101 protein-coding genes, 2 tRNA genes and 1 pseudogene (1 of these 104 only partly in view) are annotated in these 114,174 nt (G+C 65.2%); 58 read left to right on the top strand and 46 right to left on the bottom strand.

The annotated features are described in order from the left end of the window. The 8 genes from rimP to pnp all read left to right on the top strand — a co-directional run. Positions 1-355, top strand: partial view of a ribosome maturation factor RimP gene (gene rimP / locus AC1RUR_RS19030; protein WP_492846684.1) — the 3' end only. It extends 401 nt beyond the left edge of the window; only the last 355 of its 756 coding nucleotides appear in the window; its start codon lies off the left edge, out of view; its stop codon occupies positions 353-355. 2 nt (positions 356-357) lie between these two features. Then, the gene (gene nusA / locus AC1RUR_RS19025) at positions 358-1,968 is read left to right on the top strand and encodes a transcription termination factor NusA (protein ID WP_492846682.1); all 1,611 of its coding nucleotides are present in this window, start codon (positions 358-360) and stop codon (positions 1,966-1,968) included. 23 nt (positions 1,969-1,991) lie between these two features. Continuing rightward, positions 1,992-2,675, top strand: a complete 684-nt coding sequence (locus AC1RUR_RS19020) for an RNA-binding protein (protein ID WP_492846681.1) — start codon at positions 1,992-1,994, stop codon at positions 2,673-2,675. A 70-nt stretch (positions 2,676-2,745) separates the two neighbouring features. After that, on the top strand, positions 2,746-5,451 hold the full coding sequence (gene infB / locus AC1RUR_RS19015; protein ID WP_492846680.1) for a translation initiation factor IF-2: 2,706 nt from the start codon (positions 2,746-2,748) through the stop codon (positions 5,449-5,451). Positions 5,452-5,608: 157 nt separating this feature from the next. Continuing rightward, positions 5,609-6,067: a 30S ribosome-binding factor RbfA gene (rbfA, locus tag AC1RUR_RS19010; RefSeq protein ID WP_492846968.1), complete on the top strand. Its 459-nt coding sequence runs from the start codon at positions 5,609-5,611 to the stop codon at positions 6,065-6,067. Then, positions 6,064-7,182, top strand: a complete 1,119-nt coding sequence (gene truB / locus AC1RUR_RS19005; protein ID WP_492846678.1) for a tRNA pseudouridine(55) synthase TruB — start codon at positions 6,064-6,066, stop codon at positions 7,180-7,182. Before rbfA ends, truB begins: the two co-directional genes overlap by 4 nt. A 2-nt stretch (positions 7,183-7,184) precedes the next feature. Beyond that, positions 7,185-7,454, top strand: a complete 270-nt coding sequence (rpsO, locus tag AC1RUR_RS19000; protein ID WP_492846676.1) for a 30S ribosomal protein S15 — start codon at positions 7,185-7,187, stop codon at positions 7,452-7,454. A gap of 462 nt (positions 7,455-7,916) precedes the next feature. Next, complete coding sequence (gene pnp / locus AC1RUR_RS18995) at positions 7,917-10,073, top strand: polyribonucleotide nucleotidyltransferase (RefSeq protein ID WP_492846673.1); 2,157 nt, start codon at positions 7,917-7,919, stop codon at positions 10,071-10,073. A 227-nt stretch (positions 10,074-10,300) separates the two neighbouring features. Here the strand turns inward: pnp and katG are convergent, their stop codons facing one another. Then, positions 10,301-12,472 (bottom strand): catalase/peroxidase HPI, encoded by a 2,172-nt coding sequence (katG, locus tag AC1RUR_RS18990; RefSeq protein WP_492846671.1) that lies wholly within the window; start codon positions 12,470-12,472, stop codon positions 10,301-10,303. Between the two features lie 113 nt (positions 12,473-12,585). Between katG and AC1RUR_RS18985 the strand changes: the two genes are divergently transcribed. From AC1RUR_RS18985 to AC1RUR_RS18965, 5 genes are all read left to right on the top strand, one after another. Beyond that, positions 12,586-13,512 (top strand): hydrogen peroxide-inducible genes activator, encoded by a 927-nt coding sequence (locus tag AC1RUR_RS18985; RefSeq protein ID WP_492846669.1) that lies wholly within the window; start codon positions 12,586-12,588, stop codon positions 13,510-13,512. A gap of 7 nt (positions 13,513-13,519) precedes the next feature. Then, the gene (locus AC1RUR_RS18980; RefSeq protein ID WP_492846667.1) at positions 13,520-13,981 is read left to right on the top strand and encodes a GNAT family N-acetyltransferase; all 462 of its coding nucleotides are present in this window, start codon (positions 13,520-13,522) and stop codon (positions 13,979-13,981) included. 91 nt (positions 13,982-14,072) lie between these two features. Next, a complete protein-coding gene (locus tag AC1RUR_RS18975; RefSeq protein WP_492846664.1) occupies positions 14,073-14,906 on the top strand; it encodes a hypothetical protein in 834 nt (277 codons plus the stop codon). Positions 14,907-14,978: 72 nt separating this feature from the next. Beyond that, positions 14,979-15,854 carry a hypothetical protein gene (locus AC1RUR_RS18970; protein WP_492846662.1) on the top strand — a complete coding sequence of 292 codons (876 nt, stop codon included), beginning with the start codon at positions 14,979-14,981 and terminating at the stop codon, positions 15,852-15,854. 116 nt (positions 15,855-15,970) lie between these two features. After that, positions 15,971-16,567 carry a glutathione S-transferase family protein gene (locus tag AC1RUR_RS18965; RefSeq protein ID WP_492846660.1) on the top strand — a complete coding sequence of 199 codons (597 nt, stop codon included), beginning with the start codon at positions 15,971-15,973 and terminating at the stop codon, positions 16,565-16,567. 106 nt (positions 16,568-16,673) lie between these two features. Here AC1RUR_RS18965 and fabI read toward each other — a convergent pair whose 3' ends face one another. The 3 genes from fabI to fabA form a co-directional block, all read right to left on the bottom strand. Further along, the gene (gene fabI, locus AC1RUR_RS18960) at positions 16,674-17,474 is read right to left on the bottom strand and encodes an enoyl-ACP reductase FabI (protein WP_492846658.1); all 801 of its coding nucleotides are present in this window, start codon (positions 17,472-17,474) and stop codon (positions 16,674-16,676) included. A gap of 176 nt (positions 17,475-17,650) precedes the next feature. Next, the gene (gene fabB / locus AC1RUR_RS18955) at positions 17,651-18,874 is read right to left on the bottom strand and encodes a beta-ketoacyl-ACP synthase I (protein ID WP_492846656.1); all 1,224 of its coding nucleotides are present in this window, start codon (positions 18,872-18,874) and stop codon (positions 17,651-17,653) included. Between the two features lie 40 nt (positions 18,875-18,914). Then, complete coding sequence (gene fabA, locus AC1RUR_RS18950; RefSeq protein ID WP_492846654.1) at positions 18,915-19,436, bottom strand: bifunctional 3-hydroxydecanoyl-ACP dehydratase/trans-2-decenoyl-ACP isomerase; 522 nt, start codon at positions 19,434-19,436, stop codon at positions 18,915-18,917. Between the two features lie 352 nt (positions 19,437-19,788). Here fabA and irrA point away from each other — a divergent pair, with 352 nt between their 5' ends. Then, entirely contained in the window at positions 19,789-20,280 is a 492-nt protein-coding gene (irrA, locus tag AC1RUR_RS18945; RefSeq protein ID WP_027546833.1) for an iron response transcriptional regulator IrrA, read from the top strand. Between the two features lie 178 nt (positions 20,281-20,458). On the opposite strand, the gene AC1RUR_RS18940 is transcribed toward irrA, so the two are convergent. After that, entirely contained in the window at positions 20,459-20,989 is a 531-nt protein-coding gene (locus AC1RUR_RS18940) for an SH3 domain-containing protein (RefSeq protein WP_492846652.1), read from the bottom strand. A 328-nt stretch (positions 20,990-21,317) separates the two neighbouring features. Between AC1RUR_RS18940 and AC1RUR_RS18935 the strand changes: the two genes are divergently transcribed. After that, on the top strand, positions 21,318-22,319 hold the full coding sequence (locus tag AC1RUR_RS18935) for a 2-hydroxyacid dehydrogenase (RefSeq protein WP_492846650.1): 1,002 nt from the start codon (positions 21,318-21,320) through the stop codon (positions 22,317-22,319). Here the strand turns inward: AC1RUR_RS18935 and AC1RUR_RS18930 are convergent. Beyond that, a complete protein-coding gene (locus tag AC1RUR_RS18930; RefSeq protein WP_492846648.1) occupies positions 22,316-23,227 on the bottom strand; it encodes a LysR family transcriptional regulator in 912 nt (303 codons plus the stop codon). The genes AC1RUR_RS18935 and AC1RUR_RS18930 overlap by 4 nt on opposite strands. A 116-nt stretch (positions 23,228-23,343) precedes the next feature. On the opposite strand from AC1RUR_RS18930, the gene AC1RUR_RS18925 reads away from it, so the two are divergent. Further along, positions 23,344-24,351, top strand: a complete 1,008-nt coding sequence (locus AC1RUR_RS18925; protein WP_492846646.1) for an aldo/keto reductase — start codon at positions 23,344-23,346, stop codon at positions 24,349-24,351. A gap of 9 nt (positions 24,352-24,360) precedes the next feature. On the opposite strand, the gene AC1RUR_RS18920 is transcribed toward AC1RUR_RS18925, so the two are convergent. Next, on the bottom strand, positions 24,361-25,164 hold the full coding sequence (locus AC1RUR_RS18920; protein ID WP_492846644.1) for a HesA/MoeB/ThiF family protein: 804 nt from the start codon (positions 25,162-25,164) through the stop codon (positions 24,361-24,363). A gap of 91 nt (positions 25,165-25,255) precedes the next feature. On the opposite strand from AC1RUR_RS18920, the gene AC1RUR_RS18915 reads away from it, so the two are divergent. Then, entirely contained in the window at positions 25,256-26,617 is a 1,362-nt protein-coding gene (locus AC1RUR_RS18915; protein WP_492846642.1) for a serine protease, read from the top strand. A 77-nt stretch (positions 26,618-26,694) separates the two neighbouring features. Here AC1RUR_RS18915 and AC1RUR_RS18910 read toward each other — a convergent pair whose 3' ends face one another. Both AC1RUR_RS18910 and ggt read right to left on the bottom strand, forming a co-directional pair. Beyond that, entirely contained in the window at positions 26,695-27,789 is a 1,095-nt protein-coding gene (locus AC1RUR_RS18910; RefSeq protein WP_492846640.1) for a sensor histidine kinase, read from the bottom strand. A 221-nt stretch (positions 27,790-28,010) separates the two neighbouring features. Continuing rightward, positions 28,011-29,690, bottom strand: coding sequence for a gamma-glutamyltransferase (gene ggt, locus AC1RUR_RS18905; RefSeq protein WP_492846638.1), 1,680 nt, complete (start codon positions 29,688-29,690; stop codon positions 28,011-28,013). Between the two features lie 243 nt (positions 29,691-29,933). Between ggt and AC1RUR_RS18900 the strand changes: the two genes are divergently transcribed. Further along, positions 29,934-30,677: a nucleotide-binding protein gene (locus tag AC1RUR_RS18900; RefSeq protein ID WP_492846636.1), complete on the top strand. Its 744-nt coding sequence runs from the start codon at positions 29,934-29,936 to the stop codon at positions 30,675-30,677. 348 nt (positions 30,678-31,025) lie between these two features. Here AC1RUR_RS18900 and mutM read toward each other — a convergent pair whose 3' ends face one another. Then, positions 31,026-31,907, bottom strand: a complete 882-nt coding sequence (gene mutM / locus AC1RUR_RS18895; RefSeq protein WP_492846633.1) for a bifunctional DNA-formamidopyrimidine glycosylase/DNA-(apurinic or apyrimidinic site) lyase — start codon at positions 31,905-31,907, stop codon at positions 31,026-31,028. An 81-nt stretch (positions 31,908-31,988) separates the two neighbouring features. Here mutM and ubiE point away from each other — a divergent pair, with 81 nt between their 5' ends. The 11 genes from ubiE to trxA all read left to right on the top strand — a co-directional run bounded on the left by ubiE (position 31,989) and on the right by trxA (position 49,250). Beyond that, positions 31,989-32,750 carry a bifunctional demethylmenaquinone methyltransferase/2-methoxy-6-polyprenyl-1,4-benzoquinol methylase UbiE gene (gene ubiE / locus AC1RUR_RS18890; RefSeq protein ID WP_492846631.1) on the top strand — a complete coding sequence of 254 codons (762 nt, stop codon included), beginning with the start codon at positions 31,989-31,991 and terminating at the stop codon, positions 32,748-32,750. Continuing rightward, the gene (ubiB, locus tag AC1RUR_RS18885) at positions 32,747-34,321 is read left to right on the top strand and encodes a 2-polyprenylphenol 6-hydroxylase (RefSeq protein ID WP_492846629.1); all 1,575 of its coding nucleotides are present in this window, start codon (positions 32,747-32,749) and stop codon (positions 34,319-34,321) included. The genes ubiE and ubiB overlap by 4 nt, the downstream gene beginning before the upstream one ends. 56 nt (positions 34,322-34,377) lie before the next feature. Continuing rightward, positions 34,378-35,826 carry a bifunctional phosphopantothenoylcysteine decarboxylase/phosphopantothenate--cysteine ligase CoaBC gene (gene coaBC / locus AC1RUR_RS18880; protein ID WP_492846627.1) on the top strand — a complete coding sequence of 483 codons (1,449 nt, stop codon included), beginning with the start codon at positions 34,378-34,380 and terminating at the stop codon, positions 35,824-35,826. Beyond that, positions 35,823-36,281: a dUTP diphosphatase gene (dut, locus tag AC1RUR_RS18875; protein WP_492846625.1), complete on the top strand. Its 459-nt coding sequence runs from the start codon at positions 35,823-35,825 to the stop codon at positions 36,279-36,281. The genes coaBC and dut overlap by 4 nt, the downstream gene beginning before the upstream one ends. A 377-nt stretch (positions 36,282-36,658) precedes the next feature. Further along, positions 36,659-39,163, top strand: coding sequence for a sensor histidine kinase (locus tag AC1RUR_RS18870; RefSeq protein WP_492846623.1), 2,505 nt, complete (start codon positions 36,659-36,661; stop codon positions 39,161-39,163). Then, a complete protein-coding gene (gene tsaE / locus AC1RUR_RS18865; protein WP_492846621.1) occupies positions 39,160-40,692 on the top strand; it encodes a tRNA (adenosine(37)-N6)-threonylcarbamoyltransferase complex ATPase subunit type 1 TsaE in 1,533 nt (510 codons plus the stop codon). Before AC1RUR_RS18870 ends, tsaE begins: the two co-directional genes overlap by 4 nt. Before the next feature lie 87 nt (positions 40,693-40,779). Next, positions 40,780-41,097 (top strand): PilZ domain-containing protein, encoded by a 318-nt coding sequence (locus tag AC1RUR_RS18860; protein ID WP_492846619.1) that lies wholly within the window; start codon positions 40,780-40,782, stop codon positions 41,095-41,097. 175 nt (positions 41,098-41,272) lie between these two features. Next, the gene (locus AC1RUR_RS18855) at positions 41,273-41,995 is read left to right on the top strand and encodes a nucleotidyltransferase family protein (protein ID WP_492846617.1); all 723 of its coding nucleotides are present in this window, start codon (positions 41,273-41,275) and stop codon (positions 41,993-41,995) included. A 215-nt stretch (positions 41,996-42,210) separates the two neighbouring features. Continuing rightward, a complete protein-coding gene (gene addB / locus AC1RUR_RS18850) occupies positions 42,211-45,357 on the top strand; it encodes a double-strand break repair protein AddB (RefSeq protein ID WP_492846615.1) in 3,147 nt (1,048 codons plus the stop codon). Further along, positions 45,351-48,860 (top strand): double-strand break repair helicase AddA, encoded by a 3,510-nt coding sequence (addA, locus tag AC1RUR_RS18845; protein ID WP_492846613.1) that lies wholly within the window; start codon positions 45,351-45,353, stop codon positions 48,858-48,860. Before addB ends, addA begins: the two co-directional genes overlap by 7 nt. A gap of 69 nt (positions 48,861-48,929) precedes the next feature. Next, positions 48,930-49,250, top strand: a complete 321-nt coding sequence (trxA, locus tag AC1RUR_RS18840; protein WP_007598398.1) for a thioredoxin — start codon at positions 48,930-48,932, stop codon at positions 49,248-49,250. A gap of 72 nt (positions 49,251-49,322) precedes the next feature. On the opposite strand, the gene AC1RUR_RS18835 is transcribed toward trxA, so the two are convergent. The 12 genes from AC1RUR_RS18835 to aroA form a co-directional block, all read right to left on the bottom strand. Continuing rightward, positions 49,323-50,063: a metallophosphoesterase family protein gene (locus tag AC1RUR_RS18835; protein WP_492846966.1), complete on the bottom strand. Its 741-nt coding sequence runs from the start codon at positions 50,061-50,063 to the stop codon at positions 49,323-49,325. 134 nt (positions 50,064-50,197) lie between these two features. After that, positions 50,198-51,541 carry a bifunctional folylpolyglutamate synthase/dihydrofolate synthase gene (locus AC1RUR_RS18830; RefSeq protein ID WP_492846611.1) on the bottom strand — a complete coding sequence of 448 codons (1,344 nt, stop codon included), beginning with the start codon at positions 51,539-51,541 and terminating at the stop codon, positions 50,198-50,200. After that, complete coding sequence (gene accD, locus AC1RUR_RS18825) at positions 51,538-52,479, bottom strand: acetyl-CoA carboxylase, carboxyltransferase subunit beta (protein WP_492846609.1); 942 nt, start codon at positions 52,477-52,479, stop codon at positions 51,538-51,540. The genes AC1RUR_RS18830 and accD overlap by 4 nt, the downstream gene beginning before the upstream one ends. 112 nt (positions 52,480-52,591) lie before the next feature. Then, positions 52,592-53,428, bottom strand: a complete 837-nt coding sequence (gene trpA, locus AC1RUR_RS18820; RefSeq protein WP_492846607.1) for a tryptophan synthase subunit alpha — start codon at positions 53,426-53,428, stop codon at positions 52,592-52,594. Then, positions 53,425-54,642: a tryptophan synthase subunit beta gene (gene trpB, locus AC1RUR_RS18815; RefSeq protein WP_492846605.1), complete on the bottom strand. Its 1,218-nt coding sequence runs from the start codon at positions 54,640-54,642 to the stop codon at positions 53,425-53,427. The genes trpA and trpB overlap by 4 nt, the downstream gene beginning before the upstream one ends. Next, positions 54,639-55,310, bottom strand: a complete 672-nt coding sequence (locus AC1RUR_RS18810; RefSeq protein WP_492846603.1) for a phosphoribosylanthranilate isomerase — start codon at positions 55,308-55,310, stop codon at positions 54,639-54,641. Before AC1RUR_RS18810 ends, trpB begins: the two co-directional genes overlap by 4 nt. A 66-nt stretch (positions 55,311-55,376) precedes the next feature. Then, complete coding sequence (locus tag AC1RUR_RS18805; RefSeq protein ID WP_492846601.1) at positions 55,377-55,769, bottom strand: DUF1049 domain-containing protein; 393 nt, start codon at positions 55,767-55,769, stop codon at positions 55,377-55,379. Positions 55,770-55,840: 71 nt separating this feature from the next. Then, positions 55,841-56,146 (bottom strand): integration host factor subunit beta, encoded by a 306-nt coding sequence (locus tag AC1RUR_RS18800; RefSeq protein ID WP_007598410.1) that lies wholly within the window; start codon positions 56,144-56,146, stop codon positions 55,841-55,843. A 170-nt stretch (positions 56,147-56,316) separates the two neighbouring features. Beyond that, positions 56,317-57,297, bottom strand: coding sequence for a signal peptide peptidase SppA (gene sppA, locus AC1RUR_RS18795; RefSeq protein ID WP_492846598.1), 981 nt, complete (start codon positions 57,295-57,297; stop codon positions 56,317-56,319). Positions 57,298-57,528: 231 nt separating this feature from the next. Continuing rightward, complete coding sequence (gene rpsA, locus AC1RUR_RS18790) at positions 57,529-59,235, bottom strand: 30S ribosomal protein S1 (RefSeq protein WP_492846596.1); 1,707 nt, start codon at positions 59,233-59,235, stop codon at positions 57,529-57,531. Positions 59,236-59,502: 267 nt separating this feature from the next. After that, complete coding sequence (cmk, locus tag AC1RUR_RS18785; protein ID WP_492846593.1) at positions 59,503-60,141, bottom strand: (d)CMP kinase; 639 nt, start codon at positions 60,139-60,141, stop codon at positions 59,503-59,505. Continuing rightward, entirely contained in the window at positions 60,138-61,475 is a 1,338-nt protein-coding gene (gene aroA, locus AC1RUR_RS18780) for a 3-phosphoshikimate 1-carboxyvinyltransferase (protein WP_492846591.1), read from the bottom strand. The genes cmk and aroA overlap by 4 nt, the downstream gene beginning before the upstream one ends. 161 nt (positions 61,476-61,636) lie before the next feature. On the opposite strand from aroA, the gene AC1RUR_RS18775 reads away from it, so the two are divergent. From AC1RUR_RS18775 to AC1RUR_RS18765, 3 genes and pseudogenes are all read left to right on the top strand, one after another. Then, positions 61,637-62,047: a TIGR02300 family protein gene (locus AC1RUR_RS18775; protein WP_492846588.1), complete on the top strand. Its 411-nt coding sequence runs from the start codon at positions 61,637-61,639 to the stop codon at positions 62,045-62,047. A 101-nt stretch (positions 62,048-62,148) separates the two neighbouring features. After that, a tRNA-Ala gene (locus AC1RUR_RS18770) sits at positions 62,149-62,224 on the top strand. A gap of 137 nt (positions 62,225-62,361) precedes the next feature. Next, positions 62,362-62,607: pseudogene (locus tag AC1RUR_RS18765) on the top strand (GIY-YIG nuclease family protein); the annotation flags it as partial. Position 62,608: 1 nt separating this feature from the next. Here AC1RUR_RS18765 and AC1RUR_RS18760 read toward each other — a convergent pair. Next, on the bottom strand, positions 62,609-63,067 hold the full coding sequence (locus tag AC1RUR_RS18760) for a MarR family winged helix-turn-helix transcriptional regulator (protein WP_492846585.1): 459 nt from the start codon (positions 63,065-63,067) through the stop codon (positions 62,609-62,611). A 155-nt stretch (positions 63,068-63,222) separates the two neighbouring features. On the opposite strand from AC1RUR_RS18760, the gene AC1RUR_RS18755 reads away from it, so the two are divergent. The 8 genes from AC1RUR_RS18755 (at position 63,223) to AC1RUR_RS18720 (ending at position 70,701) form a co-directional block, all read left to right on the top strand. Then, positions 63,223-63,648, top strand: a complete 426-nt coding sequence (locus AC1RUR_RS18755) for an organic hydroperoxide resistance protein (RefSeq protein ID WP_011083560.1) — start codon at positions 63,223-63,225, stop codon at positions 63,646-63,648. 174 nt (positions 63,649-63,822) lie between these two features. Then, on the top strand, positions 63,823-65,025 hold the full coding sequence (locus AC1RUR_RS18750) for a CaiB/BaiF CoA transferase family protein (RefSeq protein ID WP_492846582.1): 1,203 nt from the start codon (positions 63,823-63,825) through the stop codon (positions 65,023-65,025). A gap of 368 nt (positions 65,026-65,393) precedes the next feature. Further along, positions 65,394-66,710, top strand: a complete 1,317-nt coding sequence (ugpB, locus tag AC1RUR_RS18745) for a sn-glycerol-3-phosphate ABC transporter substrate-binding protein UgpB (RefSeq protein ID WP_492846580.1) — start codon at positions 65,394-65,396, stop codon at positions 66,708-66,710. 45 nt (positions 66,711-66,755) lie between these two features. After that, positions 66,756-67,637 (top strand): sn-glycerol-3-phosphate ABC transporter permease UgpA, encoded by an 882-nt coding sequence (gene ugpA, locus AC1RUR_RS18740; protein WP_492846578.1) that lies wholly within the window; start codon positions 66,756-66,758, stop codon positions 67,635-67,637. After that, complete coding sequence (gene ugpE, locus AC1RUR_RS18735) at positions 67,637-68,485, top strand: sn-glycerol-3-phosphate ABC transporter permease UgpE (protein ID WP_492846576.1); 849 nt, start codon at positions 67,637-67,639, stop codon at positions 68,483-68,485. The genes ugpA and ugpE overlap by 1 nt, the downstream gene beginning before the upstream one ends. Before the next feature lie 120 nt (positions 68,486-68,605). Next, entirely contained in the window at positions 68,606-69,691 is a 1,086-nt protein-coding gene (locus AC1RUR_RS18730; protein WP_492846574.1) for a sn-glycerol-3-phosphate import ATP-binding protein UgpC, read from the top strand. A gap of 260 nt (positions 69,692-69,951) precedes the next feature. Beyond that, positions 69,952-70,377: an Hsp20 family protein gene (locus AC1RUR_RS18725; RefSeq protein ID WP_008141238.1), complete on the top strand. Its 426-nt coding sequence runs from the start codon at positions 69,952-69,954 to the stop codon at positions 70,375-70,377. Positions 70,378-70,428: 51 nt separating this feature from the next. Continuing rightward, positions 70,429-70,701, top strand: a complete 273-nt coding sequence (locus tag AC1RUR_RS18720) for a BQ00720 family protein (protein ID WP_011083553.1) — start codon at positions 70,429-70,431, stop codon at positions 70,699-70,701. Positions 70,702-70,973: 272 nt separating this feature from the next. On the opposite strand, the gene AC1RUR_RS18715 is transcribed toward AC1RUR_RS18720, so the two are convergent. The 10 genes from AC1RUR_RS18715 to AC1RUR_RS18670 all read right to left on the bottom strand — a co-directional run bounded on the left by AC1RUR_RS18715 (position 70,974) and on the right by AC1RUR_RS18670 (position 83,767). Then, a complete protein-coding gene (locus tag AC1RUR_RS18715) occupies positions 70,974-74,090 on the bottom strand; it encodes an autotransporter outer membrane beta-barrel domain-containing protein (RefSeq protein WP_492846571.1) in 3,117 nt (1,038 codons plus the stop codon). 420 nt (positions 74,091-74,510) lie between these two features. Beyond that, positions 74,511-75,623 (bottom strand): tetratricopeptide repeat protein, encoded by a 1,113-nt coding sequence (locus tag AC1RUR_RS18710; protein ID WP_492846569.1) that lies wholly within the window; start codon positions 75,621-75,623, stop codon positions 74,511-74,513. A 129-nt stretch (positions 75,624-75,752) separates the two neighbouring features. After that, positions 75,753-76,214 carry a PTS IIA-like nitrogen regulatory protein PtsN gene (gene ptsN / locus AC1RUR_RS18705; RefSeq protein WP_008141251.1) on the bottom strand — a complete coding sequence of 154 codons (462 nt, stop codon included), beginning with the start codon at positions 76,212-76,214 and terminating at the stop codon, positions 75,753-75,755. 230 nt (positions 76,215-76,444) lie between these two features. Continuing rightward, the gene (gene hpf / locus AC1RUR_RS18700) at positions 76,445-77,056 is read right to left on the bottom strand and encodes a ribosome hibernation-promoting factor, HPF/YfiA family (protein ID WP_492846567.1); all 612 of its coding nucleotides are present in this window, start codon (positions 77,054-77,056) and stop codon (positions 76,445-76,447) included. A 156-nt stretch (positions 77,057-77,212) separates the two neighbouring features. Next, positions 77,213-78,826, bottom strand: coding sequence for an RNA polymerase factor sigma-54 (gene rpoN, locus AC1RUR_RS18695; RefSeq protein WP_492846565.1), 1,614 nt, complete (start codon positions 78,824-78,826; stop codon positions 77,213-77,215). Positions 78,827-78,917: 91 nt separating this feature from the next. After that, on the bottom strand, positions 78,918-79,928 hold the full coding sequence (gene lptB / locus AC1RUR_RS18690) for an LPS export ABC transporter ATP-binding protein (RefSeq protein WP_492846563.1): 1,011 nt from the start codon (positions 79,926-79,928) through the stop codon (positions 78,918-78,920). 223 nt (positions 79,929-80,151) lie between these two features. Beyond that, positions 80,152-80,880, bottom strand: a complete 729-nt coding sequence (locus AC1RUR_RS18685; protein WP_492846561.1) for an LptA/OstA family protein — start codon at positions 80,878-80,880, stop codon at positions 80,152-80,154. Positions 80,881-80,885: 5 nt separating this feature from the next. Then, entirely contained in the window at positions 80,886-81,620 is a 735-nt protein-coding gene (gene lptC, locus AC1RUR_RS18680; RefSeq protein ID WP_492846559.1) for an LPS export ABC transporter periplasmic protein LptC, read from the bottom strand. A 134-nt stretch (positions 81,621-81,754) separates the two neighbouring features. Next, positions 81,755-82,369 (bottom strand): ribonuclease D, encoded by a 615-nt coding sequence (locus tag AC1RUR_RS18675; RefSeq protein WP_492846557.1) that lies wholly within the window; start codon positions 82,367-82,369, stop codon positions 81,755-81,757. A gap of 105 nt (positions 82,370-82,474) precedes the next feature. Further along, complete coding sequence (locus AC1RUR_RS18670; RefSeq protein WP_492846555.1) at positions 82,475-83,767, bottom strand: UbiA family prenyltransferase; 1,293 nt, start codon at positions 83,765-83,767, stop codon at positions 82,475-82,477. 349 nt (positions 83,768-84,116) lie between these two features. Between AC1RUR_RS18670 and AC1RUR_RS18665 the strand changes: the two genes are divergently transcribed. Then, positions 84,117-85,388 (top strand): MFS transporter, encoded by a 1,272-nt coding sequence (locus AC1RUR_RS18665; protein WP_492846553.1) that lies wholly within the window; start codon positions 84,117-84,119, stop codon positions 85,386-85,388. A gap of 108 nt (positions 85,389-85,496) precedes the next feature. Here AC1RUR_RS18665 and AC1RUR_RS18660 read toward each other — a convergent pair. After that, positions 85,497-85,583, bottom strand: a tRNA-Leu gene (locus tag AC1RUR_RS18660). A gap of 150 nt (positions 85,584-85,733) precedes the next feature. Here AC1RUR_RS18660 and AC1RUR_RS18655 point away from each other — a divergent pair. Further along, a complete protein-coding gene (locus AC1RUR_RS18655) occupies positions 85,734-86,699 on the top strand; it encodes a complex I NDUFA9 subunit family protein (RefSeq protein ID WP_492846551.1) in 966 nt (321 codons plus the stop codon). 85 nt (positions 86,700-86,784) lie between these two features. Here the strand turns inward: AC1RUR_RS18655 and AC1RUR_RS18650 are convergent, their stop codons facing one another. The 3 genes from AC1RUR_RS18650 to AC1RUR_RS18640 all read right to left on the bottom strand — a co-directional run bounded on the left by AC1RUR_RS18650 (position 86,785) and on the right by AC1RUR_RS18640 (position 89,764). Beyond that, positions 86,785-87,525 (bottom strand): SDR family oxidoreductase, encoded by a 741-nt coding sequence (locus AC1RUR_RS18650; RefSeq protein WP_492846549.1) that lies wholly within the window; start codon positions 87,523-87,525, stop codon positions 86,785-86,787. 3 nt (positions 87,526-87,528) lie between these two features. Further along, positions 87,529-88,854 (bottom strand): FAD-binding oxidoreductase, encoded by a 1,326-nt coding sequence (locus AC1RUR_RS18645; protein ID WP_492846547.1) that lies wholly within the window; start codon positions 88,852-88,854, stop codon positions 87,529-87,531. Between the two features lie 103 nt (positions 88,855-88,957). Next, entirely contained in the window at positions 88,958-89,764 is an 807-nt protein-coding gene (locus AC1RUR_RS18640; RefSeq protein ID WP_492846545.1) for an undecaprenyl-diphosphate phosphatase, read from the bottom strand. A 169-nt stretch (positions 89,765-89,933) separates the two neighbouring features. Here AC1RUR_RS18640 and AC1RUR_RS18635 point away from each other — a divergent pair, with 169 nt between their 5' ends. From AC1RUR_RS18635 to AC1RUR_RS18625, 3 genes are all read left to right on the top strand, one after another. Continuing rightward, positions 89,934-90,626: a glutathione S-transferase family protein gene (locus tag AC1RUR_RS18635; RefSeq protein ID WP_492846543.1), complete on the top strand. Its 693-nt coding sequence runs from the start codon at positions 89,934-89,936 to the stop codon at positions 90,624-90,626. Continuing rightward, positions 90,575-91,750, top strand: coding sequence for a tRNA epoxyqueuosine(34) reductase QueG (gene queG / locus AC1RUR_RS18630; RefSeq protein WP_492846541.1), 1,176 nt, complete (start codon positions 90,575-90,577; stop codon positions 91,748-91,750). Before AC1RUR_RS18635 ends, queG begins: the two co-directional genes overlap by 52 nt. Before the next feature lie 199 nt (positions 91,751-91,949). After that, on the top strand, positions 91,950-92,747 hold the full coding sequence (locus AC1RUR_RS18625) for an acyl-CoA thioesterase domain-containing protein (protein WP_492846539.1): 798 nt from the start codon (positions 91,950-91,952) through the stop codon (positions 92,745-92,747). 10 nt (positions 92,748-92,757) lie between these two features. Here the strand turns inward: AC1RUR_RS18625 and AC1RUR_RS18620 are convergent, their stop codons facing one another. Together AC1RUR_RS18620 and AC1RUR_RS18615 are read right to left on the bottom strand one after the other, a co-directional pair. Beyond that, entirely contained in the window at positions 92,758-93,255 is a 498-nt protein-coding gene (locus tag AC1RUR_RS18620; RefSeq protein WP_492846537.1) for a nuclear transport factor 2 family protein, read from the bottom strand. 169 nt (positions 93,256-93,424) lie between these two features. Then, the gene (locus tag AC1RUR_RS18615; protein WP_492846535.1) at positions 93,425-94,213 is read right to left on the bottom strand and encodes an alpha/beta hydrolase; all 789 of its coding nucleotides are present in this window, start codon (positions 94,211-94,213) and stop codon (positions 93,425-93,427) included. A gap of 251 nt (positions 94,214-94,464) precedes the next feature. Here AC1RUR_RS18615 and infC point away from each other — a divergent pair, with 251 nt between their 5' ends. Then, positions 94,465-95,004: a translation initiation factor IF-3 gene (gene infC / locus AC1RUR_RS18610; RefSeq protein WP_085969949.1), complete on the top strand. Its 540-nt coding sequence runs from the start codon at positions 94,465-94,467 to the stop codon at positions 95,002-95,004. 84 nt (positions 95,005-95,088) lie between these two features. Here the strand turns inward: infC and AC1RUR_RS18605 are convergent, their stop codons facing one another. Next, positions 95,089-95,496, bottom strand: a complete 408-nt coding sequence (locus AC1RUR_RS18605; RefSeq protein WP_492846533.1) for a hypothetical protein — start codon at positions 95,494-95,496, stop codon at positions 95,089-95,091. A gap of 275 nt (positions 95,497-95,771) precedes the next feature. Between AC1RUR_RS18605 and rpmI the strand changes: the two genes are divergently transcribed. Both rpmI and rplT read left to right on the top strand, forming a co-directional pair. Next, positions 95,772-95,972 carry a 50S ribosomal protein L35 gene (gene rpmI / locus AC1RUR_RS18600; protein WP_008143958.1) on the top strand — a complete coding sequence of 67 codons (201 nt, stop codon included), beginning with the start codon at positions 95,772-95,774 and terminating at the stop codon, positions 95,970-95,972. 80 nt (positions 95,973-96,052) lie between these two features. After that, entirely contained in the window at positions 96,053-96,412 is a 360-nt protein-coding gene (gene rplT / locus AC1RUR_RS18595) for a 50S ribosomal protein L20 (protein ID WP_027561620.1), read from the top strand. A gap of 24 nt (positions 96,413-96,436) precedes the next feature. On the opposite strand, the gene AC1RUR_RS18590 is transcribed toward rplT, so the two are convergent. Further along, a complete protein-coding gene (locus AC1RUR_RS18590) occupies positions 96,437-96,850 on the bottom strand; it encodes a hypothetical protein (protein WP_492846964.1) in 414 nt (137 codons plus the stop codon). A gap of 150 nt (positions 96,851-97,000) precedes the next feature. Here AC1RUR_RS18590 and pheS point away from each other — a divergent pair, with 150 nt between their 5' ends. The 4 genes from pheS to AC1RUR_RS18570 are packed head-to-tail and all read left to right on the top strand — an operon-like array spanning position 97,001 to position 101,718. Continuing rightward, positions 97,001-98,083 carry a phenylalanine--tRNA ligase subunit alpha gene (gene pheS, locus AC1RUR_RS18585; protein ID WP_492846530.1) on the top strand — a complete coding sequence of 361 codons (1,083 nt, stop codon included), beginning with the start codon at positions 97,001-97,003 and terminating at the stop codon, positions 98,081-98,083. Further along, on the top strand, positions 98,080-98,475 hold the full coding sequence (locus tag AC1RUR_RS18580; RefSeq protein WP_492846528.1) for an ASCH domain-containing protein: 396 nt from the start codon (positions 98,080-98,082) through the stop codon (positions 98,473-98,475). Before pheS ends, AC1RUR_RS18580 begins: the two co-directional genes overlap by 4 nt. 10 nt (positions 98,476-98,485) lie before the next feature. Then, the gene (gene pheT, locus AC1RUR_RS18575) at positions 98,486-100,894 is read left to right on the top strand and encodes a phenylalanine--tRNA ligase subunit beta (protein WP_492846526.1); all 2,409 of its coding nucleotides are present in this window, start codon (positions 98,486-98,488) and stop codon (positions 100,892-100,894) included. A gap of 53 nt (positions 100,895-100,947) precedes the next feature. Beyond that, entirely contained in the window at positions 100,948-101,718 is a 771-nt protein-coding gene (locus AC1RUR_RS18570) for a sulfite exporter TauE/SafE family protein (RefSeq protein ID WP_492846524.1), read from the top strand. A gap of 131 nt (positions 101,719-101,849) precedes the next feature. Here AC1RUR_RS18570 and AC1RUR_RS18565 read toward each other — a convergent pair whose 3' ends face one another. Then, positions 101,850-103,238 carry a flavin monoamine oxidase family protein gene (locus AC1RUR_RS18565; RefSeq protein ID WP_492846522.1) on the bottom strand — a complete coding sequence of 463 codons (1,389 nt, stop codon included), beginning with the start codon at positions 103,236-103,238 and terminating at the stop codon, positions 101,850-101,852. Positions 103,239-103,430: 192 nt separating this feature from the next. Here AC1RUR_RS18565 and AC1RUR_RS18560 point away from each other — a divergent pair, with 192 nt between their 5' ends. Continuing rightward, positions 103,431-104,411 (top strand): YiiX/YebB-like N1pC/P60 family cysteine hydrolase, encoded by a 981-nt coding sequence (locus AC1RUR_RS18560; RefSeq protein WP_492846520.1) that lies wholly within the window; start codon positions 103,431-103,433, stop codon positions 104,409-104,411. 136 nt (positions 104,412-104,547) lie between these two features. Here the strand turns inward: AC1RUR_RS18560 and AC1RUR_RS18555 are convergent, their stop codons facing one another. Next, positions 104,548-104,823, bottom strand: a complete 276-nt coding sequence (locus AC1RUR_RS18555) for a metal-sensitive transcriptional regulator (protein ID WP_028172468.1) — start codon at positions 104,821-104,823, stop codon at positions 104,548-104,550. A gap of 63 nt (positions 104,824-104,886) precedes the next feature. Between AC1RUR_RS18555 and AC1RUR_RS18550 the strand changes: the two genes are divergently transcribed. The 3 genes from AC1RUR_RS18550 (at position 104,887) to AC1RUR_RS18540 (ending at position 108,766) form a co-directional block, all read left to right on the top strand. Continuing rightward, complete coding sequence (locus AC1RUR_RS18550) at positions 104,887-107,346, top strand: heavy metal translocating P-type ATPase (protein ID WP_492846517.1); 2,460 nt, start codon at positions 104,887-104,889, stop codon at positions 107,344-107,346. Positions 107,347-107,427: 81 nt separating this feature from the next. Continuing rightward, positions 107,428-107,874 (top strand): nickel-responsive transcriptional regulator NikR, encoded by a 447-nt coding sequence (nikR, locus tag AC1RUR_RS18545; protein ID WP_492846515.1) that lies wholly within the window; start codon positions 107,428-107,430, stop codon positions 107,872-107,874. 151 nt (positions 107,875-108,025) lie between these two features. Beyond that, on the top strand, positions 108,026-108,766 hold the full coding sequence (locus AC1RUR_RS18540) for a sulfate transporter family protein (protein ID WP_492846513.1): 741 nt from the start codon (positions 108,026-108,028) through the stop codon (positions 108,764-108,766). Positions 108,767-108,952: 186 nt separating this feature from the next. Here the strand turns inward: AC1RUR_RS18540 and AC1RUR_RS18535 are convergent, their stop codons facing one another. From AC1RUR_RS18535 to nth, 3 genes are all read right to left on the bottom strand, one after another. Then, on the bottom strand, positions 108,953-110,581 hold the full coding sequence (locus AC1RUR_RS18535) for an MFS transporter (protein ID WP_492846511.1): 1,629 nt from the start codon (positions 110,579-110,581) through the stop codon (positions 108,953-108,955). Next, positions 110,568-111,704, bottom strand: coding sequence for an HlyD family secretion protein (locus tag AC1RUR_RS18530; protein ID WP_492846509.1), 1,137 nt, complete (start codon positions 111,702-111,704; stop codon positions 110,568-110,570). The genes AC1RUR_RS18535 and AC1RUR_RS18530 overlap by 14 nt, the downstream gene beginning before the upstream one ends. An 88-nt stretch (positions 111,705-111,792) precedes the next feature. After that, complete coding sequence (gene nth, locus AC1RUR_RS18525; protein WP_492846507.1) at positions 111,793-112,545, bottom strand: endonuclease III; 753 nt, start codon at positions 112,543-112,545, stop codon at positions 111,793-111,795. 22 nt (positions 112,546-112,567) lie between these two features. Between nth and AC1RUR_RS18520 the strand changes: the two genes are divergently transcribed. Both AC1RUR_RS18520 and AC1RUR_RS18515 read left to right on the top strand, forming a co-directional pair. After that, on the top strand, positions 112,568-113,113 hold the full coding sequence (locus AC1RUR_RS18520) for a DUF2244 domain-containing protein (RefSeq protein WP_492846505.1): 546 nt from the start codon (positions 112,568-112,570) through the stop codon (positions 113,111-113,113). 55 nt (positions 113,114-113,168) lie between these two features. After that, positions 113,169-114,065, top strand: a complete 897-nt coding sequence (locus AC1RUR_RS18515; RefSeq protein ID WP_492846503.1) for a methylated-DNA--[protein]-cysteine S-methyltransferase — start codon at positions 113,169-113,171, stop codon at positions 114,063-114,065. Positions 114,066-114,174 lie beyond the last annotated feature (109 nt).

Below are 114,174 nucleotides of genomic sequence, written 5' to 3'. Positions count from 1 at the left end.
GTTCCGCGGCATGATCGGCCCGGTCGAAGGCGACCGCGTGCATCTGCATCGCGACGACGTCAAGGCGGACGAGGAACGCGACGTTCTCCTGACGATGGAGGATATCAGCGAGGCCCGTCTGGTGCTGACCGATGAGCTGATCGCCGAATCGATGCGCCGTGGCAAGGCCGCGGCACGCGAGATGCGCCGCAATCTCGGCCTGGAGCCGCCGGCTGCGCCTCACGCGAAGATCAGCGAAAAAACGACCAAGAACACCAAGCCGGTCAAGAAGCCGGCACCGACCAATACGAAGAAGCATCGCCTGGCCGCCGAACGCGCGCGGCGCGGCGAGATCGAGCCTGACGAAGGAGACTAGCCATGGCAGTCAGCGCCAATCGACTCGAATTGCTCCAGATCGCGGACGCCGTCGCCCGCGAGAAATCGATCGACCGCGGCATCGTCATCGCGGCGATGGAGGACGCCATCGCCAAGGCGGCGCGGGCCCGCTACGGCAGCGAGACTGACGTTCATGCCGAGATCGACCCGAAAAAGGGCGAGCTGCGGCTGTCGCGCCACATGCTGGTGGTCGAGAAGGTCGAAAACCATTCCAACCAGATTTCGCTGGTGGATGCGCAGCGCGCCAATCCCGGCGCGCAGGTTGGCGACACCATCGCCGACACGCTGCCGCCGTTGGAATACGGCCGCATCGCCGCGCAGTCGGCCAAGCAGGTAATCGTGCAGAAGGTGCGCGAGGCCGAGCGCGACCGGCAATACCAGGAATTCAAGGACCGCATCGGCGACATCGTCAACGGCGTCGTCAAGCGCGTCGAATATGGCAGCGTGATCGTCGATCTCGGCCGCGGCGAAGCGATCATCCGCCGCGACGAGATGCTGCCGCGCGAAGTGTTCCGCAACGGCGACCGCGTTCGCGCCTACATCTTCGACGTCCGCCGCGAGACGCGCGGCCCGCAGATCTTCCTGTCCCGCACCCATCCGCAGTTCATGGCGAAGCTGTTCGCGCAGGAAGTGCCGGAAATCTACGACGGCATCGTCGAGATCAAGGCAGTGGCCCGCGATCCCGGCTCGCGCGCGAAAATCGGCGTGATTTCCCGCGATTCCTCGGTCGATCCGGTCGGCGCCTGCGTCGGCATGCGCGGCTCGCGCGTGCAGGCCGTGGTGAACGAATTGCAGGGCGAGAAGATCGACATCATTCCCTGGTCGCCCGACATCGCGACCTTCGTGGTCAACGCGCTGGCGCCGGCCGAAGTCTCCAAGGTCGTCATCGACGAGGACCGCGAGCGCATCGAGGTCGTCGTTCCCGACACCAACAACCAGCTCTCGCTGGCGATCGGCCGCCGCGGCCAGAACGTGCGTCTGGCCTCGCAGCTCACCGGCTGGGACATCGACATCCTGACCGAGCAGGAGGAATCGGAGCGCCGCCAGGCCGACTTCGAGAACTCCACCCGCGTCTTCATGGAATCGCTCAACGTCGACGAAGTGGTCGGCCAGTTGCTGGCGTCCGAAGGCTTCACCTCGGTCGAGGAACTCGCGATGGTCGACATCAAGGAGCTTGCCGGCATCGAGGGTTTTGACGAGGAGACCGCGCAGGAGCTGCAGAACCGCGCCCGCGAATATCTCGAGCAGCAGGAAGCCGAGCTCGAGGCCAAGCGCGTGGAACTCGGCGTCGAGGACGCCCTCAAGGACGTGCCCGGCGTCACCTCGAAGATGCTGGTGAAGTTCGGCGAGAACGACATCAAATCGGTCGACGACCTCGCCGGCTGCGCCACCGACGATCTGGTTGGCTGGACCGAGCGCAAGGAAGGTGGCGAGCAGACCAAGTTCGCCGGCGCGCTCGATGGTCTCGACGTCTCCCGCGACGACGCGGAAGCCATGATCATGCAGGCGCGCGTCAAGGCCGGCTGGATCACCGAGGCTGACCTGGCCAAGCCGGCCGAAGAGGCCGAGGCGACCGAAGATCAACCGGCTTAAGGGCAAAGGAGAATGTCGCCAGGATGCTCGCGGATACTGACCACGATCTCGACAATGGGCCGCGGACCGAAAGGTCCGCGACCATGCGGATGTGCGCGGTCAGCCGTACGGTCCGGCCGATCGACGAGCTGATCCGCTTCGTCGTATCGCCCCAGGGCGACATAGTTCCCGATCTCAAGCGCAAGCTGCCCGGACGCGGCATGTGGATGACCGCCTCACGCGAGGTGGTTGCGGAAGCGGTGCGGCGTCACCAATTTAGCAGGGCATTCAAGCGCGAGCTGCGCACCCCTCAGACGCTTCCCGCCGACATCGAGGCGCTCCTGGTCCGGAGCGTGACGGAAGCCCTTGGGATCGCCGCCAAGGCGGGCCAGGTCGTGGCCGGCTTCGGCAAGGTCGAGAGCGGCTTGCGGGAAGGCACGATCGAGGTCCTGATCCACGCCAGCGACGGGGCCGCGGACGGAATCCGCAAATTGGACATGCTGGCGCGGCAAAATGCCGGAAATCGCGTCGCCAAGCCGCAGATTCCCGTCGTTACCGTACTGAAATCTATAGAATTGGATTTGGCACTGACCCGGTCAAATGTGATACATGCTGCCCTGCTCGCGGGCCCGGCGAGCAAGTCATTCCTGTCACGTAGCCAGATGCTGGTCCGATACCGGATGGCGGACGATGACAAGACTGCCGAAAAGCCCGGCCAGGATTTCTGAGAGACAACGACGCCCCAATAGGACTGTGCGGCAACGCACAACGCTAACAGATCAGGATTAGGACTGCTGAATGGTTGATACCAAGACCCCTGACGACAAGAAGCTGAGCGTTCCGAGCAAGACGCTAACGCTCAAGCCGCGCGTCGAAACGGGCACTGTGCGCCAGAGCTTCAGCCATGGCCGCAGCAAGCAGGTCGTGGTCGAGAAGCGCGGCAAGCGCCGTATCGACGGCAGCCCCGAGCCGCAGGCTCCCACGGTTGTTGCAAAGCCGGCGCCAGCTGCCCCTGCCCCCGCCCCTTCACGCCCGGCGGCGCCGCCGCGCAACGCCGGATCCGGCGTGGTGCTGCGCACCCTGACCGAGGACGAGCGTTCGGCCCGCGCCAGCGCGCTGGCCGATGCCAAAGTGCGGGAGGTCGAAGAGCGCCGCCAAGCCGAGGAAGAGGCCCAGCGCCGCGCGGTTCGCGAAGCCGCCGAACGCGCCGAGCGCGAAGCCGCTGAATCCCGCCGCAAGGCCGAGGAAGAGCGCCACCGTCACGAGGACGAAGCCAAGCGGAAGGCCGAGACCGAGGCCAAGAAGCGCTTTGGCGAAGGCGAGCAGCCGGCATCGGCCGCGCGTCCCGCAACCGCGGCGTCGGCCGCGCCTGCGCCGCGGCCCGGCGCTCCCGCGGCCCGGCCCGGAACCACGACGACCCGTCCGGGAACAACGACGGCGCGTCCTGCAACGACGACCATGCAGCGTCCGGGTGGACCGGCAGGTCGCGGCCCCGCAGTTGCAGCCGAACCCGATGAGGACGAGGCTCCGCGCCAGATCCGTCGCGGTCCCGGCGGCGCTGCACGTCCTGTGGTGGCCCCCAAGCCCACCCACAAGCCCGGCCCGCAGAAAGAGCGTGGCCGCCTCACCGTCGTCACCGCGCTCAACGCCGACGAGGTGCGCGAGCGTTCGATCGCCTCGTTCCGCCGCCGCACCCAGCGCCTGAAGGGCCATGCCGCGAACGAGCCGAAGGAAAAGCTGATCCGCGAGGTGGTGATTCCGGAAGCAATCACGATCCAGGAGCTCGCCAACCGCATGGCCGAGCGCGCGGTCGATGTCATCCGCATGCTGATGAAGCAGGGCGCGATGCACAAGATCACCGACGTGATCGACGCCGACACCGCGCAGCTGATCGCCGAAGAGCTGGGTCACACCGTCAAGCGCGTTGCCGCGTCCGACGTCGAAGAAGGCCTATTCGACGCCACCGACGATTCCACCGACACCGAGACGCGTTCGCCCGTGGTGACCGTGATGGGTCACGTCGATCACGGCAAGACCTCGCTGCTCGACGCGCTCCGTCATGCCAACGTTGTCTCCGGCGAAGCCGGCGGCATCACCCAGCATATCGGCGCCTATCAGGTGCTGTCGCCCGAAAGCGGCAAGAAGATCACCTTCATCGACACGCCCGGCCACGCCGCGTTCACCGCGATGCGCGCCCGCGGCGCCAAGGTCACCGACATCGTCGTGCTGGTGGTCGCGGCCGATGACGGCGTGATGCCGCAGACCGTCGAAGCCATCAACCACGCCAAGGCGGCGCGGGTGCCGATCATCGTTGCCATCAACAAGATCGACAAGCCCGATGCCAAGCCCGAGCGCGTGCGCACCGAGCTGCTCCAGCACGAGGTGCAGGTGGAATCCTTCGGCGGCGAGGTCGTCGACGTCGAGGTGTCCGCCAAGAACAAGACCAATCTCGACAAGCTGCTCGAGATGATTGCGCTCCAGGCCGACATCCTCGACCTGAAGACCAATTCGGAGCGCCCGGCCGAAGGCACCGTGATCGAGGCCAAGCTCGACCGCGGCCGTGGCCCGGTCGCGACCGTTCTGGTCCAGCGCGGCACGCTCCGTGTCGGTGACATCATCGTCGCCGGCGCCGAGATGGGCCGCGTCCGCGCGCTGATCTCGGATCAGGGCGAGACCGTGCAGGAGGCAGGTCCCTCGGTTCCGGTCGAGGTGCTCGGCTTCAACGGTCCGCCGGAAGCCGGCGATCGCCTCGCCGTCGTCGAGAACGAAGCCCGTGCCCGCCAGGTCACGAGCTACCGCGCGCACCAGAAGCGCGAGAACGCGGCTGCCTCGATCTCCGGCATGCGCGGCTCGCTCGAGCAGATGATGTCGCAGCTGAAGACGGCGGGCCGCAAGGAATTCCCGCTGATCATCAAGGCCGACGTGCAGGGCTCGCTGGAAGCGATCCTCGGCTCGCTGGAGAAGCTCGGCACCGACGAAGTCGCCGCCCGCATCCTGCATGCCGGCGTCGGCGGTATTTCGGAGTCGGACGTGACGCTCGCGGAAGGCTTCAACGCCGCGATCATCGGCTTCTCGGTTCGTGCCAACAAGGAAGCCGCGGCGGCCGCCAAGCGCAACGGCATCGAGATCCGCTACTACAACATCATCTACGACCTCGTGGACGACGTGAAGAAGGCGATGAGCGGCCTGCTCGCGCCGACCTTGCGCGAAACCATGCTCGGCAACGCCGCGATCCTGGAGATCTTCAACATCTCCAAGGTCGGCAAGGTCGCCGGCTGCCGCGTCACCGACGGCACCGTGGAACGCGGCGCCAATGTGCGCCTGATCCGCGACAACGTCGTCGTGCACGAAGGCAAGCTGTCGACGCTGAAGCGCTTCAAGGACGAAGTGAAGGAAGTCCAGTCCGGCCAGGAATGCGGCATGGCCTTCGAGAACTACCACGACATGCGTGCCGGTGACGTGATCGAGTGTTATCGCGTGGAGACGATCCAGCGCTCCCTGTAAGTCCAAATCTTACCGAAGCGCCCGGATCTTTTTTGAGCTGAAATAGCGGGAGTGCGATGGCCGGATTTTTTCCGGCCATCCACGCCTCTTCGTTTCAACAGGACAAATGACAATGCTCGTGTCCCAGGCACGGGCACGACGAGGTGATTTCCAGACCATGCCCCGCCACCATCAAAAGAAGAGTTCCGCTCCAGGCGGAGGCTCGCAACGCCAGTTGCGCGTCGGCGAACAGGTTCGCCATGCGATGGCCGAGATTCTGGCGCAAGGCAACGTGCATGATGCGGATCTCGAAGGTCACATCATCACCGTGCCGGAGGTGCGGATGTCGCCCGACCTGAAGCTCGCAACGGTCTACGTGATGCCGCTCGGTGGCCGCGACACCGAGATCGTCATCGCTGCGCTCGAGCGCAACAAGAAATTCCTGCGCGGCGAAGTCGCGCGGCGCGTTAACCTGAAATTTGCACCTGACCTTCGCTTCCGCGTCGACGAGCGATTCGACGAAGCGGAACGGATCGAGAAGCTTTTGCGAACACCTGCGGTGCAGAAGGATCTCGAGCAGGACTTTGAGCAGGACCTGGAACAGGATCCGGATTCGGATCGGGAAGAAGAGCGATGACGATGGACCCGGCTCACGGCACGATCAGCGGCGACGAGGCCGATCAGCGCGACGTGCAGAAAAATAATTTTGCGGATCTCGGCGGCGATTCTCAGCCGCATCAGGAGCCGCGCCGCGTCAACAACGATCCGCGCGCCAAGCAGCAGAAGGGCAACCAGGTTCGCCGCGACCGCCGCGACGTCCATGGCTGGGTCGTGCTCGACAAACCGATCGGCATGACCTCGACGCAGGCGGTCGCCGTGCTCAAGCGCCTGTTCAACGCCAAGCGCGCCGGCCACGCCGGCACGCTCGATCCGCTCGCCTCGGGCGGCCTGCCCATTGCGCTCGGCGAAGCCACCAAGACGGTTCCCTTCGTCATGGACGGCCGCAAGCGCTACCAGTTCACCGTGTGCTGGGGCGAGGAGCGCGACACCGACGACATCGAGGGCCGGGTCACCGCGACCTCCGACCAGCGCCCGACCCGCGAGGCCATCCTGGCGCTCTTGCCCCGCTTCACCGGGGTGATCGAGCAGATCCCGCCGCGCTATTCCGCGATCAAGGTGCAGGGCGAGCGCGCCTATGACCTCGCCCGCGACGGCGAAATCGTGGAACTGGCCCCCCGTCCGGTCGAGATTCACCATTTAACCCTTGTGGATCAACCGGATAACGACCGAGCCGTGTTCGAGGCCGAGTGCGGCAAAGGCACCTATGTCCGGGCGCTCGCCCGCGATATGGGCCGGATTCTGGGCACTTACGGCCATATCTGCGCGTTGCGACGGACCCTGGTCGGCCCATTTGACGAAAACGACATGATTCCGCTGGATCAGTTGGAGGCTTTGTGCGATAGAGCCGCGTCCGGCGAGGGCAGCCTCGCCGACGCGCTTATGCCCGTTGAGACCGCGCTGGACGACATCCCGGCACTGGCCGTCACTCGGGCTGATGCGGCAAGGCTCCATCGGGGCCAGGCCGTTTTGTTGCGCGGACGGGATGCGCCCACTTGTAGCGGCACAGTCTATGTCACGGTGGCAGGCCGCCTTTTGGCGCTTGCCGAAGTCGGCAATGGCGAAATCATCCCCAAGCGTGTGTTCAACCTGACCGGCCTGACTGCCAGCCCCGGTCGCAACGAGAGAAATTGACGATGTCGATTGCCGCAGAACGCAAAGCGGAAGTCATCAAGACGAATGCCACCAAGACCGGCGATACCGGCTCGCCCGAGGTTCAGGTCGCGATCCTGTCGGAACGCATCAACAACCTCACCAACCATTTCAAGACCCACGTGAAGGACAACCATTCGCGTCGTGGCCTCCTGAAGCTGGTCTCGACCCGCCGTTCGCTCCTCGACTACCTGAAGAAGCGGGACGAGGCGCGCTACAAGGCGCTGCTCGAGAAGCACAACATTCGTCGTTAAGTGTTCCTGCGCGCGCCATTGGCGCGCGTTTTCGCACGTGATTTCGAACGAAAGCGTTTGTTTAAAGGTTTTTGATCGAGGCTGCGTGCGCGTCGGATGCGAGCCCAAAGCGCGATAAGAATCGCACTTTGGATTGTTGTTTGAGCATGATCTTTTCGGAAAACCGCTTCTCACTTTTCCGGATCATGCTCGAGTGACGGCTGGCATCCGGGCACGATCGGCGAAGACCGCGGTTCGGTGTTCGCGTTCGTGCCGACTGACAGTCCAGCAGCAATCCGGCGGCTGGGCACAACGGGCAAGGCGCCCGTATGACCCGAAAGGATGGACGCCATCCGAAATCCGAAAACCATGGCAGGATCGCAGGACGCTGATCGCCCGCTCCGATCAGCGTCCCGCAATCTTGACATGGTTTTTGTTTTTCGAGCCGTCCCTTCTTTCGAGAACCCATGAAAGAAGACCTCTATGTTCAATAAGCATTCAGTCGAGATCGACTGGGGCGGACGCCCTCTCAAGCTCGAAACCGGCAAGATCGCCCGCCAGGCCGACGGCGCCGTCGTCGCCACCTATGGCGAGACCGTGGTGCTCGCCACCGTCGTCGCGGCGAAGGCGCCGCGCGAAGGCGTCGACTTCCTGCCGCTGACCGTCGACTACCAGGAGAAGACCTACGCCGCGGGCCGCATTCCCGGCGGCTATTTCAAGCGCGAGGGCCGTCCGACCGAGAAGGAGACGCTGGTCTCCCGCCTGATCGACCGTCCGATCCGTCCGCTGTTCGTCGACGGCTGGCGCAACGAGACCCAGGTGATCGCCACCGTGCTGTCGCACGACATGGAGAACGATCCCGACATCGTCGCGCTGGTGGCCTCGTCGGCTGCGCTGACCCTGTCCGGCGCGCCCTTCAAGGGTCCGATCGGCGCCGCGCGCGTCGGCTTCGTCAACGACGAATACGTTCTCAACCCGACGCTCGACGAGATGGTCGACACCCAGCTCGACCTCGTCGTCGCCGGTACGGCCGACGCCGTGCTGATGGTGGAATCGGAAGCCAAGGAGCTGAACGAAGACATCATGCTCGGTGCCGTGATGTTCGGTCACCGCCACTTCCAGCCCGTCATCAACGCGATCATCGAGCTCGCCGAGAAGGCCGCCAAGGAGCCGCGCGAAGTCACCGTGATCGACAATTCCGCGCTCGAAAAGGAAATGCTCGGCCTGGTCGAGCAGGAACTGCGCGCCGCCTACGCCATTCCGGTCAAGCAGGATCGCTACGCCGCGGTCGGCAAGGTCAAGGAAAAGGTGATCGCCCATTACTTCCCCGAAGGGCAGGAGCCGAAATACGACAAGCTGCGCATCGGCGCCGTGTTCAAGGAGCTGGAAGCGAAGATCGTTCGCTGGAACATCCTCGACACCGGCAAGCGCATCGACGGCCGCGATTCCAAGACCGTGCGCAACATCATCGCCGAAGTCGGCGTGCTGCCCCGCGCCCACGGCTCGGCGCTCTTCACCCGCGGCGAGACCCAGGGCCTGGTCGTGACCACGCTCGGCACCGGCGAGGACGAGCAGTATATCGACGCGCTGTCGGGAACGTACAAAGAGACGTTCCTGCTGCACTACAACTTCCCTCCCTACTCGGTCGGTGAGACCGGTCGCCTCGGCGGCACCAAGCGCCGCGAGATCGGCCACGGCAAGCTGGCCTGGCGCGCGATCCACCCGGTGCTGCCGCCGCATCACGAGTTCCCGTACACGATCCGCGTGGTCTCCGAGATCACCGAATCCAACGGCTCCTCGTCGATGGCTTCGGTCTGCGGCGCCTCGCTCGCGCTGATGGACGCCGGCGTGCCGCTGAAGCGGCCGACCGCGGGCATCGCGATGGGCCTGATCCTCGAAGACAAGCGCTTTGCGGTTCTCTCCGACATCCTCGGTGACGAGGACCATCTCGGCGACATGGACTTCAAGGTCGCCGGCACGGAAGCGGGCATCACCTCGCTCCAGATGGACATCAAGATCGAGGGCATCACCGAGGAGATCATGAAGGTCGCGCTCGGTCAGGCCAAGGACGGGCGTATCCACATCCTCGGCGAGATGGCCAAGGCACTCACCAACGCCCGCGCCGAGCTCGGCGAGTACGCGCCGCGCATCGAGACCTTCAAGATCGCCACCGACAAGATCCGCGAAGTGATCGGCACCGGCGGCAAGGTGATCCGCGAGATCGTCGAGAAGACCGGCGCCAAGGTCAACATCGAGGACGACGGCACCGTGAAGGTCGCCTCCTCCGACGGCGAGGCGATGAAGGCCGCGATCAAGTGGATCAAGTCGATCGCGTCCGATCCGGAAGTCGGCCAGATCTATGACGGCACCGTCGTCAAGGTGATGGAGTTCGGCGCCTTCGTGAACTTCTTCGGTTCCAAGGACGGCCTCGTCCACATCAGCCAGCTCGCTTCGGCGCGCGTGCAGAAGACCTCCGACGTCGTCAAGGAAGGCGACAAGGTCAAGGTCAAGCTGCTCGGCTTCGACGACCGCGGCAAGACCCGCCTGTCGATGAAGGTCGTCGACCAGACCACCGGCGAAGACCTCGAGGGCAAGGGCGGCGACAGCGAGAAGGCCCCGCGCGAAGCCGCCGGCGAGTAAATCTCGCTCTCATCAGAAACACGAAGGGCGGCCGAGAGGCCGCCCTTTTTGTTTGCCGGTGCGCTCGCTCCGGGCGATATGCGCTCCCTCTCCCGCTTGCGGGAGAGCGCTGGGGAGAGGGTTTCTCCACGGAGAGACTCCCAATGAGGAGAAAGCCCCCACCCGCACCTTCGGCGCGACCTCCCCCGCAAGCGGGAGAGGTTGCACCGAGCCCGAGGCGAGATCAGCTAGCCTCGCGCCGCGATGTCGTACCGGTCGAGGTTCATCACCTTGGTCCAGGCCTTGGCGAAGTCCTTCACGAACTGCTCCTTGGCGTCGGACGTGGCATAGACCTCGGCATAGGCGCGGAGCTGCGAGTGCGCGCCGAAGATCAGGTCGACGCGCGTGCCGGTCCACTTGACCGCGTTGGTCTTGCGATCACGCCCCTCGTAGGTGCCGTCGGCCGCCGGCGTCCATTGCGTGCTCATGTCGAGCAGGTTGACGAAGAAGTCGTTGGTCAGCGTTCCCACCTTGGAGGTGAAGGCGCCGTTCTTCGAATTGCCCGCGTTGGCACCGAGCACGCGCAAGCCGCCGACCAGCGCCGTCATCTCAGGCCCGGTGAGCTTCAGAAGCTGCGCGCGATCGACGAGCGCCTCCTCCTGCTGCATGAACTGATGCCGCTTGCCGATGAAGTTGCGGAAGCCGTCGGCCCGCGGCTCCAGCGGCGCGAAGGAGGCCGCATCAGTCTGCTCCTGCGAGGCATCCATTCGGCCCGGCGTGAAGCCGAGCTTGACGTCGACGCCGGCATCCTTCGCGGCCTTCTCGACCGCGGCGGTACCGCCGAGCACGATGAGGTCCGCGAGCGAGACCTTCTTCGCGCCTGATGACGCGTTGAAGTCCTTCTGGATGGCTTCGAGCTTGCCGAGCACCTTCGAGAGCTGCGCCGGCTGGTTCACCTCCCAATCCTTCTGCGGAGCAAGACGGATGCGCGCGCCGTTGGCGCCGCCGCGCTTGTCCGAGCCGCGGAACGTCGAGGCCGACGCCCAGGCGGTCGAGACCAGCTCCGGCACCGAGAGACCCGAGGCCAGGATCTTGGTCTTCAGCGCAGCGATGTCCTGATCGCTGGCCAGCTCGTGATTCACCGCCGGGATCGGATCCTGCCAGATCAGCGTCTCCTTCGGCACCAGCGGGCCGAGATAGCGCTGGATCGGGCCCATGTCGCGATGGGTGAGCTTGAACCAGGCGCGGGCAAAGGCGTCCGCGAACAGAGCAGGGTTTTCCAGGAAGCGGCGCGAAATCTTCTCGTAGGCCGGATCCATGCGCAGCGAGAGGTCGGTGGTCAGCATGGTCGGCCGATGCTTCTTCGACTTGTCGAACGCATCGGGAATGATGGCGTCGGCGCCCTTGGCCGTCCACTGCTGCGCACCGCCCGGGCTCTTCGTCAGCTCCCATTCGTACTTGAATAGGTTCTCGAAGAAGTTGTTGCTCCACTTCGTCGGCGTCGTCGTCCACGTCACCTCGAGACCGCTGGTGATGGCATCGCCGGCGAGGCCCGAGGCGTGCTTGCTCTTCCAGCCGAGGCCCTGATCCTCGAGTGCGCCCGCTTCCGGCTCCGGTCCGACCAGCGAGGGATCGCCGGCGCCGTGGGTCTTGCCGAAGGTGTGGCCGCCCGCAATCAGTGCGACGGTCTCTTCGTCGTTCATCGCCATGCGGGCGAACGTCTCGCGGATGTCCTTGGCCGCGGCGACCGGATCCGGCTTGCCGTTCGGGCCTTCCGGGTTGACGTAGATGAGGCCCATCTGCACCGCGCCGAGCGGCTCGGCGAGCTCGCGCTCGCCGCTGTAGCGCTCATCGCCCAGCCAGGTGCCCTCGGGGCCCCAATAGAGCTCTTCCGGCTCCCAGACGTCGGCGCGGCCGCCGGCGAAGCCGAAGGTCTTGAAGCCCATCGATTCCAGCGCGACGTTGCCGGCGAGCACCATCAGATCGGCCCAGGAAATCTTGCGGCCGTATTTCTGCTTGATCGGCCAGAGCAGCCGGCGCGCCTTGTCGAGGTTGGCGTTGTCGGGCCAGCTGTTGAGCGGCGCGAAACGCTGCTGACCGGCACCGGCGCCACCGCGGCCGTCCGTGGTGCGATAGGTGCCCGCACTGTGCCAGGCCATGCGGATCATCAGGCCGCCATAGTGACCGAAGTCAGCAGGCCACCATTCCTGCGATTCCGTCATCAGAGCGGTCAGGTCCTTGATGACCGCGTTGAGGTCGAGCGACTTGAATTCCTTGGCGTAGTCGAAGTCCCTGCCCATCGGATCGGACAGGCCGGAATTCTTGTGCAGCATCTCGATGCTGAGCTGGGTTGGCCACCAATCGCGGTTCGCCGGTACGCGTTTTCCACCCGAAAACGGGCACTTCGAAGTGTCGTCCATGAATACCTCCTCTGGTGGCGTCAACTCGCGCCTTTGACCAGGTAGAAGCACTCTAAGCCTCGCATTCCATCAGGGGAAGTTGACTTTAGTGATCGCTGCGATAGGATTTTCTGATGGTCAACGTGACGATGCGCCAGCTCCGGTATTTCGACGCGCTGGCGCGCCACGGCCATTTCGGGCGCGCGGCGGAGGCGAGCTCGATCTCGCAGCCGGCCCTGTCGATGCAGATCAAGGAGCTGGAGGAGGCGCTCGGCGGCCTGCTGCTGGAGCGTACCGCCCGGCAGGTCGCGCTGACGCGGTTCGGCGAAGAGCTCGCCCCCCGGGTCCGCGACATCCTGCGCTCGGTCGACGAGCTCGGCGATTTCGCGCGGGCGTCGCAGGACCGCTTCGCCGGTCGCCTGCGCATCGGCATGATTCCGACAATCGCGCCGTATTTGCTGCCCAAGATCACCAAGAATCTCACGCGCCTGCATCCGGAACTCGACATCCGCGTGCGCGAGACGATGACGCCGCGGCTGATCCAGGAGCTGGTCGAAGGCCGGCTCGACACCGCCATCGTCGCGCTGCCGGTGTCGGAGCCCTCGCTCACCGAGGTCGCCCTGTTCGAGGAGAAATTCCTGCTGGTGCGGCCGGGCACGGACGAGGGAACGCCGGCGCCATCGCGGGAGATGATGCGGGAGATGCGGCTGCTGCTGCTCGAGGAAGGGCACTGCTTCCGCGACCAGGCGCTGTCGTTCTGCAACATGCAGTCGGCGCCGCCGCGCGAGATGCTGGATGCGAATTCGCTCTCGACGCTGGTCCAGATGGTCAGCGCCGGCATCGGCGTCACCTTGATCCCGGAAATGGCGGTGCCGGTGGAGACGCGATCGGCCTCGGTCTCGCTCACGCGCTTTCGCGACCCCGAGCCCGCGCGCACCATCGGCATGGTCTGGCGCAAGACCAGCCCGCTGGCGCGGCAGCTGCTGCAGATTTCCGAGGTAGTGTGCCTGTCGGCCGGCAAGGTGCGCGCACGGCAATCCGTGCGCAGCCAACGGGCCTGAGGTTCCGATGTCACATCCGATCATCCGCCCCGCCCGCGTCGACGAATATGACGAAATCGCCCGCGTCTGGATGGAAAGCTGGGTCTCGACCGGGCTTGCCGAGGCCAGCAACTTCCTGCTGGCAAACCTGCGTGCACGTGTCAGGCGCGAGATCGAGGACGGCTGGACCCTGTACGCCGCCGACGACAACGGCACCATCGCCGCGATGCTGGCGCTGCATCTGCCAAAGCTCTATCTCGACATGTTGTTTGTCGGCCCCGACTATCAAGGGCAATCGCTCGGGCGAAAATTGCTGGCCTTCACGCGCACGCAGATGCCCGACGAGATCTATCTGCGCTGCGTCCGCGAGAACGAGAAGGCCTGGCGTTGGTACGAACGCGAGGGCTTTGTGTTCGAGAAGGAAGAGATTGCCGCGGCGACCGGTTTCACGATGAAATGCTATCGGTGGACGCGGCAGCCTGCCGCATAGACAGCGATCTCCTGATGCAGCTTGCGGTTGTCACCATCCTAATCTAGGTTGGCGTGATCGATATTCTCCCGCTGCTGATGCCCTGGAATCCATGATTCGACTTGCTGCTTCCGCGATCGTTCTGCTGTCTTCTCTAGCTCTCGCAGCAGCTCAAACTCCTCCTGCAACCACCGCGCCAGCCACACCTCCCTCAAAGTCGACCGTCAAAAAAGCCGCGACGAAGCCGAAAGCTGCGGTAGTCAAACCGGCCGAGCAGATGAACAGCGGTCCGTGCCGTCTCGGCGTGATCTCGGTGATCGGCGAGCATTACTCCGTACAGAAGTTCGGCGTGACGATCTTCGAGGCCGAAGCAAACGAGGTCCCAATCGACTGGGGCCTCGATGATCTCGTCTTCGCGCGAGTGCGTGCGGCAACGAACAACGATTCCTCGATACGCAGAATCGCTTATCCCAAGGGCGCCTTCGATCCCTTCTATCATGCGAAGGCGATCTTCATCCCGGATCCCAAAGAGACTCTGCCGGTGATTGTGAAGGGGTTCACCGCGAATGCAAATTGCGATCGCTATCTCGTCGCAACCACATTCAAGACGAAGCTGCCGAACTCGAACATGACGTTGAACGGCATCGGCACCTACAATCAGGGGCTCGGCAACTTGATTCGGCACTCACACCTTTTCGCCAATGTTGCGATCACGCTGATTGACGGCCGCAGCTACGAACAGATCAAGCGCCCCCTTACAGATATCGGCGCGAACCTCGCCGCAAATATGCGTCTGTTTGAAGACCCGATCACCAAGCTCGACAACTCGCTTTTCCCGGATCCGCCCGAGACAGCTTCTACCAACGCGGCGCTGCGCGAGAGAACGCGTGCGCTCGTCATAGAAAGGCTCGACCGGAACCTCCCCGGCTATCTCAGGGAAGAGTAAGCGCCTTTGCCGACGCGACACGCTAAAGGATCGAGTTTGGCTGCGCCTGCGAACACAGCCGCATTCAGCAACATGACCCGGCTGTTCGTCATCACGATCATCCTATGGTGCTTTTCAACTCAGGCGCGAGCACAAGCCCAATCGGAGACGGCACAACCAACCGTCAAACAAGCCAAAGGCAAGATAACCACGCGGCGTGAAGCGACAGGCAAGTCCGCTCCCGTGGCCGGCGGCTCGTGCGACTTCGGTGTCGTGGTCACTGCCGGCGATGAGTTCACCGTGCTGACGACCGGCTTGACCGTATTTCAGAACAAGAAGACGGTGGTCCCGATCCCGGGCTGGGGACTCGACGATCTGATTTTTGCGCGGGCTCGCGCCGCGATCCCTGCCGGCATGTCCGTCCTGAGAATCCCCTACAACCCGGCGAAATTTCCTCCCCGCGATGAGTCCAAGGACACATTGAAGGACAGGTTGTTCCGCGATCCTAACGCGGAGCTGGCCGAATACATGCGCCAGGTCGCGAAAGGAACGAATTGCCGGCACTACATCCAGATCCTCAATTCAATCAGCCCTATCGGGTCATCCAACTACACGGTCCGCGGCTTCGGCATCCTCAACCAGGATGTGGTGCTGGGACGTCGCGTCTATCTCTACGCCCTGGCGTTTATCCGCATCTTTGACGGGCGCGACTATTCCGTTGTTAGACAGAGCTCTGCCCTGATCAACGTGCAGCATTCCCTGGCTGTGCAGAGGCTTCTGGGCAAACAAATTAGCGGCCCCTATCGCGAATTACCCGCAGAATCGTTCCCAACGCGCCCTGAAGATGCCGCCGCCAATCCCGCACTGCGCGACGACGTACGCGCCATGCTGACGGAAAGCCTCGATAAGACGCTGCCGCTATTGCTTGGACGACCAGCAGTACGCCAAAGCGACACCAAACTACATTGACCCACATGTCGTTTACGCTGGTTGGCTTCTGCCCAGGCGTAGTGCGTTGCGAATGCGCCGCAAACGCGCCATGAATTGCGCGCTGTTCGCCTCTCGCCGATGAAAGGTTCCGCGCCATGATCAAGCTGTATTGGTCGCCCCGCTCGCGCTCGTTCACGACGCTCTGGCTGATGGAAGAGAGCGGCCTGCCCTATGAGCGCGTGCTGACCGACATCTCGACCGGCGCGCAGAAGGCGCCGGATTTTTTGAAGATCAATCCGATGGGCAAGGTGCCGGCGCTCAGCGACGGCGATGCCGCGCTCGGCGAAGCCGCGGCGATCTGTGCCTACATTGCCGATCGCTATCCCGAGACCAAGCTTGCGCCTGACGTCACCGACCCGCGTCGTGCGCGCTATCTGCAATGGCTGTTCTTCTCGCCGGGCTGTATCGAGCCCGCCATCATCCAGATCTTCACCAAGATCGAGATCCCGACCTCGACAGCTGCCTGGGGCAGCGCGACGCAGGTGTTCGACGTGCTGGAAGCTGCGCTCGAGCAAGGCCCGTGGATTCTCGGCGAGGATTTTTCCGCTGCCGACATCACGGTCGGGTCGGGCCTGAATTTCGCGGTCCGCCTGTTCAAGATGGTACCGTCGCGCCCGGCCTTCGATGCTTATCTGGCGCGCTGCATGGCACGACCGGCGTTCCAGCGCGCGGAGAAGATCGCGGCGGGATGAGCCAACTTCCTCTTGTAGCCCGGATGGAGCGCAGCGTAATCCGGGACAGGCTCATCCGCGGATACGAGCGCCCCGGATTGCGCTGCGCTCCATCCGGGCTACGAAACTACTCTGGCGACTTCAGATCGTCCGGCCGCGGCATCAGGACGATGTTGTAGCCGGAATCGACATAGTGGATCTCGCCGGTCACGCCGCCGGAGAGATCCGACAGCAGATACAGCGCCGAGCCGCCGAGCTCGTCGAGCGTGACGCCGCGGCGGAGCGGCGAATGTTTTTGCATGAAGGCGAACATCGCACGCGCCTCGCCGATGCCGGAGCCGGCGAGCGTGCGGATCGGGCCGGCGGAGATCGCGTTGACGCGAATGCCGCGCGGTCCGAAATCGGAGGCGAGGTAGCGCACGGACGCCTCCAGCGCCGCCTTGGCCACGCCCATCACGTTGTAGTTCGGCATCGCGCGCTCCGAGGCGCCGAAGGTCAGCGTGATCATGCTGCCGCCCTCCGTCATCAGCTCGGCGGCACGCTTTGCGACCTCCGTGAACGAGAAGCAGGAGATCACCATGGTGCGCGAAAAGTTCTCGCGGCTGGTGTCGGCGTAGCGGCCCTTCAGCTCGTTCTTGTCGGCGAAGCCGATGGCGTGGATGACAAAATCGAGCTTGCCCCACTTTTCGCGGAGCACAGCGAAGGTTGCATCGACGCTGGCGATGTCCTCGACGTCGCAAGGCAGTACCAGATCGACACCAAGCTGCTCCGCCAGCGGCTTGACGCGTTTGCCCAAAGCCTCGCCCTGGAAGGTGAAGGCGAGCTCGGCGCCGTGGGCGTGCAGCGCCTTCGCCATACCCCAGGCGATCGAGTGATCATTGGCGATGCCCATGATCAGACCGCGCTTGCCCTTCATCAAACCTTCCATTGCCTAGCGGCTCCAATTATTCCGGGGTCATCGCCCGCCATGTGCGCACTCGCGCACTGGGGCGGGCGATCCAGTATTCCAGAGACGTTCGTGATAGATCGAGAAGCCGCGGCGTACTGGATGCCCCGCTCCAGTGCGCAATTGCGCACAAGGCGGGGCATGACAGCGTACCAAAATCACACATCCAGCCGGCTGAATACCAGCGTGGCGTTGGTGCCGCCGAAGCCGAAGGAGTTCGACAGCACGGTGCCGATCTTGACGTTGTCGATGCGCTTGCGCACGATCGGCATGTCGGCGAACACGGGATCGAGCTCCTGGATGTGCGCGCTTTCGCAGATGAATCCGTTGTTCATCATCAGCAGCGAGTAGATCGCCTCCTGCACGCCGGTTGCGCCCAGCGAGTGGCCGGTCAGCGCCTTGGTCGCCGAGATCGGCGGGCACTTCTCGCCGCTTCCGAACACGCGACGGAGCGCGTCGATCTCCGGCGGATCGCCGGCCGGCGTCGAGGTCGCGTGCGGATTGATGTAGTCGACCTTGGTCTTCACCGTCGACATCGCCATGCGCATGCAGCGCTCGGCCCCCTCGCCGGAAGGCGCGACCATGTCGTAGCCATCGGACGTCGCGCCATAGCCGACGATCTCGCCATAGATGCGCGCGCCGCGCGCCTTGGCATGCTCGAGCTCTTCCAGCACCAGCACGCCGGCGCCGCCGGCGATGACGAAGCCGTCACGGTTGACGTCGTAGGGACGCGAGGCGGTGGCGGGCGTGTCGTTGTATTTCGAGGACATCGCGCCCATGGCGTCGAACAGCACCGACAGCGACCAGTCGAGCTCCTCGCAGCCGCCGGCGAAGATGACGTCCTGCTTGCCGATCTGGATCGTCTCATAGGCGTTGCCGACGCAGTGGTTCGACGTCGCGCAGGCCGAGGAGATCGAATAGTTCACGCCCTTGATCTTGAACCAGGTCGCGAGCGTCGCCGAGGCCGTGGAGGACATTGCCTTCGGCACTGCAAACGGTCCGACACGCTTCGGCCCCTTGGTGCGGGTGATGTCGGCGGATTCGACGATGGTGCGGGCGGACGGGCCGCCGGAGCCCATGATGATGCCGGTGCGGATGTTGGAGACGTCGTCGGGCGACAGACCGGAGTCCTGGATCGCCTGCTCCATCGCGACGTGATTCCACGCCGCACCCTGACCGAGGAAACGCATGGCGCGGCGGTCGACCACCGTCGAAGGATCAAGCGTCGGCGCACCTTGCACCTGCGAACGGAAGCCGAGCTCGGCATATTTCTCAGCCCGCGAAATGCCCGACTTCGCCTCGTGAAGGCTCGCAAGCACCTCCTGGGTGTTGTTTCCGATGGACGAGACGATGCCCATCCCGGTGACCACAACCCGCCTCATGACAGCCTCGCCTAAATCGTTGTCTTTCTTTGTGATGCGCTCAGCCCAGGCTCACGCCCTGCTTGAACAGGCCGACCTTCAGGTCCTTCGCGCGATAGATAATCTGGTCATCGACCGAAAGCCACCCGTCGGCGATACCCAGCACCAGCTTTGACCGCATCACGCGCTTGATATCGACGTTGTACACAACCTTGCGGGCCTCCGGCAGGACCTGGCCGCTGAACTTCAGCTCGTTCAGACCGAGCGCACGACCGCGACCTTCGCCGCCGCTCCAGCCCAGATAAAAGCCGACCATTTGCCACAGCGCATCGAGGCCGAGGCAGCCGGGCATGACAGGATCGTTCTTGAAATGACAGCCGAAGAACCAGAGGTCGGGCTTCACGTCGAGCTCGGCACGCACCAGTCCCTTGCCGAACTCGCCGCCGGTCTCGTTGATATCCGTGATGCGGTCGAACATGAGCATCGGCGGCAGCGGCAGCTGGGCATTGCCCGGGCCGAACATCTCGCCGCGGGCGCATGCCAGCAGATCTTCGTATTCGTATCCGTTGCGCCTGTTCAGCATGCATGTGCCTCTGTTCAAAGTCCGATTGAGCGACGTTTTTTGGCGAAAATGGGCCCCGTCCCGGTCGGAGAGCAACGCCGCTAGCGATCGCCAGGCGCCACTCCCCCAAGCCCCGGATGGACTGCGGACCGGGCTTCCATGCCCGGTTGCGCCAAAATCGGCTTAGCGGAACCGCGCGCTCTCTAACACAGGCCATTTCAGCGGCAAAGCGCTGTCATGAAGGTAAAATGACCGGCTCCTCGCCAGGTTCCAGAGCTGATTAGAACCTCTCTAGTTGCGAGAAACTTGCATCTGCATCTATCTGTTCTTATATTGCAGAGACATATTGTTCACGCGTGCCCGAAATCTGGAAATGAGCGAGAATACCGCGCCCCATCACGACGACGACGTCCATGCCGCGGCCCTGCTATCCGGCCGCCAGCCGGCTTTGACCGGCTGCCCCTGGCACGACGTCAACGAAATGCTCCAGTCCGCGGGGCTCCGTCCGACGCGCCAGCGCATGGCACTCGGCTGGCTCCTGTTCGGCAAGGGTGCGCGCCATCTTACGGCTGAAATGCTGTACGAGGAAGCCACGCTGGCCAAGGTTCCGGTGTCGCTGGCGACCGTCTACAACACGCTGAACCAGCTCACCGACGCCGGCCTGCTCCGCCAGGTCAGTGTCGACGGCACCAAGACCTATTTCGACACCAACGTCACCACCCACCACCATTATTACCTCGAGAACAGCCATGAGCTGGTCGACATCGAGGATCCGCATCTGGCCCTGTCCAAGATGCCGGAGGTGCCCGAGGGTTACGAAATCTCGCGCATCGACATGGTCGTGCGCCTGCGCAAGAAGCGCTGAGAAGACCTAAACTGTTGATTTAGTCGTCATGGCCGGGCTTGTCCCGGCCATCCGCGTTCTTGAGCTAGGTGCGGAAGTGCGTGGATGCCCCGGCCTTCGCCTCGCCGAAGCGGCTTCGGCCGCGCAGGCGGGACAAGCCCGGGCATGACGGTGTGGCAAACAATTCGCCCCTTAAGCCTCAGTTGACCTGCTCGTCCGAATAGACGCCCCAAAGGCGTTCCTGCTGGATCCAGCCGTCAAAACCGTTGCCGGTGACGCGGCACCAGTTTGCGCTGCACTTCTTCACCTGCGTGACGACACCAGCCTGGAGCTTGGCCGCGACCGTGCTGTCGGGATCGGCGCGGTCGTAGATCGGCGCAAGCTCGTCCTTGTGCTTCATGGTGACGACCGCGGTGCGGCGGCCCGACAGCAGCGAATGATAGACCCAGCCTTCGGCGCCTTCGGAATCGCGCACCCGGCGCCAGTTCTCGAACTCGGCGGTGATTTCGACCGGCAGGCCGGCGCGGGTATAGACCCAGGCCACGTCGTTGTCCTTGGTCGGGCCGGCGCGGACGTTCACGTGATCCGATTTGAGGCTGACATAGCGCGGCACCGGGAGGCCGCTGGCGCTCTGGGGGGTGGTGTCCTTCGCCGAATGCGAGGGGCTGACCGAGGCGCTCAACCAGGTGCAAACGAGCGCCATCACCGAACAAAAACGCCCCAACGCCATCAACCCGTCTCCTGTCGAGGACCCGGCCGAGCCGGACTCTCACCCCAAAATTCCAAAAACCCTGCCGCGTTCGTCCCTGGCCCGCCCCACGCGGGTGTTCCCCAAGCCCGGCCCGTGGTTCTTGTCTTGGCCCGGCCTTCTGCTAGAGAGAACGGACGCTTGAACAACCAGTTTGCCCCGATTTTCCAGCCTGGAAATGTCGGGAGAGCTTGAAGGAAACGCCGGGGACGACACGGCAAGGGCAGTGTCGAACAACCGGGTTAATGAGGCCTGAACGGCCAGCCTTTGGCGACAGAGGCGGGCTTGCGACACCTCATGAGAGCAGGACATGTCGGTGAAGAAAAAGCCCCTCGTCGTGGTGACGCGCAAGCTGCCGGATTCGATCGAGACGCGGATGCGTGAGCTGTTCGACGCGCGGATCAATCTCGATGACACCCCGATGTCGGCCGAGCAGATCGCGGAAGCCGCACGCAGCGCCGACGTGCTGGTTCCGACCGTCACCGACCACATCACGGCCGACATCGTCAACCAGCCTGACTGCAAGCTGCGCCTGATCGCCAATTTCGGCAACGGCGTCGACAATATCGATGTCGAGGCCGCGCACGCCCGCGGCATCACCGTCACCAACACGCCAAAGGTTCTGACCGAAGACACCGCCGACATGACCATGGCGCTGATCCTGGCCGTGCCTCGGCGGATGATCGAAGGCGCCTCGATCCTGACGGAAGGAAAGCCCTGGCCCGGCTGGTCGCCAACCTGGATGCTCGGCCACCGCATCGGCGGCAAGCGCCTCGGCATCATCGGCATGGGCCGTATCGGCCAGGCGGTGGCACGGCGCGCCCGCGCCTTCGGCCTCCAGATCCACTACCACAACCGCCGCCCCGTCGCGCCGAAGATCGCCGAAGAGCTGGGCGCGACCTATTGGGAAAGCCTCGACCAGATGCTGGCGCGGATGGACATCATCTCGGTGAACTGTCCGCACACGCCGGCGACCTATCATTTGCTGTCGGCACGGCGGCTGAAGCTGATCCGCAAGGACGCCTACATCGTCAACACCGCGCGCGGCGAAGTGACCGATGAGGACACGCTGATCAAGCTGATCGAAGGTGGCGAGATCGGCGGCGCCGGGCTCGACGTCTACGAGCACGAGCCCGCGGTGAACCCCAAGCTGGTGCGGCTCGCCAAGGCCGGCAAGGTGACGCTGCTGCCGCATATGGGCTCGGCGACGATCGAAGGCCGCGTCGAGATGGGCGAGAAGGTGATCATCAACATCCGCACCTTCCTCGACGCCCACAAGCCGCCGGACCGCGTGCTGCCGAGCATGCTCTAAGGTCCATTGGTCTTGCGCTTGCGCCAGTCTGCGACGAAATCGATGAAGGCGCGCAAGGCCGGCGGCACCTGGCGCCGGCTCGGATAGTACAGGAACGGGCCCGGGAACGGCTCGCACCAATCTTCCAGCAGGCTGACCAGCGCGCCGGACTTCAACGCGTCGCCGACGTAGCCATCGAGGGTCGCCCATACACCGACGCCGTCGAACGCGGCGCGCATCGCAAGCCCCATATTGGTCGAGATCAGCTTTGCGGGCGGATCGACCTTCATGATCTGGCCACCCTTCTCGAACTCCCAATCATGCATGACGCCGCTCGAGTAGCGCGCGCGGATGCAATCGTGGTCGAGCAGATCCTTCGGATGCCTGGGCTTGCCGCGGCGCGCGAGGTAAGCGGGCGAGGCGACGACGACATAGCGCTGCGGCCCGCTCAGCGGGATCGCGACCATGTCCTGCGCGAGATGCTCACCATAACGCACTCCGGCGTCAAAGCCCCCACTCACGATGTCGACGAAGCCACTTTCGGAGACGATGTCGAGCTCGACCTGCGGATACGTTTCCAGGAACGGGCCGACCATCGGCGCCAGCACGAGATCGACCGCCGGCGGCGGCGCGTTGATGCGCAGCCGGCCCGAGGCGACCTCACGCAGGCCCCGGACCTGATCCAGGGCATCCCCGACATCGCGCAGTGCCGGCGCCACGCGCGACAGCAGCAGCTCACCCGCCTCAGTCAGCGCGACGCTGCGGGTCGTGCGGTTCATCAGGCGAACGCCGAGGCGCTCCTCCAGGTCCCGCAGCCGTTGGCTAAGGCTCGACACCGACACGCGAATTTCGACCGCCGCGCGCCGGAAATTGCGGGTGCGGGCAACCGCCACGAAGACATCGAGATCGCGCAGGTCCGGATCGGCCATTGTGCGCTAATGTGAACAAGCCATTCTGGATTGTCCAGCTTATCGGCGCAATCAACCGGGCGCATATCCGGCCTCGTCATGCGGCGCAGACAGCCGCCTTTTCGAGGAGAGCCATCATGGAACAGCGCAAACTCGGTTCAACCGGCCCCACCGTCTCAGTCCTCGGCCTCGGCTGCATGGGCATGTCGGAGGTGTACGGCCCGGCCGATCGCGGCGAGAGCATCGCCACGGTTCATGCCGCGCTCGATGCCGGCATCACGCTGCTCGACACCGGCGATTTCTACGCCATGGGCCACAACGAGATGCTGGTGCGCGAGGCGCTGAAGGATGTGCCGCGCGACAAAGTGCAGATCAGCGTCAAGTTCGGCGCGCTGCGCGGCCCCGCCGGCGAGTTCGCCGGGATGGACACAAGGCCAGGCGCGACCAAAAACTTCCTGGCTTACTCGCTGCAGCGCCTCGGCACCGACTACATCGACATCTACCGCCCCGCGCGTCTCGATCCCAACGTTCCCATCGAGGAGACGATCGGCGGCCTCGCCGATCTCGTGAAGGCCGGCTACATCAGGCATATCGGCCTGTCCGAGGTCGGCTCCGACACCATTCGCCGCGCGCATGCGGTGCACCCGATCGTCGATCTCCAGATCGAATATTCGCTGATCGAACGCGGCATCGAGCGCGACATTCTGAAGACCTGCCGCGAGCTCGGCATCGGCATCACCGCCTATGGCGTGCTCGCGCGCGGCCTGATCAGCGGCCACTGGTCGAAGGACAGCGGCAAGACCGGCAAAGACTATCGGCTGATGACGCCGCGCTTCCAGGGCGACAATCTCGACGCCAATCTCGCATTGGTGGAGCAGTTGCGCGCCATCGCGGCCGAGATCGGCGCAACGCCGGCGCAGGTCGCGATCGCCTGGGTGGCGGCGCAGGGCAAGGAGATCATCCCGCTGGTCGGTGCACGCACCCGCAACCGTCTCACCGAAGCGCTCGGCGCGACCAAGGTGTCGCTGACGCCGGCTCATCTCGCGGCGCTGGCAAAGGCCTTCCCGCCGAACGTCGCTTCCGGCACGCGCTATGCGGCCGAGCAGATGGCGCATCTCGACAGCGAGAAGCCGGCCAGCGCGTAAGCGCTGCAATCAGGTGCGATGGGTGCTGAGGTCGATGATCACAGGCCCATCGCCATTGAGCGGATTGGCCGGATCGCGCGCATAGCGCAGCGTCTCGAAGCGCATCGCACGCGCATCGATCATCAGGAGGCGGCCGACGAGGCCGTCGCCGAAACCAACGATCTCGCGGATCGCCTCGAGCGCCATCATCGAGCCCATCACGCCCGCAAGCGCGCCCATGACACCGGCCTCGGCGCAGGCCGGCACCGTGCCGGGCGGCGGCGCCTCCGGAAACAGGCAGCGATAGGTCGGATTGAACACGCCCTGCTCGTTCGTCTCATGCGCCCGGATGGTGGTCAGCGAGCCGTCGAAGGTGCCGAGCGCGGCGGTGATCAGCGGCTTCTTCGCGAAAAAGCAGGCATCCGAGACCAGATAACGCGTCGAGAAATTGTCGGAGCCGTCGAGCACGAGATCGTAGTCGCCGATCAGGCTGAGCGCGTTGTCGGCATTGAGCCAGGTGGCATGGCCGACGAAGCGGACATGCGGATTGAGCGCTGCGATCCGCTCGGCCGCGCTCTCGACCTTGTGCCGGCCGATATCGGGCGTCGTATGGATGACCTGGCGCTGGAGATTGGAGAGCGACACCACGTCGTCATCGACCACGCCGAGCGTGCCGATCCCGGCGGCAGCCAGATACATCAGCGCAGGCGCGCCGAGCCCACCGGCGCCGATCACCAGCGCGGAAGCCCGTTTCAGCGCAGCCTGGCCCGGTCCACCGACGTCACGCAGCACGATATGGCGGGCATAGCGTTCGAGTTCGTCCGGGCTCAGCACCTTCTCTTACTCCTGAACCACCCCGAGATTGTTCGCGACCAACGAGATGTGCTTCAATGGCATTGCGTTCAATGGGCTGGCTGGATTTGTCATGAGATCGATGCTTGCGGCAACACTGATGTTTGCGTCCGTCACAGGCGCGAACGCCCAGATGACGACGCCGCAGATCCCCGGCACCAAGCCGAAGACGGTCCAGACCGTACCGATCAAGCCGCCCGCCCTGCAAACGCCGTCGGAAACGGCCGATGCCATGGCGCAGGCCGAGCGGCTGTCGCTCCAGTCCGACCTCGCCTGGGTCGGCCAGTACAACGGCGCCATCACCGGCGATATCAGCGCGCGCATGGTCGACGCCATCAAGGAATATCAGAAGCTCAAGGGCGGCAAGCCGACCGGCGTGCTCAATCCGCAGGAGCGCGCCGCGCTCGCCGAGACCGCGCGGCGAAAGCAGGACAGCGTCGGCTGGAAGATGGTGATGGAGCCGACCAGCGGCGCCCGGCTCGGCATTCCCGCAAAACTGGTGCCGCAGCAGGCCACCGACGCCAACGGCTCGAAATGGACCTCGCCGACCGGAACCGTGCAGGTGCTGCTCAGCCGCCGCAAGGAGGCGAGCCCGACCACGGCAAAGCTCGCGGAGGCCGAGAAGAAGGAGCCGGCCGGCCGCAAGGTCGACTACACCGTGGTGAAGCCGGATTTCTTCGTGCTGTCGGGATTGCAGGGCCTCAAGAAATTCTACGTGCGCGGCACTTTTAGGGGCGACGAAGTCCGGATCATGACGATCCTGTACGACCAGGCGACCGAGAATACCGTCGAGCCGGTCGTGATCGCGATGTCGAGCGCGTTCAACGCATTTCCGGCAGGACCGCAAGCCGGACCGGCACCGCGCAAGACCGTCGAATACGGCACCGGCATTATCGTCAGCGACGACGGCGCGATCCTCACCGACCGCCTCGTCACCGACAGCTGTCTTGCGATCACCATCGCCGGCTACGGCAGCGCCGATCGTCTCGCCGAGGACAAGGAGCATGATCTCGCGCTCCTGCACATCTACGGCGCGCGCGGCCTGAAGCCGCTCAGCCTCGCTGGCGGTGGTGCGAAGACCAACGTCGATGTCGTCGGCATCGCCGATCCGCAAAGCCAGGGCGGCGCGGCCGGCGTGTCGAGCGTCAAGGGCGCGCTGGCGCCGGTGACATCAAGCGATTCCGCGCTGTCGCCGCCGCCGGCGGTCGGGTTCTCCGGCGGCCCGGCCATCGATGGCGACGGCAAGTTCGCCGGCGTTGCACTGTTGAAGCCGGCGATGGTCGCAGGACCCGCGACAGCGGTGCCGGCGTCACAGGCCGTGATGGTCTCCGCGGAAACGGTGCGCGATTTCCTGAAGGCGAACAGCGTCGCGGCGAATGGCACATCAACGGACCCGAGAGCCGCTGTCGTGCGCGTGATCTGCGTACGGAAGTAGCTAGACGACGCTCGCGCGTCCCGACGCGTGCGGCGAAGAAATGTCGCGCCGCCGAGCCAAAATGCTTCCGCTCTGCCTCACGAGCCTTTCGGGGTTGCCAGATTTTCGAGCGGGGCGGTCAGGCGGCAAACGAGACCGGTCGAATCATAGGAAACGTCGACGGGGCCTCCAAAATCGTCTTCCAGCACCCGGGAGATGAGGCGTGAACCAAAGCCCACGCGGGACGGCTTCGACGCCATTGGCCCGCCAAATTCCTGCCAGACGAAAACGAATTTTGGCGCTCCGTCCTGATCCTCGCATGTCCATGTAATCGACACGCGGCCGCTCGCCACGGTCAGAGCGCCGTACTTCAAAGCGTTGGTCGCAAGCTCGTGGATCGCAAGGGACAGACCGAGAGCCTGCCGCGATTTGACGACGAGTGGAGGGCCCGAAACCGTGAAGCGGCCGTCGCCTGTCCGATAAGGCATGAGAGCGGTGTCGACCACATCCTGGAGGGGCGCGGCAGCCCAATTTGCGGCGGTCAACAGGTCATGCGCGCGTCCGAACGCGCCAAGGCGTGCCTGGTACTTTTCGAGGTCGGCTCTGCTGGATGGCTCGCGAAATGTCTGGGCAGCCACCGCGCTCAGGACCGCAAGCGTGTTCTTTACGCGGTGCTTCAGCTCCTCATTGATGAGGCCCAGCGCTTCCCTTGCCGTGTGCTCGGACGTGACATCTCTGCAGACGACAAGCACGCCGCCCACCTTGCCTTCGAGGTCGATCGGGCCAAAGCTGTACGTCCACCAAACGTCTTCGCGGCGACCGTGGCGCGTTACCGGTACAAGCTGGTCCTCGTTCCAGGTCGCGCCCTTCCCGGACATGACGTACTCGATCTGAGGACCAATGATGTCCCAGATCTCGGCCCAGCACTCCCGGCCCCCCGCTCCCAGCGCGCTCGGATGCCTTTCGGGGCCCATCGTCTCCCGGTACGCATCATTGTAGAACTGGATGAGGTCGGGTCCCCACCAGATGAACATCGGGTGGCGCGAGGTCAGAACGAGCCGCACCGTCACCCGAAGACTTTGAGGCCAGGTTTCCGGCGAGCCGACCGACGTTTTCGACCAGTCGAATGCGCGCGTCAAAGCGCCCATCTCGCCACCCCCGGCCAGGAAGTCGCTGACTCCATCCCCGTCCATACGCGCAACCTTACTCAAACACCGACCGCCAAACCCATCGTCGGAGTTGCGTAGCATACAATGCCCGACTTATGTCGTCATCCGCCTCGGTCGGGCCGAGCATGCGACATCAGCGAATGCTCCTGTCCAAAAACTGCCAGGCACAATGTGTGTCCGCTGAAGAAGGGAACGATGTCTGCCATATCCGAAAACCGGCCACGCCTTGTTTTCGGAACACTCCACTAACTCAACCTGAACCGCACACCGCTTCGCGCGAGCCCTCCTGAAATTCCAACCGGCGTCCCATCCGCCCGCCAGCAGGCGGCGCCGGTCATGGTGCCGTCGTCGTGGAAGGCGATGCCGTTCATACCACCGGCGACAGTCGCAACCTGCTGCACCTTGTGGCCGAGGCCCGCGAGCTTCACACGAACGGCTTCCGGCACCTTCTGCTCGACCTCGAGCGCGTTGCCCTCGGTCCACACGCGCGGCGCCTCGACGGCTTCCTGCAGGCTCATGCCGTGGTCGATCAGATTGACCAGCGCCTGCATCGCGCTCGGGAAGATGCGCTTTCCTCCGGGCAGCCCGAGCGCGTAGCGCAGCTTGCCGTCACGCAGCGCCATCATCGGCGACATCGAGGTCGTGACGCGCTTGCCCGGCGCGAGCGACAACGCATGGCCGGGACGCGGATCGAACAGGTTCATGTAATTGTTGGCGATGGCACCAAGACCGGGGATCATGATCTTGGCACCGAACAGATTGTTGATGGTCTGCGTGGTCGCGACCACGTTGCCGAAGCTATCTGCCGCCGTCATATGCGTGGTGTGCGCGCCTTCGAGCGGCGACACGCCGGCGCCCCAGGCCTGCGCGCGCGCCGGATCGATGGCGCGGCGGCGCTCCTCGGCATAGGCCTTCGACGTCAGCTTCTCCACGGGCACGCCGACATAATCGGGATCGCCGCTGGCCGCGGCGCGATCGGCGAAGGCGATCTTCAGGACCTCCGCGAGATAGTGGATCGTCTCTGATGTGCCGAAGCCGAGACCGCCGATGTCGTAGCCTTCCAGAATGTTCAGCATCTGCGCGATGTGCACGCCGGACGCCGCGGGCGGCGGCGGACCAAGGATGGTCCAGCCGCGATAATCGGCGCGGACCGGCTGCCGCTCGACGGTCTTGTAATTGGCAAGGTCATTGCGGCGGATGAAGCCGCCGGTCTTCTCCATGTAATCGGCGAGGATGTCGCCGAGCGGCCCCTCGTAGAGCGTTGTCTCGCCGTGGTCGGCAATGGTGCGGAGAGTCTCGGCATATTCGGATTGCACCACGCGCTCGCCGACCTTGAGCGGCTCGCCGTTCGGCAAGAAGACCGCCGCGATCGGCTTGTCCTTGCGCATCTCGGCAGCGCTCTCGCTGATGCATTCGTGCAAATAGGGCGTCGCCGCATAGCCGCGCGCGGCATGCTTGATCGCGGGCTGCATCACGTCGGCAAGGCTCATGGTGCCGAACCGGCGCAGCGTCTCGCACCAGGCTTTCAGCGAGCCCGGCGTCGCTACCGCCTTCGGGCCGTTGAGATTCTCGTTGCCGACGGTGTCGAACACATCATGTGCCGAGCCGGGCTTCGACGTGTAGGTGGTGTCGCGCACGGCCGACGGAGCCGTGCTCTGGCCGTCGATGAAACGATGGCTGCCGTCGGCCAGCCTGATATGGGCCATGCCGCCGCCGATGATACCGACCATCATCGGCTCGACCACGGTCAGCGTGAACAGCGTCGCGATCGCGGCATCGATGGCGTTGCCACCGGCCGCCAGCATCTCGGCCCCCGCGCTCGACGCCAGCGGATGGTTGCTCACCACCATGCCGCGGCTCGAGACCGCAGGCATTTTCTGGCATTCAAATCGCGTTGCCGTTCGATCGCGCCAGTTTCCGCTCATGCGGCTTGCCCCTCTTGTTATTCACGGCGGCGAGCACATCACACGCACGATTACGGGTCCAGTAATGGTACGGATTAGCTGGCATTCCTGATTCTGACATCATCGTTACCGTTGATTCGGACCTCCGCGATCCCCTTTGGATCGGGCCGGCACGTCCTGAGCGAGAAGAGCTCAGCATCCAGAAGCGATGCACGTTCGCGTGGCGTATTCCTGACCCAAGCACTCCAAAGGATTGATCTTCAGATGCACACGATCGTACTGGCCACCCAAAAGGGCGGCAGTGGCAAGAGCACGCTCGCCATCGGCCTTGCGCTGGCAGCCAAGCAGGCCGGCTTCACCGTCCGCCTGATCGAGACCGACCCGCAGGGCACCCTCTCCAACTGGCAGCGCCGCCGCAACAATGACGACGTCGTCGTCGAGCCGATCTATCACGCCGCCGATATCCAGCCTCGGCTGAAGATGCTCGCCGACAGCGGCCTCCAGCTCGCGATCGTCGACACCGCGGCCGGCCTGTCCGCCGCCACCACCGCCGCGATCCGTCATTCCGATCTCTGCCTGATCCCGGCCCGCCCGAGCGTCGCCGACATCGAGGCCACCGCCTCAACGCTCAGCGTCGCGCGCGCCTGGAAGCGGTCCTACAGCTTCGTGCTGAATCAGACGCCGATCCGCGGCCAGCGCATCGACAACGCTGCCAACACGCTCGCCGAGGAAGCCGCGCTCGATCTCGCCGACGTGCTCGCCCGCCCCCTGATCGTGATGCGCAACGACCACCAGGACTCGCTCGCCAGCGGCCTCGCCGTCAGCGAGTTCGCGCCGAACGGCAAGTCGGCCGACGAGATCCGCGGCCTCTGGCAGTGGATCGAGACCCGGCTCGAGCTCAGCGCCGCGACCAATGTCCTGATCGACCAGGTCATCTCGGCGGCGGACGGCATGCTGCATGCCGCCACCGAGCTTGCGGCGGACGAGACCACGACACTGGCGTCCTGAGCGGGGCGATCGCTCAGACGGCAGCCGGCCCTTCACCATCCGGAAGGGCCCAGCGACGAAGCAATCCGGCCACCAGCCCGGCCGGATTGCTTCGCTTCGCATTTTGGCGATGACGCCCTCGCACAAAATGTCGAAAACAACCCCATGCACAGTAGAACCGCGTTCAGCCGGGTTATCGCGGCGACGGCGCGCAGACGCCTGACTTGTCAGGCAAAACGGCTGTTCGCGAGCAACGGCGCTCTATCCCCGTCATTGCGAGCGCAGCGAAGCAATCCAGAGTCCCTCCGCGGACAGATTCTGGATTGCTTCGCTGCGCTCGCAATGACGGGTGGAGATAGCTACCCGATCTCATTTCTGACATTTCGGGCACCAGAAGGTCGACCGCCCGTTCTGGGTGAAGCGTTTTACCGTGCCGCCGCACTTCGGCGTCTTGCAGGTCTCGCCTTCGCGGTCATAGACCTTGAACGAGTGCTGGAAATAGCCGAGCTCGCCCGAGGTCTGGCGATGGTCGCGCAGTGACGAGCCGCCGGCCTTGATGGCGTCGTTCAGCACGGTGTGGATCGCACCGACCAACCGCTTGGCGTGATCGGTGGGCTCGCTCTTTTTGGTCGACAGCGTCGCGGCGATCCGGCGCGGCGACAGATGCGAGCGATGCAGGGCCTCGCAGACGTAGATGTTGCCGAGCCCCGCCACCACGCGCTGGTCGAGTAGCGCGGCCTTCAGGCTGGTCATCTTGCCTTCGCAGGAGCGCGCCAGCATCACAGCATCGAATTCGTTGCCAAGCGGCTCGGGGCCGAGATCGCGGAGCAGCGGCTCATCCTCGAGCGCATTGCGCGCGATCACTTTCATGTAACCGAAGCGGCGCGGATCGTTGAAGACGATGTCGGCGCCCGAGGACATCCGAAACAGCACGTGATCGTGCGTGGAGTCCTTAGCCCTGGGATAATGAAACTCGCCCGGTGCCGCCTCGTTGTCCGGCTTGATGACGCGGAACGAGCCGGACATGCCCAGATGCATCAGGAGCACGTCGCCGGAGCCGAGATCGGCCATGAGATATTTTGCACGGCGGCCGAGCCCCGTGACGACCTGCCCCTGGAGCCGGGCCACGAAATCCGGCTGGAACGGAAAACGCAGATCGGGCCTGCGGGCCTCGGCAACGAGGATTTTCGCACCCTCCATGACGGGCTGAAGGCCGCGGCGGACGGTCTCGACTTCGGGCAATTCAGGCATGGTCAGGCATTCACCTTATGAGGGCGGTGTGATAGCGCCATTGCGGCGGGCGCGCTATGGTCCGCCCTGTGGAGTAGAGTAATGGATCGGCCGGGCGAAACCACGCATTTTGGCTTCAAAGACGTCCCCCTGGGGGACAAACAGACGCTGGTGAACGATGTGTTTCACAGCGTGGCGTCGCGCTATGACTTGATGAACGATTTGATGTCCGGCGGCCTGCACCGGGTCTGGAAGGACATCATGATCAACGCCCTCAACCCGCCCAAGGGCGACCGTCCCTTCGCGTTGCTCGACGTTGCCGGCGGCACCGGCGACATTTCGTTCCGGGCTGCAAAAGCGGCAGGCCCCGGCTTCCATGCCACGGTCTGCGACATCAATTCCGACATGCTCGCCGTGGGCCGCGAGCGCGCCGCCAAGCGCCATCTGGAGACCCAGGTCGATTTCGTCGAAGGCAATGCCGAAGCGCTTGGCTTCGCCGACCGCAGCTTCGACGCATATACGATCGCTTTCGGCATTCGCAACGTGCCGCAGATCGACCTCGCGCTGCGCGAGGCCTATCGCGTGCTGAAGCCCGGCAGCCGTTTCCTGTGCCTGGAATTCTCGACCGTCGAGATGCCCGGGCTGGACCGGATCTATGATTTGTTTTCGTTCAAGGTGATCCCGCCGCTCGGCCGCATGATCACGGGCGACGCCGAGTCCTACCAATATCTCGTCGAATCGATCCGCAAGTTTCCAAAGCCGGGCGCCTTCGCCGACATGATCCGCGAGGCCGGCTTTTCCCGCGTGAACTGGCAGATACTCTCCGGCGGCATCGTCGCACTGCATTCGGGCTGGCGTTTGTGATTTCTGCCATCACTCACACTGCGCGCCTGATGCGCGCTGCGTTCGTATTCGCGCGCGAGGGCGTGTTCGGCTCGGTCGATCCGAGCCTGGTGCCGCCGCCCGGGCAGCTCGCGCTGAAGCTTGCGCGCATCGTCGAACGGCGCGGTCCAAAGCACGGACCGCGGCTGTCGCGCGCGCTGACCCGGATGGGCCCGGCCTATCTCAAGCTCGGGCAGTTTCTGGCCACCCGCCCCGACGTCGTCGGCGTCATCATGGCGCGCGATCTGGAAAGCCTCCAGGATCGCCTGCCGCCGTTTTCGCAAGCCGAAGCGGAAGCTGCGATCGCGACCTCGCTTGAGCGTCCGCTGACGGACGTGTTCGCCAAGCTGGGTCCGCCGGTTGCGGCCGCCTCGATCGCACAAGTGCATCGCGGCGAAGTGCTGCACGACGGCATCCGCAAGGCGGTCGCCGTGAAGGTGCTGCGGCCCAACGTCGCCTCGCGCTTCCGCCGCGACCTCTCCGATTTCTTCTTCGTCGCCCACAAGGCCGAAGCCCATTCGTCCGAGGCGCGGCGGCTGCGTCTCATCGAGGTCATCAACACCATGTCGCGCTCGGTCGCGATGGAGATGGACCTGCGGCTGGAGGCAGCCGCGCTGTCGGAGATGGCGGAGAACACAAGCGGCGATCCTGATTTCCGCGTGCCGACCGTCGACTGGGACCGCACCACGCACAACGTGCTGACGATGGAGTGGATCGACGGCATCGCGCTGAACGATCACAAGCGCCTGGAAGAGGCCCAGGTCGACCTGCCCGATCTCGGCCGCAAGGTGATCCAGAGTTTTCTGCGCCACGCGCTGCGCGACGGTTTCTTCCATGCCGACATGCATCCGGGCAATTTGTTCCTGGACGATGCCGGCCGTCTGGTCGCGGTCGATTTCGGCATCATGGGCCGGCTCGGGATGAAGGAACGGCGCTTCCTCGCCGAAATCCTGCTCGGCTTCATCACCCGCGACTATCGCCGCGTGGCGGAAGTGCATTTCGAGGCGGGCTACGTGCCTGCGCATCATTCGGTCGAGAATTTCGCGCAAGCGATCCGCGCCATCGGCGAGCCGATCCACAACCGCACCGCCGAGGAGATCTCGATGGCACGGCTGCTGACGCTGCTGCTCGAGGTCACCGGCCTGTTCGACATGACGACGCGGCCCGAGCTGATCCTGCTCCAGAAGACCATGGTGGTGGTCGAAGGCGTGGCGCGCGGCTTCGATCCCAAGCTCGACATCTGGAAGGTCGCCGACCCCGTGGTGCGCGAATGGATCGAGCGCAATCTCGGACCGATCGGCCGGGTGCAGGGCGCGCTTGCCGGCGGCGGCGATCTCGCCCGCGTGCTGATGCGGCTGCCCGACATCGCCCAGCGCTCGGTCGCCGTGCTCGAACAGCTCGAAGCCATGACCCGGGACGGCATCCGGCTGTCGCCGGAGAGCATCGCGGCGATGGGCCGCAGCGAGGGTCGCAAGAACCGCTGGCGCACGGTGGCGCTCTGGATCATCGCCGCGACCTTCATCGGCATCCTGATCGCCGTCCGGAATCTATGATTGCAATGCAATCACCTGATTGATAGCATCGCTATCATTCCGTGCTGGAGGGCGACATGGCGAGCCTGACCATCCGTAAGCTCGACGAACACGTCAAAACCTATCTGCGGCTGCGGTCGGCCAAGAACCACAGGTCGGTCGAGGAAGAGGTCCGGGTCATCCTGCGGGAGCTGATCGAGGGCCGCGAGGAGCCGCTGACGCCGTTTGCGGTGCCGCCCGCGGCATCCACCGCCCCCACGCCCCAGCGCACCGGCGCCCTCCCCGAGGCCAGCGTCACCCTGATCATCGGCGGCGGGATCGCGGCCTTCAAGTCGCTCGACCTGATCCGGAGGCTGAAGGAGCGGCGCATCGAGGTACGCTGCGTGCTGACCAAGGCGGCGGAGCAATTCGTCACACCGCTCTCGGTCAGCGCCCTCTCCCATGAGCGCGTCTACACGGATTTGTTCGATCCCCAGAGCGAGTTCGACGCCGGCCATATCAGGCTCGCGCGCGACTGCGATCTGATCGTGGTGGCGCCGGCGACCGCCGATCTGATGGCGAAGATGGCGAACGGCCATGCCGACGATCTCGCCAGCGCCATCCTGCTCGCGACCAACCGCAAGATCCTGCTGGCGCCGGCGATGAATCCGCTGATGTGGAACAATGCGGCGACCCGACGCAACGTCGCGCAGCTTCAGCGCGACGGCGTGGTGCTGATCGGGCCGAACTCCGGCGAGATGGCGGAGGCGGGCGAAGCCGGTGTCGGCCGCATGTCCGAGGCCATCGAGATCGCCACCGCCACCGAGCGCCTGCTGCGGCCGCCGGTGCCGCGCCCGCTTGCCGGCAAGCGCGTGCTGATCACCGCAGGTCCGACCCATGAGCCGATCGATCCGGTGCGCTACATCGCCAACCGCTCCTCCGGCAAGCAGGGTTTTGCCATCGCCGCGGCTGCGCAAGCGGCTGGCGCCGAGGTGATTTTGGTGAGCGGCCCGGTCGATCTCGACGATCCCGCCGGCGTCACCGTCAAGCATGTGGAATCCGCGCGGCAGATGCTGGAGCAGGTGCAGGCGGCGCTTCCCGCCGACATCGCGATCTTCGCCGCCGCAGTCGCCGACTGGCGTGTCGCCAACGAGGGCGAGCAGAAGCTGAAGAAGACCGCAGGCAGCATGCCGCCGCTTCAACTCGTGGAAAATCCCGACATCCTCGCCACGATCTCAAAACTGACCGACAGGCGCCCGCCGCTGGTGATCGGCTTTGCCGCCGAGACCGAGCATCTCATCGACAACGCCAAGACCAAGCTCGCCCGCAAGGGCTGCGACTGGATCGTCGCCAACGACGTCTCGCCGGCGACCGGCGTGATGGGCGGTGACCGCAACACCGTCCACCTCATCAGCAAGAATGCTGAGAAGAACGGCGAGATCATTGTTGATTCCTGGCCGGTGATGACCAAGGAACAGGTCGCCACCGAACTGGTCGCGCACATCGCAAAGGGCGTGACCGGCAAATCCCTGGAGTCCGCATCTTGAGCACGAAGGTCACCGTCGAATTGCAGCAATTGGCCCACGCCGAAGGCTTGCCGCTGCCGGCCTATCAGACCGCGGAGGCCGCCGGCCTCGACCTGATGGCCGCGGTTCCCGACAGCGAGCCGCTGACGCTTGCGCCCGGCCAGTATGCGCTGGTGCCGACCGGCCTTGCGATCGCGTTGCCGCCCGGGCACGAGGCGCAGGTGCGGCCGCGCTCGGGACTGGCCGCCAAGCACGGCATCACCGTGCTGAACTCGCCGGGAACCGTCGATGCGGACTACCGCGGCGAGATCAAGGTGATCCTGATCAACCACGGCGCGGCCCCGTTCGTGATCAAGCGCGGCGAGCGGATCGCGCAGATGGTCATCGCGCCCGTGGTTCAGGCCGCGCTGGTTCCCGTGGCGACCTTGTCGACGACTGATCGCGGCGCCGGCGGCTTCGGCTCGACCGGCCGCTAGCCGCGCCGTGAGTTGGATGCACCTCTCCCGCTTGCGGGAGAGGTCGGCGCGAAGCGCCGGGTGAGGGTTCTCTCCTCTGGGGGGTGTCCCGCTGGGGAAACACCCTCTCCCCAGCCCTCCCCCGCAAGCGGGGGAGGGAGCGCATCTGCTTCGCGGGAACGACTCGCCCAATATTCATCGCGCTAACGCACGACAATTTCAGCCGAATCATCCGAAGAACTACGTGAGCCTGGAACGGCGCACCCGGCATTTTTTTGGGGCGGCCTTTGCGTTCACGATCTGGACTCTTACCGGTGGAGTCACGGTGAGGGTATTGTCTCTTGATTCGCGCACGACGGGGGTCGCCGCGCGTAAATTCGTGCGGTCTTGGGGCAACTATGTCAGGCGTGATCGTGTCGATGCGTCGGACGCTGCTATCGTGCTCATCGCTCGTGCGCAACGGCCTGATCGGGAGCGCTCTCGCGGCGTTGCTGCCGGCTGCGCCGGCTGAGGCCGCCGACTTCGTCGACACACTCTCGATATTGCTGGACTTCAACCGGCAGGAACTCGCGGTGCTCGCCACCGCGCTGGCGCTGCTCGGCTTCTCGGTCGTGGCCGCCATCCTGTTGATGCGCACGCGCGTACGCACGGCGAAGAACGAGGCGCGGCTGCGCGCGCGGATCGGGGAACTGCAACTCCAGGCCGACCGCTTCGGCGCCCTGCTGTTTGCCGAGCCGCAGATCCTGATCTCCTGGCCGGCCGGCGACAATCGCGCGCAGATTTCCGGCGACACCTCGATGGTGCTGCCGCGCGACTCCTCCCCGCAGCGCGTGCTGGCGTTCGGAACCTGGCTGCCGCCGGAGCCCGCGCTGCAGATGGACCACGCTGTGGATGCGCTGCGCGACCGCGGCGACGGGTTCCAGCTGACGCTGACCACAGCCAACGGCCACACGCTGGAAGCCATTGGCCGCGCCATCGGCGGCCAGGCCATTGTCAGGATTCGCGAACTCTCGGGCCTGCGGCGCGAACTGGCCGAGACCAGCCTGCGCCACAAGGCCCTGCTCGACGAGACCGAGATGCTGCGCGGCTTCGCCGCCGCCGCACCCTGGCCGATCTGGGCCAAGGGAGAGAACGGCGCGCTGACGTTCGCCAACCCGGCCTATGTCCGTGCGACCGAGGCCGCGAGCGTCAGCGACGCCCAGGAGCGCAAGCTCGAGCTGCTCGACAGCGCCGACCGCAACGCGATGGAGCGGGGACTGAAGGACACCGCCAGTTTCGCCTCGCGGCTGCCGATCGTGATCGGCGGCGAGCGGCGCATCTACGATGTGCGCGCCGTCAATGTCGGCAGCAGCAGCGTCGGCGTCGCGATCGATGCCAGCGAGGCGGATGCGCTGAGCTCGGCGCTGGTGCGGATGGCGGAGGCGCATCGCCGCACGCTCGACCAGCTCTCCTCGGGCGTCGCCGTGTTCGACGGCCAGCGGCGCCTCGCCTTCTACAATGATTCCTACCGCCGGCTCTGGGACCTCGACCGCACCTTCCTCGACGCCAATCCCGATGATTCCAGCGTGCTGGACCAGCTCCGTGCCGCGCGAAAACTGCCGGAGCAGCCCGACTTCCGCGCCTGGAAGGCCAAGCTGCACGAGGCTTATCGTGCGGTCGAAGCGGCGAAAGACACCTGGTATCTGCCCGACGGCCGCGCCCTCTCGGTCGTCACCACGCCGAATCCGGAGGGCGGCGTCACCTATCTGTTCGACGACGTCACCGAGAGCCTCGAGCTTGCCCGCCGCTTCGACGGCATGATCCGCGTCCAGCGCGAGACGCTGGACAGCCTCGCCGAGGGCGTCGCGGTGTTCGGCAGCAACGGCAAGGCGCAGCTGTTCAACCCGGCCTTCGTCCGGATGTGGAAGCTGTCTGCCGACGCGATGCGCGACGAGCCGCATATCCAGACCGTCGAAGGCTGGTGCCACCAGCTGTTCGACGACCCCGTGGTCTGGCGGCAGATCCGCGAGGCCGTCACCTCGATCGAGAGCCGCGCCGACGTGCCGCTGAAGCTTGAGCGCAAGGACGGCAGCGTGCTCGACGGCATGATCCGGCCGCTGCATGACGGCGCCACCATGCTGACGTTCCAGGACATCACCGACACCGAGAACGTCGAGCGCGCGCTGCGCGAGCGCAACGAGGCGCTGGAGACCGCCGACCAGATGAAGGTGGATTTCGTCCACCACGTCTCCTACGAGCTGCGCTCGCCGCTCACCACCATCATCGGCTTCGCGCATTTCCTCAGCGACCCCTCGACCGGACCGCTGACGCCGAAACAGGCCGAATATCTCGACTACGTCACCAAATCGACCAATGCGCTGCTGGCGCTGACCAACAACATTCTCGATCTCGCCACCATCGACGCCGGCGCGATGAAGCTGGAGCTCGGCCCCGTGGACGTCAGCAAGACCATCGAGCTGGCCGCGGAAGGAATCCAGGACCGGCTCGCCACCGACCGTATCCGTCTCAAGGTCGAGATCGCACCCGATATCGGCAGCTTCATCGGCGACGAGAAGCGCGTGGTGCAGGTGCTCTATAACCTTCTCGCCAACGCCGTCGGGTTTTCTCCACAGGATTCCACCGTCGGCATCAGCGCGCGCCGCACCGAGCACAGTGTGGTCTTCACCGTGACAGATTCCGGGCCTGGAATACCCGCCGACATGAAGGACAAGGTGTTCAACTGGTTCGAAAGCCGCTCGCAGGGGTCGCGTCACCGCGGCGCCGGCCTCGGCCTGTCGCTGGTCCGCTCCTTCGTCGAGCTGCATGGCGGCAAGGTGCGGGTGGATTCGATCGTGGGCAGGGGCACGGTCGTGATCTGCGACTTCCCGACCGACCGGGCGGCGCATCGCGACGCCGCCGAATGACTGCGCCAACCACATTCTCCGTCGCGCTCCACAACGAGACGGCGACTGCGCAACTGATGGCCGATCTGGCGCTGCTGGTCGGGCCGGGCGACGTCATCACGCTCACCGGCGATCTCGGCGCCGGCAAGACCGCGGCGGCCCGCAGCCTGATCCGCTACCTCGCCGGCGACGAGACGCTGGAGGTGCCGAGCCCGACCTTCACCCTGGTGCAGGGCTATGAGCTGCCGCCGTTTGCGGTGATGCATGCCGATCTCTACCGCGTCGAGGACGAAAGCGAGCTCGAGGAGATCGGGCTGTCGCCGCTGCCGGACGCAACCCTCGTCCTGATCGAATGGCCGGAGCGTGCGCCGTCGGCGATGCCGCAGGACCGCATCGACATCGCGCTGACGCATCGGCCGGCGCTGGGCTCGAATGCGCGCGCCGCCGACATCACCGGTTACGGCAAGAGCGCCGCCACCGTCGCGCGGCTGAAGGCGCTGCGCGAATTCCTCGATGCATCCGGCTACATGGATGCAACGCGCAAGCGCATGGCGGGCGATGCCTCCACGCGCTCCTACGCGCGGCTGCTGCGCGACGACGGCGTCGTCATCCTGATGAACTCGCCGCAGCGTCCCGATGGCGCGGCGATCTACAACGGCAAGTCCTACAGCGCCGCGGTGCATCTTGCCGAGAACATCAAGCCGTTCGTTGCCGTCGACGAAGCCCTGCGCGTGGCGGGCGTCTCGGCGCCGGCGATCCACCATTACGATCTCGACCACGGCTTCCTGATCTCCGAGGATTTCGGCAGCGAGGGCGTGATCGAAGGCGATCCGCCGCGCCCGATCGTCGAACGTTACGAAGCTGCCACCGACGTGCTGGCCGTGCTGCACAGAAGAACATTGCCGGAGACGCTGCGGCTGCCGGATCAGACCTACGACATCCCCGTCTTCGACATCGAGGCGATGCTGATCGAAATCGGCTTGATGCCGGAATGGTATCTGCCCGATCGCGGCGCCCCGCTGAGCGACGAAAAGCGCGCGGAATTTTTCGCGATGTGGCGCGAGCTGCTGAAGAAGCCGCTTGCGGCGCCGAAGACCTGGATCATCCGCGACTATCACTCTCCGAACTTGATCTGGCTCGCTGACCGCGACAACATCCAACGCGTCGGCGTGATCGATTTCCAGGACACCGTGCTGGGGCCACAATCCTACGACGTGGTGTCGCTGCTCCAGGACGCCCGCATCGACGTGCCCGAGAATCTCGAGCTGACGCTGTTGTCGCGCTACATCAAGGCGCGGCGTGCCGATGATGCGAGCTTCGATCCGGCCGGCTTCGCCGAGCTCTACGCCATCATGTCGGCGCAGCGGAACACCCGTCTGCTCGGCACCTTCGCGCGGCTCAACCGCCGCGACGGCAAGCCGCATTACCTGCGCCACCAGCCACGGATCTGGACCTATCTCCAGCGTTCGCTGGCGCATCCCGCGCTCGCCGATTTGCGCGACTGGTATCTCGCCAACGTCCCGCCGCCCCAAGGGCTCCGCCAGGGCTGATTCCCGGTCGATTTACCGGCTGTTAGCCAAGACGTCGGTATTCTGGCGGCGAGGCAGCCGGATCACTACGGGGCTGGAGCGGGACAGATGGCGGTAAAGACGGACCAGCGCGGCAACAGCCGGGTTGTTTTCGAACGCGGGATTCCGGCCCAGATGATGGGGATTGACGGCACCTGGCGGCGCGAGTGCACCATGGAGGACGTCTCCGAGAGCGGCGCCAAGCTGACCATCGACGGTTCGGTCGAAGGCCTGCATCTGAAGGAATTTTTTCTTTTACTATCGTCGACGGGACTTGCGTACCGGCGCTGCGAGCTGGCCTGGGTCAATGGAGACCAGATCGGCGTCAATTTCCTCAAGCTCGGCGACAAGAAGAAAAAAGTGCGTTCCACCGCCGTCGGGGCGTAACGGCCACACCCGTCGTACAACCGTCACGGCAGGTGGTTAAGGCGGTTGAGATGCGGTGCGGCGGATCGAGTCCCGTGCTAGGATTGCTGCGAACGCGAATTCCACGGGTAAGAAGCGTAATTCCAATGGTTCTGAGTCCACGAGGCTGAGAAAGACGAGCCTGAGAAAGCAAACGATGTCCGTCAAACCGACCAAAGCCATGGTGCTCGCCGCAGGTTTCGGCCTGCGCATGCGTCCGTTGACGGACAAGATGCCGAAGCCGATGGTGCCGGTGGCGGGCCAGCCGCTGCTCGACCACGTGCTCGACAAGCTCGGCCAGGCCGGCGTGACCGAGGCCGTGGTCAATGTGCATTACCTGCCGGACCAGATCATCGATCACGTCGCATCGCGCCAGCAACCGCGCGTGACGATCTCAGACGAGCGCGACCAGGTGCTCGGCACCGGCGGCGGCGTGGTCAAGGCGCTGCCGCTGCTCGGCGACGCGCCGTTCTTCCACGTCAATTCCGACACGCTGTGGATCGACGGCGTGCGTTCCAACCTGGCGCGGCTTGCCGAAAACTTCGACCCTGAGCGCATGGACATCCTGCTGCTGATGGCGCCGACGGCGACCAGCATCGGCTATAGCGGCCGCGGCGATTACGGCATGCTGCCCGACGGCGCCTTGCGCAAGCGCAAGGAAAAAGAGGTCGTCCCGTTCGTCTATGCGGGCGCTGCGATCCTGTCGCCCTCGATCTTCGCAGACGCACCGACCGGCGAGTTCTCGCTGACAAAGATGTTCGACCGCGCCAACGAGCAGGAGCGCCTGTTCGGCCTGCGCCTCGACGGCGTCTGGATGCATGTCGGCACGCCCGATGCCGTGCATGCCGCCGAAGAGGCGTTTCTGGAGAGCGTGGCGTAGGGCCAGCCTCGACGACGGTCCCGTAGGGTGGGCAAAGGCGCCCTTGCGCCGTGCCCACCATCTCTCGATCGCAAAAATGCGTGGGCACGCTTCGCTTTGCCCACCCTACGGCACCTCGCCGAACCTCGCGAACAGCGGGGACTATCTCCCCCCACCCATATCCATTTGAATCCGCCTCCCTATATTGGCGCCTGATCCCTCGAATCAGGCGGCCCATGCGCGTTCTCAGCGTTCCCATCTCAGTTCCGTTCCTGCGCAGTGTCGTCACGGCCCTGCTCGAAGGACGGCTGGTCGAGGGTTTCGAGGCGCGCAAGGAGCCGGCGCGGCTGGCCGATGCCACGCTGTACCTGCCGACCCGGCGCGCCATGCGCGTCGTCCGCGAGATCTTCCTCGACGAGATGAAGGCGGACGCGGTGGTGCTGCCGCGCATCGTCGCGCTCGGCGACATCGACGAGGACGAGCTCGCCTTCGCCGACGAAGGCGAGCAGTTTTCGGGCGCAACGCCGCTCGACATTCCGCCCCGGCTCGGCGAGCTCGAGCGGCGGCTGACGCTGGCACAACTGGTCGCGGCCTGGGCCAAGGGCCCGGTGCTGTCGCCGCTGGTGGTCGGCGGCCCCGCCTCGACGCTGGCGCTGGCCGGCGATCTCGCGCGCCTGATCGACGACATGGTGACGCGCGGCGTCGACTGGAGCGCGCTCGACGGCCTGGTGCCAGACATGCTCGACCGCTATTGGCAGCACTCGCTCGAATTCCTGCGCATCGCGCGCATCGCCTGGCCCGGTCATCTCGCCGAGATCAACCGGATCGAGCCCGCCGCGCGGCGCGACCTGCTGATCGCAGCTGAAGCAAGACGGCTGACCGCGCATCCCCATGGCCCCGTGATCGCGGCCGGCTCGACCGGCTCGATGCCGGCCACCGCAAAATTCCTGCATGCGGTCGCATCGCTCCCGCATGGCGCGGTGGTGCTGCCGGGCCTCGACACCGATCTCGACGACGATGCCTGGCGCAGCATCGGCGGGGTGCGCGATTCGCTCGGCACATTCGTCGAGCACCCGGCGTCCAACCATCCGCAATATGCCATGCACGCGCTATTGGATCGTTTCGGCATCAAGCGCAGCGACGTCGAGATCCTCCAGCCACCGGCAGAGGGCGGCCGCGACCTGCTCGCCTCCGAATCGATGCGGCCGTCGGCGAAAACCGAAGTCTGGCACGACCGGCTGAAGCAGCCGGATGTCGCGGCAAGAATCGCCGGCGGCATGAAGAACCTCGCGGTCGTCGAAGCCCCCAACCCTGAAATGGAGGCGCTGGCGATCGCGATTGCGATGTGCGAGGCGCGGCATCTCGACAAATCGGCCGCACTGGTGACGCCCGACCGCGCACTGGCGCGGCGGGTGATGGCTGCGCTGACCCGATGGGATCTTGCCTTCGACGATTCCGGCGGCGACGTCCTGATGGAGACATCCGCCGGCGTCTTTGCGCGACTGACAGCGGAGGCTGCGACCAAGGGATTGGAGCCGCCGACGCTGCTGGCGATGCTGAAGCATCCGCTGTGCCGGCTCGGCCGCGCGCCCGGCGCGTGGAAGGCGGCGATCGAAGATCTCGAGCTCGCCGTCTTGCGCGGCACGCGCCCACCCGCGGGCACGGCAGGACTGTTGCGTGAATTCAACCGCTTTCGCGAGGAGCTGGCAAAGCTGTGGCGCAGCGAGGTCTCCGCGCTGCATCGTGCGGAGCCGCGCGCGCGTCTGAAGGCCGAAGACCTCGATCGCATCCAGGCGCTGGTCGATGCCTTGCAAAAGGCACTGTCACCGATCGAGAGCCTGCCGCCGTCGAAGCCGTATGATTTCGCCGAGCTCGCGCACCGGCACCGCGAGATCATGATGGAGCTGTCGCGCGACGAGCAGGGCATCCCGCTCGCCTTCGAGGAGCGCGAGGGCCTCGCGCTCGCCAGCGCCTTCGACGACCTGCTGCGCGGCGGCACGACCAGCGGCTTGATGGTGCAGCTAGCCGATTACCCCGATGTCTTCCAGACCGCGTTCGGCGATCGCGCGGTGCGGCGCCGCGACAAGCCCGGCGCGCGGCTGCAGATCTACGGCCCGCTGGAATCGCGCCTGATGCAGGCCGACCGCGTCATCATCGGCGGGCTGATCGAAGGCGTCTGGCCGCCGGCGCCGCGGATCGATCCCTGGCTGAGCCGGCCGATGCGGCACGAGCTCGGCCTCGATCTGCCGGAGCGGCGTATCGGCCTCTCCGCCCACGACTTCGCGCAGCTGCTCGGCGGCGACGAGGTGATCCTCACCCATTCCGCCAAAGCCGGCGGCGCACCGGCGGTGGCCTCGCGCTTCCTGCATCGGCTCGAGGCGGTTGCGGGCGACGATCTCTGGAAATCAGCCATTCGCGCCGGCGAAAAATACGTGCAGTTCGCAGACAGGCTGGACCAGCCCGCCGAGGTCAGGCCGATCAAGCAGCCCGAGCCACGGCCGCCGCGCGCGACGCGGCCGCTGAAAATGTCCGTGACCGCGATCGAGGACTGGCTGCGCGATCCCTACACGATCTATGCAAAACACATCCTGCGGCTGGATGCGCTCGATCCCGTCGACATGCCGCTCTCGGCCGCCGACCGCGGCTCCGCGATCCACGATGCGATCGGCGAATTCACGGAAAACTACGCGACGCGCCTGCCCGACGATCCCGCCCGCGTGCTGCGCGCGATCGGCGAAAAGCATTTTGCGCCGCTGATGGAGCGCCCCGAAGCGCGCGCGCTGTGGTGGCCGCGCTTCCAGCGCATCGCCCGCTGGTTCGGCGAATGGGAGACGGTGCGGCGCGGCGTGGTCGAGACGATCACCGCGGAGACCCGCGGCGAGATTTCGATCAGGCTCGACAACGCGCGCAGCTTCATTCTCTCCGCGCGTGCCGATCGCATCGAGCGGCGCCAGGGCGGTGGCTACGCCATCCTCGACTACAAGACCGGGCAGCCGCCGACCGGCAAGCAGGTCCGCATGGGCCTGTCGCCGCAGCTGACGCTGGAGGCCGCGATCCTGCGCGAGGGCGGTTTTCCTGACATCGACGCCGGCTCATCCGTGAGCCAGCTCGTCTATGTCCGCCTCAGCGGCAACAATCCGCCGGGCGAGGAGCGCATCCTCGAGCTCAAATATAGGCAAGGCGACGAGCCGCAGCCGCCTGACACGGCGGCCGCAGAAGCGCGTGCCAAGCTGGAAGCGCTGATCCGCGCCTTCGAGGACGAGAACCAAGCTTACACCTCGCTGAACCTGCCGATGTGGACCAACCGCTACGGCACCTATGACGACCTCGCCCGCATCAAGGAATGGTCGGCGGCCGGCGGCCTGGGGATCGAGGAATGGTGAAGGCGCCGCGTCCCATCCCCGACGAAGTGCGTGCGCGACAGGCGCGCGCGTCCGACCCGACTGCGTCGGCCTTCGTGTCGGCCAATGCCGGCTCGGGCAAGACGCATGTGCTGGTGCAGCGGGTGATCCGCCTCCTGCTCTCGGGCGTGCCGCCGGAAAAGATCCTCTGCATCACCTTCACCAAGGCAGCCGCCGCCAACATGGCCGAGCGCGTGTTCACCACGCTTGGTCATTGGGTGACGCTGGACGATGATGCGCTCACGAAGGCCATTGTTGCCGTCGGCATCCCCCATCCCAGCGCCAAGCTGCGGCGCGAAGCGCGAAAGCTGTTCGCCTGCGCGCTGGAGACGCCCGGCGGATTGAAGGTGCAGACCATCCACGCGCTGTGCACGCGCCTGCTCCAGCAGTTTCCGTTCGAGGCCAATGTGCCGGCGCGCTTTTCGGTCATCGACGAGCGCGACCAGACCGACATGATGGAGCGCGCCAATCTGAAGGTGCTGCTGGAGGCCGCGCGCGACCCGGACAGCGTCACCGGCCGCGCGCTGCTGACCGCGATGGCGAGCGCCGCCGACGTCACCTTCAAGGAGGTCGTGCGCGAGGCTTGTCTGAGCCGCGATCACTTCATGGCCTGGACCGACGAGGCCGGCAACGCAAGCGCGGCGACCGAACAGATGGCGGCCGTGCTGGGCGTTGACGCAAGTGACCGCATCGAGGACGTCGAGACCGAGATTCTCGACGGCCCGTTCCTGCCGCGCTCGCGCTGGGACGACATCGCCTTCGCGCTGGAGGACGGCAGCAAGTCCGACAACGACCAGGCAAGCCGGCTCCGCGAAGCAAAAGTGTTTTCCGGCGCCGCGCAGGTCGATGCCTATCTGTCCGTCTTCCTCACCGACGAAAAGCTGCCGCGCAAGGCGGTGCTCACCAAGAAGTTTTGCGAGCACAACCCGTCCGTCGCCCGCCTGTTCGAAAACGAGGCGTCCCGCCTCGCCGGATTGGTCGAGAAGCGCCGTGCCGTGACCATGCGCGATCGCTCCGCGGCTCTCCTGCATATCGCGACGGCCGCCGCCGCAAACTATCGGCGCGAGAAGCAGGAGCGTGGACTGCTCGACTACGACGACCTGATCGACAAGACGCTGGCGATGCTCGACCGCGTTTCCTCGGGCTGGGTGCATTACAAGCTCGACCGCGGCGTCGACCACGTCCTGATCGACGAGGCCCAGGACACCAGCCCGCGGCAATGGGACATCGTCGCGCATATCATTTCGGAGTTCACCGCCGGCGAAGGCGCGCGCGAGGGGCTGAACCGCACCGTCTTCGCCGTCGGTGACGAGAAGCAGTCGATCTTCTCGTTCCAGGGCGCGCAGCCCCGGGAATTCGACGCACGCCGGCGCGAGCTGCACCGCAAGTTCACCGCCGCCGGGCTGAAATTCGATCCCGTAGCCTTCACCTATTCGTTCCGCTCCGGCGCAGCGATCCTGCACTCGGTCGATCACGTCTTCCGAGACCCCGCGATCTACAAGAGCATCCATTCGGTCGAGATCGGCCATCCCCTGCACAACGCGCTCGCCGATGCCGGTCCGAGCGTGATTGAACTGTGGGATCTCGCGGAGGCCGACGACCGGCAGGACATCGAGGGTTGGCGCGCGCCGTTCGACGGCGTCGCCGCCACCAGCCCCGAGGTCAAGCTCGCGCGCCGCATCCAGGCCGAGATCAAGCGGCTGGTCGAAAGCGGCACACTGACGGGACACGAAGGCGAGCGACGTCCGCTGCGCTATGGCGACATGCTGATCCTGGTGCGCCGGCGCGGCAATGCATTCGACGCCGTGATCCAGGCGCTGAAGCACGCCGGCGTTCCGGTGGCCGGCGCCGACCGGCTCAAGCTCACCGAGCACATCGGCATCATCGACCTGATGAACCTTGCGGACGCGCTGCTGCTGCCGCAGGACGACCTCGCGCTTGCGGTGGCGCTGAAGAGCCCGCTGTTCGGGCTCGATGACGACGATCTGTTCAAGCTCGCCTGGGATCGCAAGGGATCGCTGCGTCGCGCGCTCGGGGAGCATGCGGGGACAAGCGAGAAGTTCGCGGCGGCGTTGCGGCGTCTGGAAGCCTGCGAGGTGCGGTCGCGCGAAGAAACGCCGTTCGCCTTCTACGCCTGGCTGCTCGGCGGCGACGGCGGCCGCGCGCGAATCCTGCGCCGGCTCGGCCACGAGGCCAACGACGCGCTCGACGAATTCCTGGAGCTGGCGCTGAACTATGAGCGCAAGGCACCGGCCTCGCTGCAGGGATTCATGGCCTGGCTGCGCTCGGCCGACACCGAGGTGAAGCGCGACATGGAGATCTCGCGCGACGAGGTGCGGGTGATGACCGTGCACGGCGCCAAGGGGCTGGAAGCCTCGGTCGTGTTCATGGTCGACACCACGTCGTCGCCCGCGGACTCGCAGCGGGTCCGGCTGATCCACGTGCCGCGCGGCAATGGCGGCGAGGTGGTGGTCTGGGCCGGCCGCAAGGCGGACGATCCCAAGCCCGTCGCCGACGCCCGCAAGGCCATGATCGAGGAGACCGAGGATGAATACCGCCGTCTGCTCTACGTCGCGATGACGCGCGCCGCCGACCGGCTGATCGTCGGCGGCTGCATGCCCGGCAATATGAGAACGGTCCGCAAGCTGAGCTGGTACGACCTCATCGACACCGGGCTCACCGGCGCAGACCTCGACAAGCAGACGATCGAGACACCGCTCGGCAAGGTGACCCGATTCGCCCGGCCGGAGGATGTCGCCGCGATGGGGACGCCGGCGACGACGATAGACCACACGGTCGCTCTGCCGGACTGGCTGCGGATGCCCGCGCCACGCGAGACTGTCGATGACGATCTGGTGCGTCCCTCCGGCCAGTCGGCGGAGGAAGGCCGCGCCGTGCGAACAGGCGAATCGGTCCAGTCCCGCGCGCTCGCGCTGCAACGCGGCACGCTGGTGCACCGGCTGCTGCAATCCCTCCCCGACATCGCCACCGAGCGCCGGCGTGACGCCGCGCTCGGCTTCATGGCGCGCAATGCCGCGGACTGGACCGAGGCCGACCGCACGGCGCTGGCCGACAAGGTGCTCGCCCTGATCGCCGAGCCGCGTTTTGCACCCGTCTTTGCCGCCGGCAGCCGGGCCGAGGTCGCCATCGCCGGCAGGCTGGAGCGGCCGGGCCGCCCTCCGGCGCTGGTATCGGGGCAGATCGACCGGCTGGTCGTTCGTCCGGATGAGGTTTTGATCGTCGATTTCAAGACCAACCAGGCGGCGCCGAAAAGCGCGGCCGCGGCGCCGGCGGCCTATGTCCGGCAGCTTGCGCTGTACCGGGCGGTGCTGGCGCGGCTTTATCCCCAAAAGCCCGTCAGGGCCGTCCTGCTCTGGACCGAGGCCCTTGAATATATGGAGATTTCAGCCCCCGCGCTGGACGCGGCGCTGGCATCCCTTCATGTCAGCGTGAGCGTCCTTGACCCGGCAAGAGGCCGTTCATAGGTTGACGCCATGATCCCGGGCGCGATTCCACGTCGCGCCGATTCTCTTTCAACCGAGTGAGGTACTCCCATGGCCGTTGGCAAGGTTTCCGACACTGATTTCGAAGCCGAAGTGCTCAAGGCGAACGGCCCCGTCGTCGTCGATTTCTGGGCCGAGTGGTGCGGCCCCTGCCGCATGATCGCACCCGCCCTCGACGAGATCGCCGGCGCGATGGGCGACAAGGTCAAGATCGTGAAGCTCAACGTCGACGAGAGCCCGAAGACCGCCTCGAAGTACGGCGTGATGTCGATCCCCACCCTGATGATCTTCAAGGGCGGCGAGATGGCTTCCCGCCAGGTCGGCGCGGCGCCGAAGGCGAAGCTGCAGCAGTGGATCACGTCGGCGGTGTGAGCCGCGACGCGAGACGATGACTTTTACAACGGCCGGCGACAGCCGGCCGTTTTGTTTTGCCTGTAGCCTGCGCTACTTGATCCACCCCGTCGCCAGCGCATTCGCCAGCTCCGGCTGATTGTTGCGGCGCGCCAGCGCGGCCATCGTGTCGTGATCGTAGGCAACGTGACGAAACGTCACCTGCCAGCCGCCGACTGTCGGCTCAAGGATCGCATAGCGCGCATCTGGCGTGCCGGCTTCGACGACGTGCGGGAACGGATACTTGTCGCGATAGCCGGGACTGCCGACGCTACCGGGATTGACGATCAGCCGGCCATCGCGCAAGCGCACGGCGCGGGCGAGATGGGTGTGGGCGCAGAGGATCAGGGACTGCGTGATGCCCTGCGCGAACTGCTCGATGCGATCGAGCGGCGACAGCGCGACAGTGCCGTCGGGGTGCACGATATCGAGCCAATAGACTTCATCGTCGCTAGGCGTCGCGTGACACATGAAAACCTGATCCCGAAACACACGCGTCATCGGCTGCGCGCGCAGCCAGTCGAGTTGCGCGGCATTGAGCGCCGCATGGGCGGGACGATCCCACGAGCCCATCTTCTCCGGCGGCCGATCGAGCAGATAGCGGTCGTGATTGCCGAGCACGTGCACGGCATCGAGCTGCATCAGGATCTCGATGGTCCCCCGCGCATCGAGCGGGCCGCTCACCATGTCGCCGAGGTTGACGATGTCGGTGATATCCTGCGCGCGGATGTCGGCAAGCACCGCCTCCAGCGCGAGATGGTTTCCGTGCACGTCGGCAATCGCGGCGAAGCGCATTGGCATTCTCTCTCTATCGTGCCCCTGACGCAGCGCAGCGCTTCTTCAGCGGTGCGCTGCAGAGCCGGGGCCCATGCGGCCTGCTGGGTCCCGGATCTGCGCTCCGCTTCGCTGCGCTTGTCCGGGACACGAGGCTATGCAGGAGGCGTGCCGTTGATGCCCAGCACATGGCCGGCGAGATAGAGCGAACCCGTGATCAGGATGCGCGGCGGCACCTCATAGGCGAGCTTCGACAGCGCGCGTAGCGCGGCCTCGATGCCGGGCGCAGGCTCGACCCGCATGCCGAGGCTGCGTGCGGCGTCCGCGAGGCGGTCGGCCGGCATCGCATTCTCGGTATCGGGAATCGGCACCGCGATGATGTGACGGGTGAGCCCGGCGAAATTGGCGAGAAAGGCTTTCGCGTCCTTGTTGGCCATCATGCCAGCGATCACGACCAGCGGCCGCGACACCCGCTCTTCGAGATCGCCGAGCGCGGCCGCTGCGACGCGCCCGCCCTCCGCATTGTGTCCGCCGTCGAGCCAGATTTCCGAGCCCTGCGGGCCCCAGCCGATCAGCTCGCCCGAGGTGATGCGCTGCATGCGCGCCGGCCACTCGGCACCGACGATGCCGGCCTCGAACGCCGCTTGACTGATCTTGAAGGTGGAGATCGCGCGCAGCGTCGCGATCGCAAGCCCGGCATTGTCGAACTGGTGGCGGCCGAACAGACGCGGCGCCGCCAGATCCATCAGGCCGCGATCGTCGGAATAGACCAGCCGCCCGCGCTCGACATTGACATGCCAGCTCTCACCCGCGGCGAACAGCGGGGCGCGCATGCGCTTGGCCTGTGCCTCGATCACGGCCATCGCCTCCGGCAATTGCTCGGCGCAAATCACGGGCACGCCGCGCTTGATGATGGCGGCCTTCTCGCCGGCGATGGAGGTCAGCGTATCGCCGAGGAAGTCCATGTGGTCCATGCTGACAGGCGTGATCACGCAGGCCGCCGGCGCGTCGACCACATTGGTCGAATCGAGCCGGCCGCCGAGGCCGACTTCGAGCAGCACCACATCCGCCGGATTCTGCGCGAACAGCTGGAACGCGGCGGCGGTCTTCAGCTCGAACAAGGTCGCCGCTTCGCCGGCATTGACGCGTTCGACCTGTTCCAGCGCCGCGCGCAATTCGTCGTCGCCGACCAGCACGCCGCCACCGACGCGGCCGAGCCGGAAACATTCGTTGATGCGAACCAGATAGGGCGAGGTGTAGGCATGGACGCGCAGGTTTGCCGCTTCCAGCGTCGCGCGCAGATAAGCGAGCGTCGAGCCCTTGCCATTGGTGCCGGCGATGTGGATCACCGGCGGCAGCTTGCTTTCGGGGTGGCCGAGCCGCGCGAGCAGGCGGTGCATCCGCTCCAGCCCGAGATCGATCCGCTTCTGATGCAGGGCCGACAGCCGCCCGATCAGTTCGCCGAGCGGCGGCTTTGCGCTGTCAGGGGATGCGTTCACGCGTGCGGCGCGGCCGGCGCCGTCTCGGCGGCCGATACGATCTGCGCCGGACTGATCACCGGCTGCATCGGCCTCGACGCGGTCTCCAGCGCCGGAGCCTTGGTCAACAGGCGACAGAGCCGCGCCAGGGTCGGACGCAGCTCATGGCGATGCACGACCATGTCGACCATGCCGTGCTCTTTCAGGTATTCGGCACGCTGGAAACCTTCGGGCAGCTTTTCGCGGATGGTCTGCTCGATCACGCGTGCGCCGGCAAAGCCGATCAGCGCGCCGGGCTCGGCGATCTGCACGTCGCCGAGCATCGCGTAGGACGCAGTGACACCGCCGGTGGTCGGGTTGGTCAGCACGACGATGTAGGGCTGTTTTGCTTCACGCAGCATCTGCACGCCAACCGTGGTGCGCGGCATCTGCATCAGTGACAAAATACCTTCCTGCATGCGCGCGCCGCCCGAGGCGGCGAACACGATGAAGGGCGACTTCTTCTCGACCGCGAGTTCGAGCCCGCGCACGATGGCCTCGCCCGCGGCCATGCCGAGCGAGCCGCCCATGAAATCGAAATCCTGCACGGCAACGACGGCAGCGGCGCCTTCGAGCTTGCCGTAGCCGACCTTGATCGCGTCGTTGAGGTTAGTTCGCGCACGCGCATCCTTGATGCGGTCGACGTATTTCTTCTCGTCACGGAACTTGAGCGGATCGGGCGTGACGTCGGGCAGCGCGACGTCGTACCAGGTCTCGTTGTCGAAGATCGACTTCAGCCGCGCCACCGCGCCCATGCGCATGTGGTAGTTCGAGCCGGGAATGACGAACTGGTTGGCCTCGACGTCCTTGTAGAACACGAGCTGCCCGGAATCCGGACACTTGATCCACAGATTCTCCGGCGTCTCCCGCCGCAGCATGTTGCGGATCTTCGGCCGGACCACATTGGTAAGCCAGTTCATGGTTTGCTCCGATGCGCGATCCCGCTCCGGGAACCGCCTGAAGGGATATATGGCTGCCGGACCCTGCCCCGGCAAGCCGCCGTGTCGTCCGCCCCGGAAGCGGAATTATGGCCTATTCGGCCGCTTGTTTCGCGGCCCTGACGCCCTGGGCCAGGGCCGCGGTCAGCTCCGCCACGGCGTTAACGGTTTTGGCGGTCGCCCGCCCCTCGGCATCGAGGCTGTTCTTGAGCGCGTCGACCAGCGCGGTGCCGACCACCGAACCATCGGCCTTCTCGGCAATGGCGCGCGCCGCCTCCGGCGTGCGGATGCCAAAACCAACGCAGATCGGCAACCCGGTATGCCGCTTGATGCGCGCGACAGCTTCGCCAACGGCATTCGCGTCCGCCGCCGCTGCACCGGTGATGCCGGCGATGGAGACGTAATAGACAAAGCCTGACGTGTTCGCGAGCACCGCGGGCAGGCGCTTGTCGTCGGTGGTCGGGGTCGCCAAACGAATGAAGTTGAGGCCCGCCTTCAGCGCGGGAATGCAGAGCTCGTCGTCTTCCTCCGGCGGCAGATCGACGATGATCAAGCCGTCAACGCCAGCCGCCTTGGCATCCGTCAAGAACCTGTCGACGCCGTAAATGTAGATCGGATTGTAATAGCCCATCAGCACCAGCGGCGTGAAATTGTCGTCCTTGCGGAAGTCGCGCACCAGGCCCAGCGTCTTCTTCAAGGTCATGCCGTTCTTGAGCGCGCGCAGACCTGCAGCCTGAATCGAGGGACCATCCGCCATCGGATCGGTGAAGGGAATGCCGAGTTCGATGATTTCGGCGCCCGCCTTGGGCAGCGCCTTGACGATATTGAGCGACGTCGCGAGATCGGGATCGCCGGCCATCACATAGGTGACGAAGGCAGCGCGGCCCTGCTTCTTGAGCTCGGCAAAACGGGTGTCGATACGCGTGGTCACTTGGCTTTGCCCCTCAGGATGTCGCCGACCTGCGGGACGTCCTTGTCGCCACGGCCGGAGAGATTGACGACCATCAGGTGATCTTTCGTGCGCTTCGGCGCGAGCTCCATCACCTTGGCGATGGCATGCGCCGGCTCGAGCGCCGGGATGATGCCTTCCAGCTTTGAGAGCAGCTGGAACGCGGCGAGCGCCTCGTCGTCGGTCGCGGAGAGATAGTTCACACGGCCGATCTCGTGCAGCCAGGAATGCTCGGGGCCGATGCCGGGATAGTCGAGGCCGGCCGAGATCGAATGCGCGTCCTGGATCTGGCCGTCCGCGTCCATCAGCAGATAGGTGCGGTTGCCGTGCAGCACGCCGGGACGACCGCCCGCAATCGAGGCCGCATGCAGCTGCGTGAGCCCATGGCCGGCAGCTTCGACGCCGAAGATTTCGACGGTGGAATCGTCGAGGAACGGATGGAACAGGCCCATCGCGTTCGAGCCGCCGCCGATACAGGCGACCAGCGAATCCGGCAGTCGTCCCTCGACCTCCTGCATCTGCGCCTTGGTCTCGTTGCCGATGATCGACTGGAAATCGCGCACCAGGGTCGGATAGGGATGGGGACCTGCCACCGTGCCGATGCAATAGAAGGTGTTGTGCACGTTGGTGACCCAGTCGCGCAGCGCCTCGTTCATGGCGTCCTTCAGCGTGCGCGTACCCGACTGCACCGGGACCACCGTTGCGCCCAGCATCTCCATGCGGATGACGTTGGGCTGCTGCCGCTCGACGTCGACGGCGCCCATATAGACCACGCATTCGAGGCCGAAGCGCGCGCACAGCGTCGCGGTGGCGACACCGTGCTGGCCGGCGCCGGTCTCGGCAATGATGCGCTTCTTGCCCATGCGCCGCGCCAGCATGATCTGGCCGAGCACGTTGTTCACCTTGTGCGAGCCGGTGTGGTTGAGCTCTTCGCGCTTGAGGTAGATTTTTGCGCCGCCGAGATGCTCGGTCAGGCGCTCGGCGAAATAGAGCGGCGAGGGCCGGCCGACATAGTTCTTGAGGTAGCCGTTCATCTCGGCCTGGAAGGCCGGATCGGCCTTGGCCGCGGTGTAGGCCTTCTCCAGATCGAGGATCAGCGGCATCAAGGTTTCGGCGACGAAGCGTCCGCCAAAGATGCCGAAATGGCCGCGCTCGTCGGGGCCGCTGCGATAGGAATTGGGTTTGGCGATGTTCATCGGACGCTCAACTCTTGACGTGCATCTTGGGTGGCGCGCGCGGCGCGAATGAAGGCCTTGATCATTTCAGGATCCTTGACGCCGGAGGCGCTCTCGACACCGGAGGACACGTCGACGCCACCGGCGCGGGTGACGCGGAGGGCCTCGGCGACGTTGTCGGCGTGCAGCCCGCCGGAGACCATGTAGGGCAATTTCAGATCGAGATTTTCGAGCAGATGCCAGTCGAACGGCGCACCCAGGCCGCCGGGCCGCGTCGCATCCTTCGGCGCGCGCGCATCGAACAGGATGCGGTCGGCGATCGCGGCATAGCCGGGCAGCACGGCGAGATCGGCCGACGCTGCGACCGGCACCGCCTTCATCACGGGGCGGCCGAACTTCTGCTTGATGTCGCGCAGCCTTGCGACGCTCTCCTTGCCATGGAGCTGGAAGATGTCCGGCGACAGCGCGTCCATGATGTTGTCGAGCGTGGCATCGTCGGCATCGACGGTCAGCGCCACTTTCAGCGCGCGTCGCTGCACCTGGCGGCCGAGATCGCGGCCGGCCTCCAGCGAGACGTGGCGCGGCGACGGCGGAAAGAACACGAACCCCACCATGTCGGCACCCGCGTCGAGCGCTGTTTCGAGCGTCTCGCGCGTGGACAGGCCGCAGATCTTGACGAGCAGGGACATGGTCTCAAAGCGGGTAAAGGCCGCAAGTCCGCGGCCGGAAAGCAGGGGTTTCGGTTGCGGCCGCTTCTACAACGTCGCGCGCTGCTTGTCTCGCCCGACGGGCCCGTAAAGGCCCACCCCGACGGGGGCGGGGAGGCGCTGCGGATCGGGCCGTGCCGCGGCCGCCTGGGCCCGCAGGCCGGCCAGTTCGCCCCTCGCGCTGCGCGCATCCGCCTCATGCCGACGGGCTGCGCGGCGCCAGTGCCGCTGGCCGAACCAGACGGCGCATCCGCCCGTCAGGACGCCCAGCGCGGCCACCAGGATCAGCAGCAGGAACAGCGGCAGCGTGATCTCCAATGACGGGTCGCCGGAGACGAAGGGATCGAAGGAAACGGTGACGAAATGCCGGTTCGCGACGGCAAACACCATCAGGATCAGACCCAGCGGAATCACGATCAGCGCGGTCAGGAACTTTCGCATCTGGCTTCGCTCGCCTTGAATCAAGCTTCCGGCCGCATTTCGAGCGACCGCGGGAAACCCTGACGCCGGCCTTAGTCCGGCGCGCCGGGATCCGGATGGTCGCGGTTCAGCCGCTCACGCATTTCCTTGCCGGTCTTGAAGAACGGAACGCTCTTCTGATCGACGGGCACATGGGCGCCGGTGCGCGGATTACGCCCGGCGCGTGCAGGGCGATGCTTGACCGAGAAGGCACCGAAGCCGCGCAACTCGACGCGATCGCCGCGCGCGAGAGCCGCTACGATCTCTTCGAGAATCGCATTCACAATGTTCTCGACATCCCGCTGGTACAGATGCGGGTTGTGCTCGGCGATACGCTGAACAAGTTCGGATTTGATCATCGAGAGATAGGACCCGGAAGCGTGCGGATGACCATTTCCGTGAAAATGCCGTGATCTGTCAAGACGCTAAATCAAGATTGAGCGTCGTGAAAATGCGTGACAAATGCCGAAAAAGCGGGCTGCCCCGACACTCGCCAGGCGAGAAAACCCTCGGGTGCTCGCCCACCCAGTCAGTTCGACGCAGCCGGCTGCCACAAGGCCAGCATTCCATCCATTCCGAACCGGTCGACGGCCTGCGCGACGCCGGTTTGCCCGATTTGATGCGCAATCGAGCCCAAACCCAGCGCTTCCAGCGTCACGGCAGCAGCCGTCTTGAGGAACGGCAGATCGCCGAAGCGCGGCTGGAGCTTGTAGTCACGTACCGAAAGCCCCTTCTTGACGCCCTTCTGCTCGACCAGCCAGGTCACCGCCGTCTTCTCGTCGCCGATCTGGTCGATCAGCTTGAGATCGATCGCCTGGCGCCCGGTGAAGACGCGGCCATCGGCCACTTTCTCGAGCTGCGTGTCATCCATGCCACGCCGTTCCTTCACCAGTCCCTTGAACCAGGCGTAGGAGTCCTTCACCAGCGCGTCGAGCGCGGCCCGCGCCTCGGGACTGGTCGGCTCAAAACCGTTGGGCGCGGCCTTCAGCGGCGAGGATTTTACCTCCTCGACCTTGACGCCGATGGTCTTCAGGAGCTCGGTGACATTGGGGTACTGGAACAGCACGCCGATCGAGCCGACCAGCGAGCTCTGCTGCGCGATGATGTGGTCGCTGGCGATCGCCGTGATGTAGCCGCCGGACGCGGCGAGGCCCTCGACCACCACGACGAGCGGCTTCTTTGCCTTGAGCCGGACAAGCGAGTCGTAGAGCTGCTCGGAGCCCGCGGTGGTGCCGCCCGGCGAGTTGATGTGGACGATGACGGCGGCAGCCTGCGAATTCTCCAGCCGCTCCAGCGCCTGCGTGCGGTCGGAATCGCTGCGGATCAGACCCTCGATCTGGACCCGCGCAATCGAGCCGGCGGATGCGAACGTGCCGCGCGCACCTGGTGTCGCGATCAGCGCGAAACCCGCGATCGCCGCGATCGCGATCAGCGCAGCCATGACGCGCCAGAACGTCAGCTTGCGGCGGATCCTGCGGCGATCGACGATGATGTCCGAATCGAGCGACATCGGAATATCTCCAAATGAAAGGCCAGGCGCGTTGTGCCGTCACGGCGTGACCAACGGCTTGTCTGGATACATCAATTGCGGCGTAATTTGAAGAAAACAAGGCCTGTCCCGGCGAAGGCCAGGATGTAGCAACACACTCGATGTCGTCCCGACGAAGGCCGGGACGGCAGTGGCAACAAAAAAGCCCCGGCTCGCGCCGGGGCTTCGATGTCAGCAAAACCTGCGTTTCGCTTACTTGCTGTCGCGGTTCTTGAGCGCGGTGCCGAGGATGTCACCGAGCGTCGCACCCGAATCGGAGGAGCCGTACTGCGCGATGGCTTCCTTCTCTTCGGCGACTTCGAGCGCCTTGATCGACACCTGGACCTTGCGGGCCTTCTTGTCGAACTGGATCACGCGGGCATCGACCTTCTCGCCGACGGCGAAGCGTTCGGCGCGCTGGTCGTTGCGGTCACGCGCGAGCTCCGAGCGCTTGATGAAGGTGGAGAAGTCGGTACCGGCGATCTTCACCTCGATGCCGCTCTCCTTCACTTCGAGCACTTCGCAGGTCACGACCGCGCCCTTCTTGACATCGCCCGGCTCGGCGAAGGGGTCGCCTTCGAGCTGCTTGATACCGAGCGAGATGCGCTCCTTCTCGACGTCCACGTCGAGCACCACGGCCTTCACCATGTCGCCCTTCTTGTAGTTGTCGATCACCTGCTCGCCCGGAAGCTTCCAGTCGAGGTCGGAGAGATGGACCATGCCGTCGACGTCGCCCTCGAGACCCAGGAACAGACCGAACTCGGTCTTGTTCTTGACTTCGCCCTCGACCACCGAACCAGTCGGGTGACCTTCGACGAAGACCTCCCAGGGGTTGCGCATGGTCTGCTTGAGGCCGAGCGAGATGCGGCGCTTGACGGAATCGACTTCCAGCACCTGCACTTCGACTTCCTGCGAGGTCGAGACGATCTTGCCGGGGTGCATGTTCTTCTTGGTCCACGACATCTCGGAGACGTGGATCAGGCCTTCGATGCCCGGCTCGAGCTCGACGAACGCGCCGTAGTCGGTGATGTTGGTGACGCGGCCGGTGAAGCGGGCACCCAGGGGGTACTTGGCTTCGATGCCCTGCCACGGATCATCCAGCAGCTGCTTCATGCCCAGCGAGATGCGGTGCGTCTCGTGGTTGATCTTGATGATCTTGACCTTCACGGTCTGGCCGATCGAGAGCACCTCGGTCGGGTGGTTGACGCGGCGCCACGCGATATCGGTGACGTGCAGCAGGCCGTCGATGCCGCCGAGATCAACGAACGCACCGTAGTCGGTGATGTTCTTGACCACGCCGTCGATGACCTGACCCTCTTCGAGGTTCTGCACCAGCTCCTGGCGCTGCTCGGCGCGGGTCTCTTCGAGAACCGTGCGGCGCGACACCACGATGTTGCCGCGGCGGCGGTCCATCTTGAGGATCTGGAACGGCTGCGAGTTGTTCATCAGCGGCGCAACGTCGCGGATCGGACGGATGTCGACCTGCGAGCGCGGCAGGAACGCCACGGCACCGTCGAGGTCGACGGTGAAGCCGCCCTTGACCTGGTTGAAGATGACGCCGTTGACCTTCTCGTTGTTCTGGAAGGCCTTCTCGAGCTTGCCCCAGCTCTCTTCGCGGCGCGCCTTGTCGCGCGACAGCACGGCTTCGCCGAGGGCGTTCTCGATGCGATCGAGGAACACTTCGACCTCGTCGCCGACCTTGATCTCGCTGTCACGGCCGGGGCCGGAAAATTCACGCAGGGCGACGCGGCCCTCGGTCTTCAGGCCGACGTCGATGACGGCCATGTCCTTTTCAATTGCAACCACCTTGCCCTTGACGACGGAGCTTTCCTGCAGGTTGCCACCTGCGAAGGACTCGTCGAGCATCGCGGCGAAATCGTCACGCGAGGGGCTATAGGTATCAGCAGAAATCGAAGCCATTTGTTCTCCAGTTGCGGATGTCTTGCCGGCCGTTGGGTTCATGGGCGTATCGGGCGTGCAGTGTCGGAAGGTCCACAAAACCTTCGAGCGACCGCTCGTTGCCCCGGCTTGACGCCGAAACAGCGGAAGCGGGCCGGCTGAGGCCCGCACGTTCGATACGTGGAAATCTTTGTCCGGAGCCTGGATCGCGCCGGTCCCGAAACGAAGGACCTGACGTATCGACCTCAAAGAGCGGGAGCGGGCACTTCCTCCAATGACGGCGGCGGCTTAACCCCGCGACCGGCCCGCTCGGACGGCCTCGATAATGTCGATGGCGGCCCGGACGCCGCCTTCTATATCCAGTTGGGAGTTATCTAGCAAGTAAGCATTCACGGCCGGTTTGAGAGGCGCAATCGGCCGGTTCTTGTCGCGTTCGTCACGCCGGATGATGTCGGCGAGCACTGCTGCCTCATCTGCCTCCTCGCCTCTTGCCCTGGCCTCCATGGTCCGGCGGCGGGCCCGGACCCCTGGATCGGCGACGACGAAGATCTTCACGTCGGCATGGGGGCAGATCACGGTTCCAATATCCCGGCCGTCGAGCACGGCGCCGGGAGGATCGGCGGCGAATTGCCGCTGGAAATTGACCAGGGCCTCGCGAACCCTGGGGATCGCCGAGACGATGGAGGCTCCCTCACCGGCTTCCTGGGTCTTCAGGGCGGGATTGCCGAACTTTTCAGGATCGAGTTCCAGCGCGGCCTGCACGGCCGCCGCCTCGTCCCGGAGATCATGGCCGGATTGCATCAGCGCGTAGGCCACGGCGCGATAGATCACGCCGGTATCGAGGTGACGATAGCCGTAATGGTGAGCGAGACGCTTGCCGAGCGTCCCCTTGCCCGAGGCCGCGGGCCCGTCGATGGCGATGATCATGAAAACTCGGCCCCAAGCGAACGCATCATCGGAATGAAATCCGGGAAGCTGGTGGCGATGAAGGCGGTGTCGTCGACGGTCACCGGCTGATCGGACGCGCAGCCCATCACCAGCGCGGACATCGCGATACGGTGGTCCATGTGGGTAGCGACGGTGCCACCACCCGGAACGTGACCGCGGCCCTCGACGATCAGATCGTCGCCGGAGACCTCGACCTTGACGCCGTTGACGCGGAGCATCTCGGCGGTGGCCTCCAGGCGGTCGGATTCCTTGACGCGCAGCTCCTGCAGGCCGCGCATGATGGTGGTGCCTTCGGCGAAGGAGGCTGCCACCGCCAGCACCAGATATTCGTCGATCATCGAGGGCGCGCGCTCCGGCGGCACCTCGACGCCGCGCAGCTTCGAGGCGCGCACGCGCAATTGCGCCATCGGCTCGCCGGCATCGCCGCGCACTTCGCTCTCCTCGATCGAGGCGCCCATTTCGCGCAGCGTGGTGAACAGGCCGGTGCGCAGCGGATTGGTCATGACATCCGACAGCACGACATCGGAGCCCTCGGCGATCAGCGCCGCAACGACCGGGAAGGCTGCCGAGGACGGATCGGCGGGCACCACGACGGTAGCGCCATGCAGCTCAGGCTGGCCCACGAGGACGATGCGGCGGCCGTGCTGCCCCTCCTTCGCGGAGGTGATGTCCGCGCCGAAGTGCTTGAGCATCAGCTCGGTGTGGTCGCGGCTCGCCTCGCTCTCGATCACGGTCGTCGTGCCCGGCGCGGCGAGGCCCGCCAGCAATACGGCCGATTTGATCTGGGCCGAGGCGACCGGCGTCTTGTAGGTGATCGGCAGCGGATCGCGCGCACCCTGGACGGTCAGCGGCAGACGTCCGCCCTCGCCGCCGGAGACGACCCGGGCGCCCATCTTCTCGAGCGGATCCAGGATCCGGCGCATGGGGCGACTGCGCAGCGAGGCGTCGCCGTCGAAAATCGCCGAGATCGGGCAGCCGGCAACGGCGCCCATGACCAGCCGGCAGCCGGTGCCGGAGTTGCCGAAATCCAGCGCCGCCTTGGGCTGGGCGAAGCCCGCGACGCCGACGCCCTGCACCTTCCAGGCGAAATCGCCGGTGCGCTCGACCTTGGCACCCAGCGCCTGCATGGATTTGGCGGTGTTGAGGACGTCCTCGCCCTCCAGCAGGCCTGAAATCCTGGTCTCGCCGACCGCGAGCGCGCCCAGGATCAGGGCACGGTGAGAGATCGACTTGTCCCCGGGCACCCGTACTTTCCCGGTGAGGGGACCGTTTGCGCGCGACTGAAGCGGCCTCGGTTGGTCGGAATGAGTCAAGATTGTGTCCTTGAATGTGCCTCGGACGGCTGGGGCGCACCTACCACATGGTCCGCGCCCCGTCACCGGCATGTCTTTCTCCCGTAATGCGCTATTGACAGCGGGCCGCCAACTAGCCAAGTGAAACACCGCTTTTCAGACATTCCCAGGATTCCTCTGCCGTGGCCAAGTCCGAACTCGGAACCAAACGTATTTGCCCGACCACGGGCAAGAAGTTCTATGACCTCAACAAGAATCCGGTGATCTCGCCCTATACCGGCGAAGTGGTGCCGATCGCGCCGGTGGCACCTGCGCGCGCGACCCGCGGCGCCGAAGCCCGGCATGCAGCGGCCGCCGACACCACGCCGGAGCCCGTGGAGGCCGAAGAGTTGGTCTCCCTCGAGGAGGCCGATGCCGAAGAGAACACCGGCAAGGTCAAAGCCGTCGTGCCCGAATCGGAGGACGATATCGAGGTCGACGAGACCCTCGACGACGACGATGACGATGATTCGACCTTCATCGCCGACGAAGAAGAGGGCGATGAGGACGTGACGGACATCATTGGTGATGTCGGAGGCGATGAAGAGACTTGAGATCAGCCCTGATCTGTGAAAAAGGGTGCACCGCGCGAGTCGCTTGAGGCGCTCGCCGGCCGGGACGGATCCCCCAGGATCCTCCCCACTGGAAGACTTAAGGGGCCATAGCTCAGCTGGGAGAGCGCTTGCATGGCATGCAAGAGGTCGGCGGTTCGATCCCGCCTGGCTCCACCACGCTTCGCCCTTCGGGCTACGCGTGGCGCAGCCGCGCAGAGCCCGAAGGGTGAAGCGTGGTGTCCGGCGAAGCCCGCAGGGCGAAGACGGACTGTTAGGCGCGCCCTAGCCTTCGCTTTCTTCCGTGCGAGCCATCGATGTGGTACGTCTACATCATCCGCAGCATCGAGTTCGCCGACCAAGAATACGTTGCCGCAACCGAGGATTTGAAGCGGCGGCTTCCGGAGCATAACGCCGGTAAGTCCGCTCACACCGCCAAGTTCAAGCCGTGGAAGCTGGTTTGGTACTGCGCTTTCCCTGACAAGATGAAAGCCCTGGAATTCGAGAAGTATCTCAAGTCACACTCGGGCCGCGCTTTCTCGAAAAAGCGGCTCTGCCAGCCCCCTACTCCCCGATCACCGCATTCAGCCGGTCGCGCAGCGCGACGATCTCGTCTTTCATCGCCACCAGCTCCGACACCGAGCAGTCCGACGCCGCCAGGATCGACTGCGGCACGCTGCGCGCCTTCTCCTTCAACGCGTGCCCTTGCGGCGTCAGCGCGATCAGCACCTGACGCTCGTCCTCGCTCGAGCGGGTGCGCTTGACCAGATGCGCGGCCTCGAGCCGCTTGAGCAGCGGCGTCAGCGTGCCCGAATCCAGAAACAGCCGCTCGCCGATGTCCTTGACCGGCACGTCATCGCGCTCCCACAGCACCAGCATCACCAGATATTGCGGATAGGTCAGGCCGAGCCGGTCGAGCAGCGGCTTGTAGACGCGGTTGAAGGCATGGGCGGCCGAATAGACCGCAAAGCAGATCTGGTTGTCGAGGCGCTGCGGGTCGAGAGCCGATAGTTTTCGGGGCATCGAGAATCTCACACGGTTTCCTCCATTCTGGGACCGGCCGGCGCCACATTCAATTGCGAACAATTAAATGTGAGGCATGCAAATTTAAATTGCGCACAATCTAATTGTTTGCGATACGGACTGCACCCCAACCGGAAGACCCGAGGAGACGAAAAATGTCCGTGAACGTCCTCTACAAGACCAGCGCAAAGGCCACCGGCGGCCGTGACGGCCATGCCGCAACCCTCGACGGCGCGCTCGACGTCAAGCTCACCACGCCGAAGGAGCTCGGCGGAGGCGGCGGCGCCGGCAACAATCCCGAGCAGCTGTTCGCGGCCGGCTACGCCGCCTGCTTCATCGGCGCGATGAAGTTCGTGGCCTCGCAGGGCGGCCCGAAGGTTCCCGCCGACGCTGCCGTCACTTCCACCGTCGGCATCGGCCCGCGCTCCGAAGGCGGCTTCGGCCTCGACATCGACCTCGCCGTCTCGCTGCCGGGCCTTGCCCGCGCCGAGGCCGAAGCGCTGGTCGCAAAGGCGCACCAGGTGTGCCCCTATTCCAATGCCACGCGCGGCAATGTCGACGTTCGCCTGACGGTCGTCTGATCGTCAAGCGGATCGGCTGGCCCGGGATCCCCCTCGGGCCGGCCATTCCGCTGATTTCCCACATTGCGGGATTGCGCTGCGGCAGCGCATGAGGCCCTACGCAGCAAGCCATTGCTGGCGCAAAAAAACCTCGCTAGGCCTGTGATCAAATATCGATACAGGGGAAGCGAAGGCATGACTGAAGCAGCATTGGGCGCAATGAGCGGACTGCGCGTCATCGATCTCACGCGCGTGCTCGGCGGTCCCTACTGCACCCAGATCCTCGCCGACCACGGCGCCGACGTGATCAAGGTCGAGCCGCCCGCCGGCGACGAGGTGCGCGACTGGGGCCCTCCCTTCCACGACGAGGATGCGGCCTATTTCATCGGTATCAACCGCAACAAGCGCTCGATCGGCCTCGACCTCGCCTCCGAGGGCGGCAGAATCGTGCTGCTGAAGATGCTGGAGACGGCCGACGTCCTGATCGAGAATTTCAAGCCGGGCACGCTGGAGAAATGGGGCATCGGCAACGAAATCCTCAGCAAGAAATTCCCGCGCCTCGTGCATTGCCGGATCTGCGGCTTCGGTGCCGACGGCCCGCGCGGCGGCAATCCCGGCTATGACGCCATCATCCAGGCCATGACCGGCATGATCGCCGCGACCGGCTCGCCCGAGAGCGGGCCGATGCGGATCGGCGTGCCGCTGGTCGACATCGGCACCGGCCTGTATGCGGCGATCGGCATCCTGATGGCGCTGTCGGAGCGGCAGCGCTCGGGCAAGGGCCAGTTCCTGGAGACAACGCTGTACGAGACCGGCCTTGCCATCATGCATCCGCACACCGCGAACTATTTCATGCATGGCAAGCCGCCTGGCCTGACCGGCAACGAGCACCCGAACCTCGTGCCTTACGCGATCTTCCCGACCAAGACCGACGACATCTTCATCGGCGTCGGCAATGACGGCACCTTCCGCAAGCTCGCCAAGGAAATCGGCAAGCCCGAGCTCGGCACCGATCCGCGCTTTGCCCGCAACAAGGACCGCATCGCCAACCGCGAGGCGTTGCGCGCCGAGCTTGCCGCCGTGTTCAGCCAGCACGAGGCCGAGCCGCTGTGCAATCGCCTGCTCGCGGCCGGCCTTCCCGCAGGGCCCGTGCAGAAGATCGACCAGGCGTTGACCAACCCGCACACCATCGCCCGCGGCGATGTCATCGAGAAGGATTGGTACAAGGGCGTGGCCTCGCCGATCCGGCTCGATCGCAGCAAGCCGAGCCTGCGCCGCCTGCCGCCGAAATTCAGCCAGCACTCGCAGGAGGTGCTGGGCGAGTTCGGGTATTCCAAGGCCGAGATCGACGCGATGATCGAGAACGGCACGGTCTGCGGCCCCGAGCGCAAGCGCTGAGATAAAGACGAAGATCGAGCGTCAGGGGCAGGTGAGCTCCCTCTCCCGCTTGCGGGAGAGGGTCGGGGAGAGGGTGCCTCCGCAACGGGACAATCCCCAAGTGCAGAAAGCCCTCACCCGGCGCTGCGCGCCGACCTCTCCCGCAAGCGGGAGAGGTTTAGAGAGATCTGAACGATGCCGCACTGCGGCGCGACCACGCATGTGCAGCGCGAACGGACCGGGCTGCCCGTGTCGCATTCGCCTATTTGACGGCTTCCCATTTGGCCGCGCTTGCTGCTTTCGTTTCTCCCGCTTACACAGTCATGTGAACGTCATATGGCGCTGCTAGCGCAAGCGCTTCTTATTGACGGGCAAGGGAGGATTTCTTGATGGCTCTTCGACACTATGGGGCGGCTGCCGCATTTGCACTCACGGTTGGCATGTCGGCCTCGCCGGCGCTGGCCGTGACCGAAATCCAGTGGTGGCACGCGATGACCGGCGCCAACAACGACGTCATCGTCAAGCTCGCCACCGACTTCAACGCGTCGCAGACCGACTACAAGGTCATCCCGACCTACAAGGGCAACTACCCCGATACGATGAACGCGGGCATCGCCGCGTTCCGCGCCGGCAACGCCCCGCACATCATGCAGGTGTTCGAAGTCGGCACCGCGACCATGATGGCCGCGACCGGCGCGGTGAAGCCGGTCTACAAGCTGATGGCCGAGGCCGGCGAGAAGTTCGATCCCAAGATCTACCTGCCCGCGATCACCGGCTACTACTCGACCTCGAAGGGCGAGATGCTGTCGTTCCCGTTCAACTCGTCGTCCACCGTGATGTGGGTCAACCTCGACGAGCTGAAGAAGGCCAACGTCGAGATCCCCAAGACGTGGCCTGAAACATTCGAGGCCGCCAAGAAGTTGAAGGCTTCAGGTCACGACACCTGCGGCTTCTCCGGCTCCTGGATCACCTGGGTCAACCTCGAGCAGCTCTCCGCCTGGCACAATTTGCCGCTTGCCAGCAAGGCCAACGGCCTCGACGGCTTCGACACCGTGCTGGAGTTCAACGGACCGCTTCAGGTCAAGCACCTCGAAACCCTGGTCGAGCTGCAGAAGACCAAGGTCTACGACTATGCCGGCCGCACCAACACCGGCGAAGGCCGCTTCACCTCGGGCGAATGCCCGATCTACCTGACCTCGTCGGCGTTCTTCGGCAACGTCAAGGCGCAGGCCAAGTTCGCCTTCACCGCCGTGCCGATGCCGTATTATCCCGACGTCAAGGGCGCACCGCAGAACTCGATTATCGGCGGCGCTTCACTCTGGGTCATGGGCGGCAAGTCGGCCGAGGAATACAAGGGCGTGGCCAAGTTCCTGACCTTCCTCTCCGACACCGATCGCCAGGTCTACATCCACAAGGCCTCGGGCTATCTGCCGATCACCAAGGCGGCCTATGCCAAGGCGAAGGAGGAAGGCTTCTACAAGGACCAGCCCTATCTCGAGACGCCGCTGATCGAGCTGACCAACAAGGAGCCGACCGACAATTCGCGCGGTCTGCGCCTCGGCAACATGGTGCAGCTGCGTGACGTCTGGTCGGAAGAGATCGAGCAGGCGCTCGCCGGCAAGAAGACCGCCAAGCAGGCGCTGGACGCCGCCGTCGAACGCGGCAACACGATGCTGCGCCAGTTCGAAAAGACCGCTGTAAAATAAGGCGAAGGCACCGGCAGGCCACGCGGCCTGCCGGTGCCGTCCATCATGCAAAAGCAAGCCATTTTCCAATCGAAGCTATTGCCTTACGCGCTGGTTGCGCCGCAGCTCGCGATCGTCCTGATTTTCTTCTACTGGCCGGCCTTGCAGGCGGTGATCCAGTCCTTCCTGCTCCAGGACGCCTTCGGACTGTCGACGAGCTTCGTCTGGTTCGACAATTACGTCGAGCTGTTCAGGGACCGCGCCTATTTCGAAGCGATCGTCCGGACCTTCTTCTTCTCGTTCGCGATCGCGGTGTCGTCGTTGTCCTTTGCGCTGCTGCTGGCCGTGATGGCCGACAAGCCGCTGCGCGGCTCGATGCTCTACCGCACGCTGCTGATCTGGCCCTATGCGGTCGCACCGCCCGTCGTCGGCGTGCTCTGGATCTTCATGCTGCATCCCTCGCTCGGCGTGCTGTCGCGGTATCTGCGAGGCATGGGCATCGACTGGAATCCGCTGCTCGACGGCGACCAGGCCGCGGCACTGATCATCCTCGCCGCCGCCTGGAAGCAGATCTCCTACAATTTCCTGTTCTTCCTCGCCGGCCTGCAAGCCATCCCGAAGAGCGTGTTCGAGGCCGCCGCGATCGACGGCGCACGCCCGATGCGGCGGTTCTGGACCGTGACCTTCCCGCTGCTGTCGCCGACCATCTTCTTCCTGCTGGTCGTCAACATCGTCTACGCCTTCTTCGACACGTTCGGCATCATCGACACCATGACCCGCGGCGGTCCCGGCAAGTCGACGGAGACGCTGGTCTACAAGGTCTATTCCGACGGCCTGCTCGGCGGCAATCTCGGCAGCTCGGCGGCGCAATCGGTGATCCTGATGGTCATGGTTATCGTGCTGACGGGAATCCAGTTCCGCTTCGTCGAACGCAAGGTGACCTACTGATGGTCGAGGACGAGGGCATCAGGCGCTACGTCGCCCATTTCATCCTGTGGATCGGGATCGCGATCGTCGCCTTCCCGGTCTACATCGCGATCGTCGCCTCGACCCAGGACAACGCGCTGATCGCGAACGGGCAGATGTCGCTCTTGCCCGGCGGTCATTTCTTCGAGACCTACTACCAGACCATCTTCGTCGGCACGAGCGGCTCGACCCGCGAGCCGGTCGGCAACATGATGCTGAACTCGCTGGTGATGGCGCTCCTGATCGCGGTCGGCAAGATCGCGATCTCGATCATCTCGGCCTATGCGATCGTGTATTTCCGCTTTCCGTTCCGGATGCCGATCTTCTGGATCATCTTCATCACCCTGATGCTGCCGGTCGAGGTGCGCATCTATCCGACCTACAAGATCGTCGCCGACCTGCACATGCTCGACAGCTATGCGGGCCTGGCGCTGCCGCTGATCGCCTCGGCCACGGCGACGCTGCTGTTCCGCCAGTTCTTCATGACCGTGCCGGACGAGCTCTTGGAAGCCTCGCGCATCGACGGCGCCGGCCCCTTGCGCTTCTTCTGGGACACGCTGCTGCCGCTGTCGCGCACCAACATGGCGGCGCTGTTCGTGATCCTCTTCATCCTCGGCTGGAATCAATATCTCTGGCCGCTGCTCATCACCACCCGCGACGACATGCAGACCATCCAGGTCGGCATCCGCAAGATGATCACCACCACCGACGCGCTGACCGAATGGCCGATCGTGATGGCGACCGCCGTGCTGGCCATGCTGCCGCCGGTGTTCGTCGTCGTCGTCATGCAGAAATTGTTCGTGCGCGGACTGGTCGAGACGGAAAAGTGAGAGGGCGAATGGCGAATAGCGAATGGCGAATAGTGCGCCGACGGTCGAATGGATCGAGCATGCCCCACTGCTCCACTATTCGCTACTCCCTATTCGCCACTCGCGCGAGCGGAGCTCGCAATGGCTAACGTCACCCTGCGCAACGTGCGCAAGACCTATCCCGGCGGCTTCGAGGCCATCAAGGGCGTCAACGTCGACGTCGCCGACGGCCAGTTCTGCGTGCTGGTCGGCCCCTCCGGCTGCGGCAAGTCCACGCTGCTGCGCATGGTCGCAGGGCTCGAGACCGTCACCGGCGGCGAGATCGACATCGGCGGCCGCATCGTCAACCAGATCGAGCCCGCCGATCGCGACATCGCGATGGTGTTCCAGAACTACGCGCTCTATCCGCATATGAGCGTCTACAACAACATGGCCTACGGCCTGCGCAACCGCGGCATGAAGGAAGACGAGATCAAGACCCGCGTCGGGGAAGCCGCGCGCGTGCTCGAGCTCACATCGATGCTGGAGCGCAAGCCGCGCCAGCTCTCCGGCGGCCAGCGCCAGCGCGTCGCGATGGGCCGCGCCATCGTGCGCCAGCCGAAAGTGTTCCTGTTCGACGAGCCGCTGTCCAATCTCGACGCCAAGCTGCGCATCGCGATGCGCGTCGAGATCCGCAAATTGCAGCGCCGGCTCAACACGACGTCGATCTACGTCACCCACGACCAGCTCGAGGCGATGACGCTCGCCGACGTTCTCGTGGTGATGAATGGCGGCGAGGTCGAGCAGGTCGGCAATCCGCTGGCGATCTACGAGAAGCCGGCGACGACCTTCGTCGCCTCCTTCATCGGCGCACCGCCGATGAATCTGATGTCGACGCGATCGGACGAGATCAAGTCGCAGCTCAGTGGTGCTGCGACGGAGGCCGGCATCCTCGGCATCCGCCCGGAGGATTTCGTCATCACCGACCAGACCCCGGCCGGCGGCGTCGCACTCCCGCTCACCGTGGAAGCGATCGAGCGCGTCGGCGCCGAAACCTTCGTCTACGGGTCCCGCGCGCAGGAGGAGCAGCGCGTCGCCACCATCCCCGGCGAGCTGCCGCCCGGTGAGGTCATCGTCCGCATTCCCGGAACCGAGGCCCCGGCCATCGGCGCGAGGATCCGGGTCGCGGCGATACGGCCGAAGCTGCACCTTTTCAGCGGCGACGGGCGGACGCGGCTGGAGGCCTGACCGGTTCCACGCGGAGCTCGACCAGGAACAGCGAAAACAACCCCATGCACAGTAGAAGGGGAGTTGTTTTCATTGGGATAAGTCGGCCCCGCGGAGCTCGTCATGTCCGGCCCTGTCCCGCCTGCGCAGTCGAAGCGCTGAATCCACAGCCCCCCGCTACGTGCTTGAACCACCACGGGGATATGCCCATATTGCTGACCAAGGGGCGCCGCTTCCGGGCCCTGAAATGCCAAAGTCGCTTCGAGAGGACTTTGTAAACTATGTCTCGTGTTCCCACGCTTTCCAGTCCGTTCCTTCTGGGCTTCGACGAGATCGAGCGCGTGCTCGATCGGGTCGTCAAAGGCGCCGACGGCTACCCTCCCTACAATATCGAGAGGTGCGGCCAAGCGGACGGCCAGCCCGAGCGTTTGCGCATCACGCTGGCGGTCGCCGGATTCACGCGCGACCAACTCGATGTAACCATTGAGGAAAACCAGCTCGTGATCCGCGGGCGGCAGCAGGACGACAAGACCCGGCAATACATCCATCGCGGCATCGCCGCGCGCCACTTCCAGCGCACCTTCGTGCTGGCAGAGGGGATGCTGGTGCTGGGTGCGGATCTGAAGAACGGGCTGTTGTCGATCGATCTTGCCCGGCCTGAACCGGAGAGGATCGTTAAGACAATCGCTATCAATGAGCACGAATAATGGAACGAGTAGCGGACTCGACCGCTTAGTTTCTGTGAAGGAGTCGAGACCATGAGTGAAGGTCACGTTGCGTTCGAATACGAAGCCAAGAACGTCTCTCCGGAGACACTGGCAACCCTCGGCGAAGGCCATATCGCCTATGTGAAGCAGATCCGCTCCGAGGATGTTCCGGGCCTGTTTCCCGAAGCTCCGAAGATTGCGCCGGGCCTCAAGCTCTTCGCACTCCACGCCGCCGACGGCACGCCGATCATGCTGACCGACAGCCGCGAAGCCGCGGTCGCCAACGCCTGGAGCAACGAGCTGCAAGCGGTGAGCGTGCACTAAGCACGCACGCGTCGCAGGATTAGAGTTTTTGGCGGGCATGCCTTCGCAGGAAGGCATGCCCGTTTTTATTTGAGCGGCACGCACCGCACTCTCCTCGTCATTGCGAGCCACCGGGTCCGCGCGAAGCGCGGCCCGATGACAGGCTCCGCGAAGCAATCCAGATCTTTCGGCAGAGACAGTCTGGATTGCTTCGTCGCAAGGGCTCCTCGCAATGACGAAGTGTGAGGCTATCGCGTCCTCGGCTCTCGTGGCCTAGAGGCGGCGCAGCAGTCTCACCACGCGTAGCGCACCACGCCCTTGCCGGCGTAGCTGCGCGTAACGTTCGAGAATTCGCCTTCGAACGTCGCAGCAGCGGCCCAGCCGGTCAGCCATTTCTTGTCGACGGACGCGGTGACGAGCGCGGAGTCGGCGGCTTGCGCGTCGCCGTTGACGACGAAGCTCGAACCGGGGAGCGCCTGGAAGGTCGCGCCGATGGCGCGGTCAGGATTGAAGTCATGGGCCCAGGCGAGACGGCCGCGCAATGTCGCGATGCCATCGGCCATGGCGAAGGATTTGTCGCTGCGAAGGCCGAGCTCGCTGCGGGTGTCGGTGACGCTCTTGGCGCCGTAAGTCAGGGCAAACGCGTTGTTGCCGGTGATCGCCTGCTCCGTATAGGCCGGCAGATCGAACGTGGTGAACTGCGCGGCCGCATAGGGCGTGACGCCGACGCCGCCGATCACGGGAGCGACGAAGCGATAGCCACCTTCCAGCCGGCCGGAATACGCATTCGCGTTGAAGCGTGCCTGGAGATGATCGAGGCCTGCGATCGTGACATTGCGATCGGTGGCGATGTCCTGCCAGCCATAGGCCAGCGCGCCCGTGACATAGGCCGCACCTGCATGATGGCGCACGAAGGCGCCGGCCTGGAACAGGTCGGAACGGCCGGTGCCGCCATTGGCCACGGAGAAGTTGGTGCCACCGCCGGCGAGCGCGAAGCCTGCGACCGTATCGGGCGAGAACCAGTAGTCGGCGCCCGCGGTCGCGCCGGCGATGCGGCTGGTGGCGGCGTTGGCGCCTGTCGTTGCGTTGCCGTCGGTGGTTTGCGAGCCGCCGAAGCCGGCAGCCCACACACTCCAGCGCGACTCGAAGGCCTGCACCGGAGCTTTACGATAGATCGCGGCGTAGGCGTCACGCTCGGCGCCGCTGCGCTTGCGGCCGGCAGCATAAGCGAGCGCGTCGCTGTCCTCGGCCGCATAACCCGCAGCACCGCCGGACGAACGCGGATCGCCGCGACCAGCAACGAACGGATCGGTGAGCACGCCCATGAACATGTTCATCGCGTTGAACGTGGTTTGCTGCGCGCCGGTGGCCGTCTCGCCCGAGGCCTGCGTCAGCGCGTTGAGCAGAGGGGTGCCCGAGAGCGCGAACAGCGCATTGAAGCTGGCCGGCATCGCAGCGCCGCCGATCAGCGCATTGTCGATTCCTGCCGCAACGTTCCGCTGATTGATGTTGGCATTGCCCGGCAGCGAGGACGAGAGCGTGCCGGGATCGAGCGTCAGCAGTACATCACTGCCGACATAGCTCAGCCGCGCGTTACGGGCGAAGCTGTTCGCGCTGAGGAATTCAGCGCCGGAGAAGCTGCCGCTCACCGCGCCCGCGGTCATGATGGTATAGGTCGTTGTCGCCGACACCCGCGTCAGCGGATCCACCACCACCTTGCCATTGATGCTGGCGATGCCCGTGACGATTGTCTTGTCGGAGATCGCGCCGGAGACCTGCACCAGATAGGTCGAGGCCGCCGTCATGGTCAGGCTCGCGGTTGTCAGCGTGCCAATCGAATTGCCGGGCGCCAGCGAGCCGCCATTGATGGCGACGGCACCGAGAGTGCCGTTGCCGCCGAGCGTGCCGCCGGCATTCACGGCGATGCTGCTGGCCGAGGAGAGATCGCCGTTCACCGACAAGGTGCCGCCGTTCACCGTCACCGGACCGGTATAGGTCGCGGTACCCGTGAGCGTCCAGTTGGACGACCCCGTCTTGTCGAGCAGCGCCCAACCGGTCGATATCTGGCTGACGTCGAAACTGTTGCTCCCGCTGCCCGCGAAACGGAAGGTGTCCGTGCCGTGGCCGATGGCGAGGCCGACGAGCTTTGCGTTCGATCCGTCCATCACGAGAAGGTTGTTGCTTCCGGAACCGAAGCTCACCGCGGTGCCGGTGAGGCCCGTGATGCTGCCGGCATTGATGACCGTCGAGACCCCGCCCGTGAACGTGCTGACACCACCCACGTTACCGATGATCGTGCCGCTGTTCGCGATCGTGACATTGCCCGTCGAGGAAAATGCGTCGACGCCGACACTGCCGCCACTGTTCCATGTGCGCAAGGTCGCGGCCGATCCGATCGTGACGTTGATGTCGCCGCTGCTCGACCCCACACTGATGGCGTTCGAGCCGGGAAAGTTTGAGCGGACCGTGCCGCTGGTGACGGTCACCGTATTGGTTCCGGCTTGTGTGACGGCCAACACGCCCTCGCCAACGCTCGACGTCACGTCCCTGGAGATGGTCACGGTCGACGTGCCCGCACCAGCAACCGACGTCACGATGGCAATCCCGCCAGAGGAGATGACGCCGTCACGTGCGATCACGATGTTGCCGTTGCCGCCTGATGCCGTCGCGTGAATGCCCTGGCCGCCCGCGGTGATATTGCCGCTTCCGGTCACCGTCACGTCGCCGCCACCGCTTGCGACTGCACCGATGCCGAGACCCGACGTCACGTTGCCGCTGCCGCTGACGGTCACGCTGCCGGTGCCGCTGGTCGCCGCATCAATGCCGATGCCCCCGGCGCCGGTGGTTACGCTGCCGTCGCTCGTGACGAGCACGGAGCCACTGCCTATATTGGAGGCACTGAGGGCCGTGCCGGCGGCCGTGTTGATGACGCTGCCGCTGCCCGAGTAACTGACGGCGCCGCCGTTGCCGACAAGGCCGATTGCGGAGACGGCCGCCTGGTTCGTCGTCACGATGCCGCTGTTGGTCATCGTGATGGTCCGGCCGGAGCCGGTCGGAGCAAGCTGAAGACCGAACCCGTTGACGGTGGTGTTGGCGGTGACGGTGCCGATCGTATCGGCATTGAACGATTGCACCCGGTCGTTGGTCGCCGCGTTCGGGCTGGTGCTGTTGGTCGTATTCGCGGTCGTGATCGTGCTGCCGGGCGCGTCGCACAGCACGGTGACCGGGCTGGAGCCGCTGGTCGAGCAGGATTGCGCCAGCGCGCTCCCCGGATGGCCGGCGATCATTGCGACGAACACGCCTGCACACGCCGTGCTCGCGAGCAGCGAGCCACGCCGCTTCGACGCATCAAGATCAATCGACGATGAAAGGACGCGCGGCACGCCATGTGCCGGAATCTGTTTCGACATGCCCCCACCCGCTTTTTGCCGCCGAGTCGGCTGAATATTGGAGGCCTTGCCGGCAGATTACTGGAGATTGCAGGGGGCACATGGAGCCCGCAAGGTGTGCCACCAGCTCCGTTACCAATTCCCTTTTTCTGTGTCCGACCGGACACAGTGTTACCAGCGCGCGTTCGTCCGGGGGCAGCGCAATCCAGGTGGCGGCCAACCTTCGCCGTAGCCTCAGGAGAGAGGACCATTCAGAATGTCGCAGCGAACGCGCATATCACTGAATACATGGGCAAAATTGAACCGACGAGCACTCCGGGGACGGATTCTCCGGATGCGGCACGGGCCAGGAAGCGTGAGGTATCGGCCACTCGACCGTCATTCTGAGTGCACGATCCCATGCTATCGGATTTATCGAAGCTGATGCACGCCGCTCGCCCATCACTTCACGAAGCCCAGCCCTTCGCGCGCCGTGTCCACCGCCCATTTGTCGGTCGGCGGCAGCGCGAGCACGCTGTTGAAGTCCGCGCGCGCGTGCTTGGCGTCGGACATCATCATGTAGAGAAGGCCGCGATTGGCCAGGGCGGACTGGCTTTTCGGATCGAGCCGGATCGCCTCGTTGTAGTCGGCGAGCGCGCGGTCGTGCTGTCCAAGGTCGCGAAACACGCTGGCGCGATCGTTGTAGACCGCCGAATCTCGCGGCTGTAGCCGAATCGCTTCGTCGAAATCGGCAAGGGCCCGTTTATCGTCGCCCTTCCTGTGCAGGACGACGGCGCGAATGCGATAGGCCTTCTGGAACGACGGCATCATTCTCGTGACGTCGTCCAGCTCCCGGATGGTACCGTCGGTGTCGTCCTTGTTCAGGAACACGATGGCCCGGCAATAATGGCCGCCGGCACTTCCGGGCTCGAGACGGACGGCGCTGTCGCAGTCGTCCAGGGCTGCATCGATCTCGCCCTTGTTGAGACGAATGTTGCTTCGCAGCTCGTAGGGCCAGGCAGCGGCCGGATTCCTCTGCATCGCCTCGGTGTAATCGGCGGCGGCGTGATCGGCGTCGCCCTTCACCGCATAGACCTGCCCGCGCATCATGAGCGCACGGTAGGCCTGCTTGGGGCTGCGTTCGATGGCCTCGGTGAAGCCGGCGATCGCGAGATCGAAATCGCGGCGGTTGAAATACTCCTCGGCGCGCGAGGTGTAGGGCGCGCCATAATCGGGATCGAGGCGGATGGCCTCGTTGTAGTCGGCCATCGCATGATCGCGGTCGCCTTTGGCGGAATAGGCGCGGCCGCGGCAATGATAGGCACGCCCGAAGTTCGGATCGATCCGGATCGCAGCGCTGCAATCCTCGAAGGCGCGATTCCAGTCCCGCTTGAGATAGTAGGCTTCTCCCCGCAGCTCGTAGGCGGCCGCATTGGCCGGGTCGGAGGCGATGATCGCGGTCTTCTCGGCGATGACGCGATCGTTGGATGCCTCGTCGGCCTGCGCCACGGCCGTCACAGCGATCGTGACCGAGCACAGCAGGCCGAAGAAGCGCCCTTTTGAACCGCACATCATGTCTGAAAATTCCCGCGCCAAATCCGTGCCGGGACGCCCAATCGATCAGAGCTGACGGAGAAATGTCATGGCGCCCGGCCCTGACATTACGTCGCAGCCGGCGCGGCGCGGGTTCGAACGTGCGAGAGGCTAAGCCGCGGTCGCCGGCGGCAGCGCCAGCACCGAATAGATCGCCTGGGCGTCGCGCGAGGCGCGGAGCTTCTTGGCGATGTCCTGGTCGCGCAGCAGGCGGGCGATGCGGGCGAGTGCCTTCAGATGATCGGCGCCGGCGCCTTCGGGGGCGAGCAGCAGGAAGACGAGATCGACCGGCTGGCCGTCCATCGCTTCGAAATCGATCGGGCGATCGAGCCGGGCGAACAGGCCAAAAATCTTTTCCAGCTTGGGCAGCTTGCCGTGGGGAATGGCGACGCCGTAACCGACCGCGGTGGTGCCGAGCTTCTCCCGCTGCAGCAGCACCTCGAACACCGAGCGCTCGTTCTGCCCGGTCAGCTCGGCGGCCTTGGCCGCGAGCTCCTGGAGCGCCTGCTTCTTGCTGTTGACCTTCAATGCCGGGAGAATCGCCTCGGGCGCGACCAGATCGGTAATCGGCATGGATGGTTTCCGAGGTGAATTAAACCGTCAGGTTCCGAATTGGCCTGCTCAGTTAAACCGAGCCCGGCCGGCGTCAAGAAGGTGAAGCAGGAGGGGGACTTAGCCCAAGTCCCGTTAGGTCCTGATGTGGGGCGCTTCTACTCCAACGCAATCCCGGTGCCAACTCCTGCGTGCGGCTTTGCCCCGGTCATTGTTAAGACCTGCGGATCGTACGGGGCCCGAATCCGGCCCTAACCGCCCGCTTTCCCGTCAACCTTGCCTCCGGGCGGGTCGATCCAGCCCACATTGCCGTCGGCCCGGCGGTAGATGATGTTCACCCGGCCGCTGGAGCCATGCTGGAATACCAGGCAGGGTGCCCCGCTGAGGTCGAGTTCCATGACGGCTTCGCTGACCGACAGCTGCTTCAGCGAGGTGGTGGCCTCGGCGATGATCACGGGGCTATAGCCGGTGACCTCCTCCTCGTCCTCGCCCTCGCCGGGCGCCTCCAGCACGTAGCTGGTGGCGTCCATGGCGGCGAGCGCGGCGGAGGCGACATGGGCCTTGCGGGCCGAGCGGTCCTTCAGACGGCTCTTGTAGCGCTTGAGCCGCTTCTCGATCATGATCAGGGCCTGATCGGCGCTGGCATAGGCATCCGGCGCGTTCGAATCGGCCTCCAGCGTAATCCCGGAATCGAGATGCAGCGCGCAATCGGTCCGGAAGCCGAAGCCATCCTTGCTCAGCGTGATGTGGCCGGAATAATTGCCGTCGAAATATTTGCGCAGGACCTCCTCGGTCCGGTCGGAAACGCGGCCGCGCAGGGCCTCCCCGACGCTGACGCTCTTTCCCGAAATGCGGAGAGTCATGTGAACCTCGCCTGGTTAGGTTCTTGTCTGCGCGTGATCCATGCGGACAACCGCTGCACACCTTGCACTGGCGCGGCCCTCCGGGTCCGGATCATGCGCGCGCATGGATCGGTCTCGATGGTCGATTGAGAGTAGCGCGATTTGGCGCCAGCGCAATCAGGCCGGCTCGGGGTTGCGGGAGCGATCGGACATTGCGGTGGAAAGGACGTTACCAAGAGTGCTCTGCTTGTCGCGGCGGCGTTGCACCGAGGAAGGAATACGCATGGCTTCGCGGTACTTCGCGACCGTGCGGCGGGCAATATCAATGCCCGAAGCGCGCAAGCGTTCCACGATGGTATCATCCGACAGGATCGCGGACGGCTCCTCCGAATCGATCAGCTGCTTGATGTGGTGGCGCACGGCCTCGGCGGAATGCGCCTCGCCACCGTCGGCCGAGGCGATCGAGGCCGTGAAGAAATATTTCAGCTCGAACGTGCCGCGATTGGTCGCCATGTATTTGTTGGCGGTGACGCGCGACACCGTGGATTCATGCATCTGGATGGCGTCGGCGACGGCCTTCAGGTTCAGCGGCCGCAGATGCGCGACGCCATGGGTGAAGAAGCCGTCCTGCTGGCGCACGATCTCGGTCGCGACCTTCAGGATGGTGCGGGCGCGCTGGTCGAGTGCGCGCACTAGCCAGGTCGCGTTCTGCAGCGCGTCGGTGAAGTAGGATTTGTCGCCGTCCTTGCCGATCTTCTTCGACAGCTCGGAATAGTAGGTCTGGTTGACCAGCACGCGCGGCAAGGTGTCGCTGTTGAGCTCGACATGCCAGCCGCCGTCAGGACCCGGACGCACATAGACGTCGGGCACCATGGTCTGGAGCCGCGCCGAGCCGAACTTCATGCCGGGCTTGGGGTTGAGGCGGCGGATCTCGCCGATCATGTCGGCGATGTCCTCGTCGTCGACGCCGCAGAGCTTGCGCAAGGCCACGATGTCGCGCTTGGCAAGAAGATCGAGATGCTCGACCAGGGCCTGCATCGCAGGGTCGTAACGGTCGAGCTCGCGCAGCTGGATCGCCAGGCATTCGCTCAAATTGCGCGCGCAGACGCCGGGCGGATCGAATTTTTGCAGCACGGCCAGGACGTCCTCGACGTCGGCTTGCGAGGCGCCAAGGCGCTCCGCAGCCTGGCCGAGGTCGCCCGGCAGATAGCCGGCCTCGTCGACGAGGTCGATCAGGTACTGGCCGATCATGCGCTGCGCCGGCCCGGTGAAGGCGACCGCGAGCTGCTCGGCGAGATGGTCGCCGAGCGTGATCTCGGCGGCGACGAAGGCTTCGAGATTGTAGTCCTCGTCGCCGGAGGCGCCGCCGCCCCATTCCGTGTAGGTGGTCGGCGCGGCGTCCTGGGCGGTGCGGGCCGCCGCCTCGGCCGGTTCCTCGGAGAAGACGTTGTCCAGACCGGTGTCCAGGGTCTGCTCGATCTCGGCGCGGGTGCCGAGATCCTTGCTCATCCATTCTTCCTGGCCGGGCTCGAAGGCCTCGCCCGGGCCACCGCCCGGCTCGTCGTTGTGGCCGCCGTCGGAATCGCTGAACTGGCCGGCCTCGGCCGGGGCTTCGCCGCCGCCGGCCTCGTCATTGGCCCGTTCCAGCAGCGGATTACGCTCGAGTTCCTCTTCCACGAAGGTCGTGAGATCGAGATTGGACAATTGCAGCAGCTTGATCGCCTGCATCAGCTGCGGCGTCATGACCAGCGACTGCGATTGCCGGAACTCTAATCTCTGCGTGAGCGCCATGAAGCAAGAACCGATCCCAAAAAGTTGGTCCGATTTTTGCTTATCCTAGTCTTGGCACGATGTACACGGCTTGACGAATTGGAAAAAAGGGCTAGAGGCGGAATTCCTCGCCAAGGTAAAGGCGGCGAACATCCGGATCGGCGACGATCTCATCCGGGCTGCCCTCGGTCAAGATTTCACCAGCATAGACGATATAGGCACGGTCGGTGAGGCCGAGCGTCTCGCGCACATTGTGGTCGGTGATCAGCACGCCGATGCCGCGATTGGTGAGATGGCGGACGAGATCCTGGATGTCGCCGACCGCGATCGGATCGATGCCGGCGAAGGGCTCGTCGAGCAGCATGTAGTTCGGACGCGTCGCCAGCGCGCGCGCGATCTCGACGCGGCGCCGCTCGCCGCCGGACAGCGCGATCGAAGGTGATTTCCGCAGGCGCGTGATGTTGAATTCGTCGAGCAGCGAGTCGAGCTGCTGCTCGCGCTTCTTGCGCGAGGGCTCGACCACTTCGAGCACGGCGCGGATGTTCTGCTCGACGGTGAGGCCGCGGAAGATCGAGGCTTCCTGCGGCAGATAGCCGATGCCGAGCCGCGCACGCTGATACATCGGCAGCTTGGTGACGTCGTGGCCGTCGAGCTCGATCGCGCCGCGATCGGCCTTGATCAGGCCGGTGATCATGTAGAACACGGTGGTCTTGCCGGCGCCGTTCGGACCGAGCAGACCGACCGCCTCGCCGCGGCGCACATAGATGCTGACGCCGCGCACCACCTGGCGGCTGCCGAAGGCTTTTTCCACGCTATGCACAGCCAGGAAGCCCGGCCGCTTCAGAAGCTGCGGCCCGCCGGCGCCATTCGGCCGGGTGGCAGCCCTGACGGGATGGACCGCCTGGGCCCGCGGCGGCTCGGCTTGATAATCGGCCTGGAAGTCAGCCTGGAACTGGTCGGGCGCGTGCATCGGCTGGTCACGGGCGATCGGCGGCGCGTCCCGCACCGGGCTTGCCACCAGCCCGCCGACGCCATCGCCGAGCGAGGTGATGTCCTGACGCGCAAATCCTGGCCGGCCACGCTTGGCGGGGCGCCGACGGAACATACTGAAGAGATCGACCATCCCCGCCTTCTAGCCTTCTACGATGATCCTGCGCGGTGCTCGCGCGATCTGCCGCGCCGGCCTTGCGATTCGCCGACGCAGCATGAGTGAAGGGATGCCTCATGCCCAGTGAAACACGCCCGATAAGCGGTGAACCCCGCTTCGAAAGCCCTGCGCGCTAGATACAGTCTCGCCGGGCAAGCTTCAACCTCGGATCGGGAGCATTCGATACAAGTCTTTGAATTTACTTCGGTTTAGTTGCGCCGGGCAATTGCAGAGGCGACGCCGCACCGGGCTTGCCGCCCTGTCCCCCCTGGCCACAATCATTGCCACCGCCCTGCGGCAGCAGGGCCTGCACCCTGCCATTGTCGGATTCCACACGCGACACGCCCGTCGTCATGTCCACCGCCAGACGGTCGCCGCGCAGCACGTTCTTGCACTGCGTCAGGACCACCTGGCCCGAGCCACCGAGCATGGTGATGAGGTTGGTCTTGGTGTCGAACACGGCGGTGTCGCCTGTCACCACCTGGTCCTTCTGGGTCACCACGACATTGCCGCGCGCCTCCAGCCGCTTGATCGAGGAGCTGCCGCCCGGGCCCGGCGTTGCCGACTGCATCGGCGCCGCCTTGGCCCCCTTCGCCGCGGGCTGCGGCGGCGTGGCGGGCTTGTCGCCGCCGGATTCGTAGAACACCACCAGCGTCTTCGAGGTCATGGTGGTGTCGCCCTGCACGACCTTCACGTTGCCGGAGAAGGTCGCCTCCTTTTTCTTGTCGCGCATCTCCAGCGAAGCGGCTTCGATCTGGATCGGCTGATCGCGGTTCTGCGAGAAGCCCTGCATCGCGTTCGGCACGCCTTGCATCGTGCTCTGTGCGATCGCCGCACCGCCAGCGGCCAGCACGACGCCGAGGACGAGCGCGGCCGCGCTGACAATGGCGCCACGCTTGTCTTCGCTGCGCGGAAAAAACCTGATCATGAAAATCACTTTGAATTGGCGGACTTGTTCTGGGGCGTACGTGTCTTCACCAGCGGCGTCGGCTCGACCGGCACAGGCTGAGCAGGAGCCGGAGCATCGAGCTTGTCCAGATACATCACCACATTGCCCTCGAAGCGGATGAGATCGCCGCCTTCGGTGATGCGCAGCCGATCCGCCGTCAGCGTGCCGTTGGTCAGCTTGACGTCGACGCGCTCGTCCGACGAGACCGTACCCTTGTTCATGTCGACGAACGCCGAGTTCAGCCGCGCCTCATAGCCGGTCGAAGTGCGCAGGAAGATGTCCTTGTGCAGGTCGAGCTGCTGCTGCTTGTTGTCGAAGCGGCCGGTGCGGGCATCGAGGAACAGGGTCGACTGATCCTCCATCAGTACCTTCGCACGCAGATCCTTGAGATCGACATGGTCGGGGTCGGTGATGTCCTGCGTTGCCGTCTTGGCCCAGAGCTCGTAGGGCCGCTGGTCCGGGGTGAAGCCGGACATGTGCGGCGATTCCATCGTGATCTTGGTGCCCGACACCACCAGGTTTCCGGAATCGAGCGGCAGGTTCGGCATCAGCATGCGAAACGGATTGAAGATCGAGACGCCGACGATGGCAGCCATGGACAACAGCACCGCGCCCGGCACAGCGATGCGCAGAAACCGGACCAGACGGCTGTGACGCGCCGCGCTGGCGAACTTCGCCGCTAGTGCGGCGTCGTAGGTTGGGTTCTGGGCCGAATTCACCTGGGCTCCTGAGGTGTCGCTCGCCTTGTCCGGTCAAGTGCGCGCCATTGTACCCGGCGCCGCCTGAATATGCAGCCTCGGACAGGCCGACATGAAAGTGTCCGAAACGGGGCGATTGGCCGCCGGTCGAGCCGTCAGGAATGCGCGAAAATGTCCTCTTCCTCCCAGCCCTGGAGGTCGAGCAGGGCACGGGTCGGCAGGAAGTCGAAACAGGCCTTGGCCAGCCCGCTGCGGCCTTCCCGCACCAGCATGGCGTCGAGCCGCTCGCGCAGGGCGTGCAGGTGCAGCACGTCGGAGGCGGCGTAGGCGAGCTGCGGCTCCGTCAGACTGTCGGAGCCCCAGTCGCTGGATTGCTGCTGCTTGGAGAGGTCGACATTGAGCACCTCGCGCACGAGGTCCTTGAGGCCATGACGGTCGGTATAGGTGCGGGTCAGGCGGGAGGCGATCTTGGTGCAGTAGATCGGCCCGGTCATGACGCCGAAGCTCTGGTACAGCACGGCGACGTCGAACCGCGCGAAGTGGAAGATCTTGGTGATGGCGGGATTGGCCAGCAGCGCCTTCAGGTTCGGCGCGTCGGTATGGCCCTTGGGGATCTGCACCACGTCGGCGCTGCCGTCGCCGGGCGAGAGCTGCACCACGCAGAGCCGGTCGCGGTGCGGGTTCAGCCCCATGGTCTCGGTGTCGATCGCCACCGCTCCGGTGTAGCGCGTGAGATCGGGCAGGTCACCGCGGTGCAGGCGTACGGTCATGGCGTGTCAAAACCTCGGGTCGAATCGGATGCGTCGGCATCATAGGCTAATTCGGATAGCCCGCGATGTATCCACTGGAGACGGCCCGCGCAAGCGCCGGCGCCGTCAGATCGCGGCCAGCATGATGCAGATCATCGCCGCGACCGTGATGCGGCTGGCGCCGTCGCGGAAGGTGTAGAGAATCGGATCGTCCGGCATTTCGCGGCGATGCGCCATCATCAGGGCGCGGCCGAACCAGTACAGCAGCAGCGGGTTGAGCAGCCACAGCATCCAGGGGCGGCTGTACAACGGCGTCACCGCGGAGGAGGACACATAGAGCGAGAACACGGTCACTGCGTTCATCGCGCTCGCGGCCGCCATCGCGCCGATGACGTGCAGGTCGGTGATCCTGTAGTCCCGGTTGGAGGGATCGGCGAGGCCGGCGCTCTCGCGCATGCTGAGCTCGCTGAAGCGCTTGATCAGCGCCAGCGAGGTGAACACGAACAGCGAGAAGATCAGCAGCCATTCCGACAGCACGACGCCGACACCGACGGCGCCGGCGATGATGCGCAAGCTGTAGAGGCCGGCGAGCGTCACCACGTCGACCAGCATCTTGCGCTTGAGCACGAGCGAATAGGCGATCGTGGTGGCGAGATAGGCGCCGAGCACGGCGAGGAACAGCGGCGAGATGCAGAGGCTGGCGGCGACGGCAAACAGCCACAGCGCAGGGATGGCAAGCAGCGCCGAGGAGATCGGCAAATCGCCCGCCGCGAGCGCGCGATGACGCTTGGTCGGATGCTGCCGGTCGGCGGCAAGATCGAGCAAATCGTTCATCAGATAGGCGCCGGAGGCGCAGGCCGAGAACGCCAGGAATGCCAGCAGCGCGTTGCCGAGCGAGGCGAGATTCATCTGATGCGCGGTGATGGCAGGCACGAACACCAGCGTGTTCTTGGCGTATTGGTAGACGCGCAGCGCCTTTGCCCAGGTCTTCAGGCTGGCACTGCTGCGCGCGCGGTTGTCGATGCAATCGATCGCGGCACGATCGAACGGCAGGCCGTCGCCTGCGGCAAGATCAGCCGGCGTAACGACGCCGTCGAAGCCGAGATGGGCGGCAATGGCGGCGGCATGGCCGGCGAAACGTCCCGCGACGAGATAGATTTTTTCGCCCCGTGCCCGCGCCGCCAGCGCCTGGTTCAGCACCCCGGAATCATAGGGCAGATGGGCGTAATCGATCTTGGCCCGCGCCAGAATCTCCGTGAGCGCCGCCATGCCCGCTTGTCCGCCCGCGCCGAAGCGGGCCAGCATGCGGCCGGGGCTGGAGAACAGCGCTTCCATCAGCAGCTCGGACCGCAGCAGGGCGCCTTCGAGATCGATGACGAGCGTCCGGGCGGCCGCCGTCGTTGCCGACGGCTCGGACACGCCAGAATCATAACGCCAGGCAGGCTGCTCCATCCGAAAACGCTCAGGTGACCGCGACACGGCCGGCCCAAGGGCTGGGAAGGCCGGGGAGCAGGGAAATGGACGGCTGCGAGCCTAGGGAGCATTCGCTAAGGCTGACTTAATTCGGGCCTGAAAGGCCGGGACCACCTGCGGGCGAATGGGGACCGACGGTTCTCTGGCGAGCAGCCTGTTGCATGGATCCCACAATCCGGCGCGCGTTCCATGGTCCGGGGCAAGTTGCGCCTTGCGCCCAGTGAAAATCGTCCCAGGCCACCCCATCTGGTGCGAGTCCCCCGCGCCCCGCCCCGCTCACCACGAATGAGATGTCATGACCGAACAGACGCTCGCTGCGCCTATCGAGGATCAACCGGACCGCCAGCGCGGCTTTTCACGCGACCAGGTGCTCCTCGTCGCGCTGCTCGCGTTCACGCAGTTCACGATCATCCTCGATTTCATCATCATGTCGCCGCTCGGCGCCATCCTGATGCCCGCGCTCGACATCACGGCCACCCAATTCGGCGTCGCGGTGTCGGCCTACGCGTTCAGTGCGGGCATTTCGGGCGTGCTGGCCGCGGGCTTTGCCGATCGGTTCGACCGCAAGCGCCTGCTGTTGTTCTTCTATGTCGGCTTCACGCTCGGCACCGCGCTCTGCGCGGCCGCGCCGAACTATCACGTGCTGCTGCTCGGCCGGATCGTGACCGGATTGTTCGGTGGCGTGATCGGCTCGGTGGTGCTCGCCATCATCACCGACCTGTTCCCGCTGCAGATGCGCGGCCGCGTGATGGGAATTATCCAGACCGCGTTCGCGGCGAGCCAGGTGCTCGGCATTCCCGCCGGGCTGTTTCTCGCCAATCATTGGAGCTGGCATGTCTGCTTCATCGCGATCGTCGTGGTGTCGATCGCCGCAATCGCGATCATCGCCTTCGCCATGGAGCCGGTCGATGCGCATCTGAAGCTGAAGCAGGACAGAAACCCGTTCCACCATCTGATCGCGACGCTGGCGCAGCCACGCTATACGCTGGCTTTCGCAGTCACGACGCTGCTGGCGACCGGCGGGTACATGCTGATGCCGTTCTCCAGCGCCTTCACCGTGCACAATCTCGGCATCGCCATCACGCATCTGCCGACGATCTATCTCGTCTCCGGCCTGTTCAGCATCGTCACGGGACCGCTGGTCGGCCGAGCCAGCGACGCGTTCGGCAAATACCCGACCTTCGTGTTCGGCTGCGTGATGACCGTGATCATGGTGCTGATCTACACCCATCTCGGCCACGTCTCGCTCGTGACCGCGATCATCGTCAACGTGCTGATGTTCGTCGGCATCTTCTCGCGCATGATCCCGTCGCAGGCGCTGATGTCGGCGATCCCCGATCCGACCCAGCGCGGCTCGTTCAGCGCGGTCAGCGCCTCGCTGCAGCAGCTCTCCGGCGGCCTCGGCTCGGTGCTCGCCGGCGCGATCATCGCGCAGGCGCCCGACGGCGCGCTGCTCCATTTCGACCGGATCGGCTACGTCGTCGTCGCCACGACGATCATCACGCTGGTGATGATGTATTTTGTGCAGAAGGCGGTGGCGGAGCGGACGGGGAAGCGGGTGGTGTGAGGGCGGGGGCAGACCTGGTCCCCATAAGGGACCGTCGCAGCGGCGCTCGCCGCCCTACCATCTCTACCGCTCTGAGGTAGCTCTATTTTGGGTTCAAACCCCGCAAAATGGTGCCCAGGAAAGGACTCGAACCTTCACGGCCGTTAAGCCACTGGCACCTGAAGCCAGCGCGTCTACCAATTCCACCACCTGGGCATGCCGTTTGGGGCACGGAGGCGGTTACTAAGGTTCGGTGACGCGGTTGTCAAATGCTGCTTGGGACATGCGCAGGGATGCGGATTGCGCATCGCAAACCGGACCGATACAAGCCTGACAGCACGCACTCTTCCCGCAGGATCAGACCCCATGGCATCGAATCTGGAAACTCTCGTCACGGTTTTCGGCGGATCGGGGTTTTTGGGCCGGAATGTCGTCCGGGCGCTGTGCCGGCGGGATTACCGGATCCGGGTTGCGGTGCGGCGGCCGGAACTGGCCGGATACCTCCAGCCCTCCGGCAAGGTCGGGCAGGTCCACACCATTCAGGCCAATCTGCGCTATCCGGCTTCGGTTGAGGCTGCGGTGCGTGATTCGGACGTCGTGATCAACCTCGTCGGCATCCTCGCCGAGGGCGGCGCCCAGACGTTCGACGCGGTCCAGGCCAAGGGCGCCGAGACCGTCGCCAAGGCCGCGGCTGCCGCCGGGGCGCGCCTGGTGCATGTTTCCGCCATCGGCGCCGACGCCGAATCGCCCTCGCACTATGCCAAGGCCAAGGCGGCCGGCGAGGCGGCGGTGCTGGCCGCGGTGCCGTCGGCGACGATCTTCCGTCCCTCCGTGATGTTCGGCCCCGAGGACCAGTTCACCAACCGCTTTGCGGCGCTGGCGCGGATGTCGCCGGTGCTGCCGCTGATCGGCGGCGAGACCAAGATGCAGCCGGTCTATGTCGGCGACGTCGCGACCGCGATCGCGGACGCCGTCGACGGCAAGGCCAAGGCGGGCGCGACCTATGAGGTTGGGGGTGCGGAAGTGCTGACCATGCGCGAAATCATCGAGGCCATCGTCGAGATCGCCGACCGCAAGCCGATGCTGGTGCCGCTGCCGTTCGGGCTTGCCCGCTTCAAGGCGAACTTCCTGCAATTCGCGCCGGGCGCGTTCAAGCTGACGCCGGACCAGGTCACGCTGCTCGCGCGCGACAATGTCGTATCGGACGCGGCGAAGGCGGCGGGCCTGACGCTGGAAGGGCTCGGCATCACGGCCGATTCGCTGGAAGCGATCGCCCCGCAATATCTCTGGCGTTTCCGTCCCCAGGGCCAGTTCCAGCGCAAGAGCGCGTGAGGTTTTTTCACCTCGCCCCGCGGTCTCTCTGAACCTCTCCCGCAAGCGGGCGAGGGGGCACACCGTCAGCGCGGCAACAGCAGCCTCAAAACTTCAGCTTCTTGAACACCGCTTCCGGCAATGTCTTGATGATCAGCATTACCAGGCGCCATTTGCCGCTGACATAGACGACGTCGGTCTTCGTCTCGACGGCGCTGAGGATCGCATCGCCGACCACGGGCGCCTCGACGGTGAGCGGGCCGATCAGCTTCATGCCCTCCGTCATTTTCGTACGGACGAAGCCGGGCTTCACCGTGACGACGTGGACGCCGCCGCGGCTGGCGCGCGCGCGCAGGCCCGAGAGGAAGGCGGAGAAGCCTGCTTTTGCCGAGCCGTAGACATAGTTCGAGGCACGTCCGCGATCGCCGGCAACGGACGACACGCCGACGAGCGTGCCGCTGCCGCGGCCTAAAAACTTTTCCGCGAACAGGCCGAGGATCAGCGAGGGGCCTTCGTAGTTCGAGCGCATGATGGTGGTGGCGTGCGCAAGATCGCTCTCGGCATTCTCCTGCACACCCAGCAGTCCGACGATCGAGATGACGACGTCGGGCAGCGCCGGCAGGCCTCCGACAAAGCCCTCGAACGACGCGGTGTCGAGGACGTCGAACGTCCAGGTGCTGGCCTCGATATTGTAGCGGGCGCGCAGATCGGCGGCGTCGGGCTCGAGCACGGCGACGTCGCGCCCCGCAAGGGCGACATCGTATCCCGCCTTCGCAAAGGCGCGCGCGGCGGCGCGGCCGATGTCGGAGGAGCCGCCGAGCACCAATACTGTCTTGCGTGACGTCACGGCTTAAACCTCATCGAACAGGCGTTGTGAAAGTTTCGAGCGGATGACTCCGGCAGGATCGAGCGATTTCCGGATCGCGTTGAAGTGCGACAAGGCGGGATAGCCGGCTTCGAACGTCGCGCGCGACTGGCGTGCATCCTTGGCGAGATAGAGCCTGCCGCCGGCAGCGACGACCAGGCGGTCGATCTCGTCGAGGAAATTCAGGATGTCGCCCTTCAGCGGAAAATCCAGCGCCAGCGTGTAGCCGGGCAACGGGAACGACAAGATGCCGTCGCCCTGGCCGAGCTTCTTGAGCACCGCGAGGAAGGAGGCATCGCCGCGCTTCGAGGCGCGCTCGAGGATGTCGCCGAGCACATCGCGCGCCCCTCGCTCCGGGATCACGCATTGATGCTGGAGGAAGCCGCGCTTGCCATAGATGCGATTCCAGTCAGCGATGCTGTCGAGCGGAAAGAAATAGGGGTAGAGCGAGACCACATGGCTGCCGCCGGCGCGCCGCGCGCCCATGCGGTAGTAGAGCTCGTTGAAGGCGCGGATGCTATGGCGGTTCAGCGTCATCGACGGCAGGTCGACAGGCACGGCAAGCCGGGGCTCCTTGCCGACCGGAAAGACGGCGGCGCCTTCGGCGAGCTCGCTTTTGCTTGCGTGCTCGCCGAGATAGATCAGCGAGCGGCCGAGGTCACGGCCGCGCGCGGCGCAATCGATCCACGCCACCGAATAGGTCGCGGCATCGCCCGCATCGAGCGCGCGCATCGCCGCATCGAGATCGGATGCGGAGATCACCCGCTCGCGGATCCAGCCGGTCTCGACGGTGCGCAGCCGCAGCGTGGCCTCCAGGATCACGCCGGTGAGCCCCATGCCGCCGACGGTCGCGAAGAAGGCGTCGGAATTCTGCTCGCGCGAAGCTTCGATGATTTCGCCCTGTCCGGTGCGCAGCAGAAGGCTGTCGACATAGCGGCCGAAGCCGCCCTCGCAATGATGGTTCTTGCCGTGCACGTCGGCGGCAATGGCACCGCCGATCGACACGAAGCGCGTGCCGGGGACGACGAAGGGCAGGAAGCCGCGCGGGCCAAAGGTGTCGATCAGGTCCGACAGCAGCACGCCGGCTTCCAGGCGGATGCGCCCGCTCGCGGGATCGAACGACCTGACCCGGTCGAACCCGGTCATCCCGATCGTCCTGACGGTACCGATCGCGGCATCGCCATAGGCGCGGCCGTTGCCCCGCGCCACCGAGCCGGTCACCACGGCGTCGCCCACGGCCTCGAACGACCGCGGCCGCAGCACATCGCTATCGACGACCGGGAAACGCCCCCAGCCGCTGACGAGGGTCATGGTTCAGCTCCTGTGCCGGGCGCGCGCCGCGCCTTGCGTTGGAAACTGCCTACCGATCAAAAGCTTATATTACGTTGAGGCCGTGATGCGAGTTTTCGGGGAGTTAACGGCCGAGCGCCAGAGCGATCAGGCCGAGCGTGCCGACGATGACGCGCCACCAGGCGAACACCACGAAACCGTGGCGGGTGACGTAGGTCAAAAACGTCTTCACCACGATGACCGCGGTGATGAACGACACCACGAAGCCGATCGCGACGATGCCCATATGGTCCATCGTCATCTCGGAGCGGTTCTTGTAGAAATCGTAGGCGAACGCGCCGATCATGGTGGGGATGGCGAGGAAGAACGAGAACTCCGCCGCCGCGCGCTTGTCCGCACCGAGCAGCATGGCGGCGACGATGCTGGCGCCGGAGCGCGACACGCCCGGGATCATCGCCACGCACTGCGCAATGCCGATATAGAGATACATCAGCAGCGGAAACTTGGTGGCGTCATGCTCGCGCGGCTTGAGGTCGAGCTTGTCGACCCAGAGCAGGATGGCGCCGCCGACGATCAGCGTGAAGCAGACGACCCACGGATTGAACAGCACGCTCTTGATGTATTTGCCGGCGACGAGGCCGACGACGACGGCCGGCAGGAACGCCACCAGCACGCCGATCACGAAGCGGCGCGAATAGGTATCGCCCGTGAAGAAGCCGATCACGACGTCCCAGAGCTTCTTGAAGTACAGCCCGACGATCGCGAGGATCGCGCCCAACTGGATCAGAACCGTAAACGAATCCCAGAAGGCGCCCTCGCCGAGATGGAAGAAGCGCTCGGCAAGCAGCAGATGGCCGGTCGAGGAAACGGGAAGGAACTCGGTCACACCCTCGATGATGCCGAGGATCACTGCCCGTATTGCATCTGACATATTTACGGTCCATTTCCGCTGGAAAAGCGGGGTTCTTCTCGCCTATTCGCCCCCATGCTGCAATCGCAAAATGCGACATCTCGCCCTTGCTTCGCGGTTTTGAAGGACTAGTGTGGCGCCGCACAAACATTGATGGATTCTTAAGCACCATCACATACTCAAAGGCTTCATGTTTACGCTGTTTCATCATCCGTTCTGTCCGCATTCGCGATTCATCCGCCTGATCGTGGGCGAATACGGGCTCGACCTGAAGCTGGTCGAAGAGCGCAGCTGGGAACGGCGCGAGGCATTTCTGCTGCTCAATGCCGCCGGCACTACGCCGGTCCTGGTGGACGAAGAGCAGCCGCCTATCCCGGGCGCGGCGATCATCGCCGAATATCTCGACGAGGCCTATGGCGCAGGGATGGGCCCCAAGCGCCTGATGCCGGAGACGATTGCCGAGCGCGTCGAGGTGCGCCGGCTGATGGCCTGGTTCAACGAAAAGTTCTTCGAGGAGGTCTCCCACCCTCTCGTCACCGAACGCATCTACAAGCGCTTCATGAGCGAGGAGACCGGCGGCGGAGCGCCCTCGGCCGACGTGATGCGCGCAGCCAAGGCCAATGTGCGCTATCATCTGGCCTATATCGGCTGGCTGGCTCAGACGCGTAACTTTCTCGCCGGCGACCGCCTCACCTACGCGGATCTCGCCGCCGCGGCGCATCTCTCGGCGATCGACTATCTGGGCGACGTGCCATGGAGCGAGGACGACGCGGCAAAGGCGTGGTACGCGCGGGTGAAATCCCGCCCGTCGTTCCGTCCGCTGCTGAGCGAATGGCTCGCGGGCGTGCCGGCGTCGCGGACCTATGTGGACCTGGATTTCTGAACGCCGATCCGACTGAACTGAAGGCGGCGCTGACGCGCGAAGCGCGTACGCTCGGCTTCGATTGCATCGGCATCACCGAACCAGGCACGATCGAGCACGCCGGAAAGCATTTCCTCGAATTCATCGCCTCGGGCGGCCATGGCGACATGGACTGGCTCGCCGCGCAGCCGGAGCGCCGCGTCGATCCGCGCGGGCTGTGGGCCGACGTGCGCTCGGTGATCATGCTCGGCGTCAATTACGGTCCCGACTCTGATCCGCTGAAAATCCTGCAACAGCGCACGCGCGCGGCGATCTCGGTCTATGCGCAGGGCGACGACTATCACGACCTGATCAAGAAGCGGCTGAAGGCGCTGGCGCGTTGGCTGGTCGCGGCCGCGCCGTCGGAAGTGAAAGTGTTCGTCGACACCGCGGCAGTGATGGAGAAGCCGCTGGCGCAGGCCGCACATCTGGGCTGGCAGGGCAAGCACACCAATCTCGTCTCGCGCGAATTCGGCTCGTGGCTGTTTCTGGGCGCGATCTACACCACGCTCGAGCTGCCGCGCGATGATGCCGAGATCGATCATTGCGGCTCGTGCCAGGCCTGTCTCGACATCTGCCCGACCGCGGCGTTTCCCGCGCCCTACAAGCTCGATGCGCGACGCTGCATCTCGTATCTCACCATCGAGAACAAGGGACCGATCCCGCGCGAATTTCGCAAGGCCATCGGCAACCGCATCTATGGCTGCGACGACTGCCTTGCGGCCTGTCCCTGGAACAAGTTCGCGCAAGCGGGACGCGAGGCCAAGCTCGTCGCGCGCGACGAGCTGCGCGCGCCTGATCTCGCTGAATTGGCACGGCTCGACGACGCGGCGTTTCGCGCGCTGTTCACGAAGTCCCCGGTCAAGCGTATCGGCCGCGACCGCTTCTTGCGGAATGTACTGATTGCGATCGGCAACTCGGGCGAGGTGGCGCTGGCTGAGGAGGCGCGGCGATTGCTGGAGGATGCGAGCCCGTTGGTGCGTGGGGCGGCGGTGTGGGCGTTGGGACAGTTGGTCGGGCGCAGCGAGTTCGATGCGATGAAGTCTGCCGCGATGAGCGCAGAACGCGATGAAGGTGTGAGGCAGGAGTGGCACACCGCCGCCTAACCCTCCGCTGTCATGCCCCGCGAAGGCGGGGCATCCAGTACGCCGCGACCTATCGATTCAATCACGACCGCCTCGGAGTACTGGATCGCCCGGTCAAGCCGGGCGATGACACCGTTGTTGTGGCGACGGCGCTTCGCGCCCCCTCACCATGAGGGTCAGAGACTTGATTTCCCCGCGCGTTCCCGCAAAGTCGCGCGTCATGACAAACATGCCTTTCTTCACCCGCGAGGGCGATACATTCCATCCGACGGAAGTCGCCAACGGCCCGTGGGATCCGAATTCGCTGCACGGACGCGTCGTCGTCGGCCTGCTCGGCTTCGCCATCGAGGAACGCCATTCCGGTCCTGAATTCGTGCCGGCGCGGCTCACCGTCGACATGTTCCGGCTTCCGACGATCGACAAGCCGATCGAAGTGACGACGCGGCTGGTGCGCGATGGAATGCGCATCCGCATGGTCGAGGCGGAATTCGTCTCCGGCGGTGTCAGCATGGCGCGCGCGTCCTGCCAGCTGCTGCGCAAAACGCAGAATCCAGATGGCAATGTCTGGTCGCCGCCGAACTGGGACGTGCCGAAGCCGTCAGACATTCCCAAGCCGACCGATCCCAGGCTCGGCATGAACGGCAAATGGACGACGCGGCCGATCGTCGGCCATATGGGCTCGCTCGGTCCGCGCCGGCTCTGGATGAGCGAGGTGCGCGAGCTCGTCGCCGGCGTGCCGATGACGCCGTTCGTGCATGTCGCTGTTGGTGCCGACTTCGCGAGCCCGTTTGCCAACGCCGGCGACAGGGGGCTCAGCTACATCAACAGCGACGTCACGATCTATCTGCACCGTTTGCCGGTGACGAACTGGATCGGCTTCGACGTGGTGAACCATCAGGCCACCGACGGCATCGCGATCGGCGAGTGCTGGCTCTACGACGAGCAGGGCCCGATCGGCACGGCGACGGTCGCCGCGCTGGCGCAGCGCAAGCCGATGGCGAATCCCTCGAAACGGTAGCTCTCCGTCGTCATTCCGTGGCGCGCGCCGGGAATGACGGATACGCCAGATGCCGCTTCATCTCCGGCCGCGCCTTGAGCTCCGCGCCCTGCTTGCCGACGATCTTCGCGATCCTTTCAGGCGCAAACTTCAAATCGACAAACGCCGGCGCGGTATTGGCGACCTCGTGATAGCTCACGATCTTGCCGTCCCGCAGCGTCATGATCGCGACGCCCTCGAACATCGCCCGCGCGCCGTTTGCTTCCGGCAAGGTCGAGCGATAGCTGAAGGTGTAGCGCGCATAGAGCGTGGTGCCGTTGGTGACAGGATCATGCATGTCCCAGCGAAAGTCGGTCGCCGTGCAATAGAACCAGTCATCGATCATCGCGGCGATCTTCTCGCGGCCTGCGAACGCGCCGTAGAAGACGTCGTGATAGATGCCGTCCTCGGTAAAGAGATCGGCAAAAGCTTTGCCGTTGCGTTGCTCGACGGCATCGCAGAAGGCGCGCAACATCGCGGCGGTGGTCATCGGATTGCCTCCCGGTGCTTGTTGTTGTGCCCTCGCCCCTTGTGGGAGAGGGCAGCTCCGCTCGTTGACACGCATTCGCTTGGGTGAGGGGTTCTCTCCGCGGAGAGAACCCCTCATCCGGCGCTCCGCGCCACCTTCCCCCACAAGGGGGGAAGGAAGAAAAGGAACTTCACCCGATCTCGGCCACTGCGGCAAGAATGCGCGCGATATCCTGCGGGCGGGAGAGGCGGTGATCGCCGTCCTGGATCAGGGTCAGCACGACGTCGTCGGCCGGCAGACGGTGCGTCAGCGCGAACGCGTGCTGCCAGGGCACATCGGGGTCCTGCGCGCCTTGCAGGATGCGGACGGGGCAGCCGAGATCGATGGCGCTGCCGAGCACGAGATGGTTGCGGCCCTCCTCGATCAGGTGGCGCGTGATCGGATAGGGCGCGCCATCGCCATATTCGGACGGCCGCAGCCAGACGCCCTTGGTCTCGATCTCGTGCTTCACCTCGGCCGGAAAATTCTTCCACATCAGCTCCTCGGTGAAGTCGGGCGCCGGCGCAATCAGCACGAGGCCGGCGAGCGACGCTTTGCCGGCTCGTTTCTTGATCTCGCGCGCGAGCAGCAGCGCCATCCAGCCGCCCATGGAGGAGCCGATCAGGATCTGCGGGCCGTCGCAGAACCGCTCGAACACGGAGACACTCTCCTCCAGCCAGCGCCCGATGGTTCCGTCGGCGAAATCGCCGCCGGATTCGCCGTGGCCGGAATAGTCGAACCGGACCGCGGCGCGGCCGTGGTCGCTGGCCCAGGCATCCAGCGCCATGGCCTTGCTGCCCTGCATGTCCGATTTGAACCCGCCGAGCCAGACGAGGCCGGGGCCCTGTCCGGCACGGCGGCGTACCGCAATCCTGCGCGCGGACGGGCCCGCGCCCACATCGATGAAGTCGAGCACGGTATCGGGAATAGCATTGGTCATGGAACGTTTACTCTGGCTGTGCGGTTTGAGCTGTCTGGGCGCGTTCCCTGGCGCAGCCGGACAGCGGTATTGGCCCTTTGGGACGCTTGCGGAACGGAGGCAAGGTGTCTATGTCGGTCAGCGTGCCCCGGGGCGTGACCAAAATGCCTCGCATTTGAGGGTTTTTCGCCTCGCGTACACGCGACTTGCTTGCCGGCAAACGCATCTTCCTTCAAGATAGCCGCTTCTTTCACAACTTTGGAGAACCACCCATTCGCCGTCCTAATAAAGCTCCGCCCGCTGCCAGCAAAGACGGGCCGCGCATCAATGATGATATTCGCAATGCGCAGATCCAGCTGATCGATCAGACCGGTGACAACAAGGGCACGGTCGAGACCGTCCTCGCCATCAAGATGGCCCAGGAAGCGGGCATGGATCTGGTCGAGATTTCGCCGAATGTCAGCCCTCCCGTCTGCAAGATCATGGACTACGGGAAGTATAAGTATTCGGCACAGAAGAAAGCCGCGGAAGCCCGCAAGCGGCAGAAGACCGTCGAGATCAAGGAGATCAAGCTCCGCCCGATGATCGACGATCATGATTACGACGTGAAGATGCGCGCGATGCAGCGGTTCTTCGAAGAGGGCGACAAGGTCAAGATCACGCTGCGCTATCGCGGCCGCGAAATGGCGCACCAGGAGATCGGCACCAAGCTTCTGGACAAGATCAAGACGGACGTCGCCGAGCTCGCCAAGGTCGAGCAGGACGCGCGGTTCGAAGGCCGTCAGGTCGTCATGGTGCTGGCGCCGCGCTGACGCCAGTTATTCAGGATTGAGAGTTAACGGCCCGTCCGGATCTCCGGCGGGCCGTTTTGTTTTGATGGCTCTCACTCCAGGCGCCTAGCTCCGCGTCGCCTGCCAGGTGCCGCTACAGCGGTCGCCGGAGATGATGCCGCGCCACGAGCCGGCGCCGTTCACACCCGCGAGCCGGCCGCCGCCACTGGCATGGGACGCGCCGACCGAGACATAAACCGCCACAGCGCCGGAGCGCTGCACCCTGCCCGAGACCCGACCTCCGCCGGCGGACGAGACATTGCTGCCCCTTACAGTGAAGGGGACGCTGTAGCCCGAGCTGCAATCGCCGCGGGTGGTGGCGAAGGTGACGTTCCAGATGCCGTCATAGCCGCCGCCGCGCGCATCGGCGGCGGACGGCAGCGCGGCGGCGGCGAGCACGGCAAGCAGCGCCAGGCGGTACGGCCGGACAAATTGCGGGACAAATTGCGGGACAAATTGCGAGAAAGGGGCCATTTTGGTCCTGCCTCCGGGCAACCCGGCTTGGACATGAGGGGTGACAACTCCGGATAGTCGGCGGGCGGCTTCCGGCGGTTCATCGTTGCCAATTGGCTCCCGCTCTGGCATAAGCCCAGCCTTCATCGCCCGGCTGATTAAGGGCTGCCGTGGCGGTGTTTCGTGCGGGTTTCGCGCTTGTTCGCAGAAACCTGAGCACAATCAACGCTCTAACGAGCATTTTTGACGGCCAGCCGCCTTCGCGGGCGGTTTTCTGTGGCCATTAGGAGAGCCAAATGCCCAAGCTGAAGACCAAATCGGGCGCCAAAAAGCGCTTCAAGGTGACTGCCACCGGCAAAGTGATGTTCGCCCATCGCGGCAAGCGTCACGGCATGATCAAGCGGACGAAGAAGCAGATCCGTCAGCTCCGCGGTACCGCTGTGCTGTTCAAGACCGACGGCGACAACGTCAAGAAGTACTTCTTGCCGAACGCCTGATCGCGTCCACGATCACTGCCACCTCGGCCGCGCCTCGCGCGGCGATCCTAAACCTAAGTCATCTCTGAAGGATTTTTGTCATGTCTCGCGTCAAACGCGGTGTGACCGCCCACGCCAAGCACAAGAAAGTCTACAAGGCCGCCAAGGGTTTCTACGGCCGCCGCAAGAACACCATCCGCGCCGCCAAGCCGGCCGTCGAGAAGGCCCAGCAGTACGCCTTCCGCGACCGCAAGCGCAAGAAGCGGACGTTCCGCGCGCTCTGGATCCAGCGCATCAACGCCGCCGTCCGTCCGTTCGGCCTGACCTACAGCCGGTTTATCGACGGCATGGCCAAGTCCGGCATCACCGTGGACCGCAAGGTGCTGTCGGATCTCGCGATCAGCGAGCCCGCGGCGTTCCAGGCGATCGCCGAGAAGGCCAAAGCCGCGCTTGCCGCCTAAGAGGCTGCGCTCGCCGCCTAACGGCTAGCGGGCCTTCTGGCCCGCAGCCTTCAGTGCGCGTTGCGAGTAACGCCGGGCGACCTCCGCCCGGCAAAAAGCTGCGAACGAGAGATACATGGTGCCGGATTTATTCCGGTACTTGAGGTCACATGCGCGCATCTCGCGTTTGTAGGCCCGCTGTTGCGCCGTGTTGAGGCCGGGCATGAAGTCCGCCTCGCATTTCTTCTCGACGGCGGCGCCGAGCTGGACATCGCCGCTCGCGGTCAACTGGCAATCCTGAAACAGCTTCATCGCGCTTTCGCAGCTCTTCTGGGCGCTGATGGCTTCAGCGACCTCGTCCAGCGTCATGGATTTGTCCATGCAGACCATGGCGTGCGCCGGCGTCCCGGCGACGGATATGACGACGGCCAGGATGGCCAGGCAGGATCTTGCGAGCATCACGGACGTCTCCTCGTATCGCCTTGGTGCCGGGCCCCCGCGCGAGGTTCAACCCAGCCGTTCGGAAGGCCGAAATGACCGGCTTTTCGCTTGACGTTACGCCCTTCTGGCGGCGACAACCCAGCCGAATTTAGCAGCAAGGATTTGACTGTGTCCGACCTCGCAACGCTCGAAACATCCATCCTCGACCAGATCGCCGCCGCCGGCGACGAAGCCGCCCTCGAAGCGGTGCGCGTCGCGGCCCTCGGCAAGAAGGGTTCGATCTCGGCACTGCTTGCCACGCTCGGCAAGATGTCGCCCGACGAGCGCAAGACGCAAGGTGCGGCGATCAACCAGGCCAAGGACAAGGTCACCGAGGCGCTCGCCGCACGGCGCGACGTTTTGAAATCGGCAGCGCTCGATGCACGGCTCGCCTCCGAAACCGTCGATGTCACCCTGCCGCTGCGCGACGCGCCGGCGGAGGCCGGCCGCATCCATCCGCTGAGCCAGGTCTGGGACGAGCTGACCACGATCTTCGCCGACATGGGATTCTCGGTCGCCGAAGGTCCCGATATCGAGACCGACGACTACAACTTCACCAAGCTGAATTTCCCGGAAGGCCATCCGGCGCGCGAGATGCACGACACCTTCTTCTTCCATCCGAAAGAAGACGGCTCGCGCATGCTGCTGCGGACCCACACCTCGCCGGTGCAGGTGCGCACCATGCTGAGCCAGAAGCCGCCGATCCGCGTGATCTGCCCGGGCCGCACCTACCGCATCGATTCGGACGCGACCCACACGCCGCAATTCCACCAGGTCGAAGGCCTCGTCATCGACAAGCACTCGCATCTCGGCCACCTCAAATGGATCCTGCACGAGTTCTGCAAGGCGTTCTTCGAGGTCGACCACATCAACATGCGCTTCCGCCCGTCGTTCTTCCCGTTCACCGAGCCGTCGCTGGAAGTCGACATCCAGTGCCGCCGCGACAAGGGCGAGATCCGCTTCGGCGAGGGCGAGGACTGGCTCGAGATTCTCGGCTGCGGCATGGTGCACCCGAACGTCCTGCGCGCCTGCGGCATCGATCCCGACGAGTACCAGGGCTTTGCCTGGGGCATGGGCATCGACCGCATCGCCATGCTGAAATACGGCATCGCCGATCTGCGCCAGCTGTTCGACAGCGACGTCCGCTGGCTGTCCCATTACGGCTTCAAGCCGCTGGAAGTGCCGACTCTCGCGGGAGGATTGAGCACGTGAACCCGAGCGCCGTCCCGGAGCAATATCGCGGCCTGCGGTCGTTCGCCTTCGGCGACGGACCGGCTCTGGCCGACGAGTTGCTCGATCTCGTGATCCGGGGCGTCAAGACAGCGACATGCAGCACCGAGGACGAGCCCAACACCTCGACCCCGGGCGAACGCTGGATCGTGCTCGACGGACGCGGACAGCCACGCTGCATCATCGAATCGACCGAGGTGAGCTATCGCCGCTTCGGCGAGGTCGATGCGGCCTTTGCCTTCGACGAAGGCGAAGGCGATCGCAGTCTCGACTACTGGCGCAACGCGCATCGCAACTATTTCGGTCGGCAAGGCAAGTTTCGCGAAGACATGATGCTCATGTGCGAACGCTTTCGCCTGATCGAGGTTTTCTAGGAACGCCACCATGAAATTCACTCTCTCCTGGCTGAAAGACCATCTCGAGACCGACGAGCCGCTGGACAAGCTTGCCGACAAGCTCACCATGATCGGGCTCGAGGTCGAGAACATCGAGGACAAGGCGAAGGCGCTGAAGCCGTTCACCATTGCGAAGGTGATCTCGGCCGAGCAGCACCCGAATGCAGATCGCCTGCGCGTCTGCATGGTGGACACCGGCGACGGGGCTGCGCCCGTGCAGGTCGTGTGCGGCGCGCCGAATGCGCGCGCGGGTCTGGTCAGCGTGTTCTCACCGCCCGGCACCTACATCCCCGGCAAGGACATCACGCTCGGCGTCGGTACCATTCGCGGCGTCGAGAGCCGCGGCATGCTGTGCTCGGCGGCCGAGCTGCAGATCTCCAACGACCATGACGGCATCATGGAGTTGCCGGCGGACGCGCCTGTTGGCGCTGCTTACGCCGCATGGGCCGGCCTCGGCGATCCCGTGGTCGAGATCAATCTGACGCCGAACCGGCAGGACTGCACCGGCGTGCACGGCATCGCGCGCGATCTCGCCGCCGCCGACATGGGCAAGTTCAAGGACCCCACCATCAAGCAGATCAAGGGCGAATTCCCCTGCCCGGTGAAGGTCACGGTCGAGGACGCGACGCTGTGTCCGGGCTTTGCGCTGCGCCTCGTGCGCGGGGTGAAGAACGGGCCGTCGCCGGAATGGCTGCAGAAGCGGCTGACCGCGATCGGTTTGCGTCCGATCAACGCGCTGGTCGACATCACCAACTTCATGACCTACGACCGCGCGCGCCCGCTGCACGTGTTCGACGCCAGGAAGGTGAAGGGCAATCTCGTCGTGCGCCGCGCCCGCGACGGCGAGACGCTGCTCGCGCTCGACGGCCGCACCTACAATCTCGATCCCGCGACTTGCGTGATCGCGGACGAGCACGGCGTCGAATCGCTCGCCGGCATCATGGGCGGCGAGGCCTCCGGCTGCGACGATGATACCACCGACGTGCTGATCGAATCGGCGCTGTGGAACGAGATCAACATCGCCCAGACCGGCCGCAAGCTCGGCATCAACTCGGACGCGCGCTACCGCTTCGAGCGCGGCGTCGATCCGGCCTTCATGGTGCCGGGGCTGGAGCTCGCGACGAAACTCGTGATGGAGATGTGCGGCGGCACGCCGTCCGAGACCGTCGTGGTCGGCAAGGCCTTTGGCGACGACCGCGTGATCGATTTCCCGGTGACGGAAGTGAAGCGTCTCTCCGGCATCGAGGTGCCGCAAGCAGAGATGAAGCGCATCCTGAGCCATCTCGGCTTCATGATGGCGGGCCCCGGCCCGGTCGTGAAGGTCGCGGTGCCGTCCTGGCGCTCCGACGTGCACGGGAAGGCCGACATCGTCGAGGAGATCGTCCGCATCTTCGGCGTCGACAAGGTGCCGATGACGCCCTTCGAGCGCGGCGATGACGCGCGCAAACCGGTGCTGACGCCGCTCCAGCTCCGCACCCGCCGCGCGCGGCGTGCGCTCGCGAGCCGCGGCATCATCGAAGCGGTGACGTGGTCGTTCATCACCAAGTCTGCGGCAAAACTGTTCGGCGGCGGCCAGCGCGAACTCGAAGTGGCCAACCCGATCGCGTCTGATCTCTCCGACATGCGCCCGACCCTGCTGGCCGGCCTGATCGCGGCCGCGCAGGCCAATGCCGATCGCGGCTTCGGCGACGTCGCGCTGTTCGAGGTCGGTCAGATCTTCAAGGGCGATCGCCCGCAGGATCAGTTCATCGCGGCGAGCGGCGTGCGGCGCGGCTTTGCCTCGTCCGAAGGGCTCGGCCGGCATTGGTCGGGCTCGGCGCAGGCCGACGTGTTCGACGCCAAGGCCGATGCGCTGGCGGTGTTGGCTGCTGCCGGCGCGCCGATGCAGGCGCTGCAGATCGTCGCCGGTGGTCCCGACTGGCTGCATCCGGGCCGTTCCGGCACGATCCAGATCGGGCCGCAGAACGTGCTCGGCACCTTCGGCGAGATGCATCCGCGCGCGCTCGAAGCGCTCGGCGCCGACGGCCCGCTGATGGTATTCGAGGTGATCCTCGACCGCATCCCCGAAGCCAAGAGGAAGCCCACTCGCGCCAAGCCCGTGATCGAGCTGTCGGCTTTCCAGCCGGTGTCGCGTGACTTCGCCTTCATCGTCGATCGCGCCGTGAAGGCCGGCGATATCGTCCGCGCCGCGCAAGGCGTCGACAAGAAGCTGATCACAGCCGTCAACGTGTTCGACGTCTACGAGGGCAAGGGCATCGACGACGGCAAGAAGTCGGTCGCGGTCGCGGTCACGCTCCAGCCGCGCGAGAAGACCTTGACCGACCAGGAGATCGAGGCCGTCGCGGCGAAGATCGTGGCGGAGGTGACGAAGAAGACCGGCGGCACGTTGAGAGCATGATGCCGAAAAGTGTGAAGCGGTTTTCGGACAACATCATGCTCGAGAAATAAAGCATGACCCTTGCGGACTTCCTCCCAAAGGACGTCAGCCCCACCATTGCGATGGCGCTCTGCGCCGTCGCTTTCGTTTCAGGCACCGCGCGCGGCTTTTCCGGCTTCGGCTCGGCGCTGATCTTCATGCCGCTGGCGAGCAGCTTCGCTGCGCCGCGGCTCGTTGCGGCCCTGCTTCTCGTGATCGACTTCGTCGCCGCGGCGCCGCTGCTGCCCGATGCCTGGCGCAAGGCCGATCGCAAGGCCACGGCCGTGATCGTGCTGGGCGCGCTGATCGGCGTGCCGATCGGCACCTATTTCCTCAGTGTGCTCGAGCCCGTCACCACGCGCTGGATCATCTCCTGCTTCGTCGCAGCGCTCTTGCTTCTGCTGCTGTCGGGCTGGCGCTATCGCGGCAAGGACCACACCTGGCTCTCGGTCGGCATCGGTAGCCTCTCGGGCTTCTGCAGCGGGCTGGCGCAGACCGGCGGGCCGCCGATCGTCGGCTATTGGCTCGGCCGACCCATCGCGCCGATCGTCGCACGCGCCAATATCCTGCTGTTCTTCGGCGCCTCGGACTTCTTCTCGATGGTCAGCTACGCGACGACAGGCCTGATCAGCCGCGAGTCGCTGGTGCTGTCGCTGGTCGTCGGCCCGGTCTATGCCATCGGCGTCGCATTCGGCGCCTCGCTGTTCGGCCGCGCCAGCGAAAAGGTGTTTCGCGGCATCTGCTACGCGCTGATCGCGATGGCCGTGATTTTCGGGCTGCCGGCGCTGGACGGGGTTTTGCGGTAACGTCGTCCCGGCGAAGGCCGGGACCCATAATCCCGGTCAGTTCTGATTGCGCGAACTGCAAACTCCAAGTCTTCACCAAACCACATCCTGTGGTTATGGGTCCCGGCCTTCGCCGGGACGACTGGAGAGACCTATTGCGGCCTTGCCCGCCGCCGCTTGGTCGATTGCGTCGGCACATCGGCCGGCTCGTCCTTGAGCGCACCGATCTTGCGCAGCGCTGCGTCAGCGGCGCGCTCGCCGCTTTCCCAGGCGCCGTCGACCGTGCCCCACAGCGTCTCGTGGGTGGCTTCGCCGGCGAGGAACAGATTGCCGATCGGCTCGGTCAGGATTTTTCGCGAGAGCTGGCCGCCGGGTGACGATGCCGACATCGCACCCATCACGAAGGGCGAGGCGTTCCAGCGCGTCGCGCTGGTCTTCTGCACGGTGGCTGCGGCCTCGCTGCCGAACAGTTTTGCGATCCATTCCTTCGCGAAGGCCCCCATCGCCTTCTCGCCTTGCTCCGACAGATCGCGGCCGAACGCGCCGCCGACGTCGATCGAGCACAGCGAGGATCCCCCGATATTGGCGAACATCAGCGCCGTGCGCGTCGAATTGCTCTGCTCGATCAGGATGTCGTCGCGCGCAAGACCAAGCGGATTGCCCGGCAGTTGCAGCACGATGTGATCGTAACTGCCGAGGGTGAGCTTTGACGCGGCGTCAAGCGTTCGCTTGGGGATATCGGGCCCGAACTTGATCGCGCCCGACGTCAGCACGTTGGTCGATACGGTGACGATAGCGGCGCGCGCTGCGATCCTGCCTCCTTGCGTCTCCACGCTGACGTCGCGATTGCTCCAGGTGATGCGGCTCGCCGGCGTCGACAGCGCGACCGGCGCCGGCTCGCCGAGCTTCGTGATGAGCGTACCCAGCCCCTGGCGGCAGGCGATCGCGGCATTGCGGTCCTGTGCCCGCGCCTTGTCGATCGCCGACAACTCCTTCAGGTCCTTGCCGGCAAAACTCGCGCCCAGCATGAATTCGGCCGCGCCGGCCCAGTCGCCGAGATCCTTCGGCAGCACGGAAGCGCAGGAGGTATCGAGCTTGCCACGCGCGGCCTCGTCGATGGCGCGGTTGGCGCGCACCAGCGCCGCCAAAAATTCCTCGGTCTCGCCGGCGCGCGCGTTGCGGCGACCGATGCGCATCTTCTGACCCGACGGCGCCGGCAGCACGTCGAGCCCGGCGCTGCGCGCCAGCCGGATCATCGGATTGGTCTCGGGATTGTGCATCCAGCGTGCGCCGCGGTCGAACGGCACGTCGAAGGTGGTGCTGTCCGTGATGCAGCGGCCGCCGATTTGCGATGCCGCTTCGACCACCACGACCTTGCGATTGGCCGCCATGATGCGCCGCGCTGCGGCAATTCCGGCTACCCCGGCACCGATCACGACGATGTCAGCCTCGCGCGGCAGGGGTGCGGCAGTTGCGCGCAGAACCGGTATCGCCGCAAAGGCCGCGGACGCGACAAGGAAACCGCGGCGCGTGATTGTCATGTCATGGTTTCCGGAGACTTGCGGCGAACGGGAACAGCCAGCGAACCTTGCCGTATCTCATGTTGCACGGCAACCATCATGGTGAATCAATCGTGCTTGATCTCACAGACTGATGAACCGAATTGCAACACGTTTCGACCATGATAGAGAAGGGAAAAAAAGCGACCGGAAAAGGCCGCGGGGGAGTTCGACATGGGGACGGTCCTAGATTCTGTCGGCAAGCTCATTGCCGCGTACCTCTCGAAGGAGGTGCCGGGCTATGAGCCGTTCACGCCAAGCGACCCCGAGCACTTGCGCGGCGTCATCGAGCCCGGCGACGTGCTGCTGGTCGAGGGCAACAACCGCATCTCCGGCATCATCAAATACCTGACGCAGTCGACCTGGTCGCATGCCGCGCTCTATGTCGGCCCTGTCGAGGGCGCGGAAGAGCCCGATGGTGAGCCGCATGTGCTGATCGAGGCCAATATCGGCGAAGGCGTCACCTCGGCGGCGCTGTCGAAATACTTCCCCTACCACACCCGCGTCTGCCGCCCGGTCGGGCTGTCCTATGAGGACCGCACCACGGTCTGCCGCTATGCGATCAACCGCATCGGCTTCGGCTACGACACCAAGAATATCGTCGACCTGATGCGCTTCCTGTTCCCGCTGCCGATACCGCAGCGCTGGCGGCGCCGCATGATCGCGATCGGCTCGGGCGATCCGACCAAGATCATCTGTTCGGCACTGATCGCGCAGGCGTTCGACGCGGTGCGCTATCCGATCCTGCCCAAGATCACCAAGGCCGGCAGCCGCGCCGCGCGGCGTGAGATCCTGCACATCCGCGATTCCTCGCTCTACATGCCCCGCGACTTCGACATCTCACCCTATTTCGAAGTCGTCAAACCCACCATCGTGCACGGATTCGACTACACCGCCCTGCACTGGGCCGACAAGCAAAAGCCGCTCGAGGAGGTAGCGGGCACATTCAGTGTGTTTCCAGAAACGTTCCGTGCGCCGCCGCTCGTTCCTGAAGCGGCTGACGAAGAGGCGCCGGCTGAGGTTTCGGCTGCGCAAATGATGCGTGAGGCGGCTGCGGAGATGGACGCCACCTTCTCCGAGCATTTCGTGCTGCTGAACGAACTTGCAATGTACCGTGCGCGGAGACGCGGAGACGCGTGCGAGGTCGCGGCCTGATGTCGTCCTGGCGAAAGCCAGGACCCATACCGCGTGATCTCTCGGTCCTAGTCGGCGCAGTACCGACTACCAATCTTCGCCAAACCACTCCTTGGGGTAATGGGTCCTGGCTTTCGCCAGGACGACCCGGGTGACTCTACCGCTCCGCCCGTCCGATCACCGCCATCAGCTCCGCGATCTTGGCGCGCTGGTCGGCCTTGTCGCCGCTCGTGATGGCGTGCTCGACGCAATGGGCGACGTGGTCCTTCAGGACCTCCTCCTCGACCCGGCGCAGCGCGGCGCGCACCGCCGAGATCTGCGTCACGATGTCGATGCAGTAGCGGTCTTCCTCTACCATTTTCGACAGGCCGCGAACCTGACCCTCGATCCGGCCGAGCCGTTTTCCGACAGATGCCTTGATGTCCTTGCGCATGCGCTCTATATACCCCTACCGGGTATGGGTTGCAAGACCCGGGCATGAAGCCGGAGCATGGCAATGAACGACGCCGAACACGGACATCATCACGACGCGGACGCTCACACCGGATGCGGCTGTTCGAGCAAGGCCGCGGCGCCGGCTCCGAAACCTGCAGCCTCATGCTGCGGCGGACACGGCGATCACGCAGGCCACGCCCATCATCACGCCCATGACCATGGCAACGCCGCAACGACGGTGCGCGATCCCGTCTGCGGCATGACGGTCGACCCCGCGACGTCCAAGCACCGGTTCGAGCATCACGGCGAGACCTTCCATTTCTGCTCGGCCGGATGCCGGACCAAGTTCGCGGCCGATCCCGCCAAATATCTCGCCAAGGAAAAGTCCCCCGAGCCGGAGCTGCCCGCCGGTACGATCTACACCTGCCCGATGCATCCGCAGATCCGCCAGGTCGGTCCCGGCAGCTGCCCGATCTGCGGCATGGCGCTGGAGCCGGAAGTGGCGAGCCTGGAGACCGGCCCCAATCCCGAGCTTGCCGACATGACGCGGCGATTCTGGATCGGCGGCGCGCTGGCGCTGCCGCCGGTGGTGCTCGAGATGGGCGGCCATCTCGCAGGTCCGCACAACTGGATCGATGCAACGCTGTCGAACTGGATCCAGCTCGTTTTCGCGACCCCCGTGGTGCTGTGGGCCGGCTGGCCGTTCTTCGTCCGCGGCTGGCAGTCGCTGCTGACGCGCAACCTCAACATGTTCACGCTGATCGCGATGGGCACCGGTGTCGCTTATGTCTACAGCCTGTTCGGCACGATCGCGCCGCAGATTTTTCCTGCGACCTTCCGTGGCCATGAAGGTGCGGTCGCCGTCTATTTCGAGGCCGCCGCGGTCATCACCGTACTGGTGCTGCTCGGCCAGGTGCTGGAGCTGCGTGCCCGCGATGCGACATCAGGGGCGATCAAGGCGCTGCTGCAGCTCGCGCCGAAGACGGCGCGTCGCGTCGCGCCTGACGGCAGCGAGCACGAGGTCGAGATCGACGCGCTCCATGCCGGCGACCGCTTGCGCGTTCGTCCGGGCGAGAAGGTCCCGGTCGACGGCGTCATCCTGGAGGGGCGCTCCTCGCTCGACGAATCCCTCGTGACGGGCGAGTCCATGCCGGTCACAAAGGAAACCGGCGCAAAGGTCATCGCCGGCACGCTGAACCAGTCCGGCAGCTTCATCATGCGCGCCGACAAGGTCGGGCGAGAGACGCTGCTGTCGCAGATCGTGCAGATGGTCGCGGACGCGCAGCGCTCGCGCGCGCCGATCCAGCGCCTGGCCGACCAGGTCGCCGGCTGGTTCGTCCCCGCCGTCATCGTCGTCGCTCTCGCCGCCTTTGCCGCCTGGGCCTGGTTCGGGCCGGAGCCGCGGCTCGCCTTCGGCCTCGTTGCCGCCGTCAGCGTGCTGATCATCGCCTGCCCCTGCGCGCTGGGTCTCGCGACCCCGATGTCCATCATGGTCGGCGTCGGCCGCGGCGCGCAGGCGGGCGTCCTGATCAAGAACGCGGAATCGCTGGAGCGGATGGAGAAGATCGACACGCTCGTGGTCGACAAAACCGGCACGCTGACCGAGGGCAAGCCCAAGGTGGTCGCGATCGTGCCGGCGGCCGGCTTTGCCGAGGATGACATCCTCCGCATTGCGGCCAGCGTCGAGCGCGCCAGCGAGCATCCGCTCGCCGACGCCATCATGCGTGCGGCCAAGGAGAAGCAGCTCACACTCGGCCAGGTCGAGCAGTTCGATTCGCCGACGGGCAAGGGCGCGACCGGCAAGGTCGACGGCAAGACCATCGTGCTCGGCAATGCCCGATATCTGTCATCGATCGGGATCGACACCGGGACACTCGACACCGAAGCCGAACGCCTGCGCGGCGATGGCGCAACGGTGATCAACATGGCCGTCGATGGCGCGCTTGCCGGCCTGTTCGCGATCGCCGATCCGGTCAAGGCCTCGACGCCCGAGGCGCTGAAGGCGCTTGCGGCCGAGGGCATCAAGGTCATCATGCTGACAGGTGACAACCGCACCACGGCGGAAGCGGTGGCGCGCCGGCTCGGCATCGCCGAGGTCGAGGCCGAGGTGCTGCCGGATCAGAAGAGCGCGGTGGTGACGAGGCTGCAAAAGGCCGGCCGCAGCGTCGCGATGGCCGGTGACGGCGTCAACGACGCACCGGCGTTGGCGGCGGCCGAAGTCGGTATCGCCATGGGCACCGGCACTGATGTGGCGATGGAGAGCGCCGGCGTGACACTGCTCAAGGGCGACCTCACCGGCATCGTACGCGCGCGAAAGCTGTCGCAGGCGACCATGAGCAACATCCGCCAGAATCTGTTTTTCGCCTTCATCTACAACGCCGCCGGCATCCCGATCGCGGCCGGGATTCTCTATCCCACCTTCGGCGTGCTGCTCTCTCCGATCATCGCGGCGGCCGCGATGGCGCTGTCCTCGGTGAGCGTGGTCGGCAACGCGTTGCGGCTGAGGGCGACGCGGCTGTAAGGTGAAAGCGCGCTCTCTCGCCCCGTTCGCGGGAAGAGGCTACAAAGGCGTCGTAGCCCGGATGGTGCGAGGGAGCATTTGATGCAGCGGATTACGATCACGATCGAGGACGATCTCCTGGCGGAGATCGATGCGGCGGCAGAAGCCCGCGGCTACCAGAATCGCTCCGAGATCATCCGCGACCTCGCGCGCGCCGGGCTGCAGCAATCCGCCGAGGACACCGCGCAGACCGGCCAATGCGTCGCCGGCCTCGTCTATGTCTACGATCACGCCGCCCGCGATCTGTCAAAACGCCTGGTGCAGGAATTCCACGGCCATCACGACCTCGCGCTGGCGACCCTGCACGTCCATCTCGACGACAACAACTGCATGGAGATGACGGCGCTGAAGGGCGCGGCGGACGAGGTCAAGCATTTCGCCGACCACATCATCGCCGAACGCGGCGTGCGCTACGGACGTGTGGTGATGATTCCGACGGGGGAAGGGAAACAGGCGAAGGCGCGGAAGCACGGGCACCGGCACGAGTAGGCTGGGGGCTTGCGTGCCCCGGACGCAGCGCGGCGCGTCATTTCACGCCGCGCCGCGTCCGGGACACGGTCGCCACCTGGGCAGCACCCGCCCTTGCCGAAGCCGCATTGGGTGTCTACCTCTCGCGGGTGGTTTCGTGAGAGGGTCCCCCATGCTGGATGCCGCCGTGAAGGCGCTGTCGCAAATGATCTCGCCGCCGATGCGCTCGATCCTGTGGCGATCGATCGGGCTTGCGCTCGTGCTCATCACCGTGCTCGCAATCGGCTTGCAGCGGCTGCTGAGCTGGTTTGCGACCTATGGCGAGGTCTGGCTGGAAGGTCTGCTCGGTCCCGGCTGGCACACATCGCTCGAGGTCCTGGCCTGGATCGTCTCGATCGCGGCAGGCCTGGGCGTCGTGTTCGGAGCCGTGTTCCTGATGCCGGCGATCACCTCGCTGGTGGCGAGCCTGTTCGTCGACGACGTCGCCGACCATGTCGAGCGCGAACACTATCCCGCCGAACGCCCGGGCGTTGCGCTGCCTTTCAGCCAGGCGATCTACGAAGGCGTCAAGACCGCATTGCTGACCATCCTGGTCTATCTGGTTGCGCTGCCCTTCGTGTTGCTGGCGGGCGCCGGTTTCCTGATCTTCTTCCTCGCCACGGCATGGCTGCTGGGACGCGAATATTTCGAGCTCGCCGCAATGCGCTTCCGCTCGCCGGAGGAAGCCAAGGCGATGCGGCGCGACAATGCCGCGACCATCTTCGCAGCCGGCCTGATCATCGCGGTCTTCGTCTCGATCCCGATCGTCAATTTGGCGACGCCGATCTTCGGCATGGCCTTCATGGTCCACATGCACAAGCGGCTATCAGGCCCGCGCCCCGAGCTGATCGAGCCGGCGCGGCAGATGCGGTGACGGTCTCCACCTCTCCCCGTCGGGGAGAGGTCGGATTGCGCAGCAATCCGGGTGAGGGGCCGCGACATTCGGTGAGACTGTAACCCCTCACCCGGATCGCATCTTGCGATGCGACCCGACCTCTCCCTTCGGGAGAGGTGGACGGAGTTCGCGGCTTATACCGAGATACCCGAAACTCACCGGGCGCTACGCGACCCGCACTCCGCATTTCCTGAGCAGCATCCTGGCGAAGCCGAACGGCGCCGGCGTGAACGGGCCGGGCGGCGCCCGGGTGACCAGCGCGACGACACCGAGCGCGGCCATCGCCAGCCAGAAGCAGAGCCAGAAGCCGTCGATATAGGCGAGCACATTGGCCTCGCGCTGGACCAGGCTTGCGAGCGTTCCCACCGCGCGCGCCTGCGCCAGACCGGCGCCATGGGCGGCGAAATGGTCGGCGAGCTGCTTCAGCATCCGCACCACATCGACATCGCCCACGCTGAGGTTCTGACCGAGATAGAAGGAGTGGACCTGCTCGCGGACGCGCAGCCAGGTTCCCATCAGCGCGACGCCGATCTCGGCACCGCCGAGCCGCATGATCTGGATATAGGCGGCGAAGGAGGTGGCGCGACTCGGATCGGAGTTCGACAGCAGCGTGATGATGAGCGGCAGCAGGGTCAGCGACTGCCCGATCGCCTGGAGCAGCACGATGCCGACAAAATCCTCGCGGGCCCAGTCGTGGGTGAGCTGGGTGCCCCAGAGATTGGCCGCGGCAAAGCAGGCAAATCCCACGACCAGCACCGCCCGCGTATCGAAATGCCGCAGCAACCAGATCGAGATCGGCACCAGCACGAACATCGGCAGCGCGCCACAGGTAAGCAGCAAGAGGCCGCTCTGCTCGGGCCTGAGCAGGCCGATGGCGGCGAGGAAATTCGGCACCAGCGAGGCGTTGGACAGGCTGGTCAGCGTGTAGAGCAGGATCAGGACCAGCCCCAATCCGATATTGCGCGAGAACAGCACGTTCACATGCGCCCAGGGCTGGCGCACCAGCGACTCGTTGATGAGAAAACCCGCAAACAGCGCCGCGCCGGCGGCGAGCAGCGCCATCACCGTGCCGGAGCCCAGCCAGTCCAGCCGATTGCCCTGGTCGAGGCCAGCATAGATCATCGAGACCGAGGCGCCGAGCAGCAGCATGCCGCCCCAATCGGCCTCGCGCAGCAGCGCGCGGTTCACCGGCTCGCGCGGCGTGCCCAGATAGACCATCAGGCCCATCAGCGGCGCGATCAATACGCTCTGCCAGTACAGCCATTGCCAGCCGAGATGGTCGACATAGAAGCCGACCAGCGAGCTCGAGGTGTCCAGCGCAAAGCCGACGCGAATCGAATAGATCGAGATCGCCGGCAGCCACCAGCGGATCGGCAGATTGCGGAACACGATCATCAGCGTCGCCGGCACGAAGGTGCCGAGCAGGAGGCCGTGCACGACACTGAGCGTGAGCAGCGTCGGATAATCGTGCACGAAGGGGATGATCAGCGACACGGCGGCGTAGACGAGGCTGGGGATTCCGAGCACGCGCCTGAGCCCGAACACCGTCGCGAGCCACGCCACAGCGGGCGCGATGAATATCTGCGAACCGATGCCGGCGGTGGAGAGCCAGGCGCCCTCGTCGAATGTCAGCGAAAACGCGCCGCGCAGGTCGGGCAGTCCGACCGTGGTGAGACGGCTGTCGAAATTGGCGAGAAAGGAGCCGAGCAGCACCGCCGCCACGGCGAACAGCGGCTGCGGCGCAACGCCACCGCGCGAGCGTGGTCCGCGATCGGAATCGTCATTTCCCGCCATTCGCGCCCACGGTGTTGATGCTGGTGACGACCGACATGCCGGGCACGAGCCGCGCCGTGAGCTGCTGGTTGTCGTCGAGCTGAATCCGCACGGGAATGCGCTGCACCACCTTGGTGAAATTGCCGGTCGCATTGTCCGGCGGCAGCAGCGCGACCTGTGCACCCGTCGCCGGCGCGATGCGCTCGACCCGGCCGCGCAGCTTCTCGCGCGGAAAACTGTCGACGGTGATCTCGACCGGCTGGCCCGGTGCGACGTGCGTGAGCTGGGTCTCCTTGTAGTTCGCGATCACATAGACCTTCGGCAGCGGCACCACGTTGATGAGGTTGGTGCCGACATTGACGTAGTCGCCGGGCTGCACCTGGCGCTCGCCGACGACACCGTCGAACGGCGCAGAGATCCTGGTGTAGCCGAGTTTCAGCTTCGCGCTCGCCAGCGTCGCCCTGGTCGCTTCGAGATCGGCGGCGCGCTGCTTCCTGGTGCCTTGCAGGACCTCGAGCTGGTGCTGCTGCGCGGCGATCACGGCACGGCTGGCGCGCACGTCGGCCTGCGCCTTGGCGTAAGCAGCTACCGCCTGCTCGAATCGTTGCCGGGTGCCGGACTCGGTCTGCGACAGCGATTGCTGACGCTCCTGCTCCTGCCGCGCCTCGACCTCCATGGCTTCGGCCGACAGCCGTGCGGCTTGGGCCTGCGCAATCGTCGCATATTGCAGCTCGACCTGGTTGGCGAGATTGTCGAGCACGGCCTGGGCGGCGGCGACGGAAGCTTCGGCCTGCGCGACCTGCGCCTCGTAATCGGCGGGGTCGATCTGGATCAGGAGGTCGCCGGCCTTGACGCGCTGGAAGTCGGTGACGGCGACGGTCAGCACTTCGCCGGAGACGCGGCTCGCAAGCCGCGTCAGCTCGGAACGCAGATAGGCGTCATTGGTGGTCTGGATCACGGCATTGCCGACCCATTCGTCGAAACGCAGCGTCGCCAGCGCGACGAAGGCCAGCGCGACGATCACGGCGAACAACGGGATCGCGAAGCGACTCCACAGCGAGCTCGCCGGCCGTTGCGTCGGCTTGGGCGGCGGGGTCGGTGCTGCGGCGGCAGGTGGGGACGAAACTTGTTCCTGTTGACTCACGACATGACCCCAAAATCGCCTTCACTCTTGCCACCGTCTTTCCGGAGCGATGCGCAGCATCGAACCCGGAACAACGGTTACTGCCGCCTCACACCGTCTTCTCCGGCCATCGGCAGAGATCGTTGATCAGGCACACCTCGCAGCGCGGCTTGCGCGCGAGGCAAGTATAGCGGCCGTGCAGGATCAGCCAATGATGGGCATGCAACATGAACTCGGCCGGGATCACCTTTTCGAGACCGAGCTCGACTTCCAGCGGCGTCTTGCCGGGCGCGAGCCCGGTGCGGTTGCCGACGCGGAAGACATGCGTGTCCACCGCCATGGTGTGCTCGCCAAAGGCCATGTTGAGCACCACGTTGGCGGTCTTGCGCCCGGCGCCGGGCAGCGACTCGATCTCGGCCCGCGTGCGCGGCACCTCGCCGCCGAAATCGCTGAGCACCTTGGCCGACAGCGCGATCACGTTCTTCGCCTTGGTGCGATAGAGCCCGATGGTCTTGATGTACTCGCGCAGGCGCTCCTCGCCGAGGTCGAGCATTTTCTGCGGGGTGTCGGCGACCTCGAACAAGGCGCGCGTCGCCTTGTTGACGCCGGCGTCGGTCGCCTGCGCCGACAGCACCACGGCGACCAGCAGCGTGAACGGATTGACGTGCTCGAGCTCGCCTTTCGGCTCCGGATTGGCCTTGCGGAAACGGCTGAAGACCTCGTGGATCTCGGCCGGGGTCCAAGGTTTGATGGCCTTGAGGGATTTCTTCGCCGGTGCCTTCGGCTTCGCCACGGCCGTCCTTGCTTCTTTCTTCGGCAGGGCCGCTTTGCGCGGGACCGGCTTGCGGGTGATTTTCGCCATGATCGGGATATACTGAGGGACGATGAGCACAGGCAACGAAATTGAGCGCCGGGAGTCTGGTCAGGGCTCTGCGGATCCGGGCGAAGCTCGGATCTTCTCGGCGCGGCTGACGCCGCACCGCTCGCTGAACCGCACCGGCTTCCTCGCCGTGATGCTGTTCCTGAGCGTCGTCAGCTTCGTTACCGGCCTCGTCTTCCTGATGATGGGGGCATGGCCGGTGTTCGGCTTCTTCGGCCTCGACGTGCTGGTGATCTGGTGGGCCTTCAAGGTCAATTTTCGCGCGGCGCGGGCCAGTGAGGAGATCGTGGTCACGCCATCGGAACTGCGGGTGCGGCGCGTCAGCCATCGCGGCCAGGTCGCCGAATGGACGTTCAATCCGCTCTGGGTGCGGCTCGATCTGGAGGTCGACGAGGATTTTGGCCTCGAGCACCTCTACCTGATCTCGCGCGGCCGCCGGCTCCAGCTCGCCGGCTTTTTGGGGCCAGAGGAAAAGACAAGTTTTTACAATGGCTTGGTTGAGGCATTAAACGCCGCCAAGCGGGGACCGACGTTCAATCCCGTGCGCTGATGCCACGTCGGAAATCGGGTGGTTTCGTACCGCCCCCTCTCCTACATTTCCGGTCATGATGACACTCGCCATACATGATCAACGCCTGACCAAGCCGGGCCCCCAGAACGCCGCGCTGCGCGACTATGATTCGGTGCGCAGGGCGATCGCCTTCATCTCGGAGAACTGGCGCGCGCAGCCGACCATCGAGGCGATGGCGGAGGCGGCCGGCGTCACGCCCGATGAGCTGCACCATCTGTTCCGCCGCTGGGCCTCGATTACCCCGAAGGCCTTCATGCAGGCTTTGACGCTCGACCACGCCAAGGGCCTGCTGCGGGATTCCGCGAGCGTGCTCGACGCCGCGCTCGACTCCGGCCTGTCGGGGCCGGGCCGGCTGCACGATCTCTTCGTCACCCATGAAGCGATGTCGCCGGGTGAATGGAAGAACGGCGGCGCCGGCCTCACCTTGCGCTACGGCTTCCATCCCTCGCCGTTCGGCACGGCGATCGTGATCGCGACCGATCGCGGATTGTCGGGCCTTGCCTTCGCCGACCCTGGCGAAGAGCAGGTCGCGCTCGCCGACATGACGCGGCGCTGGCGGAACGCGACCTACGTCGAAGACCACGAAGGCACCGCGCCGCTGGCACAGCGCATCTTCGACACCAAGCTGTGGCGACCCGACCAGCCGCTCCGCGTGGTGATGATCGGCACCGATTTCGAGGTGCGGGTGTGGGAGACGCTGCTGAAGATCCCGATGGGCCGCGCGGTGTCCTATTCCGACATCGCCTGCAACATCGACAGCCCGAAGGCCTCACGCGCCGTCGGCGCCGCGGTCGGCAAGAACCCGGTCTCGTTCGTCGTGCCCTGCCACCGCGCACTCGGCAAGAGCGGCACGCTCACCGGCTACCACTGGGGCATCACCCGCAAGCAGGCGATGCTGGGCTGGGAGGCGGGAAAGCTGGGGATGCAGTAGGTCTCGCCCCCCTCAATGTCGTCCCGGCGAAGGCCCTAGGGCATGCACATATCTCTAAGGCTCCATCCGGCTGAGAGGGCATGGAAGTATTGGAGACCATTGCTGAAGG

This window comes from Bradyrhizobium sp. GW821-FHT12B03 (genome assembly GCF_058807535.1).
The sequence above is the reverse complement of the archived record's forward strand: the minus strand, read 5'-3'. Positions and strand labels throughout refer to the sequence as shown.

Coding starts and splice junctions, on each gene's coding strand:
- nusA (WP_492846682.1), top strand. CDS start 358: ATGGCAGTCAGCGCCAATCGACTCGAATTGCTCCAGATCGCGGACGCC.
- AC1RUR_RS19020 (WP_492846681.1), top strand. CDS start 1,992: ATGCTCGCGGATACTGACCACGATCTCGACAATGGGCCGCGGACCGAA.
- infB (WP_492846680.1), top strand. CDS start 2,746: ATGGTTGATACCAAGACCCCTGACGACAAGAAGCTGAGCGTTCCGAGC.
- rbfA (WP_492846968.1), top strand. CDS start 5,609: ATGCCCCGCCACCATCAAAAGAAGAGTTCCGCTCCAGGCGGAGGCTCG.
- truB (WP_492846678.1), top strand. CDS start 6,064: ATGACGATGGACCCGGCTCACGGCACGATCAGCGGCGACGAGGCCGAT.
- rpsO (WP_492846676.1), top strand. CDS start 7,185: ATGTCGATTGCCGCAGAACGCAAAGCGGAAGTCATCAAGACGAATGCC.
- pnp (WP_492846673.1), top strand. CDS start 7,917: ATGTTCAATAAGCATTCAGTCGAGATCGACTGGGGCGGACGCCCTCTC.
- katG (WP_492846671.1), bottom strand. CDS start 12,472: ATGGACGACACTTCGAAGTGCCCGTTTTCGGGTGGAAAACGCGTACCG.
- AC1RUR_RS18985 (WP_492846669.1), top strand. CDS start 12,586: ATGGTCAACGTGACGATGCGCCAGCTCCGGTATTTCGACGCGCTGGCG.
- AC1RUR_RS18980 (WP_492846667.1), top strand. CDS start 13,520: ATGTCACATCCGATCATCCGCCCCGCCCGCGTCGACGAATATGACGAA.
- AC1RUR_RS18975 (WP_492846664.1), top strand. CDS start 14,073: ATGATTCGACTTGCTGCTTCCGCGATCGTTCTGCTGTCTTCTCTAGCT.
- AC1RUR_RS18970 (WP_492846662.1), top strand. CDS start 14,979: ATGACCCGGCTGTTCGTCATCACGATCATCCTATGGTGCTTTTCAACT.
- AC1RUR_RS18965 (WP_492846660.1), top strand. CDS start 15,971: ATGATCAAGCTGTATTGGTCGCCCCGCTCGCGCTCGTTCACGACGCTC.
- fabI (WP_492846658.1), bottom strand. CDS start 17,474: ATGGAAGGTTTGATGAAGGGCAAGCGCGGTCTGATCATGGGCATCGCC.
- fabB (WP_492846656.1), bottom strand. CDS start 18,874: ATGAGGCGGGTTGTGGTCACCGGGATGGGCATCGTCTCGTCCATCGGA.
- fabA (WP_492846654.1), bottom strand. CDS start 19,436: ATGCTGAACAGGCGCAACGGATACGAATACGAAGATCTGCTGGCATGC.
- irrA (WP_027546833.1), top strand. CDS start 19,789: ATGAGCGAGAATACCGCGCCCCATCACGACGACGACGTCCATGCCGCG.
- AC1RUR_RS18940 (WP_492846652.1), bottom strand. CDS start 20,989: ATGGCGTTGGGGCGTTTTTGTTCGGTGATGGCGCTCGTTTGCACCTGG.
- AC1RUR_RS18935 (WP_492846650.1), top strand. CDS start 21,318: ATGTCGGTGAAGAAAAAGCCCCTCGTCGTGGTGACGCGCAAGCTGCCG.
- AC1RUR_RS18930 (WP_492846648.1), bottom strand. CDS start 23,227: ATGGCCGATCCGGACCTGCGCGATCTCGATGTCTTCGTGGCGGTTGCC.
- AC1RUR_RS18925 (WP_492846646.1), top strand. CDS start 23,344: ATGGAACAGCGCAAACTCGGTTCAACCGGCCCCACCGTCTCAGTCCTC.
- AC1RUR_RS18915 (WP_492846642.1), top strand. CDS start 25,256: ATGAGATCGATGCTTGCGGCAACACTGATGTTTGCGTCCGTCACAGGC.
- AC1RUR_RS18910 (WP_492846640.1), bottom strand. CDS start 27,789: ATGGACGGGGATGGAGTCAGCGACTTCCTGGCCGGGGGTGGCGAGATG.
- ggt (WP_492846638.1), bottom strand. CDS start 29,690: ATGAGCGGAAACTGGCGCGATCGAACGGCAACGCGATTTGAATGCCAG.
- AC1RUR_RS18900 (WP_492846636.1), top strand. CDS start 29,934: ATGCACACGATCGTACTGGCCACCCAAAAGGGCGGCAGTGGCAAGAGC.
- mutM (WP_492846633.1), bottom strand. CDS start 31,907: ATGCCTGAATTGCCCGAAGTCGAGACCGTCCGCCGCGGCCTTCAGCCC.
- ubiE (WP_492846631.1), top strand. CDS start 31,989: ATGGATCGGCCGGGCGAAACCACGCATTTTGGCTTCAAAGACGTCCCC.
- coaBC (WP_492846627.1), top strand. CDS start 34,378: ATGGCGAGCCTGACCATCCGTAAGCTCGACGAACACGTCAAAACCTAT.
- AC1RUR_RS18870 (WP_492846623.1), top strand. CDS start 36,659: ATGTCAGGCGTGATCGTGTCGATGCGTCGGACGCTGCTATCGTGCTCA.
- tsaE (WP_492846621.1), top strand. CDS start 39,160: ATGACTGCGCCAACCACATTCTCCGTCGCGCTCCACAACGAGACGGCG.
- AC1RUR_RS18860 (WP_492846619.1), top strand. CDS start 40,780: ATGGCGGTAAAGACGGACCAGCGCGGCAACAGCCGGGTTGTTTTCGAA.
- AC1RUR_RS18855 (WP_492846617.1), top strand. CDS start 41,273: ATGTCCGTCAAACCGACCAAAGCCATGGTGCTCGCCGCAGGTTTCGGC.
- addB (WP_492846615.1), top strand. CDS start 42,211: ATGCGCGTTCTCAGCGTTCCCATCTCAGTTCCGTTCCTGCGCAGTGTC.
- addA (WP_492846613.1), top strand. CDS start 45,351: ATGGTGAAGGCGCCGCGTCCCATCCCCGACGAAGTGCGTGCGCGACAG.
- trxA (WP_007598398.1), top strand. CDS start 48,930: ATGGCCGTTGGCAAGGTTTCCGACACTGATTTCGAAGCCGAAGTGCTC.
- AC1RUR_RS18835 (WP_492846966.1), bottom strand. CDS start 50,063: ATGCGCTTCGCCGCGATTGCCGACGTGCACGGAAACCATCTCGCGCTG.
- accD (WP_492846609.1), bottom strand. CDS start 52,479: ATGAACTGGCTTACCAATGTGGTCCGGCCGAAGATCCGCAACATGCTG.
- trpB (WP_492846605.1), bottom strand. CDS start 54,642: ATGAACATCGCCAAACCCAATTCCTATCGCAGCGGCCCCGACGAGCGC.
- AC1RUR_RS18810 (WP_492846603.1), bottom strand. CDS start 55,310: ATGTCCCTGCTCGTCAAGATCTGCGGCCTGTCCACGCGCGAGACGCTC.
- AC1RUR_RS18805 (WP_492846601.1), bottom strand. CDS start 55,769: ATGCGAAAGTTCCTGACCGCGCTGATCGTGATTCCGCTGGGTCTGATC.
- AC1RUR_RS18800 (WP_007598410.1), bottom strand. CDS start 56,146: ATGATCAAATCCGAACTTGTTCAGCGTATCGCCGAGCACAACCCGCAT.
- sppA (WP_492846598.1), bottom strand. CDS start 57,297: ATGTCGCTCGATTCGGACATCATCGTCGATCGCCGCAGGATCCGCCGC.
- rpsA (WP_492846596.1), bottom strand. CDS start 59,235: ATGGCTTCGATTTCTGCTGATACCTATAGCCCCTCGCGTGACGATTTC.
- cmk (WP_492846593.1), bottom strand. CDS start 60,141: ATGATCATCGCCATCGACGGGCCCGCGGCCTCGGGCAAGGGGACGCTC.
- AC1RUR_RS18760 (WP_492846585.1), bottom strand. CDS start 63,067: ATGCCCCGAAAACTATCGGCTCTCGACCCGCAGCGCCTCGACAACCAG.
- AC1RUR_RS18755 (WP_011083560.1), top strand. CDS start 63,223: ATGTCCGTGAACGTCCTCTACAAGACCAGCGCAAAGGCCACCGGCGGC.
- AC1RUR_RS18750 (WP_492846582.1), top strand. CDS start 63,823: ATGACTGAAGCAGCATTGGGCGCAATGAGCGGACTGCGCGTCATCGAT.
- ugpB (WP_492846580.1), top strand. CDS start 65,394: ATGGCTCTTCGACACTATGGGGCGGCTGCCGCATTTGCACTCACGGTT.
- ugpA (WP_492846578.1), top strand. CDS start 66,756: ATGCAAAAGCAAGCCATTTTCCAATCGAAGCTATTGCCTTACGCGCTG.
- ugpE (WP_492846576.1), top strand. CDS start 67,637: ATGGTCGAGGACGAGGGCATCAGGCGCTACGTCGCCCATTTCATCCTG.
- AC1RUR_RS18730 (WP_492846574.1), top strand. CDS start 68,606: ATGGCTAACGTCACCCTGCGCAACGTGCGCAAGACCTATCCCGGCGGC.
- AC1RUR_RS18725 (WP_008141238.1), top strand. CDS start 69,952: ATGTCTCGTGTTCCCACGCTTTCCAGTCCGTTCCTTCTGGGCTTCGAC.
- AC1RUR_RS18720 (WP_011083553.1), top strand. CDS start 70,429: ATGAGTGAAGGTCACGTTGCGTTCGAATACGAAGCCAAGAACGTCTCT.
- AC1RUR_RS18715 (WP_492846571.1), bottom strand. CDS start 74,090: ATGTCGAAACAGATTCCGGCACATGGCGTGCCGCGCGTCCTTTCATCG.
- AC1RUR_RS18710 (WP_492846569.1), bottom strand. CDS start 75,623: ATGATGTGCGGTTCAAAAGGGCGCTTCTTCGGCCTGCTGTGCTCGGTC.
- ptsN (WP_008141251.1), bottom strand. CDS start 76,214: ATGCCGATTACCGATCTGGTCGCGCCCGAGGCGATTCTCCCGGCATTG.
- hpf (WP_492846567.1), bottom strand. CDS start 77,056: ATGACTCTCCGCATTTCGGGAAAGAGCGTCAGCGTCGGGGAGGCCCTG.
- rpoN (WP_492846565.1), bottom strand. CDS start 78,826: ATGGCGCTCACGCAGAGATTAGAGTTCCGGCAATCGCAGTCGCTGGTC.
- lptB (WP_492846563.1), bottom strand. CDS start 79,928: ATGGTCGATCTCTTCAGTATGTTCCGTCGGCGCCCCGCCAAGCGTGGC.
- AC1RUR_RS18685 (WP_492846561.1), bottom strand. CDS start 80,880: ATGATCAGGTTTTTTCCGCGCAGCGAAGACAAGCGTGGCGCCATTGTC.
- AC1RUR_RS18675 (WP_492846557.1), bottom strand. CDS start 82,369: ATGACCGTACGCCTGCACCGCGGTGACCTGCCCGATCTCACGCGCTAC.
- AC1RUR_RS18665 (WP_492846553.1), top strand. CDS start 84,117: ATGACCGAACAGACGCTCGCTGCGCCTATCGAGGATCAACCGGACCGC.
- AC1RUR_RS18655 (WP_492846551.1), top strand. CDS start 85,734: ATGGCATCGAATCTGGAAACTCTCGTCACGGTTTTCGGCGGATCGGGG.
- AC1RUR_RS18645 (WP_492846547.1), bottom strand. CDS start 88,854: ATGACCCTCGTCAGCGGCTGGGGGCGTTTCCCGGTCGTCGATAGCGAT.
- AC1RUR_RS18640 (WP_492846545.1), bottom strand. CDS start 89,764: ATGTCAGATGCAATACGGGCAGTGATCCTCGGCATCATCGAGGGTGTG.
- AC1RUR_RS18635 (WP_492846543.1), top strand. CDS start 89,934: ATGTTTACGCTGTTTCATCATCCGTTCTGTCCGCATTCGCGATTCATC.
- queG (WP_492846541.1), top strand. CDS start 90,575: ATGGCTCGCGGGCGTGCCGGCGTCGCGGACCTATGTGGACCTGGATTT.
- AC1RUR_RS18625 (WP_492846539.1), top strand. CDS start 91,950: ATGACAAACATGCCTTTCTTCACCCGCGAGGGCGATACATTCCATCCG.
- AC1RUR_RS18620 (WP_492846537.1), bottom strand. CDS start 93,255: ATGACCACCGCCGCGATGTTGCGCGCCTTCTGCGATGCCGTCGAGCAA.
- AC1RUR_RS18615 (WP_492846535.1), bottom strand. CDS start 94,213: ATGACCAATGCTATTCCCGATACCGTGCTCGACTTCATCGATGTGGGC.
- AC1RUR_RS18605 (WP_492846533.1), bottom strand. CDS start 95,496: ATGGCCCCTTTCTCGCAATTTGTCCCGCAATTTGTCCCGCAATTTGTC.
- rpmI (WP_008143958.1), top strand. CDS start 95,772: ATGCCCAAGCTGAAGACCAAATCGGGCGCCAAAAAGCGCTTCAAGGTG.
- rplT (WP_027561620.1), top strand. CDS start 96,053: ATGTCTCGCGTCAAACGCGGTGTGACCGCCCACGCCAAGCACAAGAAA.
- AC1RUR_RS18590 (WP_492846964.1), bottom strand. CDS start 96,850: ATGCTCGCAAGATCCTGCCTGGCCATCCTGGCCGTCGTCATATCCGTC.
- pheT (WP_492846526.1), top strand. CDS start 98,486: ATGAAATTCACTCTCTCCTGGCTGAAAGACCATCTCGAGACCGACGAG.
- AC1RUR_RS18570 (WP_492846524.1), top strand. CDS start 100,948: ATGACCCTTGCGGACTTCCTCCCAAAGGACGTCAGCCCCACCATTGCG.
- AC1RUR_RS18565 (WP_492846522.1), bottom strand. CDS start 103,238: ATGACAATCACGCGCCGCGGTTTCCTTGTCGCGTCCGCGGCCTTTGCG.
- AC1RUR_RS18560 (WP_492846520.1), top strand. CDS start 103,431: ATGGGGACGGTCCTAGATTCTGTCGGCAAGCTCATTGCCGCGTACCTC.
- AC1RUR_RS18555 (WP_028172468.1), bottom strand. CDS start 104,823: ATGCGCAAGGACATCAAGGCATCTGTCGGAAAACGGCTCGGCCGGATC.
- AC1RUR_RS18550 (WP_492846517.1), top strand. CDS start 104,887: ATGAACGACGCCGAACACGGACATCATCACGACGCGGACGCTCACACC.
- nikR (WP_492846515.1), top strand. CDS start 107,428: ATGCAGCGGATTACGATCACGATCGAGGACGATCTCCTGGCGGAGATC.
- AC1RUR_RS18540 (WP_492846513.1), top strand. CDS start 108,026: ATGCTGGATGCCGCCGTGAAGGCGCTGTCGCAAATGATCTCGCCGCCG.
- AC1RUR_RS18535 (WP_492846511.1), bottom strand. CDS start 110,581: ATGGCGGGAAATGACGATTCCGATCGCGGACCACGCTCGCGCGGTGGC.
- nth (WP_492846507.1), bottom strand. CDS start 112,545: ATGGCGAAAATCACCCGCAAGCCGGTCCCGCGCAAAGCGGCCCTGCCG.
- AC1RUR_RS18520 (WP_492846505.1), top strand. CDS start 112,568: ATGAGCACAGGCAACGAAATTGAGCGCCGGGAGTCTGGTCAGGGCTCT.
- AC1RUR_RS18515 (WP_492846503.1), top strand. CDS start 113,169: ATGATGACACTCGCCATACATGATCAACGCCTGACCAAGCCGGGCCCC.